The sequence below is a fragment of the Nitrosomonas sp. Nm84 genome (assembly GCF_003201565.1).
Classification (GTDB): domain Bacteria; phylum Pseudomonadota; class Gammaproteobacteria; order Burkholderiales; family Nitrosomonadaceae; genus Nitrosomonas.
This window is the reverse complement of the sequence record NZ_QJJP01000010.1, coordinates 1-110332: the sequence shown is the minus strand read 5'-3', so window position 1 is coordinate 110332 and position 110332 is coordinate 1. Positions and strand designations below refer to the sequence as shown.

95 protein-coding genes and 4 pseudogenes are annotated in these 110332 nt (G+C 44.7%); 43 read left to right on the top strand and 56 right to left on the bottom strand.

What is annotated here, in order from left to right; genetic code table 11:
- A pseudogene (locus tag C8R34_RS07165) lies at positions 1-76 on the top strand (IS1595 family transposase); the annotation flags it as partial.
- A gap of 5 nt (positions 77-81) precedes the next feature.
- Here the strand turns inward: C8R34_RS07165 and C8R34_RS07160 are convergent.
- The 5 genes from C8R34_RS07160 to C8R34_RS07140 form a co-directional block, all read right to left on the bottom strand.
- Entirely contained in the window at positions 82-432 is a 351-nt protein-coding gene (locus C8R34_RS07160) for a response regulator (protein WP_110339266.1), read from the bottom strand.
- 152 nt (positions 433-584) lie between these two features.
- Positions 585-2042, bottom strand: a complete 1458-nt coding sequence (locus tag C8R34_RS07155) for a TrkH family potassium uptake protein (RefSeq protein WP_110339258.1) — start codon at positions 2040-2042, stop codon at positions 585-587.
- A gap of 11 nt (positions 2043-2053) precedes the next feature.
- Entirely contained in the window at positions 2054-3505 is a 1452-nt protein-coding gene (gene trkA / locus C8R34_RS07150) for a Trk system potassium transporter TrkA (protein WP_110339256.1), read from the bottom strand.
- Positions 3506-3557: 52 nt separating this feature from the next.
- Positions 3558-4340 carry an inositol monophosphatase family protein gene (locus C8R34_RS07145; protein ID WP_110339254.1) on the bottom strand — a complete coding sequence of 261 codons (783 nt, stop codon included), beginning with the start codon at positions 4338-4340 and terminating at the stop codon, positions 3558-3560.
- Positions 4341-4342: 2 nt separating this feature from the next.
- Entirely contained in the window at positions 4343-4900 is a 558-nt protein-coding gene (locus C8R34_RS07140) for a thioredoxin family protein (RefSeq protein WP_110339252.1), read from the bottom strand.
- A 132-nt stretch (positions 4901-5032) separates the two neighbouring features.
- Here C8R34_RS07140 and C8R34_RS07135 point away from each other — a divergent pair, with 132 nt between their 5' ends.
- From C8R34_RS07135 to C8R34_RS07125, 3 genes are all read left to right on the top strand, one after another.
- Positions 5033-5815, top strand: coding sequence for a 16S rRNA (uracil(1498)-N(3))-methyltransferase (locus tag C8R34_RS07135; RefSeq protein WP_309146178.1), 783 nt, complete (start codon positions 5033-5035; stop codon positions 5813-5815).
- 20 nt (positions 5816-5835) lie between these two features.
- Positions 5836-7182 carry an amino-acid N-acetyltransferase gene (gene argA, locus C8R34_RS07130; RefSeq protein WP_110339264.1) on the top strand — a complete coding sequence of 449 codons (1347 nt, stop codon included), beginning with the start codon at positions 5836-5838 and terminating at the stop codon, positions 7180-7182.
- Positions 7183-7297: 115 nt separating this feature from the next.
- On the top strand, positions 7298-7576 hold the full coding sequence (locus tag C8R34_RS07125; RefSeq protein WP_110339248.1) for an oxidative damage protection protein: 279 nt from the start codon (positions 7298-7300) through the stop codon (positions 7574-7576).
- Between the two features lie 24 nt (positions 7577-7600).
- Here the strand turns inward: C8R34_RS07125 and C8R34_RS07120 are convergent, their stop codons facing one another.
- The 12 genes from C8R34_RS07120 to def all read right to left on the bottom strand — a co-directional run bounded on the left by C8R34_RS07120 (position 7601) and on the right by def (position 22646).
- Entirely contained in the window at positions 7601-8029 is a 429-nt protein-coding gene (locus C8R34_RS07120; protein ID WP_110339246.1) for a hypothetical protein, read from the bottom strand.
- Between the two features lie 373 nt (positions 8030-8402).
- On the bottom strand, positions 8403-9467 hold the full coding sequence (gene fba / locus C8R34_RS07115; RefSeq protein ID WP_110339244.1) for a class II fructose-bisphosphate aldolase: 1065 nt from the start codon (positions 9465-9467) through the stop codon (positions 8403-8405).
- 127 nt (positions 9468-9594) lie between these two features.
- Positions 9595-11046 (bottom strand): pyruvate kinase, encoded by a 1452-nt coding sequence (gene pyk / locus C8R34_RS07110; protein ID WP_110339242.1) that lies wholly within the window; start codon positions 11044-11046, stop codon positions 9595-9597.
- A 15-nt stretch (positions 11047-11061) separates the two neighbouring features.
- Positions 11062-12240, bottom strand: a complete 1179-nt coding sequence (locus C8R34_RS07105) for a phosphoglycerate kinase (protein ID WP_110339240.1) — start codon at positions 12238-12240, stop codon at positions 11062-11064.
- A 146-nt stretch (positions 12241-12386) separates the two neighbouring features.
- Entirely contained in the window at positions 12387-13385 is a 999-nt protein-coding gene (gap, locus tag C8R34_RS07100) for a type I glyceraldehyde-3-phosphate dehydrogenase (RefSeq protein WP_110339238.1), read from the bottom strand.
- Between the two features lie 72 nt (positions 13386-13457).
- Positions 13458-15473 (bottom strand): transketolase, encoded by a 2016-nt coding sequence (tkt, locus tag C8R34_RS07095; RefSeq protein WP_110339236.1) that lies wholly within the window; start codon positions 15471-15473, stop codon positions 13458-13460.
- 157 nt (positions 15474-15630) lie between these two features.
- A complete protein-coding gene (locus C8R34_RS07090; RefSeq protein ID WP_110339234.1) occupies positions 15631-16893 on the bottom strand; it encodes a sigma-54 dependent transcriptional regulator in 1263 nt (420 codons plus the stop codon).
- A gap of 126 nt (positions 16894-17019) precedes the next feature.
- Positions 17020-19191: an ATP-binding protein gene (locus C8R34_RS07085; RefSeq protein ID WP_110339232.1), complete on the bottom strand. Its 2172-nt coding sequence runs from the start codon at positions 19189-19191 to the stop codon at positions 17020-17022.
- Complete coding sequence (locus tag C8R34_RS07080) at positions 19191-19790, bottom strand: DUF4390 domain-containing protein (protein ID WP_258364405.1); 600 nt, start codon at positions 19788-19790, stop codon at positions 19191-19193. The genes C8R34_RS07085 and C8R34_RS07080 overlap by 1 nt, the downstream gene beginning before the upstream one ends.
- A gap of 7 nt (positions 19791-19797) precedes the next feature.
- A complete protein-coding gene (rsmB, locus tag C8R34_RS07075; RefSeq protein WP_110339228.1) occupies positions 19798-21075 on the bottom strand; it encodes a 16S rRNA (cytosine(967)-C(5))-methyltransferase RsmB in 1278 nt (425 codons plus the stop codon).
- Positions 21068-22024 carry a methionyl-tRNA formyltransferase gene (fmt, locus tag C8R34_RS07070; protein WP_110339226.1) on the bottom strand — a complete coding sequence of 319 codons (957 nt, stop codon included), beginning with the start codon at positions 22022-22024 and terminating at the stop codon, positions 21068-21070. The genes rsmB and fmt overlap by 8 nt, the downstream gene beginning before the upstream one ends.
- Before the next feature lie 118 nt (positions 22025-22142).
- Positions 22143-22646, bottom strand: coding sequence for a peptide deformylase (gene def / locus C8R34_RS07065; RefSeq protein WP_110339224.1), 504 nt, complete (start codon positions 22644-22646; stop codon positions 22143-22145).
- A gap of 249 nt (positions 22647-22895) precedes the next feature.
- On the opposite strand from def, the gene C8R34_RS07060 reads away from it, so the two are divergent.
- The 4 genes from C8R34_RS07060 to C8R34_RS07045 all read left to right on the top strand — a co-directional run bounded on the left by C8R34_RS07060 (position 22896) and on the right by C8R34_RS07045 (position 28238).
- Positions 22896-23930 carry a LysM peptidoglycan-binding domain-containing protein gene (locus tag C8R34_RS07060; RefSeq protein WP_110339222.1) on the top strand — a complete coding sequence of 345 codons (1035 nt, stop codon included), beginning with the start codon at positions 22896-22898 and terminating at the stop codon, positions 23928-23930.
- Positions 23931-23947: 17 nt separating this feature from the next.
- Positions 23948-25042 carry a DNA-processing protein DprA gene (gene dprA / locus C8R34_RS07055; RefSeq protein WP_110339220.1) on the top strand — a complete coding sequence of 365 codons (1095 nt, stop codon included), beginning with the start codon at positions 23948-23950 and terminating at the stop codon, positions 25040-25042.
- A gap of 67 nt (positions 25043-25109) precedes the next feature.
- Complete coding sequence (locus C8R34_RS07050) at positions 25110-25568, top strand: DUF494 domain-containing protein (protein WP_110339218.1); 459 nt, start codon at positions 25110-25112, stop codon at positions 25566-25568.
- 168 nt (positions 25569-25736) lie between these two features.
- Positions 25737-28238: a DNA topoisomerase III gene (locus C8R34_RS07045; RefSeq protein ID WP_110339216.1), complete on the top strand. Its 2502-nt coding sequence runs from the start codon at positions 25737-25739 to the stop codon at positions 28236-28238.
- A gap of 119 nt (positions 28239-28357) precedes the next feature.
- Here C8R34_RS07045 and C8R34_RS07040 read toward each other — a convergent pair whose 3' ends face one another.
- Positions 28358-28606, bottom strand: coding sequence for a hypothetical protein (locus tag C8R34_RS07040; RefSeq protein WP_110339214.1), 249 nt, complete (start codon positions 28604-28606; stop codon positions 28358-28360).
- Positions 28607-28901: 295 nt separating this feature from the next.
- Here C8R34_RS07040 and aroA point away from each other — a divergent pair, with 295 nt between their 5' ends.
- The 6 genes from aroA (at position 28902) to pyrF (ending at position 34137) form a co-directional block, all read left to right on the top strand.
- Positions 28902-30221 (top strand): 3-phosphoshikimate 1-carboxyvinyltransferase, encoded by a 1320-nt coding sequence (gene aroA, locus C8R34_RS16935; RefSeq protein WP_110339212.1) that lies wholly within the window; start codon positions 28902-28904, stop codon positions 30219-30221.
- A 45-nt stretch (positions 30222-30266) separates the two neighbouring features.
- A complete protein-coding gene (cmk, locus tag C8R34_RS16930) occupies positions 30267-30959 on the top strand; it encodes a (d)CMP kinase (RefSeq protein WP_110339210.1) in 693 nt (230 codons plus the stop codon).
- Between the two features lie 117 nt (positions 30960-31076).
- Complete coding sequence (rpsA, locus tag C8R34_RS07025; RefSeq protein WP_110339208.1) at positions 31077-32789, top strand: 30S ribosomal protein S1; 1713 nt, start codon at positions 31077-31079, stop codon at positions 32787-32789.
- A gap of 9 nt (positions 32790-32798) precedes the next feature.
- A complete protein-coding gene (locus tag C8R34_RS07020) occupies positions 32799-33089 on the top strand; it encodes an integration host factor subunit beta (protein ID WP_110339206.1) in 291 nt (96 codons plus the stop codon).
- A gap of 129 nt (positions 33090-33218) precedes the next feature.
- Entirely contained in the window at positions 33219-33428 is a 210-nt protein-coding gene (locus tag C8R34_RS07015) for a lipopolysaccharide assembly protein LapA domain-containing protein (protein ID WP_110339204.1), read from the top strand.
- A 16-nt stretch (positions 33429-33444) separates the two neighbouring features.
- Positions 33445-34137 (top strand): orotidine-5'-phosphate decarboxylase, encoded by a 693-nt coding sequence (pyrF, locus tag C8R34_RS07010; protein WP_110339202.1) that lies wholly within the window; start codon positions 33445-33447, stop codon positions 34135-34137.
- Between the two features lie 405 nt (positions 34138-34542).
- Here the strand turns inward: pyrF and C8R34_RS07005 are convergent, their stop codons facing one another.
- Complete coding sequence (locus C8R34_RS07005; protein ID WP_110339200.1) at positions 34543-36768, bottom strand: hypothetical protein; 2226 nt, start codon at positions 36766-36768, stop codon at positions 34543-34545.
- Between the two features lie 444 nt (positions 36769-37212).
- Between C8R34_RS07005 and C8R34_RS07000 the strand changes: the two genes are divergently transcribed.
- The 5 genes from C8R34_RS07000 (at position 37213) to C8R34_RS06980 (ending at position 46758) form a co-directional block, all read left to right on the top strand.
- On the top strand, positions 37213-37968 hold the full coding sequence (locus C8R34_RS07000) for an ABC transporter permease (protein WP_110339198.1): 756 nt from the start codon (positions 37213-37215) through the stop codon (positions 37966-37968).
- Positions 37958-39244, top strand: a complete 1287-nt coding sequence (locus tag C8R34_RS06995) for an ABC transporter ATP-binding protein (RefSeq protein WP_110339196.1) — start codon at positions 37958-37960, stop codon at positions 39242-39244. The genes C8R34_RS07000 and C8R34_RS06995 overlap by 11 nt, the downstream gene beginning before the upstream one ends.
- Positions 39245-39254: 10 nt before the next feature.
- Positions 39255-40922: a GNAT family N-acetyltransferase gene (locus tag C8R34_RS06990; protein WP_258364404.1), complete on the top strand. Its 1668-nt coding sequence runs from the start codon at positions 39255-39257 to the stop codon at positions 40920-40922.
- A gap of 126 nt (positions 40923-41048) precedes the next feature.
- Positions 41049-45680 carry a rhamnan synthesis F family protein gene (locus C8R34_RS06985; protein WP_110339192.1) on the top strand — a complete coding sequence of 1544 codons (4632 nt, stop codon included), beginning with the start codon at positions 41049-41051 and terminating at the stop codon, positions 45678-45680.
- A 76-nt stretch (positions 45681-45756) separates the two neighbouring features.
- Entirely contained in the window at positions 45757-46758 is a 1002-nt protein-coding gene (locus C8R34_RS06980) for a glycosyltransferase family 2 protein (protein ID WP_110339190.1), read from the top strand.
- An 8-nt stretch (positions 46759-46766) separates the two neighbouring features.
- Here C8R34_RS06980 and C8R34_RS06975 read toward each other — a convergent pair whose 3' ends face one another.
- Together C8R34_RS06975 and C8R34_RS06970 are read right to left on the bottom strand one after the other, a co-directional pair.
- Positions 46767-47846, bottom strand: coding sequence for a class I SAM-dependent methyltransferase (locus tag C8R34_RS06975; protein ID WP_110339188.1), 1080 nt, complete (start codon positions 47844-47846; stop codon positions 46767-46769).
- Positions 47847-47984: 138 nt separating this feature from the next.
- Positions 47985-51056 (bottom strand): glycosyltransferase, encoded by a 3072-nt coding sequence (locus C8R34_RS06970; protein WP_110339186.1) that lies wholly within the window; start codon positions 51054-51056, stop codon positions 47985-47987.
- A gap of 408 nt (positions 51057-51464) precedes the next feature.
- On the opposite strand from C8R34_RS06970, the gene C8R34_RS06965 reads away from it, so the two are divergent.
- The 5 genes from C8R34_RS06965 (at position 51465) to C8R34_RS06945 (ending at position 57957) form a co-directional block, all read left to right on the top strand.
- The gene (locus tag C8R34_RS06965; RefSeq protein WP_110339184.1) at positions 51465-52376 is read left to right on the top strand and encodes a glycosyltransferase family 2 protein; all 912 of its coding nucleotides are present in this window, start codon (positions 51465-51467) and stop codon (positions 52374-52376) included.
- On the top strand, positions 52369-53256 hold the full coding sequence (locus C8R34_RS06960) for an NAD(P)-dependent oxidoreductase (protein WP_110339182.1): 888 nt from the start codon (positions 52369-52371) through the stop codon (positions 53254-53256). Before C8R34_RS06965 ends, C8R34_RS06960 begins: the two co-directional genes overlap by 8 nt.
- Positions 53257-53390: 134 nt before the next feature.
- Positions 53391-55178, top strand: a complete 1788-nt coding sequence (locus C8R34_RS06955; RefSeq protein WP_110339180.1) for a type I secretion system permease/ATPase — start codon at positions 53391-53393, stop codon at positions 55176-55178.
- 56 nt (positions 55179-55234) lie between these two features.
- Positions 55235-56590, top strand: a complete 1356-nt coding sequence (locus C8R34_RS06950) for an HlyD family type I secretion periplasmic adaptor subunit (RefSeq protein ID WP_110339178.1) — start codon at positions 55235-55237, stop codon at positions 56588-56590.
- Positions 56591-56643: 53 nt separating this feature from the next.
- Complete coding sequence (locus C8R34_RS06945) at positions 56644-57957, top strand: TolC family outer membrane protein (RefSeq protein ID WP_258364403.1); 1314 nt, start codon at positions 56644-56646, stop codon at positions 57955-57957.
- 13 nt (positions 57958-57970) lie between these two features.
- On the opposite strand, the gene C8R34_RS06940 is transcribed toward C8R34_RS06945, so the two are convergent.
- Together C8R34_RS06940 and C8R34_RS06935 are read right to left on the bottom strand one after the other, a co-directional pair.
- On the bottom strand, positions 57971-58177 hold the full coding sequence (locus C8R34_RS06940) for a DUF6447 family protein (protein ID WP_110339174.1): 207 nt from the start codon (positions 58175-58177) through the stop codon (positions 57971-57973).
- Positions 58178-58211: 34 nt separating this feature from the next.
- Positions 58212-58688 (bottom strand): DUF5658 family protein, encoded by a 477-nt coding sequence (locus C8R34_RS06935; RefSeq protein ID WP_110339172.1) that lies wholly within the window; start codon positions 58686-58688, stop codon positions 58212-58214.
- Positions 58689-59159: 471 nt separating this feature from the next.
- Here C8R34_RS06935 and rpmH point away from each other — a divergent pair, with 471 nt between their 5' ends.
- The 5 genes from rpmH to mnmE all read left to right on the top strand — a co-directional run bounded on the left by rpmH (position 59160) and on the right by mnmE (position 63427).
- The gene (gene rpmH / locus C8R34_RS06930; protein WP_110339170.1) at positions 59160-59294 is read left to right on the top strand and encodes a 50S ribosomal protein L34; all 135 of its coding nucleotides are present in this window, start codon (positions 59160-59162) and stop codon (positions 59292-59294) included.
- A gap of 8 nt (positions 59295-59302) precedes the next feature.
- Entirely contained in the window at positions 59303-59692 is a 390-nt protein-coding gene (rnpA, locus tag C8R34_RS06925; protein ID WP_309146180.1) for a ribonuclease P protein component, read from the top strand.
- Positions 59680-59889 (top strand): membrane protein insertion efficiency factor YidD, encoded by a 210-nt coding sequence (gene yidD, locus C8R34_RS06920; protein ID WP_110339166.1) that lies wholly within the window; start codon positions 59680-59682, stop codon positions 59887-59889. Before rnpA ends, yidD begins: the two co-directional genes overlap by 13 nt.
- Before the next feature lie 188 nt (positions 59890-60077).
- On the top strand, positions 60078-62003 hold the full coding sequence (gene yidC / locus C8R34_RS06915; RefSeq protein WP_110339164.1) for a membrane protein insertase YidC: 1926 nt from the start codon (positions 60078-60080) through the stop codon (positions 62001-62003).
- A gap of 68 nt (positions 62004-62071) precedes the next feature.
- Positions 62072-63427, top strand: coding sequence for a tRNA uridine-5-carboxymethylaminomethyl(34) synthesis GTPase MnmE (gene mnmE, locus C8R34_RS06910; RefSeq protein WP_110339162.1), 1356 nt, complete (start codon positions 62072-62074; stop codon positions 63425-63427).
- Positions 63428-63611: 184 nt separating this feature from the next.
- On the opposite strand, the gene C8R34_RS06905 is transcribed toward mnmE, so the two are convergent.
- Positions 63612-64457 carry a metallophosphoesterase gene (locus C8R34_RS06905; RefSeq protein WP_110339160.1) on the bottom strand — a complete coding sequence of 282 codons (846 nt, stop codon included), beginning with the start codon at positions 64455-64457 and terminating at the stop codon, positions 63612-63614.
- A gap of 9 nt (positions 64458-64466) precedes the next feature.
- Positions 64467-65402, bottom strand: a complete 936-nt coding sequence (locus tag C8R34_RS06900) for a diacylglycerol kinase family protein (protein WP_110339158.1) — start codon at positions 65400-65402, stop codon at positions 64467-64469.
- A 565-nt stretch (positions 65403-65967) separates the two neighbouring features.
- Between C8R34_RS06900 and C8R34_RS06895 the strand changes: the two genes are divergently transcribed.
- Entirely contained in the window at positions 65968-66696 is a 729-nt protein-coding gene (locus C8R34_RS06895; protein ID WP_110339156.1) for an RNA methyltransferase, read from the top strand.
- 32 nt (positions 66697-66728) lie between these two features.
- Here the strand turns inward: C8R34_RS06895 and argB are convergent, their stop codons facing one another.
- Together argB and C8R34_RS06885 are read right to left on the bottom strand one after the other, a co-directional pair.
- A complete protein-coding gene (gene argB, locus C8R34_RS06890) occupies positions 66729-67616 on the bottom strand; it encodes an acetylglutamate kinase (RefSeq protein WP_110339154.1) in 888 nt (295 codons plus the stop codon).
- A gap of 69 nt (positions 67617-67685) precedes the next feature.
- Positions 67686-68192: a chemotaxis protein CheW gene (locus C8R34_RS06885; protein WP_110339152.1), complete on the bottom strand. Its 507-nt coding sequence runs from the start codon at positions 68190-68192 to the stop codon at positions 67686-67688.
- 249 nt (positions 68193-68441) lie between these two features.
- Between C8R34_RS06885 and C8R34_RS06880 the strand changes: the two genes are divergently transcribed.
- Positions 68442-68885: a BON domain-containing protein gene (locus C8R34_RS06880; protein ID WP_309146177.1), complete on the top strand. Its 444-nt coding sequence runs from the start codon at positions 68442-68444 to the stop codon at positions 68883-68885.
- A gap of 19 nt (positions 68886-68904) precedes the next feature.
- Positions 68905-70281 (top strand): FAD-binding oxidoreductase, encoded by a 1377-nt coding sequence (locus C8R34_RS06875; protein WP_110339148.1) that lies wholly within the window; start codon positions 68905-68907, stop codon positions 70279-70281.
- A 93-nt stretch (positions 70282-70374) separates the two neighbouring features.
- On the opposite strand, the gene cyoE is transcribed toward C8R34_RS06875, so the two are convergent.
- The 8 genes from cyoE to coxB all read right to left on the bottom strand — a co-directional run bounded on the left by cyoE (position 70375) and on the right by coxB (position 77081).
- Complete coding sequence (gene cyoE / locus C8R34_RS06870) at positions 70375-71268, bottom strand: heme o synthase (protein ID WP_110339146.1); 894 nt, start codon at positions 71266-71268, stop codon at positions 70375-70377.
- A gap of 85 nt (positions 71269-71353) precedes the next feature.
- A complete protein-coding gene (locus tag C8R34_RS06865; RefSeq protein WP_110339144.1) occupies positions 71354-71935 on the bottom strand; it encodes a hypothetical protein in 582 nt (193 codons plus the stop codon).
- On the bottom strand, positions 71904-72632 hold the full coding sequence (locus C8R34_RS06860) for an SURF1 family protein (protein ID WP_110339142.1): 729 nt from the start codon (positions 72630-72632) through the stop codon (positions 71904-71906). The genes C8R34_RS06865 and C8R34_RS06860 overlap by 32 nt, the downstream gene beginning before the upstream one ends.
- Positions 72633-72833: 201 nt before the next feature.
- Positions 72834-73691: a cytochrome c oxidase subunit 3 gene (locus tag C8R34_RS06855; RefSeq protein WP_110339140.1), complete on the bottom strand. Its 858-nt coding sequence runs from the start codon at positions 73689-73691 to the stop codon at positions 72834-72836.
- 32 nt (positions 73692-73723) lie between these two features.
- Positions 73724-73933: a DUF2970 domain-containing protein gene (locus C8R34_RS06850; protein ID WP_110339138.1), complete on the bottom strand. Its 210-nt coding sequence runs from the start codon at positions 73931-73933 to the stop codon at positions 73724-73726.
- Between the two features lie 11 nt (positions 73934-73944).
- A complete protein-coding gene (locus tag C8R34_RS06845; protein WP_110339136.1) occupies positions 73945-74490 on the bottom strand; it encodes a cytochrome c oxidase assembly protein in 546 nt (181 codons plus the stop codon).
- Between the two features lie 116 nt (positions 74491-74606).
- On the bottom strand, positions 74607-76193 hold the full coding sequence (ctaD, locus tag C8R34_RS06840) for a cytochrome c oxidase subunit I (protein ID WP_110339134.1): 1587 nt from the start codon (positions 76191-76193) through the stop codon (positions 74607-74609).
- Between the two features lie 12 nt (positions 76194-76205).
- Positions 76206-77081, bottom strand: coding sequence for a cytochrome c oxidase subunit II (coxB, locus tag C8R34_RS06835; protein WP_258364402.1), 876 nt, complete (start codon positions 77079-77081; stop codon positions 76206-76208).
- A 409-nt stretch (positions 77082-77490) separates the two neighbouring features.
- On the opposite strand from coxB, the pseudogene C8R34_RS06830 reads away from it, so the two are divergent.
- Positions 77491-78548: pseudogene (locus C8R34_RS06830) on the top strand (IS3 family transposase).
- Here the strand turns inward: C8R34_RS06830 and C8R34_RS06825 are convergent.
- The 18 genes from C8R34_RS06825 to C8R34_RS06740 form a co-directional block, all read right to left on the bottom strand.
- A complete protein-coding gene (locus tag C8R34_RS06825) occupies positions 78540-78743 on the bottom strand; it encodes a hypothetical protein (RefSeq protein WP_258364401.1) in 204 nt (67 codons plus the stop codon). The pseudogene C8R34_RS06830 and the gene C8R34_RS06825 overlap by 9 nt on opposite strands.
- A 69-nt stretch (positions 78744-78812) precedes the next feature.
- Complete coding sequence (locus C8R34_RS06820; RefSeq protein WP_110339130.1) at positions 78813-79484, bottom strand: Bax inhibitor-1/YccA family protein; 672 nt, start codon at positions 79482-79484, stop codon at positions 78813-78815.
- Positions 79485-79654: 170 nt separating this feature from the next.
- Positions 79655-80056 carry a hypothetical protein gene (locus tag C8R34_RS06815; RefSeq protein WP_258364400.1) on the bottom strand — a complete coding sequence of 134 codons (402 nt, stop codon included), beginning with the start codon at positions 80054-80056 and terminating at the stop codon, positions 79655-79657.
- 65 nt (positions 80057-80121) lie between these two features.
- The gene (ruvB, locus tag C8R34_RS06810; RefSeq protein ID WP_110339126.1) at positions 80122-81165 is read right to left on the bottom strand and encodes a Holliday junction branch migration DNA helicase RuvB; all 1044 of its coding nucleotides are present in this window, start codon (positions 81163-81165) and stop codon (positions 80122-80124) included.
- 24 nt (positions 81166-81189) lie between these two features.
- The gene (gene ruvA, locus C8R34_RS06805; protein ID WP_110339124.1) at positions 81190-81774 is read right to left on the bottom strand and encodes a Holliday junction branch migration protein RuvA; all 585 of its coding nucleotides are present in this window, start codon (positions 81772-81774) and stop codon (positions 81190-81192) included.
- Positions 81771-82304 carry a crossover junction endodeoxyribonuclease RuvC gene (gene ruvC, locus C8R34_RS06800; protein WP_258364399.1) on the bottom strand — a complete coding sequence of 178 codons (534 nt, stop codon included), beginning with the start codon at positions 82302-82304 and terminating at the stop codon, positions 81771-81773. The genes ruvA and ruvC overlap by 4 nt, the downstream gene beginning before the upstream one ends.
- 8 nt (positions 82305-82312) lie before the next feature.
- Entirely contained in the window at positions 82313-83038 is a 726-nt protein-coding gene (locus C8R34_RS06795; protein ID WP_110339122.1) for a YebC/PmpR family DNA-binding transcriptional regulator, read from the bottom strand.
- A 146-nt stretch (positions 83039-83184) separates the two neighbouring features.
- Entirely contained in the window at positions 83185-85032 is a 1848-nt protein-coding gene (glmS, locus tag C8R34_RS06790) for a glutamine--fructose-6-phosphate transaminase (isomerizing) (protein ID WP_110339120.1), read from the bottom strand.
- Between the two features lie 46 nt (positions 85033-85078).
- Complete coding sequence (glmU, locus tag C8R34_RS06785; RefSeq protein WP_110339118.1) at positions 85079-86449, bottom strand: bifunctional UDP-N-acetylglucosamine diphosphorylase/glucosamine-1-phosphate N-acetyltransferase GlmU; 1371 nt, start codon at positions 86447-86449, stop codon at positions 85079-85081.
- 175 nt (positions 86450-86624) lie between these two features.
- Positions 86625-87047 carry a F0F1 ATP synthase subunit epsilon gene (locus C8R34_RS06780; protein ID WP_110339116.1) on the bottom strand — a complete coding sequence of 141 codons (423 nt, stop codon included), beginning with the start codon at positions 87045-87047 and terminating at the stop codon, positions 86625-86627.
- Between the two features lie 18 nt (positions 87048-87065).
- Positions 87066-88445: a F0F1 ATP synthase subunit beta gene (atpD, locus tag C8R34_RS06775; RefSeq protein WP_110339114.1), complete on the bottom strand. Its 1380-nt coding sequence runs from the start codon at positions 88443-88445 to the stop codon at positions 87066-87068.
- A gap of 31 nt (positions 88446-88476) precedes the next feature.
- On the bottom strand, positions 88477-89361 hold the full coding sequence (gene atpG / locus C8R34_RS06770) for a F0F1 ATP synthase subunit gamma (protein ID WP_110339112.1): 885 nt from the start codon (positions 89359-89361) through the stop codon (positions 88477-88479).
- A 4-nt stretch (positions 89362-89365) separates the two neighbouring features.
- Entirely contained in the window at positions 89366-90907 is a 1542-nt protein-coding gene (gene atpA, locus C8R34_RS06765; RefSeq protein WP_110339111.1) for a F0F1 ATP synthase subunit alpha, read from the bottom strand.
- A 12-nt stretch (positions 90908-90919) separates the two neighbouring features.
- Positions 90920-91456 carry a F0F1 ATP synthase subunit delta gene (locus C8R34_RS06760; protein WP_110339109.1) on the bottom strand — a complete coding sequence of 179 codons (537 nt, stop codon included), beginning with the start codon at positions 91454-91456 and terminating at the stop codon, positions 90920-90922.
- On the bottom strand, positions 91456-91929 hold the full coding sequence (locus tag C8R34_RS06755; protein ID WP_110339107.1) for a F0F1 ATP synthase subunit B: 474 nt from the start codon (positions 91927-91929) through the stop codon (positions 91456-91458). The genes C8R34_RS06760 and C8R34_RS06755 overlap by 1 nt, the downstream gene beginning before the upstream one ends.
- 40 nt (positions 91930-91969) lie before the next feature.
- Positions 91970-92242: a F0F1 ATP synthase subunit C gene (gene atpE, locus C8R34_RS06750; RefSeq protein ID WP_013646518.1), complete on the bottom strand. Its 273-nt coding sequence runs from the start codon at positions 92240-92242 to the stop codon at positions 91970-91972.
- A gap of 53 nt (positions 92243-92295) precedes the next feature.
- On the bottom strand, positions 92296-93105 hold the full coding sequence (gene atpB, locus C8R34_RS06745; RefSeq protein ID WP_110339105.1) for a F0F1 ATP synthase subunit A: 810 nt from the start codon (positions 93103-93105) through the stop codon (positions 92296-92298).
- Positions 93106-93133: 28 nt separating this feature from the next.
- On the bottom strand, positions 93134-93514 hold the full coding sequence (locus C8R34_RS06740; RefSeq protein WP_110339103.1) for an ATP synthase subunit I: 381 nt from the start codon (positions 93512-93514) through the stop codon (positions 93134-93136).
- A 339-nt stretch (positions 93515-93853) separates the two neighbouring features.
- Here C8R34_RS06740 and argJ point away from each other — a divergent pair, with 339 nt between their 5' ends.
- The 3 genes from argJ to C8R34_RS06725 are packed head-to-tail and all read left to right on the top strand — an operon-like array spanning position 93854 to position 96966.
- The gene (argJ, locus tag C8R34_RS06735) at positions 93854-95080 is read left to right on the top strand and encodes a bifunctional glutamate N-acetyltransferase/amino-acid acetyltransferase ArgJ (RefSeq protein ID WP_110339101.1); all 1227 of its coding nucleotides are present in this window, start codon (positions 93854-93856) and stop codon (positions 95078-95080) included.
- Positions 95081-95092: 12 nt separating this feature from the next.
- Positions 95093-95974, top strand: a complete 882-nt coding sequence (locus tag C8R34_RS06730) for an ATP-binding protein (RefSeq protein WP_110339099.1) — start codon at positions 95093-95095, stop codon at positions 95972-95974.
- Positions 95965-96966: a Nudix family hydrolase gene (locus C8R34_RS06725; RefSeq protein ID WP_110339097.1), complete on the top strand. Its 1002-nt coding sequence runs from the start codon at positions 95965-95967 to the stop codon at positions 96964-96966. The genes C8R34_RS06730 and C8R34_RS06725 overlap by 10 nt, the downstream gene beginning before the upstream one ends.
- Positions 96967-96979: 13 nt before the next feature.
- Here the strand turns inward: C8R34_RS06725 and C8R34_RS06720 are convergent, their stop codons facing one another.
- Entirely contained in the window at positions 96980-97168 is a 189-nt protein-coding gene (locus tag C8R34_RS06720) for a DNA gyrase inhibitor YacG (RefSeq protein ID WP_110339095.1), read from the bottom strand.
- Between the two features lie 138 nt (positions 97169-97306).
- Between C8R34_RS06720 and C8R34_RS06715 the strand changes: the two genes are divergently transcribed.
- The 6 genes from C8R34_RS06715 (at position 97307) to cphA (C8R34_RS06690) (ending at position 106320) form a co-directional block, all read left to right on the top strand.
- The gene (locus tag C8R34_RS06715; RefSeq protein ID WP_110339093.1) at positions 97307-97882 is read left to right on the top strand and encodes an RNA polymerase sigma factor; all 576 of its coding nucleotides are present in this window, start codon (positions 97307-97309) and stop codon (positions 97880-97882) included.
- Positions 97879-98484, top strand: coding sequence for a DUF3619 family protein (locus C8R34_RS06710; RefSeq protein WP_110339091.1), 606 nt, complete (start codon positions 97879-97881; stop codon positions 98482-98484). Before C8R34_RS06715 ends, C8R34_RS06710 begins: the two co-directional genes overlap by 4 nt.
- Before the next feature lie 91 nt (positions 98485-98575).
- Positions 98576-100870, top strand: coding sequence for an ABC transporter ATP-binding protein (locus tag C8R34_RS06705; RefSeq protein WP_110339089.1), 2295 nt, complete (start codon positions 98576-98578; stop codon positions 100868-100870).
- Positions 100867-101337 (top strand): DUF1854 domain-containing protein, encoded by a 471-nt coding sequence (locus C8R34_RS06700; RefSeq protein ID WP_110339087.1) that lies wholly within the window; start codon positions 100867-100869, stop codon positions 101335-101337. The genes C8R34_RS06705 and C8R34_RS06700 overlap by 4 nt, the downstream gene beginning before the upstream one ends.
- A gap of 85 nt (positions 101338-101422) precedes the next feature.
- On the top strand, positions 101423-103753 hold the full coding sequence (gene cphA / locus C8R34_RS06695) for a cyanophycin synthetase (protein WP_110339085.1): 2331 nt from the start codon (positions 101423-101425) through the stop codon (positions 103751-103753).
- Positions 103750-106320: a cyanophycin synthetase gene (gene cphA / locus C8R34_RS06690; protein WP_110339083.1), complete on the top strand. Its 2571-nt coding sequence runs from the start codon at positions 103750-103752 to the stop codon at positions 106318-106320. The genes cphA (C8R34_RS06695) and cphA (C8R34_RS06690) overlap by 4 nt, the downstream gene beginning before the upstream one ends.
- Before the next feature lie 191 nt (positions 106321-106511).
- On the opposite strand, the gene C8R34_RS06685 is transcribed toward cphA (C8R34_RS06690), so the two are convergent.
- Together C8R34_RS06685 and C8R34_RS06680 are read right to left on the bottom strand one after the other, a co-directional pair.
- The gene (locus C8R34_RS06685; RefSeq protein WP_165872540.1) at positions 106512-108692 is read right to left on the bottom strand and encodes an EAL domain-containing protein; all 2181 of its coding nucleotides are present in this window, start codon (positions 108690-108692) and stop codon (positions 106512-106514) included.
- Positions 108693-108806: 114 nt separating this feature from the next.
- Positions 108807-109538 (bottom strand): annotated as a pseudogene (locus tag C8R34_RS06680) (transposase); the annotation flags it as partial.
- 266 nt (positions 109539-109804) lie between these two features.
- Between C8R34_RS06680 and C8R34_RS06675 the strand changes: the two are divergent.
- Positions 109805-110113, top strand: a pseudogene (locus C8R34_RS06675) (DDE-type integrase/transposase/recombinase); the annotation flags it as partial.
- Between the last annotated feature and the right edge of the window lie 219 nt (positions 110114-110332).

The following is a 110332-nucleotide window of genomic DNA, read 5'->3' as shown; positions in this document are numbered from 1 at the left end:
AGAATCTGAGTGGCGTTGGAAAAAACAACCTGATGAACTTGCTAATGAACTATGGCAAATCATCAGATATTATTAACTCTGCTAGTCTAGAGCCTTGTGTATTATGTTCAATAAGCCTTCAGCGGTAAATGGTTTAGTCAGATAATCATCCGAACCTACTATTCTGCCCTTAGCCTTATCGAATAAACCGTCTTTGCTTGATAGCATAATCACTGGAATGGACTGATAGATCGGATTCTTTTTGATTAGCATACATGCTTGATAGCCATCCAAACGTGGCATGACAATATCGATAAAAATGATATCTGGCTGATTATCGACGATTTTAGACATCGCTTCGAATCCGTCTTCTGCCAGAAGCACTTCACACCCCGAAGGCCTCAAAAAAATTTCTGCACTTTTCCGAATCGTGTTGCTGTCATCAATAATCATGACCTTAATACCTTTCAATATGCCGGCATTATCCACGAAGACTCTCCAATTATCTGGTACAAATCATATAAACTTAATGCGGCTGCTGATCATTCTTTTTAAGAATCCATCATCCATTACTACTCACCGTTCGCCGACATTAAAAACAAAAATCATTTCCGCCAGAAAGCAGGGGTAAATATGACCAGCAGTGTAAAAAACTCCAATCTACCTAGTAGCATTGCAAAACTGCATACCCATGTCTGAAAATCTGTCAACAATGCATAAGTAGTCGCTGGCCCGACATCGCCAAGCCCTGGACCTAAATTATTGATACAAGCTACCGCCGCAGAGAAAGCCGTCATGACATTCAATCCACTGAACGTCAAGACAAGCGCCATGGATACAATGCTTGCGGTATAAACAAACAAAAATACCAGTACGGCTTGTATGATCCGGCTTGCCACCACATTTCTACCCAGCTTGGCGGGAATGACCGCATTGGGATGCATGATCATGATCATTTCACGATACACCTGCTGGTATAAAATACGTGCACGGATCATTTTAATACCGCCGCCAGTAGAACCTGAAGATGTGCAAAATCCGGATAAAAACAGCATCCATAGTGGAACGAACATAGGCCACAGGCTGTAATCCGTATTGCTGTATCCGGTAGTCGTTGCGACAGAAACAATGTTGAAAGCCGCATAGCGTAATGCTGTCAATGGCTCCGCATAGACCTCGGCGAACCACAAATACAGCGCTAATCCAACACAGCTGATTAACATAATCACGATATACCAACCAACTTCAGAATCATAGCGATAGGAAGTCAAACTTTTCCCCCGCCAAGCCAGAAAATGAGTTGCAAAATTCACCCCTGCAATCAGCATGAATACAATGGCAACAGCTTCTATAAGCGGTGAATCCCAATAACCATAGCTCGCATCATGCGACGAAAACCCTCCCAACCCCAAAGTCGTGAATGCGTGCATCACCGCATCAAACCAATCCATACCGGCCCATTTATATGCGATAGCACAAGCTAATGTCAGGCTCGCATAAATGGCCCATAGTCCTTTTGCGGTTTCAGCGATGCGCGGGGTAAGCTTGTTCTCCTTCATTGGCCCAGGTATCTCTGCATTCAGCAGCTGTCGCCCCCCCACGCCCAATAGTGGCAAAATCGCTACCGCCAGAACAATTAAGCCCATCCCACCCAACCATATAATTTCACCGCGCCATAAATTGATAGACGGCGGTAGTGCATCCAACCCCAACAGCACTGTAGCACCCGTTGCAGTTAATCCTGAAGCCGCCTCAAAATAGGCCATGCTGAGATTAAGTTGCGGCAAATAAAATAATAATGGCAACATCGCAAAAGCCGGCAGCACCGACCAAACCAGCACTACCAGCAAGAAACCATCCCTTGTTTGCAATTCACGTTTATAGCGGCGCGTCACCAACCACATCACCAAGCCACAACCCATGGTAATCAAGATGGATTCTTCAAACGCCCATCTCGCACCATCATCATTCCACAGCGCCAAACCAAGTGGGATCAGCATCGTCAATCCGAATATCAGGATCATCTTGCCAAGCACATTAACAACAACAAAAAGTCGACTCATGCAGTTATCAACTACAGAAAACCAACATTAACCTGAAACAATTTTTCCACTTCGCGAATCATCTTTCTATTAATTACAAACAAAATAACATGATCTTCCTGTTCGATAACCGTGTTATGGTGCGCGATAATAACCTTTACGCTGCTGCCCGATTCTTGCGAGCGCTTTTCTTGCTCTGAAATCAGGCTGTCGCCAAACACACTTCCCGATTTTGATAAACCTCTCACGATAGCGCCAATTGTGGCACCTTTAGGCAACTTGATGTCTTCTATCTTTCTTCCCACCACATTAGACGATCTTGCATCGCCATGCGCCACCAATTCCAATGCTTCCGCCGCACCGCGTCGCAAGCTGTGCACAGCGACAACATCGCCTTGCCGGACGTAAGCCAATAATGAGCCGATCGTAACCTGTGCCGGCGAAATAGCGATATCAATTCGGCTACCTTGCACCAGATCCACATAGGCGCGACGATTGATCAATGCGATAACTTTATGTGCGCCCATGCGCTTCGCCAACAACGCTGACATAATATTGTTCTCTTCGTCATTCGTTAGCGCACAAAACATATCCATCTCGGCGATACTCTCGCTTTCGAGCAGAGTTTCGTCCGTTACGTCACCGTGCAACACCAGTGCATGATTCAGCTCCTCTGCCAAGCGCTCGCAGGCTTGATAGTTATGCTCAATAACTCTAACCTGGTAATCCTTTTCCAATGCTTCACCGAGGCGTTTGCCGATCTTCCCTCCTCCGGCGATCATCACATGTTTAACCGGCTTATCCATACTTCGCAGTTCTCGCATCACTGTGCGGATATCTTCAGCTGCAGCAATAAAAAATACTTCATCTTCAGCTTCAATAATCGTGTCACCTTCCGGAATAATCGATCGATCTTTGCGAAAAATTGCTGCTACACGCGTATCCACATTGGGAACATGCTTACGCAATTTTTGCAGTTGCTGCCCAACAAGCGCCCCGCCCTTCAATGCACGCACAGCAACCAAACTTACTCTTCCCGCCGCAAAATCAAGCACCTGCAAAGCCTCGGGGAATTCAATCAATTTCTCAATATATTCAGTCAGAATTTGTTCCGGACAAATAGCAAAATCGACACAGAAATTCTCGGTTGAGAAAATCTCTGGATGCGCCAAATATTCGGTGGAACGAATACGCGCAATTTTAGTGGGCGTGTTAAATAAGGTAGCGGCAAGCTTACAAGCCACCAGATTTGTCTCATCGTGCTCGGTTACCGCTAAAATCATATCCGCATCATGCGCACCAGCATTCACTAACACCGATGGATGCGACGCATTGCCGACAACTGTGCGCAGATCCAAACGATCCTGCAATAACGCCAATCGCTTGGAATCAACGTCGACCATGGTAATGTCATTGGCCTCGCTTACCAGGCTCTCTGCCACGGATGATCCGACCTGACCAGCTCCCAGGATGATGATTTTCAATTGTATTCCTTGTCCTACTTTAAGTTTTATATACTATAACGCAGCCAGACTGCTAGCGATTCTCGCGCACCCAGTCACGCCACTGCGTAAATAATCCAGGGTCTAATGCTGCAATCACTGATCGTTGCCATGGTGAGCCCGCCCAATAATCATCCTGATCAAAGCCGCACATTTTTCCGCCTGCTTCTTCGAGAATAAGCGAGCCAGCCGCATAATCCCATGGTTTCTGCCCGCCGTGCAGGTACAAATCAAAATAGCCGGCGGCGGTATAACACCATTCGAGTGCACAAGCGCCATAATTTCGTTGCGATGCAAATGGCGGATAGGCAGCAACTTTTGCCGCAAATTTTCTATCCAGTCGCTTCAAATCGACATTCGCCATCGCACTCGACAATGTGGGCACATATCGCTTAATAGGCAATGGGATTCCATTCAAAAAAGCGCCGCCGCCCTTCGTCGCATAGAACATCTCATCAGCCACTGGATTATAGATCACCCCCAGAACACTTTTCCCTTGTTCCATGAGCGCCACTGAAATTGCAAAGTAAGGCAGTCCGTTAAGAAAATTCGATGTACCGTCAATAGGGTCGATACTCCACAATCCAGTCTGACCCTTAATCCATTGTTCTTCCTGCTCTCCCTTTGACATTTCCTCACCCATGGCAGCCGCCGGATAAATCTTCTGTAGCGCGTCAAGTAAAGCGTTTTGTGCCGCAACATCGGCTTCAGTAAAAAAACTGCCGTCCGATTTCACTTGCCGGTCTACTTGTAGGTAGCGCGGCATGATAACTTGCTGCGCTACCTCTTTAACAACCGCGATCACTTTTTCTAGCACATTTACTCCACACGCCATTTTATCGAGCAACCGATACTGGGAATTTGTTCTTTCGGACCACGACCGGTTTTAGCAACTTGCAGCATCGCTTCAAACAGATCACGCCGCACATCAGCGGGCGCAGCCTCTTTTCGCGACGCATCCAAACGTCCGCGATATTGCAATTCCAACTTGTTATTAAACCCAAAAAAATCAGGCGTGCATACCGCGCCATAGCGTTTGGCGATTTCCTGAGTTTCATCCCACACATAGGGAAAAGGATAATTTAATTGCTTGGCAACCAATGCCATATTTTCAAATGAATCTTCCGGATAATCCGCAGGATCATTGGACATGATCGCGATGGCGTTCATCCCATGTGATTTCAATTCACTCACATCGCGAATGATGCGATCCTGCACTGCTTTCACGTATGGGCAATGATTACAGATGAACATCACCAGTAGTCCGTTTTCCCCTTTTGCGGCAGCCAGGTTATAACGCGTGCCATCAACACCCAGCAAATCAAAATCAATCGCCTTCCAACCAAAATCACACACCGGTGTTTCTAAGCTTGCCATATGCTTTCTCCTACCAATAAATAATATCTTGAAAAGTCTCTTTTCCCGTTCGCCGTCTTTCAAAATCAAAGTAGCGGCCAGACGATGCTGTATACATATCGTGCTATATTATCACGAGTCCATTTATCGAAATTGCCACTTACCTGGGCCATATACTTCAACATGCACGCACGCTTCTATCATCCATCGAAAATCACGATCGGACAAATCGTCGAATTATCTGCTGAGAACAAGCATCATGCCGCGCGGGTACTGCGGCTGAAGGCAGGTGACTCGATTACGTTATTTAGCGGAGACGGCGGGGAGTTTTCCGCACATATCCAAACAATCAGCAAATCCAGCACCGCTGTTTTGATTGATGCTTATCACGACATTGACTGCGAATCATCGCTACATATCGAACTTGCCCAGGCGATATGCGTCAATGAAAAAATGGATTGGATTATACAAAAAGCAGTAGAGCTGGGTGTAACCTGTGTTCAGCCGATTACCACCGACCGCAGCATCGTGCATTTGTCTGATGAACGTTCTTCCAAGCGCCTGCAACACTGGCAGAAAATCGTCATCTCAGCTTGTGAGCAATGCGGCAGGAATCTTATACCACATGTGCTGCCGTTAATTTCACTGCCGCAATGGCTGAGTCAAAAGAAAACCACTCGATCAGCGCATGATGTACATTTGATGTTATCCACAACCGCCACAAAAGGTTTGAGAGAGATCCCCAAACCACCAACTGATGCCAACTTAGCACTTGTTATTGGACCCGAAGGCGGTTTTACGCAGGAAGAGGAAGCAACTATTTTACACACCGGCACCGGTTTCATTCCGCTACGCCTGGGAAAACGCATACTGCGCACAGAAAGCGCCGCTTTAGCCGCTATTGCGGCAATACAAGCGCTGTGGGGAGATTATTGACGATGACTGCCGATATTCAAATGAGCCCCACCACTGATTTTGTTTCCTGGTTCCGCTCGGTCGCGCCTTATATCCATGCATTCAGAGGAAAAGTTTTCGTCATTGGCTTTAGTGGCGAGATGATCACCGATGCAAAATTTGTCAACTTCATTCACGACATCAATCTTCTTGCCAGTCTCGGCGTGCGACTGGTACTGGTACATGGCGCACGTCCACAAATTCAACTGCGTCTGGATGAATCGCAATTGGAAACGCAAACAGTTATGGGCATGCGCGTGACCGATCCCGCCGCGCTGCAATGCGTCAAAGAATCGGTAGGGCGTGTTCATCACGAAATTGCCGCTTTGCTATCGATGGGTCTGCCCAATTCGCCGATGGCCAATGCGTCCATTCGTGTCACCAGCGGAAACTTTGTCACCGCGTGTCCACAAGGCGTCATCCAAGGTGTTGACCTGATGCATACCGGAAAAGTACGCAAAATCAACGCACAGGCGATTCATTCGCGCTTGGAGCAAGGCGACGTAGTGCTAATTTCACCGCTGGGCTACTCGCCAACTGGAGAAATTTTTAATCTGACCATGGAAAATGTGGCTACCGAGGTCGCTATTGCACTCAACGCCGAGAAACTGATTTTTCTGCTGGATATGCTGGATGATACCGCCGCAGCATCCGAGGTTGACAAATCGACAGCGCTACCGCGCGAACTCACTGTTGCCGAAAGTAAATTGCTACTGGAAAACAAGACACCCGCAACGAAGCCTTTAGTCCCGGACGCTATTCGACCATCACTGCAATATGCAACCAAAGCCTGTGAAATGGGCGTGGCACGCACCCACCTGATCAGCCGCCATAACGATGGCGCCATTCTGCAAGAGCTTTTTACGCACCATGGCATCGGCACGATGATCTCGCGGGAGACTTTGCAGGCGCTCAGAAAAGCCAGAATCGAAGACGTCGGCGGCATCCTGCAATTGATCGAACCGCTGGAAGCCGAAGGCATTTTGGTCAGACGTGGCCGCGAATTACTGGAAATTGAAATCGATCGGTTTACGGTGCTCGAGCACGACGGCATCATTCTAGGCTGCGCCGCACTGTATCCTTTCCCGGAAGAACATGCCTGCGAGCTCGCCTGTCTGGCGATCCATCCGGATTATCGCGACTTTGGTCATGGCAACCGCTTACTCAAACATATCGAAAACCAAACCATCTCCCAGGGCATCCATGTCCTATTTGTCCTCACCACGCACGCCACGCATTGGTTTATTGAGCACGGCTTTACCGTAGCCACACCTGCTGAATTACCGAAAGTTAAACAGAATTTATACAATTATCAACGCCGCTCAAAAGTGCTGATCAAACATCTGTAATTTTACTAAAGCCACTTTAATTTACACCGGTAGTTTACTGATTGAAGCGAACGTTTCATAATGGCGGCTTTTTCTTTCCGAACATCCTTTTGACTGATTTGGAGTAGTAAATCAAATGGCAAGAATGGTTAAATGCATCAAACTGGGCCGCGAAGCCGAAGGCTTGGATTTTCAAACCTACCCCGGCGAATTGGGCAAACGCATTTTTGACAATGTCTCCAAAGAAGCCTGGGGACAATGGATCAAGCACCAAACCATGCTGGTCAACGAGAATCGCTTGAATCTTTCGGATATCAAAGCGCGCAAATACTTGGCAGAACAACTGGAAGCGCACTTTTTTGGGGAAGGTGCTGAACAGGCGGCGGGGTATGTTCCTCCGGAAAACCAATCATAATTTCCAGTCGCCAGTGTGAGTAGGTCAGCGCATAGTGTCTTTGTTGAGTTGATCGCTATGTTTCTGCATTTGATTATTCAATACTGACAGAGCTTGTTTTAATTCTAGCACTTCACTTTTTAATGCTACTACTTCGAGCTGCATACTCTCATGAACTGCTTGAGTTTCGGCAATCTTTGATTCCATTTTCTCGTCTTCAAGCGATGACGCAATAAACGGAACAACGACTAACAATGCAGTAGCTATTGCGACTACCGCAGTTAAGCCAATAAGCCACTTGGTCAGTTTCTCGGTAATCATTGCATTACGCACTGTAATTACTGCGTGGACAAAAGCTTCCTCGCTTTGCACACCACTTGGATTTTTATTTAATCTATCCAAAACCTCATTCAAACTGACTTTCAAATATTCATCGGTAGTCGGTATTTCTTTTTTTTCGGCAAACGAGTTCACTTAATCAGTCCCTGATAAACATAGCAATCAAGTTGACTCATGAATCAGCCGAAAGTGAGACCAGCGGATCGAGCCATTGATCGAGCTTCAGCAGCGTTTGCGAAATACCATTGAAAAGAACTTCGATACTATTCATTTCAAATTCTCGTCTGCGTTAACACCATCGGATATTCACCTCTATCTTATTGAGATCTAAAAATAGAATGAAGAATCAACATAAAAGACTTAAAGTTCATTTTGAATTGAGCTCTGAGGACGTGATAGCTAACAAGAAGAAAGACTTATTACCTAAAACTTTCCGATCGCAGTCCTATGATTGATAATGCAGGGCTGCACAATCAATCATAGGCTTATTGAATATTGCCAGTTTTACTTACTTAATAATCGCGTTTAGTTCGCCCTTAGCATAACGATTTGCCATGCTTTCCAGAGAAATTGGTTTGATCTTCCCTGCCTGTCCGGCACAACCGAAGGCTTCAAAGCGCGCTTTACAAATGTCTTTAGCTGCGGCAGTGGCTTCTTTCAGGAATTTGCGTGGGTCAAAATTGCTTTTGTCTTTTTCTAAGCTACGACGAATCGCGCCGGTCATTGCCAAGCGGATGTCGGTGTCGATATTAACTTTGCGCACGCCATATTTGATCCCTTGTTGGATTTCTTCAACAGGGACACCATAGGTTTCTTTGATATCACCGCCGTATTGACGAATAATTTCCAACCATTCTTGTGGCACTGAGCTGGAGCCGTGCATCACCAGATGAGTGTTTGGAATACGTTGATGAATTTCTTTGATGCGTTGAATGGCCAGGATATCGCCCGTGGGTTTGCGGGTAAATTTGTAAGCGCCGTGCGAGGTTCCAATGGCAATCGCCAAGGCATCCACGCCGGTTTTTCGCACAAAATCGGCAGCTTCTTCCGGGTCGGTCAGCAATTGATCATGCGACAACACACCTTCTGCGCCATGTCCATCTTCTGCTTCTCCCATGCCGGATTCCAACGAACCCAGGCAACCCAGTTCGCCTTCCACTGAAACACCAACGGAATGCGCGGTATTGACGACATCTGCCGTGACCTTGACATTGTATTCGTAGGTGGAAGGTGTTTTGGCGTCTGCTTGCAATGAGCCATCCATCATGACGCTGGAAAAGCCGCTGCGGATTGCATTAACACAAACTGATGGAGAAGCGCCATGGTCTTGATGCATCACAATCGGTATATGCGGATAGGATTCTACGGCTGCCTCAATTAAATGACGCAAAAATGCTTCACCCGCATATTTTCTCGCACCAGCGGAACCCTGCATAATGACCGGGCTGTTGCATTCATCAGCCGCTTGCATGATGGCTTGGATCTGTTCCAGGTTATTCACATTAAAAGCAGGCAAACCATAACCGTTTTCTGCTGCATGATCAAGTAGTTGTCTTAGTGATACGAGTGCCATTTAAGTCTCCTTAAAAAATTATCTTAATAAAATCGTGTCTTAGTATAAGTATTCATCTTAATAAATATCTTTTGGTTTCTCACCGCTGCCAATGCGCTAATGCTCGAACGGCATTTCGGCAGACAGTTTATGGTGCGTCAATCCCATGCCGCGATTTCCATTCGCCGACCTTGATAATTTTCATGGTATTGGTACCACCCGACTTACCCACTGGCTCGCCGATCGTCATTACCATGATATCACCATTGCGTACGACGCCGCGCTTAAGTAATTCCTCTTCAGCAAGATTCAAGATTTCTTCCGGATCACTAAGCCCCTCACCAAATTCCACCGGATAAACACCTCTGAACAACGTCACCCTTCTACGTGTTTCTTCATTGGGGCTTAACGCAAAAATAGGCACTTTCGAGCTTCTTCGTGACATCAGTAACGCAGTAACGCCACTTTGCGTTAACGCGGCGATCGCACGAATCTGCAATCCGCTGGCGGTAAACATGGTTGCACGCGCAATGGCTTCTTCGATGGTAGCCTGGCTGATCGTTGTGACACGTCGGTCATGACTGACCAAATATTCCTTTTCAGCTTCCAGACAGACCCTTGCCATCGCCTCAACCGCCTCAACCGGATATTCACCGGCAGCGGATTCTGCCGACAGCATCACGGCATCCGTGCCATCGAGTACGGCATTAGCCACATCCGACACTTCAGCACGCGTTGGAATCGGATTAGTAATCATCGATTCCATCATCTGCGTAGCTGTTACCACCAGTTTATTATTCGTTCTTGCCGAGCGAATCATTCTTTTCTGCAAAGCTGGAACCGCTGCATCACCGACTTCGACAGCCAGATCACCGCGTGCTACCATAATGGCATCCGATGCTTCCAGAATATCATCCAGCGCAAGTATGGCTTCGGAGCGTTCAATCTTTGCCATGATCATGCTTTTCCCACCCGCATCTTGCATCAGCGCACGCGCTTGCCGGATGTCATCGCCTGAGCGCACAAACGATACCGCCAAATAATCCGCGCCAAACTCTGCGGCCGTTTTGATATCTTCCAGATCTTTACTGGTGAGTGCGGGCGCCCCTAATCCACCGCCTTTGCGATTAATCCCTTTGTTGTTCGACAGCACGCCGCCCTGTTCAACCACACAAAATACCTGGTGTTCCCGAACTGCGGATACACTCAATACAATGCGGCCGTCATCCAGCATCAGCGTAGCACCTGCTTCCAGATCATTCGGCAACTCTTTATAGTCTAACCCGACCTTTTCCTGGTTGCCTAACTCGCAGTATGCGTCGAGAATAAACTGGTCGCCTACTTCAAGTCTGATCTTACCATTCTCAAATCTGCCGATACGTATTTTCGGACCTTGCAGGTCAGCCAGAACGCCGACCGTGCAGCCTGCAGCTCGTGCCAGTGAGCGTGTCAATTCCACAAATTCAATATGCTGCTCGCGCGTACCGTGCGAAAAATTGACTCGAACAACATCTACACCGCCCCTGATCATACGTTCCAATATTTTCGGGTTATTACAAGCAGGACCCAGTGTTGCTACAATTTTTGTTCTTCGAATCATTATTTTTCTTGACGATTAATTAGCACGTAATTCCAATATTTCTACTGCAGGCAATTTTTTACCTTCCAAAAACTCAAGGAATGCACCGCCAGCAGTTGATATATACGATACTTTGTCATAGATATCGTATTTCTGAATAGCCGCAATGGTATCACCGCCACCCGCCAACGTAAAAGCGCTTGTCTCTGCAATGGCTCTGGCAATTTTCTCAGTACCGGCGCCAAACTGATCAAACTCAAACACACCCACCGGACCATTCCACACCACAGTTCCTGCACGCATGATGATATCCACCAATTCCTGCGCACTTTTGGGTCCGATATCAAAAATCATGTCATCATCAGCAACATCGCCCGCGTCTTTCAATACCGCCGGCTCGTTGGCATCAAACTTTTTACCGACCACGACATCGACTGCGATTGGGATCGATGCATTGCGTTTAGACATTTTATCCATCAGCATTTTAGCCGTTGGCACCAGATCATCCTCGCACAATGATTTACCGACATTCTTACCGGTCGCTTTCAAGAATGTATTGGCAATGCCGCCGCCCACGACCAATTGATCAACTTTCTCGGATAACGATTCGAGCACTGTCAACTTGGTTGAAACTTTCGAGCCGCCCACAATAGCCACCATCGGACGTGCCGGACTCAGCAACGCTTTGGTCAGCGCATCCAGTTCTTCGGTGAGCAGAATTCCCGCGCAAGCCACGGGTGCATACTTGGCAATGCCATGGGTCGAGGCTTCAGCGCGATGCGCAGTACCAAATGCATCCATTACAAAAACATCGCACAATTTTGCATACTTCTGTGCGGTTTCTTCTGAATTTTTCTTTTCGCCCTTATTGATGCGGCAATTCTCGAGCACAACCAATTCTCCGTCAGCCACCTCAAAACCACCATCGACCCAATCACGGATCAAGCGCACCGGCTTATTCAAACGGCCCGCAATATTATCCGCCACCGGTTTCAGTGAATTTTCCTCGGTCCATTGACCTTCTTCAGGACGACCCAAATGAGAAGTAACCATCACTTTTGCGCCCTGTTTAAGGCAATGATTAATCGTCGCCATTGAGGCGGTAATACGTGCATCCGATGTCACCTTACCATCTTTCACAGGTACATTCAGATCAGCGCGAATAAATACACGCTTACCCTTGAGATCAAGGTCAACAAGTTTAATAACAGACACGGCAAACTCCAGAATTGTCTTTAAGAAAATAAAAGGATAGCAAACGCTACCCTTTATGTCTCATCCAATTGAATATTAATGTTAAAATAGCAATCAAGACTTACTGATATTGATTCACGCTCAATTGCATACTTTCAAATGCAAAACTACTTGGCAACGGTACGAACCATCTCCAGCACTTTGGTGGAATAACCCCATTCATTGTCGTACCATGCAACTACTTTAACAAAGCTTTTATCTAAAGCCATACCTGCTTCAGCGTCAAAAATGGAAGTACAGCTTTCGCCCCGAAAATCGGTGGATACCACTTTCTGATCAGTATAGCCCAGCACACCTTTCATGGAACCTTCAGAAGCATCCCTCATCGCTTTGCAAATATCATCATAAGAGGCATCTTTTTCCAACTCAACGGTCAGATCCACAACAGACACATCCGATGTTGGAACGCGGAAAGCCATACCGGTAAGCTTTTTGTTCAACTCAGGTATAACAACACCCACTGCTTTGGCAGCACCGGTTGAAGATGGAATGATATTTTCCAGAATACCGCGACCACCACGCCAATCTTTGTTAGATGGACCATCAACAGTTTTTTGTGTCGCAGTTGCCGCATGCACCGTTGTCATCAGTCCACGCTTGATGCCCCATTTGTCATTCAATACTTTGGCAATCGGTGCCAAGCAATTCGTGGTACAAGAAGCATTGGAAATAATGCTCTCGCCTTTGTAAGACTTGTCATTCACGCCATACACAAACATCGGCGTATCATCTTTGGAAGGCGCCGACATAATCACTTTCTTGGCGCCCGCTGCCAGATGCTTTTCACAGGTTTCCTTGGTCAAGAACAGGCCGGTCGATTCAACCACAACCGTTGCACCGACTTCGTTCCACTTGAGTTCAGCCGGATCTTTAACCGCTGTCAATCGAATTCTCTTGCCATTGACCACCAAGGTATTGCCATCAATCGCAATATCGCCCTGGAAACGTCCATGCACTGAATCGTGCTTCAACATATACGCCAGATAGTCAGGTTCCAGCAAATCGTTGATCGCAACGATCTCGATATCCGGAAAATTCTGTATTGCAGAGCGAAAAACCATGCGCCCGATACGACCAAACCCATTAATACCTACTTTAATTGTCATATAAAACTCCTTAAAAGAAACTTGTGCGTCGGGTAAATACGGACCACCCGCCTGCTTTAATCATAAATTGTATTAGAGAATGCCTTTTACTGTCTTGGTCACGTTCTCGACGGTAAAGCCAAAATGTTTGAACAGCACATCCGCAGGCGCCGATTCGCCAAATGTATCAATACCGACCACAGCACCGTCCAACCCGACATATTTACGCCAGAAATCAGTCACACCTGCCTCGATGGCTACGCGTTTGACACCCTTCGGCAATACACCGTCTTTGTAAGATGACGCCTGACGATCAAAAACATTCGTACAAGGCATAGAAACAACGCGCACATGAATGCCTTCCTCCGCCAATGCTTTTTGTGCACTCATGGCCAAGCCGACTTCCGAACCGGTCGCAATCAATATAGCTTGCGGTTTTCCGTTACCCGCCTCGGATAATACATAACCACCTTTATCAATCAATTTGATGGTAGCTGCATCACGTTTCTGAAATGGCAGATTCTGACGACTGAATATCAATATTGAAGGACCATCCTGACGTTCAATGGCACGCGCCCAGGAAACTGTTGATTCGATCGTGTCACAAGGCCGCCATACATCCATGTTGGGGATATAACGCAATGTAGCCGTTTGTTCCACGGGTTGATGCGTTGGACCATCTTCACCCAAGCCGATTGAATCATGTGTAAATACAAAAATATTGCGTATCTTCATCAATGCAGACATACGCAACGCATTACGGGCATATTCAGAAAACATCAGGAATGTCGCGCCATAAGGAATCATACCACCATGTAGTGATAGTCCATTCATGATGGCGCTCATACCAAATTCACGCACGCCATAGTAAACATAATTTCCACCGTTTTTCTGGCTAATTCCTTTTGAACCGGACCATAACGTCAAATTAGATCCGGCCAGGTCAGCAGAACCGCCAATCAATTCAGGTAAAATAGGCGCTAACGCTTCGATGGAATTTTGCGAAGCTTTGCGGCTGGCAATGGTTTCTGCTTTTGCATTCACTTGATTGATAACGCTGTCTACATGACTGCCCCAGTTCGCAGGCAAATCACCTGCCATACGGCGACTGAATTCTGCAGCCTCGGCTGGATGTTTTTGTGCATATTCAGCAAATTTCTCACTCCATTCAGTCTCCAGCTTCTGGCCTTTCGCTCTCGCATCCCAGGCACTATAGACATCTTGTGGAATTTCAAAAGGCGCATGGTGCCAGCCAATATGAGGACGGGTTGCAGCAATTTCTGCATCACCTAATGCGGCGCCGTGTACTGAATGGGTATTGGCCATATTGGGAGAACCTAACCCAATGACCGTTTTGCAGCAAATCATCGACGGCTTGTCATTGATTTTCTTAGCCGCTTCAATAGCTGCTTCAATTGCTTCCGGATCATGACCATCGACATTCGGTACCACATGCCAGCCGTACGCTTCAAACCGCTTCGGTGTATCGTCGGTAAACCAACCTTCTACATGACCATCAATGGAAATCCCATTATCATCATAAAAACAAATCAGTTTGCCTAAACCCAAAGTACCTGCCAAAGAGCAAGCCTCGTGCGAAATGCCCTCCATTAAGCAACCATCCCCCAGGAAAACATAGGTATGGTGATCCACAATATTGTAGCCGGGACGGTTAAATTCAGCAGCCAACACTTTCTCTGCCAATGCCATGCCCACTGCATTCGTAATACCTTGGCCCAACGGACCTGTCGTGGTCTCTACCCCGGGGGTATAACCATATTCCGGGTGTCCGGGTGTTTTAGAATGAAACTGCCGGAAACGCTGGATTTCTTCCATGGGTAGGTCATAGCCTGTCAAGTGCAATAACGCATAAATCAACATGGATCCATGTCCATTGGAAAGAACAAATCGGTCACGATCAACCCACTCCGGATTGCTAGGATTATGACGCAGATGATGAATCCACAACACCTCAGCAATTTCGGCCATGCCCATTGGCATACCGGGATGACCAGAATTGGCTTTTTGCACGGCATCCATCGCCAATGCGCGAATCGCACTGGTTAAATCCTTGAATACCGACGCGTCAAAATCCTTGAAAGTACCCATCAACACTAACTCCCTTATATTTTCAACAAACAGAAATAGAAACGGCTGTCACTGCACGTCAATGACAAAGTTAGCATTATCGCTTAAGATGGATGATACGACAACCTCATTTTGCGCATAAAAACCAATCCAGTAGCAGTAAAATCCGTTGATGCGATTAGTTTCCCCGCAGTTTGATTCCCAGTAGTTTTATCTTGCGATAAAGATGTGTGCGCTCTAACCCGGCTCGATCAGCTACACGCGTCATATTGCCATTTTCCTGATCAATGAGTCTTTCAAAGTAAGTTTTCTCAAATAAATCGCGCGCTTCGCGCAGCGAAAGATCGAGCGGAATTTCCGGAGCTACTGAAGTTGAAGCTGATTCCGGAAAAACCATCGCTTGCTGAACGGCTTCAACTGAAATCTCATCACCCGTACAAGTCAATGCCAAGGAGTGCACGACACCTGTGAGCTGTGCCAAATTGCCCGGCCAATCATAATTTCGTAAGCAATTGAGTGCAGCGATACTAAACTGCAAAGTGGATGACGCTTCGCCCGATTCGACAAAGCGCGATAAAATTTGATTGGCTAATTCGGGAATATCTTCCCGATGCGCTCTCAGCGCCGGAATCCCAATACTTAAACTACTCAGTACTTCAAAGAGCTTAGGATGATAATTTCCCTGCGCTGTCAATTCAGCCAACGGTTGAGATGTTGCACAAACTAACCGTACATTGTATTTATCTAATTTACTCAGCAATAACAATAAGCCTTTTTGCGCCAATTTGCTGATTTCCCCCACATCTTTGAGAAATAACAGACCATCACGCGCCAGTTCCAATAAATCCAGCGGCGATTCAGCCAGCGATACCAATGTTTCCGGTTCCACCCATGGCGTATTAGAGCGATGTAAAAATCGTGCGCATATTTCCGCACCAACACCCGGTTCCCCCATCAACAGCAACGGCGTTTTCAAGTTGGTAACTTGTTCTAGTTTTTTCCTAAGATCAGCAATTAAGACACCCTTTCCTAAACTCGCCAGAGAAAGCGCCAGATGCTGTTTGCTTTGCCCTCCCCGCAAGGCCTTGCTGACGGTACTGAGCAATTTTTGCAAAGGTATCGGTTTTTCCAGATAACCAAATGCCCCAATACGTGTCGCCTCAACCGCGGTATCTATAGTGCCATGCCCAGACATCATAATCACCGGCATCGTCAACATGCCGTTACTCGCCCAGTCTTTTAGCAATGTAATACCATCCGTGTCGGGCATCCAAATATCTAACAACACCAGATCCGGGCGCGTCTGACCACGCCAAATCCGCGCTTGTTCGGCATTCTCCGCCAACGCCACCCGGTATCCTTCATCACGCAAAATTTCGGACAGCAATTCACGTATACCAATTTCGTCATCAACAACAAGTATTGTATTGTTTGTTATCATTTAAAATTTTCTCCGCTGCCGCAATCTAATCAGCTTATGTGCAACTGTCAATTCTCAGAATTATCGATTGATCTGTTCAGTTCTAATCCACTCCCACTTTAATCACTCATTTTCTATGGTTCAACCTCATACTAATTTGCTATCTCTAGCTGATATATTCTTATCTACCGTCGGTAGAATGATTGAAATCTGTGCACCATGAGGCTTAATATTCTCGACATGAATAAGCCCTTCATGTTCTTCAACAATTTTCCTCACAATAGGCAGCCCCAAACCCGTTCCTTTCGGTTTAGTTGTTACATAAGGCTCAAAAACCCGCGCCCTGATCTCATCTGAAAAACCGCAACCATTATCGCGCACACTGAGCTGCACACCACCGTGCACCATCTCAGTTCTCACCTCTATTAGAGGTTCCAGTGTGTCTATCAATGCATCTTGCGCATTTTGCAGCAAATTATGCAGCACTTGACGCAACTGTGCAGAATCTCCTCTAACCATAGGCAAATCATCAGCCAATGCCTGCTTAATAGGCATATGCTTATTACTATCAGCTGCCATACTTGCCGTTTCATACAGTGACAGAACTTCCCGCACCAATCGATTAAAGTCAAGCTGGCGTAATTCTAATTCAGGAACACGCGCATACTGGTTGAATTCATTCACCATGCGTTTCAGCGCTTCAACCTGATTGACAATCGTTTCGGTAGAGCGCCGCAATATTCTTGCATCCTCTTCATTCAGTTTATGGACGAGTTTATGCTGCACCCGTTCGGCGGAAAGTTGAATCGGTGTTAATGGATTTTTGATCTCATGCGCCAGCCGACGTGCAACTTCACCCCACGCGACCGCACGTTGCACTTGCAATAAATTGGTAATATCGTCAAACACCACCACACCGCCACCGCCCGATATCTTTGGTAAGCGCGTTCCACGTATCAGCAGAACCTGATTCTTACCATCCTCTGAATGCGTTAATTGCCGCTGCCATACGCCAGCCGCCCCAGAACTAAAGCCATCCCTGATTTCCGTAACCAGGGTGTTGAGTTGTGGTTCCTTATCGACACACCCCTCAATGATTGAGCCATCCAGACTGATCAGAGGCACCTGCAGTATCTGCTCCGCACTGCGATTCGCCTTGGACAAAATCAACTGATCATCAAACACCAGCACACCGGATGAAAGATTGGCCAGAATACTCTCCAGATGCGCGCGCGCACTTTCCACTTGCTGTTGATTATGTTGCGCGGTTGCTTGCGCTTCCTCCAGTTGTTGCGTCATTAAATTAAACGACTCGGTCAACACACCCAGTTCATCGCGGCTCTGCACCATATGACGACGGCTATAATCACCTTGCGCGATGGCACGCGTACCTTCTGCGAGCATGCCTAACGGCGCACTCAATTTTTCACTCAGCAATGAAGCTGCCGCCAACGCTGAAAATAATGATAATAGCAGCGCCAGCGTCAATGTAACGCTATACAACCTGGTTAACCCCTGGCGCGACAAAGACAACTCTTGATAATCCTGATGCCCTGCTTGTACCCGTTCCGCATCTCTTGCCAATTGCACAGGGACCGGTTGCAAAAGCTGAAGTACTCGAATGTCCTCTTTCAGACTCAATACATTAACAGGTGCAACCACGCGCAAATACAAACCCTTATCCGGAATCGATTCAACTGCGCTATACGCTTTTTGAATTCTGATGTGCCGCATCATCATGGCATTAGGCACACCAGGAAACAACGCCAAATCGCTCTCACTGGAAAATGCGATGACTTTGCCATCCTGGTTAAATAAAGTCGCTTCTTCAACTTGTGATTGCAGCAGTAATTCGTTGAGCACCAGCAAAGGTGGGTTGGAAGACTCAGACAGCATCAATGCAGTTGCTTGTGCTTTCTTCTGCAACTCCGCCAACAAACTCTCAAGCATGGTACGCCCAAGACTCAAACCACCTTCCAGTGCACGATCCACCTTAACATCAAACCAGGATTCAATACTTTTCTCGAGAAACTGCACCGACACGGCATACACCAAAGCGCCAGGCAATATTGCCATCAATGAAAAAACCAGCATCAAACGTAACGCTAACCTGGATCCAAATACACCCGACTTGAGCCTGCGCCTGAACCGCCACAACAAAAATCCCATGATCGCCATGAGAAATAATACAAAGGCAATATTAATACCCAGTAACAGACGATATTGCCGTTCAAAAAACTCAGTATTAGCACCCGCTGTCGCCAGCAGAAAAAGCATGACTGCGCCCACGCCAGCACCAATAATGAGTACATATTTCATTATTGACCTTTAATCTGCAGTGGTTGCCCTGGTGTTGGTAGCTTCATACGCCATTCCAGCTTATTTGAACTCAGATTCCATCGACTGGAACCCAGTGCTTCTACCTGAAATGGTTTAGGCATACGTGTTAGATCAAGCCATATGCGTAAGGATGCAATATAATCAACATCTTGCTTTAATTCCGACTTAACAATCAATGAATAATTATGCAACTGACCCAGGGCCTGCAATGCTTCTTCCAAGGTATTAAAGCTTTGCGAAAATGCTGGATAATTCAAATAATACTGGCGCGTCAGTGCGTAATATCTTAATCCAATCCTTAGCTTACCACGCACAATCTCGTCGTTAAGCCAATACCAGCGCGAATCAACCAAGCTGAACTTGGTGACGAAGTAAAGCACGATACCTTTCTCAAGCGCTTGCTCCAAAGTCGCGTTGAGAATAATTTCAGAATCAACATTGATCTCATAACCCTGTTCAACTGCCGCCAAATCGACAGATTTTATGCGAATGCTTCCCGCTTGCGCAGTTGTGATCAGCAATAACAACATCAATGATAAAAATATCAGATTGACATGCAGCAACGGTATATGCCGCATACTTTGATTAAATTTTCTGCAACAAGGTATAAAAGAAACCATCATGTTGAATATCTGGTAGCAATTGTCCATCCACCACTGTTGTCCCGGAAAGTGGCAATGGAAGTGCATCGGAGTGATGTTTAAGAAACTTCTCTATCTGCATAGCATTTTCTTCAGCAAAGATTGAGCAGGTCACATAAAGCAACTTACCATTCTTGCTTAAAATTTTCCACAACGCATTGAGAATTACCTGTTGAGTTGTTGCAAACTTAACCAAATCACGCTCACGCCGCAACCATTTGATATCCGGATGCCGGCGCACCACACCGGAAGCGGAACAAGGCACATCAGCCAGAATACGATCAAATGGCCGGCCATCCCACCATTCGGCAGGACTCGATGCATCCCCGCACACCATGCGCTCTGCTGTCATATGCAGGCGCTCAAGGCTCTGCTGTACCTGGGCCAGCCGTGCTGCGTGATTATCCACTAGCGTTAGTGATACATTTGCCAATTCCAATAAGTGTGTGCTTTTACCCCCGGGTGCAGCACAGGCATCCAGCACCCGCATACCATCGTGCACATCCAGAAATGGTGCCGCAAGCTGCGCGCCCGCATCTTGCACGGTTACCAGGCCTGCACTAAAGCCCGGCAAATTCTCAACCACTACCGGTTGACTCAATTGCAGCGCACCAGATACCAACAATTCTGCATGCATCGCGCTCTCAGTCAACAAGTTGCGATAATCCTCCACGCTTATTTTGCGTCGATTAACCCGCAGGGTCATCGGAGGATGTTGGTTACCAGCCTCCAATATCGCCCGAAAATTCTGTGGATATTGTAACCGCAATTTGTCGATCCACCATTGCGGATACGAATAACAACCGACATCTTTTTCAGCAGCTTGTTTTAAAACACTTTCACGTTGGCGGATAAAGCTGCGCAATATCGCATTGACCAATCCCTGCATGCCTTTTCCGTGTGCCAAAGAACGTGAAGCTGAAACCGCTTGATCAACCACGGTATGCGGCTGTGCTCTACTGTATTGCAACTGATATAAACTCACCAACAACAAATGATGCAGATGCTTATCACGCAAAGGCTTTTTCAATAAAAAATCGAGTATCGCATCGAGTTGGCCATAAAACCGCAACACACCGTAACTCAAATCTTGAATAGCACCTCTTTGTTGTTTCGATAAGGTAGTATCGGAGCGCCAAACTTCCTGCAACACTGCCGTCAAACTTGCTCCAGCCAACACGTTACTGATAGCGGAAGCTGCAGCAAGCTGTGTCTTAATCATGCTGTGAAGTGAAATGATGCACTGTAGAAAAATACTCACCGGGCTGCAGATGATTGCCTGTCAGAAAATCTGCAGCGCCTAATTTCTTGCCACCGGGTTTTTGCACCATTTCAATCTGCAGGCTACCGGAACCGCATGATACCGTAATGCGCTCACGATCCACTGCAATAATTTCTCCTGGCTTACCCGCGCCTCCCTCAGCCACTTTTGCTTGCCAGATCTTCAACACAACACCTCGGAAGCACGTATAGGCACCTGGCATTGGATTAAACGTTCGCACCACACGATCTATCTGCTCTGCACTTTGCTGCCAATCGATTTCCGCTTCCGTTTTTGTTATTTTGGCTGCATAGTTAGCTTGCGTCTCATCCTGTATTACCGGCACCAGTTTTCCCTGTTGCAACAATATCAGCGCTTCAACAATACTCTGGGCGCCCAGCACACTCAGCTTGTCGTGCAACGATTGCGCGGTATCGTCCGGAGCGATGATTAATTGATGTTTTAGTAACATATTGCCGGTATCCAACCCCGCATCCATTTGCATGATGGTAATACCGGTTTCATAATCGCCCGCCAGAATAGCCCGTTGAATCGGTGCCGCACCACGCCAGCGCGGTAATAACGACGCATGAATATTCAAGCAACCCATGCGGGGAATACTCAATACAGCTTGCGGCAAAATTAAACCATACGCCGCCACCACCATGACATCCGCATTGAATTCTCGCAATTGCTCTTGCAACCCGGAAGCTTTGAGTGTCAGTGGTTGCAGCAATGCCAGATCATGCTGCTGCGCAAGTTGTTTAACTGCACTGGCCAGCGTTTTCATTCCCCGACCAGCAGGACGGTCTGGTTGGGTTAAGACGAGTGCAATTTCATGATTTGCCTTGATCAGTGCATCCAGTGCAGTAGTGGCAAAACCGGGAGTCCCAGCGAAAATAATTCTCATCTTATGCGCATCGACTCATTCATACATACCCTTATGATTCTATTGATCACACCTGATCAGAAAAAAACCGACCAGAAAAATTTATTGATATATCACAGCCCTCAAAAACCACCTGCAATCACATGGTACGGCGTTGTTTTTTCTTGAGCCTTGCCAACGTACGCGTCAACTTAAGCTGTGACCAGTATTCAACAAACACTTTCCCAACCAAATGATCCATTTCATGCTGAATACATACCGCCAACAGCCCGCTGGCATCAACAACATGCAATTCTCCTTGCGCATTCAAGGCCTTGACAGTCACCGACTCAGCACGCTGCACTTTTCCATAGATACCGGGAACCGACAAGCAGCCTTCCTCATAATCAGATGCGCCGTGGCTAGCAATAATTTCCGGATTGATCAAAACAAGCAACTGATCACGTTTTTCGGAAATATCAATCACAATGACTCGCTCGTGCACATCCACTTGCGTTGCCGCCAGCCCTATCCCCGGTGCGTCATACATTGTTTCAGCCATATCCTGTATTAGCAAACGGATTTTGTTAGTGACATGCGCTACTGGAGCCGCTACAGTATGTAGCCTTTCATCTGGATATTGTAATATTTTTAAGATAGCCATAAAAAATGTATCGTGTTAATCAACAGAATTCCTATTTAGACCGTATCATTAGCAAGGCCATTGAGAAACTATCTGCGTTACCGTTACGGTGTTAAAAACAGGCTCAAAATGCTCATTTATCTCATTTATCATGCATAAACTGCGCTTTCTCGCCTGTTTTTGCCTAGCGCCGGTTGCCTTGAAAACGTTTTCCAACGGCCTGTTAGCCGGTTATTCTATGCGTTCTACCATTCGCCAGCGGAGTCGTTCATGCGAAAATCTATTATAGCCATGATTTTATCCCTAAGCCTGCTTTCTGTTACACCAGCAAACGCGGATAACATTATACTGCGGAGCGACACACCCGATCGCTATGTTGTTGTACCCGGCGACACCTTATGGGGAATCGCGTCCCGATTTCTTAAAGATCCCTGGCGCTGGCCCGAGATTTGGGGATTTAATCGCGAACAAGTCAAGAATCCGCACAAAATCTACCCCGGCGATATCGTCGTACTGGAAAAATTACTCCACGGGTATCGATTGCATCTTGCTGACGATAACGGTGATCTCAGAACCGTCAAGCTATCGCCGAAAATTCGAATGGAACAATCGGCTTCCACCGCCATACCCAGTATCCCTGCAGCCACCATTGAACCTTTCCTAAGCCAGCCTCTAGTCATCGAGAAAGATGGTCTTGCCAATGCGCCGTATGTACTGGGCTCCAGTGACAGCCGGGTTATTCTGAGCACTGGCAACACGATTTATGTCAGCGGGCTGCCCGAGGATAAGGGTATTGCATGGCAAATCTTCCGTCCCGGCAAAGCACTCAAAGATCCCGATCAAAAAGACCAGATCCTCGGTTATGAGGCGATTTACCTGGGAAATGCCAAGGCGGATGTTTTCGCTGAAGTCAGCACAGTCACCATTACCCGTGCCACCGAAGAAATCCTCAAAGGCGATCGCCTGGTACCATCGCCCGACATCATATTTAATAACTACGCGCCACACGCACCGGAGTCTCCAATTAACGGTCGCATCATTTCAGTGTATGGCGGCGTTACCGAAATCGGCAGAGGCGCCATTGTCACGCTGAACAAAGGTGAGTCGGACGGCTTGGAAATGGGGCACGTGCTTGCCATCTATCGAAAAAGTCAAGCCAAATCCCTCACTGGAGATATGGTGCAACTGCCCGACGAAAGAACCGGATTGGTTTTTGTATTTCGTGTCTTTAATAAAATATCCTACGCACTGGTGGTACAAAGCACACACTCTATTCGCATCTTGGATGCTGTTAAAACACCCTAAAATAATGCCCCGCATTCATGAAACACCCAGCGGATATCGAATCATGGCTGAGCCTTAATCTAATTGACGGTTTAGGTGGCGAATCCATTCGACGGCTTCTCGTCGCCTTTGGCAATCCTACCGCAATTCTTTCCGCGCCTGTCTCTGCACTTGAGCGTATCGTAAAAAAACCCATCGCCGAGCGTATCAAGCAAGGCGCCGATCGCAATAGAATTACCGGCGTATTCAAATGGCTGGAAGATCCAATCAATGCCATCATTACGTTGGCTGATCCGGACTACCCGGTGCAATTGCTGAATATCACCGATCCGCCTCCATTACTTTATTTCAAAGGTCGACGCGAGTTACTGCAGCTATCCGCATTAGCAGTCGTAGGCAGCCGCAATGCCACGCCACAAGGTTTATCCAATGCAGAAGCTTTCTCTGAGGCTGCCAGCAATGCCGGACTCTGCATCATCAGCGGGATGGCACTGGGTATCGATACGGCTGCTCATTATGGCGGTTTGCGCGGCTCTGCGGCGAGTATCGCAGTGGTCGGTACCGGTCTGGATATTGTTTATCCAGCCAGAAATCACCCATTAGCGCATAAGCTGGCAAAAGAAGGGGCGCTGATTTCCGAATTTCCACTCGGCACACCGGCCATCGGCAGGAATTTCCCGCGTAGAAACCGCATTATCAGCGGCATGAGCCAAGGTTGCCTGGTTGTGGAAGCTGCCTTACAAAGCGGATCACTGATCACAGCACGCCAGGCGCTGGATCAAGGACGCGAAGTGATGGCTATCCCAGGCTCGATCCATTCCCCCCTATCCAAGGGCTGCCATGCACTCATTAAACAAGGCGCAAAATTGGTGGAAAGCACTCAGGATATTTTGGATGAATTAAATTGCCTTGCATTAGCCACAGACGAAAACAAAACAGCAGAACCCGCTATTGAAAAATTGACTGAAAACGCAACATTACTCCAATACCTAGGTTATGATGTTGTTGACATTGATACGCTGTGTACCCGTAGCGGCTTGACGGCTGAGATAGTATCAGCCATGCTATTAACGCTTGAGCTTGACGGTCAGGTTAGCAGTTTGCCCGGTGGATGCTATCAGAGAATTCAATAACATCCCACAAAAATTGGTCGCAACATACTGATTCCGTAATCATACTCATAACTTATTAAACACAATTATGTTCGATATACTCGTTTACTTATTTGAAAATTATTTTGATTCCGGCAGTTATCCGGATTCCGCCACGCTGACCCGCAAACTGACTATGGCCGGGTTTGCAGATGAAGATATTACCGAAACGCTCGATTGGCTTTCAGAACTGGCGCAACACGATATCGGTAATTATCCAGCCAGCTTTGCTGAGAACGATTCTTTTCGCTGCTACACAAACTTTGAAATGGAAAAAATCGACACCGAAGGTCGAGGATTTATTTGCTTCCTGGAGCAAGCCGGTATCATTAACCCATTACAGCGGGAACTGTTGATTGATCGTGTGCTGGCGATGGATGAAAACTCATCCAGCCTTGAAAAAATAAAACTGATTGTTTTAACAGAACTGTGGATTCAAAACCAATTGACCGACGATTCCATACTTGAGAAATTGTTGATTGTCAGCGACTCTCATTACCGACACTAAAACTGAATCGTATTTCGTATTATTTATTAGGTCATATCGAATAACCACAGGAGTGGATGCGCTCAATACGCTCTCCCAATATGCTTGCAACCCTTTTCACTACTCATTCAGCTGTAACAAACATGCGCGACAATAGAGCACTAGCCAATGATTTTTCCCGAGAACTCCATGAATAAGTCATTGATCATTGCTGAGAAACCTTCTGTTGCAGCCGATATTGCACGGGTATTGGGCGGCTTTACCAAGCACACGGATTACTTCGAGAACGATCAATATATTGTATCCTCAGCGGTAGGACACTTACTCGAACTGGTTATTCCGGAAGAATATGAAGTAAAGCGCGGCAAATGGAGTTTTGCAAATCTGCCCGTCATTCCACCCCATTTCGATTTGAATCCGATCGAAAAAACTTCCGCACGTTTAAAGCTTCTAACCAAGCTTATCAAGCGTAAAGACGTCGACACCCTGATCAATGCTTGTGATGCGGGTCGTGAAGGCGAATTGATTTTCTACTATATTCTGCGTCATGTCGGCGCAAGCAAGCCCGTCAAACGGCTGTGGCTGCAATCCATGACTCCCGATTCAATCCGGCAAGGATTTACCAAATTACTGGATAACTCAGAAGTACAATCGCTGGCTGAAGCCGCTGTCAGTCGCTCGGAATCGGACTGGCTGGTCGGAATTAACGGTACCCGCGCCATGACCGCTTTTAATTCCCAGGAAGGCGGTTTCCATAAAACCACCGTTGGTCGTGTACAGACGCCCACACTGGCGATTCTTGTTGAACGCGAAGAAAAAATCAAAAAATTTCGCCCCCAAAATTATTGGGAAATTCACGCCACATTCGCCACTGACAATGGCAACTACATCGGCAAATGGTTTGATGAAAAATTCAGCAAAGATAAAATCAATCAGGAATTAAAACCTGAACGACTTTGGGAACAAAAAAAGGCCGAAGTCATTCGTGACAAATGTCAGCAAAAGCCTGGTCACGTTAGCGAAGAAAGCAAGCCCAGCAAAGAAATCTGTCCATTGCTGTATGATCTGACCAGCTTACAACGAGATGCCAACGGTCGCTTTGGTTTTTCCGCCAAAACAACACTCGGTCTGGCACAAGCTTTATATGAGAAACACAAGGTACTCACTTATCCGCGGACGGATTCGCGTGCATTGCCAGAAGATTATATCGCTACGGTAAAAGATACTTTGCAAAGCTTGGGAAATACGGATTATGGAAAATTCTCCCGGCAAATTCTGGCATCAAACTGGGTTACTCCCAACAAGCGTATTTTCAACAATACCAAAATCTCAGATCACTTCGCCATTATCCCGACTGCACTCAGTTCAGCAAAATTAAATGAAGCCGAAGCAAAACTGTATGACCTGGTTACCAAACGCTTCTTGGCAATTTTCTTTCCTGCTGCCGAATTTCTGATTACCACCCGCATCACTCGCGTGGAAGCTGAGCCTTTTAAAACCGAAGGCAAGGTGATGATTAACCCAGGCTGGCGAGCGGTTTATAGCAAATCGACCAAATCGGATGACGAGGAAGATGATGCAGTACTGGTTGCAATCACACCTGGCAAACCCGTCACCACAGAAGAAATCAATATCATCGCCAATCAGACTCGCCCACCTGCGAGATTTAATGAAGCCACTTTATTGTCTGCCATGGAAGGAGCAGGCAAGCTGGTTGAAGATGAAGAATTGCGCGCAGCCATGAGTACCAAAGGTTTAGGCACTCCGGCAACGCGGGCAGCCATTATTGAAGGTTTGGTACTGGAAAACTATCTGCAGCGGGTAGGGCGCGAGCTGCATCCGACCGCCAAAGCTTTTTCATTGATTACACTACTGCGCGGCCTTAAGATTCCCGAGCTTATTTCACCTGAATTAACGGGTAACTGGGAGTTTCAGTTGCGTCAGATCGAGCAAGGCCAGCTTAAACGTACCGCATTCATGGAAAAAATTGCCGGTATGACACGCCACATTGTGGAACAAGCAAAGACCTATCGCGGCGAAACGATTGCCGGTGATTTTTCCATACTTCAATCGCCTTGCCCCAAATGTGGTGGGGTTGTGCATGAAACCTACAAGAAATTCCAATGCCAGAAATGCGATTTCGCACTGTGGAAAATTCTGGCGGGGCGCCAATTTGAAATCGAAGAAATGGAAACCTTAATCACACAACACGAAGTAGGTCCGCTGCAAGGCTTTCGGAGCAAAATGGGATCATCCTTTAGCGCCATTATCAAACTCACGGATACTTTTGAAATGAAGTTTGATTTTGGTAATGATGAGCAGCAAGAGGAAGTCGACTTCAGTGATCAAACGTCTTTAGGCAAATGTCCTAAATGTAATCATGCAGTGTATGAACATGGTCTACATTATGTTTGCGAAAAATCTGTCGGAGCCGATCGCACGTGTAATTTTAAAACAGGAAAAATTATCCTTGCGCGCCCCATAGAGCGTGAACAAGTCACCAAACTGCTGGAAGCCGGAAAAACAGATTTACTCACGAAATTTATTTCCAAAAAAGGCAGGCCTTTTTCAGCCTACTTGGTCAGAAATACGGATGGAAAAATAAGTTTTGAATTTGAGCAAAAAGCACCCAAGAAAACAACCGAAACAAAATCCAAAGCAAAACAATCAAAAGCTCAATCAACTCCGTAAAACAGCTTCCTAACGCAAGCAACAAATGGAAGCTTCTTTGTTCTTCTATTGAGTATCCGGGTATCCATCTCCCGGATATCTCGCTTCTTCACTGAACTAAAAATAACTATGTGGATAAATCATGTTGCGTAAAAATTGATGATGTACTTAATCACCCCTCCGGAACCCATAATAATCATAATGAGCCCACCCACAATCGCAGCGCCTTCTAAAATGATAGAAACGAACGCACGTGCTGTATTCTCAAATTCTTCCTCACCCAAAACATTTCTTCGGTTCTCTCTACGATTCTTTACCCACAACTGTAGCCAGATGGCGACAGGGATTGTCAGTAAAGAAAACATCAAAGCAATTTCTGCATCTTCCATTCATCAACCTCTTTCTTGTAAAAATAGTATAACTATTTTGAATTATGCCATCATCATTTAGCATCAAAAGCAGCATCTTTTAAAAGCATCTAAAACAAGACGAATGCGCTTATCTAAAAATCTACTACGATAGATTACCTTAAACACGATCGTTTGATAAAGATTTTTCCAATTTTAGTAAATCAATCCAAGTAATTTCAGAAAAATGATCAGCACTCTTAGATGATTAGCAAAATTTTTATTCTTCGAATGTTTTTATACGATATCATCTTTCAATTTTCACACCGCAAACATAATGACATGGCTTGATCTTCCATCCGCCAGAATTGCTCACGGCATTGTGCAGTTACCGGGATCAAAGAGTATTTCTAACCGGATCCTCTTGCTTGCTGCACTGGCGGAAGGCACTACGCACGTTCATGATTTATTAGCCTCTGATGACACGGCGCGCATGCTGGATGCGCTTGCCAAATTGGGCATTTCCGTTACACAGATAGACAAAAACGATTACCGCATCACCGGAGGAAAAGGCACATTTCCAGTCGCACAGGCTGATTTATTTCTCGGCAACGCCGGTACCGCTTTCCGGCCTTTGGTTGCAGTATTAGCTTTAATGCATGGTCACTACCGGTTATCCGGCGTGCCGCGCATGCATGAACGACCGATTGCAGACTTGGTTGATGCGCTACGCCAATTGGGTGCGGACATCACTTATCTGGGCAATCCCGGATTTCCTCCGTTGGAAATCAAGTCAATGCGCTTGCCTGACAACAGCGACACCCATTCGGTTACCGTCAAAGGAGATGTTTCCAGTCAATTTCTGACCGGCTTGTTGATGGCGCTGCCACTGAGCAAGAAAAAATCCATTATCCATGTATCTGGTACTTTAATCTCGCAACCCTATATTGAATTAACACTCGCACAGATGCTGCATTTCGGTGTACACGTTGAACATACCGACTGGCAGCAGTTCACGATACCCGCGCAGCAAAGCTATCATACTCCAGGCCATATCACCGTTGAAGGCGACGCATCGTCAGCTTCATATTTTCTCGCAGCGGGCGCTATTGGACATGGTCCAGTACGTGTTCAGGGAGTCGGTCGCGGTAGTGCGCAGGGTGATATACATTTTGCCGCGGCACTCGAAATGATGGGTGCAAAAATATCCATGGAGGAAAACTGGATCGAGGCAAGCGGGGCAGCAGTAAGTCATAGCGGAAAATTTCTGCGCGCCATTGATCTGGATTGCAACCATATTCCTGATGCCGCTATGACACTCGCAGTCACTGCATTATTTGCAGAAGGGGTGACAACATTACGCAACATTGCCAGCTGGCGTTTGAAAGAAACAGATCGCCTGACTGCTATGGCCACTGAATTGCGCAAATTGGGCGCAATTATTGAGGAAGGTATAGATTATTTACGCATTACCCCGCCAGCCAATGGCTTGACGCCGCACGCAGCCATTGATACGTATGACGATCACCGTATGGCGATGTGCTTTTCGCTCGTATCACTAGGCACACCTGTACGTATCAATGATCCTCATTGCGTTACCAAAACATTTCCTGATTATTTTGAGAAACTTTCACAAATAATTCATCCGGAAAAATAAAATAAATGCCATCTATCCATTCAACCTCACTGATGAGATTGCTGCATGTATATAAATGAAATTCCCGTCATCGCCATTGATGGCCCATCGGCATCCGGCAAAGGCACTATCGCCCAACTGGTTGCTAAAAATCTTGGATTCCATTATCTGGATAGTGGCGCGCTTTACCGGTTGGTTGCATTAAAAACAGTACAATCCTGCGCTGACATTCAGAATCAAGACTCACTCGCAACTATCGCCAGGAACCTGAATGTGATATTTAAAAATGAAACCATTTACCTCGACGACGACATCGTTACCGATGCTATCCGCACAGAAGAATGCGGCATCTTAGCTTCGCAATTAGCGGCTTACCCGCAAATTCGAGCAGCACTGGTAGAGCGTCAGCGCGAATTCCGTCAGCCGCCCGGCTTAGTGACGGATGGACGCGACATGGGGTCCGTTATCTTTCCCAGCGCCATTCTGAAAATATTTCTTACCGCCAGTGCTGAGATACGCGCACAAAGACGATATAAGCAGTTGATGGAGAAAGGGATAAATGCTAACATCGCCGACTTATTGCACGATATCCAAAAACGTGATGAGCGCGATAGCAATCGCAGCGTTGCCCCCTTGCAACAGGGCACTGATGCCAAATTGCTGGATACCACCGCACTCACCATATCCCAGGCACAAGATGCTGTTCTCTCCTGGTATAATGAATTCCGTGCAAAAAACTCGCGTTTGAATACAAAATAACATTATTTTCTTTACAAGATACGAAGGAAAATAGTTTTAAAGTTTCAAACATTTTATTAACTAACCAGCCTGCTCGGTGTAAATCATGACAGGGCATTAAATCAGGTATTTTTTATAATGACTAAAGCTTCCACTGCAACCCCCCATTCCCCAGATAGTTTTGCCGCACTCTTTGAAGAAAGTCTCTCTCGTCAGGAAATGCGCATTGGTGAAGTAATTACTGCTGAAGTTGTCCGTGTTGACTACAATATTGTTGTCGTTAATGCCGGACTCAAATCCGAAAGTTTCATTCCTGTTGAAGAATTCAAAAACGATCGTGGCGAAATTGAAGTAAAACCAGGTGATTTCATTAGTGTCGCCATTGAATCTTTAGAAGATGGTTATGGAGAAACACGCCTTTCCCGCGACAAGGCTAAGCGCCTAACCGCTTGGCACGATCTGGAAGAAGCCATGGAAAGCGGCAAGATTGTTACTGGCATGGTGAATGGTAAAGTAAAAGGCGGCTTGACGGCCATGATCAATGGCATTCGCGCATTTCTACCCGGCTCTCTGGTTGACATTCGTCCAGTCAAGGACACAACACCTTATGAAAATAAGGAAATGGACTTCAAGGTCATCAAACTTGATCGCAAACGCAATAACGTCGTGGTTTCGCGTCGTGCGGTATTAGAAGCATCGCAAGGCGCTGACCGTGAAACCTTGTTGTCCAATTTGCAAGAAGGTGCGACTGTCCATGGCGTAGTCAAAAATATCACTGATTACGGCGCATTTGTCGATCTGGGTGGAATTGATGGACTATTACATATTACTGATCTGGCATGGCGTCGCGTGAAGCATCCATCAGAAGTAGTCAATATTGGTGATGAAGTTACTGCCAAGGTACTCAAGTTCGATCAAGAGAAAAACCGTGTTTCTTTAGGCATGAAGCAGCTGAGCGAAGATCCATGGGTTGGTTTGGCACGACGTTACCCAGCACGCACCCGCCTGTTTGGTAAAGTGACCAATCTAACTGATTACGGTGCATTTATCGAAATCGAACAAGGTATTGAAGGATTAGTGCATATTTCAGAAATGGATTGGACGAATAAAAATGTATATCCATCCAAAATCGTTCAGTTGGGTGATGAAGTCGAAGTCATGATTCTTGAGATTGATGAAGAACGGCGCCGCATTTCATTGGGTATGAAACAATGTCAAACCAATCCATGGGAAGAATTTGCCGCAACTCATGAGAAAGGCGATAAAGTGAGCGGACAAATCAAATCCATCACAGACTTTGGTGTATTCATTGGTTTGCCAGGCAACATCGATGGTCTTGTACATTTATCCGACTTATCCTGGCATCAACCGGGAGAAGAAGCGGTTCTTAATTACAAGAAAGGGGATGAAGTCGAAGCACTGATTTTATCTATCGACGTTGAACGCGAACGTATCTCGCTCGGCATCAAACAAATGGAAGGCGATCCTTTCACCAGTTTTGTCGCCGAACATGATAAAAACAGTATCATAGAAGGCACCGTAAAATCTATTGATGCAAAAGGCGCTGTGATTACATTGGTCAACGACGTGGAAGGTTATTTACGCGCATCCGAAGTATCACGTGATCGTGTTGAAGACATCCGCACGCATTTAAAAGAAGGCGATAAGGTCGAAACCATGATCATCAATGTTGATCGCAAGAATCGCACCATCAATCTTTCAATTAAAGCAAAAGATAAATCTGATGAAACCTCCGCTATGCAGAAAATTAAAGCGCCTGCGAATGCTGGCACAACCAGCCTGGGCGCTTTACTGAAAGCTAAAATGGATAGTAAAAATTCAGAGCAATAAGGAAAGTTCATGACGAAATCCGAATTAATTACTCGACTCGCAGCTCGTTTCCCGCAATTGGTTACCAAAGACGCTGAGCTTTCTGTCAAAACAATTATTGATGCGATGGCAAAAAGCCTGTCCCAAGGTCAGCGTATAGAAATCCGCGGGTTTGGTAGTTTTGATCTAAACTATCGACCTCCGCGCGTCGGCCGTAACCCAAAATCGGGCGATAAGGTCAAAGTGCCTGAAAAATATGTTCCACATTTTAAAGCAGGTAAAGAAATGCGCGAACGTGTTGATTATAAGAGCGGAAAATAATAATCTAAAATTAATAAATTTGGGTAGTTAGATAAATGTTCCAGTCATCTGATTACCCAAATTTCATTAACTCAAGCATGTTAAATAAATATATAAATACCTTTTAACTTCGTACGGGCTAAACTCATCATGATGAATCTAATCGCATGGCTTTTGCGTATTGTAGTTTTTGTGATCCTTGCTGTTTTTGCTTCCAAAAACTCACAGCCTATCATGCTGCAATATTACCTGGATAAATCAATCGAGCTACCGCTCAGTGTTGCGCTTTTGATATTCTTCGCACTAGGTATCTTAATCACATTCCTATTTGCTCGCTGCAGCTACCGCTCAAACAAATAGTCAAAAAGCTTCATCAATGAATGCCCCTCGCATCATTGTTGCACTCGACTTCAGCAGAGCAATCGATGCCTTACGGCTGGTTGAAAAGCTGGATCCCAGTGTATGCCGATTGAAAGTAGGCAAAGAGCTTTTTACCGCAGCAGGTCCGCAGCTGATTGAAAAATTGATGCTGCAAGGCTTTGATATTTTTCTTGATCTAAAATTTCACGATATCCCCAATACCGTCGCCAGCGCTTGCAAAGTCGCCAGTAGCTTAGGTGTATGGATGGTGAATGTGCATGCACTCGGTGGGCGGAAAATGTTAATGGCTGCACGCAGTGCAATACCTCAGGGAACCACCAAACTGATTGCGGTCACTTTACTAACCAGTATGGATCAGGATGATATTGATGATATTGGTTTGCAAGGCAAGCCTCAGCAAATTGTAGAACGCTTGGCGCGATTGACTGATAGCTGTGGACTGGATGGCGTGGTTTGTTCGGCGCTGGAAGCGGCGCATTTACGCCAACTACTGGGTGGTGATTTCTGCCTGGTGACTCCCGGTATCCGCCCATCCGATGGCCAAGTTGATGATCAAAAGAGAATTACAACACCACAGCAGGCTATTCTGAACGGTGCAAATTATTTAGTAATCGGTAGACCAATCACTCAGGCTCAAGATCCATTGCTGATATGTCAGCAGCTCAATTCAGAAATAACCGGTTTATAAATTGAAAACAGAGTAATTCTCTGTCTCTTTTTTATCAAAGCGACTTCACCAGTGTCGCGATAACAGCCATTTGTCCTAATGCTAAACCGACACTCCATTTAATAAATTCCATAAAATCACTCTTGGAAACCAGTTGAGTGTCTATAGCTTCAGCGAAAGAGCATCCTTCTGTGCTTTCTGCAATCGTCGCCAGATCTATCAATATATGACATAACAGAACGGTATTATTAATTATTAGCCTTCAGCAAGAAACACGCATCTGGTTCTAAGAGAATCTGTTGTTTTTTTATCCCCAAAATAAAAACCGCTCTTAGTTTCCCAAGAGCGGCTTCCAATTTAAACTTCTATTTATTTAAGTGGTACTTGTGAGTAAAAATTGCAAGTTTCACTCACACACTTAAACTCTTAGAATATAAAGTCATTCACATTCACATCATTAGCTATGGTTCCAGCTAACACAATCGTACCATCAAATGCATCGCTGGTAATTTCCAAATCACCGGCATTATTGGTAAATGTTAGATCATCGATACCCGTAAGTCCCTCCAACGCTGATAAATCAATCTTATCATCGCTAACATCACCACCAAACTCTCCACTAGTGATCAATACTTCATTATCAAATGCGGTAGTAAATTCAAATGTATCGCGGGAATTTACAGCACCATTTAATTCAACGTCTCCTGAATTACCTAATTTATAGGTAGTGCCGTAACCCAACGCAACCATTTCAAAAATACCCGTTTGAGCAGTCAGATCCACAGTGGCAATTTTGGTAGTTGCATCGTTTGCCGTATCTGCATCGGTAACAGCAGCAACGATCACGTCGCCCGCACCAGCAAAAGTCAATGCGGTAACACCATCGGTTTCAATTGTAGTAAATGTAGTATCGTCGAGATCAGAAGTTGTGCTCACGTTCACAGTTTCTACGTCAGTAATATCCACTGCAGCGAGTGTCACAGCCGCTTCGGCATTCACTACCAGACCAAGGGCATCCTCAGCACCGACAGAAGCAACAGTAACGTTAGTAACAGTTGCGCCTGGCACTTTCACTTCAACCGTGCCATTTTCAAAATTATTAGCAGTTAATGCCGTAGCTGTACCGCTAAGTACAATCTTGGTAAAGTCAAATCCAGTAGCATCAACAGTGGCTGTGCCACCGGTTATTTCAAGCGCTTCAAAACCTGTTTGCGATGCATTATCCAATGCGCCAGTGTCTGCACCATCAACCGCTATCGTATCATCTCCGTCACCACCTTCAACCGTATCATCAACAGTTAGCTCGCCTGCTGCAAAAGCAACTCTATCATCACCGGCACCTGCATCAATCGTGTCATTTCCAGTGCCTGAGGTAATGTCATCGTCACCAGAACCGCCTGTCACTGTCAAATCAAGCGTAGCAGCTGACAGGTCAACGGTAACACCGCCGCTATTAGCAGAAGCGTCAACTGTTGTGAGTGCAGTCGCACCGACCAATGCATCCAGTGATCCCTTTCCTGTCACCGTCAATGTCGTAATAGCAGTAAATCCCGATATATCAAGAAAGTTTTCACCTGCCGCAGCGATACTCACTGCTTCGATGTTAGCTGAGTCAGCTGACGTTACAGCAGCGCGTGTCGGCACATCGCTTTTGCCCGCACCAGCCACCGACAGTGCCAAAGTATCTTCCGTGCCTGTTGCCACATCATCAGCAACATCAATAGCTGTCGTTGAAGTAGTATTTCTAACACCAAAAGTTGCCGCAATTGAAGCAGCATTAACGGTTAAAGTTTGACCCGCTGACGAACCATTATTCCAAATCTGTTGAACACCGGAGGTATTTGCAAAATCAACTGTTGAACTAGTGACGGCGCGAATATTAACAACCTCGACACTTGCCAATGTTGGAGCAGGTGTTCCTCCGTCAAGCGTAGCATTCAATGTATCCTTGCCGCTACCTCCATCAATGTTGTCAACGCTTTCAAGACTCTCAACCAAGGTACCTGCACCATTGTTCACAATGCCGGCATTGAAGGTATCGTTACCTGACGTTCCCGTCAGAGCGTCAGCACCGAAAATAAGACTGTCGCTAGTACCAGGATTTGGACCTTGTCCGATACCATCCAAATAAGCCAGTGCTTCGGCTTCGGTGGTAGGCGTACTTGCTGAAACTCCAGCCAAAGTTGACAGCATTGCACTGATGTCATCAGAAGGATTTGATTGTGCATACAATTTTGCAACCAGTACTTTATTGTTCAGCAAAGCTACTGTGTCTGCAAATTCTGGGGCAGGATTACCTGTTGTCAGGAATGTTACTGCATCAAAAACAATTTTTCCGAATCCTTCGCCATCACCAAGTTTCTGCGCAAAGTATGCTTCAGCTTGAGAACCTGCACTTGTTTCATCATCATCAGCCACAAGACCAAAGTGATTCATCAGAATAGCCACTTGATCATCTGTCGTTACGTTACCTGCCAGGATATTGTCTCTAAATGCAGAATGCGCGGCCAGCAAATCAGCCAAGTCGTCAATTGAGACACCACTTTCAACCAAGTCTGATAATTCAGTCAAAGTATTGCCATCTGGCGATCCATTGAATAAACCTACAACTACTTGCAGAATATCATCGCGTTGTTCTGGTGTTATAGCCATGGGAGCTCCCTTATTAATAAATTAAAAATAAAATTACAAAAGTAAATTACTTGCAAGTTTTTCACTTTGTTTCTATGTAACTTCTGCGCTACCTACATTCTTCCTAGCAGAAAATACCACAAAAGCCAAGTTGCATTGCATTCTGCCCAAAACCTATACGCTTTGCAAGTATACTACTCAAGTTTCCGATCAATATGTTGCTCTTTTACAACAACACTATAACATTAAAACAAAACTCATAAACGTGCGGAAACGCACATACTACAAGTTTATATCAACCACAAAATGATTCTATCTACTTCACTATGGTTATTTCCCATAAAAATCTGCGATAATATTTCATCCAAACTCTAAAGTTTCATATTCAATTTTTTGTATCTGTTCAAAACCCCATTTTTTAAAATCTCTCGTAGCTTAACGCAGCACTACCCGCTGATCTTACAAATGATCAAGCGGGAAGTTATTGGCCGATACAGAGGATCATTCCTGGGATTGCTATGGTCATTCATCAATCCCATTTTGATGCTGGCAGTCTATACATTTGTCTTCAGCGTGGTGTTCAAGGTGCGCTTAGATCAAGGAACCGGTATTTATGATGACAAATTTGCTTTTGCCTTATTATTATTTGCTGGATTGATCCTATTCAACTTATTCTCCGAATGCGTCTCACGCGCACCGGGATTGATACTTGCCAATGTGAACTATGTTAAGAAAATCATTTTTCCACTGGAAATTCTACCCTGGGTAGCGCTAGGTTCAGCGCTTTTTCATGCAGGAATCAGTTTCCTGGTTTTGCTGATCTTTTTATTGATCATTGATCACCCAATCCATTGGACGCTGATATATTTACCGATTATTGTCTTTCCATTCCTACTGCTGATTATGGGCCTATCCTGGTTACTGGCTTCAATCGGGGTTTTTGTTCGTGACGTCGGGCAATTCATCGGCTTGATCCTGACCGTATTGCTGTTTATGAGTCCTATTTTTTATCCTGCATCGGCATTACCGGAATCTGTTCGTGATTACTTATTTCTCAACCCCCTGACCTTTATCATCGAGCAAACGCGGGGAGTGATTTTACACGGCCAATCACCGGATTGGCTCGGTCTCATTGTTTATTACCTGATTGCTTTGTCGGTTGCATGGACTGGCCTGATGTGGTTCGAAAAAACACGGAAAGGGTTTGCAGATGTCCTCTAACTCAGCAAGCTTTGAGGTAGCAATTAATGCCTTTAAGTTGTCCAAATGCTATCAGTTATACCAACACCCCAAAGATCGTTTAAAACAATTCCTATGGCCGCATCAATGGTGGGGTGCACGTCAGTTTTATCGCGAACTATGGGCATTACGCGATATTGACTTGACAGTGAAACGCGGAGAAGTCGTTGGCATCGTGGGTCAAAACGGTTCGGGAAAATCGACACTGCTGCAATTGGTTTGCGGCACGTTGACACCCACCCACGGTGAGGTGCAAGTCAACGGCCGTGTGGCTGCTTTGTTGGAACTTGGGGCCGGATTCAATCCCGAATTCTCCGGACGGGAAAATGTGTTAATGAGCGCGGCGATCATGGGATTGAGTGCAGCGGAAATTGCTGATCGCATCGAGGACATTATTGATTTCTCCGGTGTTCGTGATTTCATTGATCAACCGGTTAAAACCTATTCCAGTGGCATGTATGTGCGCTTGGCGTTCTCTGTCGCAATTAATGTCGATCCGGATATTCTGGTTATTGATGAAGCGCTATCTGTCGGCGACGGTGCGTTTGCACGCAAATCATTTACCCGCATCATGCAACTACGCGATGCAGGAAAAACCATTTTGTTTTGCTCGCACTCGCTGTTTCAAGTGGAATCTCTCTGTGCCCGGGCCATTTGGATTAATCAAGGTCAAATTGTTTTGGATGGAGAATCCGCCCAGGTAGTATCCGCTTATCAAGCTTTTCTAGATCAAAGCACACAAAACTCGACGCCCGCTCCCCCTATCGCTCACAACGATGCACCGATCCCGGACAGCAAATATGCATTGGGCAGCGCACATCTGGACAAAGTAAAGCTTCAGGTGGACGGCATCAATACGCAGCACGCCGTGGCCGTCAGTGGTGAATCCAGCATCATGCTGTGGGTAGCCTTTGTTTCCGATCCCGAACTGCCTTGCCCTAACGTAGCCATGACGTTGCAAACCAAGGATGGGCGAACCATCACCAGTGCTGCAACCTGGGAAGATCAATTTACTTCACAGCGCACACTCGAAGGCTCAGGGCACGTTTGCCTCAGTCTGGATCAATTGCCGTTATTAAAAGGCGAGTATTTCATTAATGTTTATTTATTGTGCGAACGCGGATTACATGTCTATGATTCAGCTGAAGGCATAGCTGTGTTACAGGTCAAGCAGACGGGCCGTTTGCAAGGTTATTTCTCAATTCCTCATCAATGGGAAAACAACAATTTTTTAACTCATAATGACCCAAACAGCTAATCATAATTTGATGCAAACCGGTCATATTGATGAATCGTTTCAACATGACAAAACCAATCCGCAAGCAACGCAACAGTTCCTAACGAATCTACTGATCACACGGTTACCTGCACCGCCTTGTCGTGTCCTGCAAATCGATACCGGCTCAAGCAATATGACCGCTCTATTGTCCCAGCACGGCTATGATATTCGCAGCCTCAACCCCGACGCACAGCAAATTACCGGTTTACAAGACCTCCCGGACTCAAAAGCTTCCTCACGTCGCCGTTCCCTGGAAAATTGCGATGCTCCACCCGCAAGCTTCAATGCAGTTGTACTACTGGAATCAGCGCAATATATCGAACCATTGGTGCTTTTTAATAAATCACTTGATTTATTGCCGCTATCCGGTGATTTAATCATTGTCGACGAATTTGCACTCAAACACGATCAAGCAGATATACGAGTGCTTTATTTGCTCAGCAGTATCGTTGCATTAGCCGAGCGATTGGGATTTGAGTTAATTGAGCACATGGACTTATCTTCCATGACAACAAATACACCGGATTACCGATCACACGGCATCACAGTTCATCAGCAGCACGTGATCAAAGACATCGCCTTGACCGTTGAACAAGCGACTCGATTAGACGCATCGAACCAGGCTAATCACCCAAAGAATCGCAATGAACATTATTCCTGTTACGCCTTGTTGCACTTCAGAAAAAAAACGCTACCCAAATGGCGGCTGCAAGCTTTAACCAAACAACAACTTCCGGAAATGCTCGGTTTATTTAAGAAAACATTCAATCACGACATGACACCAGCCACTTGGCAGTGGAAATATGACTCGAATTTAGGGCGTGGAATTGGTGTTTGGCGGAATAATCAATTGATCGCACATTACGGTGGTATTCCGCGGAAAATCTTGTTCTTTGGCCAGCCCCAAACCGCCGTACAGATTGGGGATGTCATGGTAGATTCGAACGAGCGCGGCATACTCACTAAAAAAGGGCCGTTTTTCCTAATGACGGCAACCTTCCTAGAACGCTACATCGGCTATGGTAAAGCCTATTTACTCGGCTTTGGCTTCCCAAACGACCGCCACATGAAAGTAGCCGAGCTACTTAAATTATATGCCGAGGTCGGGCGCATGGTTGAATTCTCATGGAAAATCCGATCAAGATTTCCATTATGGAGAACGCGCCTGCATTTGATTGATCAAGCACGAGCCGCATTCGCAGCAACCGCTGTCAATGCATGTTGGCAACGTATGGCTGCAGATCTGCATACGGCAATCGTCGGAATACGCGATTGGCAGTATCTGCAGCGCCGCTACCTTGACCACCCTACCCAACATTACCAGGTCATATTGGTAAAAAATCGCTTCAGTGCGCGCGCACGCGGAGTGATGGTATTACGCTACGATCCTGAAGGTTGCGAAATCGTTGATGTCATCGCGCCATTAGCCGAAATTCCGCTGCTGATTACGCATGCCAGACGACTAGCCGGCGCTCATGGCGCTGCACGCGTGTTTTGCCGCATTACTGAAAATTTCGCCGACTATTTTGCAGTAGCTGGCGGTACCCGACAGCCAGTCAATATTCGTATACCTACTAACATTTGGAGTGACGGCCCTGCCCCAGAAACACTAAAAGATCATTGGTGGCTGATGAGCGGCGATATGGATTTTCGCTAAATCATCGCGCTACAGGCTCAATCGTTTTTCAACGCCTGTTAGAAATCCGCGAATTATTCAGAGTAAAATAATTACCTTTGTTACACCACATCACACAACAATACCAACCTTAAAGCTGAGAATTTCTTGGAAAATAAGCTCATTCCTTATCAAGCTGTCAAAAATATCCCCTGCACACAGGCACTTGTGTTCGCTCCCCATCCGGATGATGAAGTTTTCGGTTGCGGTGGTGCCATTATGCGTCACGTTGAACAGGGAGTTCCGGTACACGTCATTGTGGTTTCCGATGGCGCATTTGGTGTCAGCGAAGATAAAACTTTCGAATATACCTTGCAGCGCCAGAATGAAAGCATCGCCGCCGCCCAAATCCTTGGCTACGGTATACCTGTTTTTTGGTACTACCAGGACCGGCAAGTTTGTTACAGCGAAAAACTGGTACAGGAAATTTTGACCGCCATTCGCGAAACTGGCGCCGACTTAGTGTATGCGCCATCCGTTTTCGAGATGCACCCGGACCACCGCATGCTGGGAATGGCTGTTGTCGAAGCCATCAGAAGAATCGGCACAACAACAGTACGCGTGGCCTTGTATGAAGTGGGCATACCACTGCGTCCCAATCAGTTGCTCGATATCAGTGACCTGACTGCACGCAAGGCAGCCGCCATGGCATGTTTTGAGTCACAGAATGCAAAACAGCGCTATGACTTGCATATTGCCGCACTGAATCGTTATCGCACATATACCCTGCCTGCTAGCGTAACAGCGGCAGAAGCTTATACCCTGATCTCAGCCGAGGAATTATCCGGTGATCCGCTCAAACTTTATCAGTCGGAACACACGCGCCAGAAAGACCTGGGGCTCGTGCTGGATAGCAACGACATGCCGCTGGTCAGCGTCATTATTCGTAGTATGGATCGCCCCACATTATCCGATGCACTGGACTCGATTACCTTACAGACTTATCCGAATATTGAAGTGGTCATCGTCAATGCCAAAGGTGCGGATCATCGAGAAGTCGGCGAATGGTGCGGGAGGTTTCCAATCCGGCTTATCGCGAGTGACGGATCGCTCACCCGCACTAGTGCCGCCAATATCGGCTTGAATTCAGCCAAGGGAAACTATCTGATCTTCCTGGATGATGATGATTTATTTTATGCGGATCATATCGCAACCCTGGTTACGGCTTTGCAGAATCATCCGGGAATTCGCGGTGCATATGCCGGCGTGCATGTTGAATACTATGTCAATGGACAACTCGAAAATACCATTCAATTTAACGAACCATTCGATCCGCATCGGCTTTGGGGAAGGAATTTTATTCCGATACACGCCATGTTGTTTGAGCAGTCCTTGGTCACAATCGATCATTGCAGTTTTGACGAAAATCTTGAAATCTTTGAGGATTGGGATTTCTGGATTCAGCTTACGCAACATAGTAAATTACTGCATGTCGATAAAATTACAGCCATTTACCGGAATTATGGCCACTCCGGCATGGGGCTTCAATATGATAAGGGACTGGTCAAGAAATCCCGGGGTAAAGTTTTCGACAAATGGAAGATGCTTTTAACCGGCTCGCAACTGGATGATCTCATTGAATATAGAGAAAATCTTATCGCGGATGTCCGGAATCAATCAGCCGATAAGGAACAGCAGATCGTTGCTTTGCATCACCGCCTCGAGCAAGAAACGCTTGCCAGTAACTATCGTGAGCAAGCGCTGCATAAAACCATCGATAGTCTGCATAAAACCACTGATAGCTTAAATAAAACCATCAACGAGCTACGTAGAACGATCATTGATCTGAATAGAACCATTCAGCAGTTATTTCAGTCAACTTCATGGAAAATCACAGCCCCTTTACGATTCCTGGTTCGAATACTACGCGGACAGTATCACGAAGCATGGGATGGCTTGCGCCGTAGAATTTTACCTGTACTGAAGATCATCTATTGGCAATTTCCGGCACGTTGGCGCAATCATGTACTGCACATGATTTATCGCATTGCCGGTCCGCTGTTCTCCGGGCTGGGGAATTATGAGTTATGGCGTGCAAATAGAACTGGTTTTACAAATCAGCGGGCTATGGATTCTTGCGGTTTTCTGGCAGGAATGGTGGATCTTTCCACGATTGCTCCATTGACCACACCACCAGCCGGACGCATTGCAATCCACGCGCATATCTTTTATGCGGATTTGGCAGCAGAGTTTGCGCAATTTTTCGATAATATGCCTTTTCAATTTGATTTGTTTGTTTCAACACCTGATGAGGCATCCAGTCAAATCTGCAAGCAGGCTTTTTCCCAATTATCCCGATTGGGGCAACTGACCATCACCATCGTACCCAATCGCGGGCGTGACATCGCACCCATGTTCTGCACTTTTGGCGAAGCATTACAGCACTATGATTATATTGCACATGTCCATAGCAAAAAATCATTGCATAACAGCGTACTCACTAGCGGGTGGCGAAAATATTTGCTCACAAATCTGCTGGGAAGTGAATCACAGATACAGAGAATTTTTACGCTTCTCTCTGGAGAAAAAGCTGTTGGCTGTGTTTACCCTCAAAACTTCTCAGAATTACCATACTATGTTTACACATGGCTTTCCAATCAGACATATGGAAGCATCTGGTGCAATAAATTGGGTATCACCATCCCGAGGGGCTACTTTGATTTCCCTGCTGGATCGATGTTCTGGGCCCGTACAGAAGCTCTGCAGCCGCTATTCAATGCACATATCAAAATTGAAGACTTTGCTGAAGAAGCCGGACAAAACGATGGCACATTGGCACACTGTCTCGAGCGCCTGTTCGTTCTGGTAACCAGACAATCCGGACTCGACAGCGTCATTCTTCACGATCCCCAGTCCAATAGCTGGTCTCGCTGGCATTTTGAGCAATATCTGCTGCGCAGACAGGAAAACATCCATGCGATGCTGGCCGATCCGGCCCTGCGTGTAGTCGTTTTTGATATTTTCGACACATTGCTGACGCGACCGCTCCTTAATCCCGAAAGCATTAAAAATATGGTCGCCCACCGTGCCGGTGGCGAAACAGGCAGACTTTATCTTGAGTTACGCGCCCTTGCAGAAATTCAGGCGCGCCAGAAAGCCGGGCGCGATATTGGCCTGGATGCCATTTTTGCAGAATTTTCCAGCCTTTCCGGACTCTCGCTCGAGGCTATCAATTCATTGCGCAACCTTGAGGAAACCATTGAGCTAGAAATCGTTACGCCGCGGTCGGAAGTCATTGCTCTGCTGCAACTCGCGCTTACTCTGGGCAAGCGCGTCGTATTAGCCAGTGATATGTACCTACCCAAGCTGGTTATCGAGAAGATGTTAACGCGCCACGGCATCAGCGGATGGCATGCGTTTTATTTATCTTCCGATAACGGTTCTCGAAAAGATACCGGTGATTTTTATCGGCAATTGTTGATTCATGAAAATGTGTCCCCAGGTGAAATCATGATGATTGGAGACAACGAACGCTCCGATGTTCAGATACCTGGAGATATGTGTATCAGATCCCTGCATGTCATGCGGCCCGTTGAGCTGGCACGAGCCATTCCCCGCCTAGGGCCACTCATCGAGCGTTCGCTATATAACGATGATCTCAACCGGCAGCTCACCCTTGGTACGATTGCGCAAGCAAACTTTCATCCTGTGTTTTTCCCGCATTTCGATCCTGCCGATCTCGTCCCTGCCACACCTTGGGCAGTTGGATTCACCATTGCCGGACCTGTGGTGCTGGCATTTGTACAGTGGCTGGCGGCAAAGGCTGCTGCCGACGGTATGCAGCGCTTGTATTTTCTCGCACGCGAAGGACAATTATTAAAAATAGTGTACGATCAATGGGTATCCAATGATGCCAATACCATCGCTTCCGAGTACCTGGTACTTTCCCGCCGCGCGGTGACTGTTCCCATGATTTCCAATCTTGACGATATCCTTCAAATCGCGCGCATACTATACTTTCCAAACCATCTATCCGAGTTTATACAAGAACGCTATGGATTGAAGCTATCCCATCAGGAATGTGAAGATCTTGCACGGCAAGGATTGTGGCCAAAAAACAAACTGGTCTCCGTGGATAATGAAAATATCGATCATCTCATACCTGTATTGCAAGCCCTGGAAGCACGCATTTTGACCCATGCGCAGCTTGAACGTCCCGGATTATTGGCTTATCTCGACAACTTAGGCTTAAATGCAACCTCTGCATCCGCCATTGTGGATATCGGCTATGCTGCGACTATTCAAGGCTATCTTAATCGCATAATAAATAAGACAGTGCATGGATACTACCTGATGACCACAGAACGTGCGCAGAAGGTATCCGCACAATATGGTGCAATCACTCAGGGATACTTTGCTCATCACATTAATCCAAAGATAAGTCGATCGCCAATATTCTTACAAAGCTTTTCTCTGGAAAAACTATTAAGTTCTGATGATGCACAAATCGTGTGCTACCGGCAGACAGATTCGGGAGATATTATTCCCGAATTCCGTCAATTAGCCGACGAAGAACGCCAGTCTATGACAACACGCGCGGAAATCAGGCGCGGCATTATGGATTTTGTAAATCAATCCATCACCATACGAGATCAATTGGTCAGTGACTTCGAAGTTCCGCCGGATATTGCAACTGCTTTGTTTGACGAGTTTATCGAACACCCATCCCACGCAGAAAAAGACATTCTCGGCACATTGGTGCTGGACGATCATTACTGTGGCCGCGGCATTGTGAGTTAACAGCCTGTTACTGTCCCTCTAGTGTGATGCAATAAAAAATATTGACTAACCGCGCATTGTTCCACATGGCTCATCAATGAAGAATCCTTTCTTCTCCATCGTGATTGTCAACTATAACGCTGGTGCTATGCTGTTCAAAGTGATGTCAGCGTTATCACAGCAAACTTACAAAAACTTTGAAGTGATTGTCGTCGATAACCATAGCCAGGATGGTTCCTGGCGTGCGACAGAGAATGTGCCTTTTCCGTGCCACTTAGTACAGTTGAGCGACAACATTGGATTTGCCTGCGCCAATAATCTTGCTGTAAAAAACCATGTTAAAGGCGAGTGGCTATTTTTATTGAATCCTGACGCTTACCCGGAACCGGAATGTTTGGAAGTGCTCGTAAACAACATCAACCAAGTAGCGGATGTGGATTGCTTTGCCTGTACGTTGATTGATGCAAATCATCCATCACAATTGGATGGACTCGGCGATGCTTATCATATTTCCGGGCTGCATTGGCGCAATGGTCATGGCGCTCCTTGCTGCATCGCACCCAAATATCCGGTAGAAGTCTTCTCAGCATGTGCAGCGGCTGCGATATACCGCACCGAGACATATCGCCGATTAGGCGGCTTTGACGAAACTTACTTTGCTTATTCGGAAGATGTGGATCTTGGCTTCCGCTTACGGCTAGCTGGCGGGAAAAGCGTGTTATTACCCGATGCGAAAGTCCATCATGTTGGTTCAGCCATTACAGGCCGCTCAAGCGATTTTTCGATTTATCATGGCCACCGTAACCTCACCTGGACATTCATAAAGAATGTGCCCGGCCCACTCATACCCTTCCTATTGCCGGCACATCTGGTCATGATACTTTTTATGGGGTTGTTCTTTGCTGCCTCTGGTCGTCTCAGACTGTATCTGCGCGCTAAAACCGACGCTTTTAAACAAATCCGCTCACAGCTAGTCCGAAGAAAAGAAATTCAGCGTCAACGGGCGTGCTCCAGCCTGGATTTGCTTCGAATGATGTCTTGGCTGCCGCGCGGTTCTTGCGCCAAAGCGCAGATCAAGAAACGGACAAAATCAAGATAAACCGCATCTCAACCGGGATTGGAGCCGGCATGCTGAGCTTTGCGTGCCACAATCGTAAGGCACCAGGAGATAGGCCAAACAATCCCATAACGGGGATCGTCATCGCGATAGATCTTGATGCCGCCGTCAAATCCGCTATTCTCAAGAATCTTGATCAGGCCTGCTTCGGAAAACATGCGCATGAACAACGTAAATCCATCGCCACCATGAAAAACTAAATTATCATAGATCTGTTCGACACCTTCAGACGTGCGGTTATACAAGAATGTCTTTCCGGCAGTGCTTATTAGTCGATATTCATGCAGATCCGGATAAAATTCTTCGTGATCCCCGTCAGGCTTGTAGGGAACAGTCAACACCAGGAATCCTCCCGGCTTCAGCATTTTAGCCATGTAGGCGAATGCCTTGTCGACGTCGTTGGGAACATGCTCCATCACATCGCTGGAAATCAAGAAATCATATTTCTCAAATTCGCTTTCCGGAACATTGGTAATGTCAAGCCTCGGTTCCTGATGATAGAAACTATTATGATAGGAAAATATTCTTGCCAGCGGCTTGGCATAGCCTTCCCAGTCGCTCATACCCACGCCACGAATCGATTTGGATAGCGGTGCGGAAGACAGCGGAAGACTTTCACCGAAAATTTCCGACGTCAATGCATCGATCACTGAACGTACTCTCAGACTTGATCCACATTCTTTACAAGATGGCGCTTCGCGGTCGCTGACAAGATTGAGTGCAACATCTGTATTCGTGGCACCGCAAATGTTGCAACAAAATGTCAGCCGCCTATCATCTGCTTCATTTACGATAGGGGCCGATATTGGGGGATCCAGCTGTTCAAGCGCAAAAACGTACTGAGGCGACACTGCAATAGCGCGAAGCACTGCACTATGAATGGTTCCTTGCGGCTTTATTTGGACTTCCGGAAGGTGAAGATAGCCGTTGTCGAACCAGCTCTGCTTGCGCATGCCTAATGAAGAACGAACGCGCCTTACCCACTGCTTGATTGCTTCTTGCTTTTGTGAGTCTCGAACAATCAACCGTAAAATCCGGCCAAGCAAGCGTTTAACTGATAGTGTCGTCATGAGTTATAGAAAGCCGTAGATAATGAACTCAGTGTATCAGCCCAGGCCATAACTACCAACCCAGAATTGCATCTGAACGATGGCCCATGAATCTGAATATTTGATCTCTATTGCAAATTGGTTGGGTCAATCGCTATTTCAACTAGCAGATCGGCGTTCACCCTCGCTGCGCTGATGCAAAAGCTGTGCACGAAAACCTTCCATTTGCTCGAGCAACATTGCGGGAGAGGCTCGGTCGTCGAGCACCAATCCAGTAGAATAATTCGTTACTGCTTCAGCAGGAGCCCCAAGATTGAAGCAACACAGCGGAACACCGCAGACCATTATTTCGTGCGCAACGTAGGAAAAAGTCTCCGGCCAAATCGATGGAAACAGAAAAATATTTGCACCCGATTGTGCAATAGCCGATGCCAGCGCGGTCCTTTCATAACGCCCCGTCACCTTCAGGCAATCGGCAGAGAAGTCCGGTACCATCTCGCCGATGACCGTGATGCGAAACGGCAAGCGGCGGGAATCAATTTCCTCGCATAATTGCTTGACGATATTCCAGCCCTTCTGCCAACCGATTGATCCGACGATACCGATATGCAGCGGCTTGTCTAGGTCAACCGAAACTACCTGATGGCGAAAGCGCGCCATCGAATGTGGCCGCACCACGATCTTGTCCGCATATTGCGGATAAATGCGCATGAACAAATCACGCGTGCTGTTAGAAAAAGCGATAATGCTAGCGGCCATTGCCAATGCTTTTGTCCAGATTGCACGCCACTCGGCAATCGATTCCGCACCGCAGGGAAGATCCATGGGCAGATGGCTAAAGCAACGACTACAAGTTGCACTATCGGGCAATCCGCAATAATTCTTCTCGCTATCAATGAGAAACAGGCTCGGGCACAGCATGAAAAAGTCATGCAGCGCAATGCTTACAGGGACGTCGTTGATAACTGACTGCTGCGTCAGCCAATGCAAAAAATCCATCGGTCGGCGGTAGGAATAGAGATTATTGATCAGGATACTTTCCGGTTGGATACCGGCAATCACCCGGCCCCAAGCAGGGTAATCGCTAAAATTCAAAGTGAGCCGCTCATTGGGCGACATCCATTCGACGCGCAATTCCCCGGTATAAATATCATCGAGTAGGTGCAGCACAGGTTGACCTGCATCCAATGTATTAGCGATCAGCTCACGGCTATACGCATAGGCTCCACCTTTGATCGCGTTATCGATGATAACGAGTGCAGGACGACTAGCTTGTCTTGCCAATACCATCAGATAAAGAAAATCGCGTAACGGCCGGATAGGATCGCGATGAATAAAATCTTCATAGCATTCGAACAATCCGGGATAACGCTCGCGTAGTATCACTTCATTCCGATCCGCCAGCACTTGACGTTCCTTGGATGGGAAAGAGCCGCCATGCTTATGATATACAAATAAATTGGGCGCCAGCACATGCTGGTAACCCAGCATTCTAGCCTTTTGACACCAATCGTTCTCTTCACGATATCCCCTGCCGAAGACCGGATCAAACATACCAATGCGTTTTGCCGCTTCCAGGCGGATCGCCATGCAAAAGCCGACCCCGGTCGGAATCTCTATGGCCGCAGCATCCTTCAGTCGCGCGAGAACGCCGTCTACCTCCAATGCACCCAATCCCTGAGGAAGCAGGTTATCCACAAAGAATTTCGGGAAGCTGCATATCGCCCCGGCATTGGTAAATGGCGTGACGCTCGCCACCTGTGGATTTTCCAGAATTACCGCAAACAGACGTTCCAACCAGAACGGCGGTACCTGCACATCGGAATTCAGCAGTACGAAATCATCAGTAACTTTTTCAAACAAGCGATTGACTGTTCCTACGAAACCCAGATTGTTTTCGTTGTGTAACAAGATAGCGCCGGAAAAATCCTGCAAACGTTGTTCCAACCAAGGTTGTACGCGTTCATCTGTACTCGCATCATTACAAACCAGCAAGCGAAATGGGGTGCTTGCCGCACGTTCAAGACTATCGAATAACGATTCAAGAAACTCAAAGCCGTTATAGACCGGGATCACGACATCAATACGCGTCGGCAACGCCGGGAAGGATGGCTGAGTGTTGTACATAAGCGGCGCAGCAGTAGCCGACAGTGCACTGTGATTCGACGCCTCGGCAGCTTCTTGAAGGACAAGGGATAGCTTACGTCGCGCGGGTGCTATTTGACCACTCAGCAGCCAGCCCAGCACGCGCAACTGCATACCTCTATCCAACAGACCGAATCCACACCATGCGCGCTGCACTAGTCGCGCCAGGGTAGAAGCACTGCGCAAAGGACGCGTCACGCGCCAGGAACGTGAATTTTCGAAAAGCGCCACAGTCTCCTCGGTCAAGCGGCGCTGGTCCGCATGCAGGCGCTGCAGTTCCTTGAGTTGTGACTCCAGATCATTGGCATGCGCTTGTAATGCCTGCAACTGAGGATAAGCCCGTGCGCGGTTTATTAGATCATGGAAAATAGAGTCATCCATGCGTGTTTTCCACTTCGCATACACGGCATGCTCAGTTGCTCTCGCAAGTTCCGGATCACCCGTGATGGCAAATTCATGATCCTCATCAATGCAAGTAATCGCCGCCATAGTATCGGCGACAATGAAATCACCCTGCTGCGCAACTTGTAGGCAGAAATCCCAATCCTCGTAAAGCTCCAATGCCTCATCGAAGCGTGCTCCAGCCATGTATGCTCGGCGGTGAAATAAAACGGCATGGATCGGCAAAAAATTGCCCAGATACAATGAAATTGTATCGAATGGCATAGCCAACTCGCGCAACAATCGCCCGCTAGAATCCATCATGTGAACACGCGCGCAGGCCGCCACTGCATCCGGGCGAGCGCGCAAGGCGTCTACAAGGCACATCACATGATCGGGACGGAGGAGCATGCCATCGCCATCGAGAAATCCCAGCAAATCCCCACGGGCAGCTTCCAAAGCAGTATTGACCGCTGCGCTACGCCCAATCGTGTCCCCTTCCTGATTGATCAAGCGGAGAGGAAAGCGACCGCAGCTTATAGCAAGATCGGCATGATTGCCACCTTTGGCATTGACCACAATGACTTCAATATTTGGATAAATTTGTGCGGCCACCGAATCAAGCGCTTCATTGAGTGTCGATCGACTCATGCTGCGAATGACAAGAGTCACCAAAGGAGCATAAGATGTGGCAAGAGTACTCATGACCTAGCAGGTGATTAAAGCAAGTTCAGATCGAAACACAACATTATTTGATAAGCCACATGGTCAGATACTTGTTCAATCATCCAAGCGGATTTTTGATGACTTATAGTTATTAATGATTTTTGCATCGATAAGGTCGGCACGAATAAAGATAAGTGAGGAGGGTCAATACGGCGAGAAACACCTTGAACCTGTGCTTGTGTGGGAATTTTAATGTATATTCCTCAACAATGCCAACGATTTGATGAATGGAAATCAAGCAAAGATCCAGAGATGCCACCAATAAGCACTCGCCCTTTTGATGGGTTAGCAAATATAAGCCACCGGCCTTGCCGATGGTGATTTAACTGATATCGACTGACAGCAACCACGCATAGATCTTAGTGCCAACCATGGAGTTAGAATAAATTGCCTATCCTCGGCCTTGAATCGGTTGCGGTTGTTATCGTTAACTACAATGCCGGTTCGTTGCTAACAACATGTACCGTCGCTGCACTAGGACAAGCACAGCAAGTCATTATCATCGATAATGCCTCCTCAGATTCCAGCCTCTCAGAATTGGAATCCAGGTTATCGACAGAAAATCGCCTACAAATTGTTCGCTTGGAAAACAACGTTGGCTTTGCAGCAGGTTGCAACACAGGCCTTAATATTTCGACCCAGCCTTACATTCTTTTCCTGAATCCCGACTGCATTTTAAGTCCCGGCGCATTGCAGTGCATGATTCAAGTAATGAAAACAGATCCTCATATCGGCATGGTTGGTGGATATCTGATTAATCCGGATGGCTCCGAACAAGGTGGCGGGCGACGCGCTATGCTTTCACCGTGGCGGGCTTTTGTGCGCGCCGTCGGCTTATATCGCCTGGAAAAATACTGGCCGCAATTATTTTTTGATTTTCATCTGAATAAACAGCCGCTGCCGCACACACCGGTCGAAGTGGATGCAATATCAGGCGCACTGATGCTCGTGCGGCGTGAGGCAATCGACGAGGTAGGCTCCTGGGATGAAAACTATTTTTTACACTGCGAAGATCTGGACTGGTGCATGCGCTTTAAACAAAAAAATTGGAAGATTATTTTTGTACCAGATGCTCCGGTTACTCATTTTCAGGGAACCTGCAGCCATTCCCGACCGTTCTTTGTTGCCTGGCACAAACATAGGGGCATGTTGCGCTTTTACCACAAATTCTTTCGCCGACAATATCCGGGCATACTGATGGGATTGATTACTGTCAGTGTATGGCTCCGTTTTGTCGTCACAGTAGTATTTTATGCGGCACGAAATTGCTATCGCCTGTTAAAACCAAAGCATGAATGAACAACCGATCGGATTGTTAGGAGCAACCAGCTTGGTAGGCGAATGTCTGCTACAGAAACTGACACAAGAACGCAGGCATATCATCGCTTTTTCTCGCCATCCAGTGGTGCAAAACCATCCGCAAGTCACGTGGCAACGACTCAGCACTATCCATTTAGAAAAAATAAGTGCAGAGAAGAACAAAATCCCTACGTGGTTATGCGTTGCTCCAATTTGGATATTACCCGAGTATTTTAATCTCTTATTAGCTTATGGTGCTCGTCGGATTGTTGTATTATCCTCCACCAGCCGATTCACTAAAAACACTTCTTCGGAACACAGTGAAAGAGAGATTGCACTTCAATTGATAAAAGGTGAAGAACTTGTGCAAGCATGGGCAACCACTCACACAGTAGAATGGATTATTTTGCGCCCAACCCTGATTTATGGCTACGGACGGGATAAAAATGTTGCTGAGATCATACAATTTATCCGTCGATTCGGATTTTTCCCCATCCTCGTATCAGGCCAAGGATTACGGCAGCCTATCCATGTTGAAGATGTTGCACTGGCGTGTTCTTCCGCACTCAGCACTTTAAATTTGACAAATCGTTCCTATAACGTAACAGGTGGAGAAACTTTGTCATATCGTGAAATGATTAAACACATATTTGCAGCGCTTGGTCGCACACCTCGCATATTGACCGTACCGCTTTGGCTTTTTCAAATAGCGACATGGGGATTGCGCTGGCTACCACGCTATCAGCACTGGACAGCGGCAATGGCGGAAAGAATGAATCAAGACTTGGTATTTGACAGTTCCGATGCAAGACGGGATTTAAATTTTTTTCCTAGATCATTTAAGCTGACAGCCGAAGATTTGCCTAGTCAAAACAGATGATCGGCAATTATAATTACAACCAATTCAATATACTGCGATTCCTGGCAAATCATGTAATCCCTATCAAATTTAAAAGCCTCAGCTGCGGTTAATATTTTGCAATCAGCCACATACCATTTTTCCATCACATATAGATGAAATTCAAATTTAAAGCTCCACAAAATGAAGTTGCGCAGGTCCTAGCCAGCTTTAAACAAGCTTTTCGCAACATTGGCGTTTTCAGTGCAGTCATCAATATGCTGATGCTGATGCCGGCCATCTATATGCTGCAGCTCTATGACAGTGTATTGACCAGCCGCAACGAGATGACTCTATACATGTTAACGCTGATCATGCTGGGTGCCTACATTTTTATGGGCGCATTGGAATATGTGCGTAGCTTCGTGCTCATCCGCGTCGGCGCTCAACTCGACATGAAATTGAATAAACGCGTCTATACCGCCGCTTTTGAACAAAGCTTAAAACAAGGTGATGGCAACGCCGGGCAGGCCTTAAAAGATTTAACCAATCTGAGACAATTCTTGACGGGCAATGCCCTTTTTGCTTTTTTTGATGCGCCGTGGTTCCCGATTTATTTATTCGTTATATTTATGTTTCATCCCGGCTTGGGTATTTTTGCATTATGCGGTACTGTCATATTGATTGCATTGGCTTACATTAATGAGAAAATCTCACACAAACCCTTGGCCGAAGCCAATTCCATGGCAATCGCCTCCAGTAATGTAGCATCCAATAATTTGCGCAATGCGGAAGTCATCGAAGCCATGGGTATGCTGCCCAATATACAGGCCCGTTGGTATAAATTGCATAGCCGCTTTCTGAATTTACAAGCAGAAGCCAGTGAAAAGGCGGGCATTGTTACCGCACTATCCAAGTCATGTACCGTGGCATTACAATCGCTCATGCTGGGACTAGGCGCCTTGCTGGTCTTGGATAACAGCATTACGCCCGGAATGATGATCGCCGGTTCAATTTTGTTGGGTAGAGCCATTGCTCCGGTTCAACTGTTGATCAGTGTATGGAAGCAAATTGGCGGTACGCGCAGCGCATATGAACGCCTGAATAAACTGCTCGAGCAGAATCCAGCCCGCGAAGCAGGTATGGCGTTACCCAAACCCAAAGGTATCATTGCGGTCGAGAATGTTACCGCCATGCCGCCTGGCAGCAAAGTTCCAGTCATCAAAGGGCTGACTTTCTCTCTGGCTGCTGGTGAGGTGTTGGGTATCATTGGCCCCAGCGGATCTGGAAAATCCACTTTAGCGCGCTTATTGGTCGGTATATGGCCAGCCGCTGCGGGAAAAGTAAGGCTGGATGGTGCTGATGTCTATCTTTGGAATAAGGACGAGCTAGGGCCGCATATCGGTTACTTACCACAGGATATAGAATTATTTGCCGGCACCATTTCCGAGAACATTGCCCGCTTTGGAGAAATTGATGCTGACAAGGTTATCCTGGCTGCCAAACGTGCAGGTGTTCATGAAATGATTCTGAATATGCCGGAAGGCTATGATACACCGCTAGGTGACGGCGGTGCGGGTCTGTCAGGTGGACAAAAGCAGCGTCTTGGCTTAGCGCGTACCATGTATAATGATCCCTCATTGATTGTCCTTGATGAACCCAATTCAAACTTAGATGATGTCGGTGAACAAGCGTTGTTGGCTGCGCTGGTCGATCTAAAAAAACGTGGAAAAACTATCGTTCTTATTACACATCGAACCAGTATCATCAGTGTCACCACAAAACTGTTATTACTACAGGATGGCTCAGCAAAATTGTTTGGCCCAACAAACCAAGTGATTGAAAAGTTAACCCAACAACAGCAAGCACAGAAAGCCTTGCAATCACAACAAGAGACTAAAAAGCCAGCTGCTCAAAACGAGGTAACTCAGACTGTTAACGCCACTGCTCCGGAAACCGAATAAATCACACGCGCTATAATTAACAATTGAAAAGTACTGATCCTTGAACAGGAATATTAATGAAGCTTGTTGCTGAAGAAAAAGAGAAGATTATCGAGAGCATTCCGGGCGATAGTTCAAGTTGGGTTGAAACTGATGAAACCGCACATACCCGATTGGGCTGGTGGATAGTTTTAGCAGGTTTTGGCGGATTCGTTCTATGGGCATCTTTCGCACCTCTCGACAAGGGTGTGCCGGTTCCAGGAACGGTTACCGTTGCCAGTCATCTGCAAGCTGTACAGCACCAAACCGGCGGTATCATTGACAGTATTCTGGTTAAAGAAGGTGATCATGTCAACGTAGGTCAGGTGCTGGTACGCATGAATGATGTTCAGATCAAAGCACAAGCCGATATCACTCGTCATCAGCTCTATGCGGCACGCGCTACAGAGGCACGTTTACTGGCTGAGCGCGATGGCAAAAATGAAATTTTATTTCCGGCAGAGTTATTATCACTACAAAATACAGACTTACGCGTTTCTAATAACATAATCATACAAAATCAGCTATTCATATCACGCAAGCTAGCATTACAACATGAAATAGCTGCTCTTGATGAGAATACGGCTGGGTTGAGAGTTCAGTTGCGTGGACTTGAAGCGTCAAAGGTTAGCAAAAATAAGCAATTGAAATTCTTAGAAGAACAACTCGTCAATCTACGTGATCTGGCAACAGATGGCTTTGTACCTCGTCATCGCGTCTTGGAACTAGAGCGCACCTATACTCAGTTAACTGGCGAAATTTCTGCGGATATTGGTAATATTGGTCGCATCCAGCGCCAGATAACCGAATTGGAGCAGCGTCGTATTCAACGGCAGCAAGAGTATCAGAAGGAAGTCAGACAACAGTTATCCGATATCAAGCGTGAAGCAGAAGCATTAGATAATAGATTGAATGGACAGGATTTTGAATTGGCCAATGTAGAGGTTAAAGCACCTGTTGATGGTATCGTGGTAGGTATGGATGTATTCACTGAAGGAGGGGTCATCGGATCAGGGTTTAAGTTGATGAATATTGTTCCAAGCGACGATCTATTAGTGATTACCGGACAAGTACCGGTTCATTTAATTGATCGGGTGCATGTCGACCTTCCTGTGGACCTCATCTTTTCAGCGCTCAATCAAAAGAAAACGCCGAATATTCCTGGTATCGTTACTCAAGTATCTGCCGATCGCCTGATGGACGAGCGCACCGGGCTTCCATACTACACGATTAAGGCCCAAGTTACCCCTGAAGGCATGAAACAATTATCTGATCAACAGATTAGAGCGGGTATGCCAGTAGAAGTATTTATTAAAACTGGCGAGCGCTCATTGATGAGTTATTTATTCAAACCGATTCTAGATCGCGTTCATTCATCCTTAAGCGAAGAATAGTTACAATGACTTTCCCTCGTACAAAACTTTTTCTTTTATTCTGCATAATCTTGTTGATTAGCCAACAAGCCAATCATGCGCACGCATTGAGTTTATTAGAAGCTTATGAAGCGGCATTAAGACATGACCCGACTTACCGCTCAGCTTTACATGAGAGCGAAGCTGGGCAACAGGCAGAGGCCATTGGTTTGGCTAGTTTACTGCCTAATCTGACAGTTACTCACACTCAGAGCAAAAGTGCGGGAACCATTACAGGAGCGACACAAACCGGGCAAAGCGTCGCTGATAATACAAGTTTTGATAGTCAGATCAGTTCCTTAACTTTACGTCAACCTTTGATCAACTTGGAAGCAGTTGCTAGTTATCGAATAGGAAAAGCGCAAGCAGATTCCAGTCGCGCAAAATTTACTGGACGCAGTCAACACCTTGTTGTTCGATTGGTAGAAGCTTATGTGGAAACACTGCTGGCACAGGAACATGTCAGACTCTCAGAAACACAACTAACTTCCCTTGAAGAACTCAAGCGTGTCAACGAACGTATGCTATTGAAAGGAGAAGGAACCACCACTGATGTACTTGAAACACAATCAAAGCATGCTATTGCACAAGCGCATGTTATTGAAGCCAAAGATGAACTGGAAACAGCACTACTTAAACTTGAGTCTATTATAGGACAAAAAATAGACCAATTGGACCGATTGTCAGACATGTTTAGCTCGCGTTCCATTCAGTTGCAAGATTATGACAATTGGTACGCTCTAGCCCTCGAACGCAATGCAGAACTGGTCACACAACGCCATACAGTAGTTTCCGGCAAAGAAGAAATCAGAAAAAGTTATGCCGGACATGCACCACGCGTCGATTTAGTCGCAAGTCTTTCAAAAAACAATAGAGGTTCATTTATCACACGAAACCAAGATGCTGAGCTAGGTACGATCGGTATTGAAGTTAATTTCCCGCTCTATGCTGGTGGTCGTGTCAATGCATTGACTGCACAAGCAAAAGCCAACCATGCCCGAGCAGAGGCTGACCTTGATGCCATAGCTGATAAAGTACTTATTGAACTGCGTAAACAATACAATCTGTTACAGAGCGGTGTTAAAAGAATTGAATCATTAGAACTAGCGGTCAAGTCAGCTGAACTACTCGTCGATGCCACACAAAAAAGTATTCGCGGCGGCATACGTATTAATTTAAATCTTTTGGATGCACAACAACAAGTACATACGGCCCGGCGCGATCTCGCCGAGGCACGATATAACTACCTACTCGCTTATCTTCGCTTGCAGTTTGCCGCTGGCACGCTGGTATTAGATGATTTAAGAAGTGTAGCCAGCTACTTTACACGACAACAGCAACTGAAATAGTGAGTTAAAACGTTTATTGAGTATTGCTGGTTATAGCGTTTTTTAATGCTGCTTGATAAGCAAGCTTTGCCGTATTAGCTATTGCCAATTTTGCTTTCAACTGTATTATTTCGTTTTCAACAAATCTAAGATTAGTAATCTGCGTCTTTGCTTCAGTACTCAACGATGATAATGAATATTCGACACCATCAATCTTGATCTTATTTTCACTATCAGTCATTTCTATCCTTTAATTATTTCTGGCGCATCTACAATCAATAAGCAGTCGTTGCTAATTCCAGCAAATGTAATTCATAACCGATTAATACAGTATAACCAATCAAAATAAGGTACTTAATGTGTCTGACGCGCACTTTTTTCGTTAATTGAACATTATGGTGAATAACAAGTAATATAAGTGCCATCGCTGTCAAAGCTATTTTGAAACCAACAAATTTTTCCACACCATCGTCAATCAGCACCGCCATAAACCAATTAAGCTCTTCGCCGCCATTATTCAAAATATTTAACGTAAGAAAAGCATCTAATGCACTTAAAAATAAAATCACTATCGCACATAACATCAAGTGACCTGCATAATAATCAACATAACCAGACCTTCCACGTTCCATTATTCTGCGCTCACTCACTCTTCTTCCAGCCTTAATGCCCAAATGAAAAGCACAAAAAAATGGCATACTTTGACGACGATCCTGACATCGATTATCAGAAATTGCAGTTATCTCAGTCATTCGCTACACCTCTTTTATTATTTATTTTATCCATTCGTACAAAACAACTCAAAGAAGCCAGCCATTTTACTTGGTGAATAATATAAAATTTTTTGATCAAAAATTAACTATCTCAATTTCTTAATAAGCTATTTTTTCTTCCATCTTCTTTCTAAAAACCATCTTAATTTTTTATTACCCAAGTTTAAATCCTCCTTTTAGAAATTGCAATTAAGTAAGCTGTTACTTATATGCTTCATAAAAAAACAGAAATATTAGCTATCAAGCAATTGATTAATATAATAAATAATAAATTTATCAGTTAATAATGTTTTATTCGGACAGTTATAGTACAAACCGCTCACTCATCTATATCAATATTTCTTGGTTACTCAGCCAAAAATAACGAATCGTCTTAAAAATAATATTGACATCCTCATCTTAACAAGTTGTAATACGCGGTTCTATTGACAGAAGAAATTAGAGAGAAAAATGAAACGAACTTATCAGCCTTCAGTTATTAAAAGAAAGCGTACACACGGATTTCTTGTGCGTATGAGAACACGTGGTGGTGCGGCCGTAATTCGGGCTCGTCGCGCAAAAGGTCGCGCTCGGTTGAGTGTCTAATCTACTGAATAAAAAATTTTATTTTCAAATTTGTTGAAATTCACTCTCTGCCAAAAAGTTGCAGACTACTTAAAGCAACAGAATTTGCTGCAGTAATTAACTTAAGATATCAGGCCAGTAGTGATTTAATTCAAATTTATGCAAAACCCAATGGACTTGCATATGCGCGAATAGGATTAATTGTTTCAAAAAGAATTGAGCGACACGCAGTTAAGCGCAATTGGATTAAACGTATATTACGAGAAACATTTCGTAAGAACCGACATAATGAATATGAGCATTTTAAAAAAATGGATTGGGTAATACGATTGCGGCGCTCAATTCCCCAAAATGATTCGATACAATTGGTCAATGAAGCCAAGTTATTGATGTTTCAGCTACAGCAATGTCACGGTTAATTATTGCCTTTATTAAAGCCTATCAGTACTGTATAAGCCCTTATCTGGCACCCTCATGTCGTTTTACTCCAACTTGCTCACAGTATGCTCGTGAAGCATATGAAAAATACGGATTATTCCATGGAACACGACTGAGTGTATGGCGCATATTGCGATGTAATCCCTGGAACAAAGGTGGTTACGAGCCAGTACCTTAGTACAACATAAAATAGAAGTTTAATCTCAATGACTGCATACAATCAATTCATTATTTATTCGAAGCTATCGATCAATTAGCTGTCAGAACATAAGAATATCGCGACATACTGAGCCACACTATTAATCAGTTGATTTTCGTGACACACGAGCAGTTATATCGAAACAAAACAACCTGATCAGATAAACAATGGAAACAAAACGACTTGTACTTATTATTATTTTCTCTACTTCTTTACTGTTTTTGTGGGAAGCATGGCAAAAAGAGTTATATCCGCCCGCCTCACAAGTAATGCCCGGAGCAACCTCAAACTCTTCTAATCAGCGTCATGATCCACTGCCAGTACCTGGCGATAGCTTAACTTCTGCAGTAGAAGAATCCGGCGGAATCTCTTCCGAGATAGAAGGCGCCAATCCATCGATAACACCCAATCTATTTACCACTGGCGAGAAAATCAAAATCACAACAGATATGATTGTTGCTGAAATTGACACAGCAGGTGGTGATATACGGCAGCTCGGCTTACTGAAACACCCATCTCGGGAAGACAAAAACAAGCCCTATGAGCTGTTATTGGATAAAACTGCGCGATTCCAGGTAGCACAATCAGGATTGATCGGTGATGGATTACCCAGTCACAAAACCAAATACACTGTCGACTCCAATCACTATAATTACGAACTGGAACCTGGTCAGAATAAGGTCGTAGTACGTCTTCTGGCGCCAGAAGTAAATGGTATACAAGTTATCAAGATTTACACCTTCCATCGTGGCAGCTATGTCATTGATGTTGAATTTGAAGTCGTCAATCATAGTGAAGCAGCGATTGCTCCATTCTCATATTTTCAGATGTTACGAGATGCAAATGAACCCACGGGGACTAGCACGATGGTTCATTCCTATACGGGACCTGCAATGTATACGGAAGCAGACAAATTCCTGAAAATAAAATTCTCTGATCTGGACAAGAATAAAGCGGAATATCCAACCAATGCAGATAACGGCTGGATAGCCATGCTTGAACACTACTTTCTTACTGCTTGGCTACCGACGCCACATACTCCTCGTGAATATTACGCTAAGCGCTTAACGTACAATCAATACACAGCGGGCGTCATCGCACCGGTTGGCGCAATTGAGCCGGGGCAAACCAAAAGTATCACTATGCCTTTTTATGCCGGTCCGCAAGAACAGAACAAATTGGCAGAACTGGCACCGGGACTGGAGTTAACGGTCGATTATGGATGGTTAACGGTGCTTGCCGTACCACTATTCTGGCTGCTCTCCTTTTATCATTCATGGGTCGATAACTGGGGCGTATCCATTATTCTGCTGACGCTGACTGTAAAACTCATTTTCTTCCCATTATCTGCTGCCGGCTATCGTTCAATGGCAAAACTGCGCGTGGTCACACCGAAGTTACAACGGATACGTGAACAATACGCAAGCGATCGCCAGCGAATGCATCAAGCAATGATGGAATTCTACAAAGAAGAAAAAATCAATCCGATGGGTGGTTGCTTACCCATCCTGGTTCAGATTCCGGTATTTATTGCTTTATTCTGGACCTTAATGGCAGCGGTTGAATTACGCTATGCACCGTTTGCATTATGGATTACCGACATGTCTGTACCTGATCCGTATTATGTATTGCCGGTAATCATGGGCATATCGATGTGGGTTCAATCCAAACTCAGCCCCACACCGGCAGATCCGATTCAAGCAAAAGTAATGCAGATAATGCCCATCGCATTTAGCATCTTCTTTTTCTTTTTCCCATCCGGATTGGTACTTTATTCACTCTGCAATAATATACTTTCCATTGCCCAGCAATGGCAAATAACACGCATGTATGAAAACAAAGCTGAGGCTGAAAGTAACAAGGAAAAAGATAGAAACCAAAGAAAAAGAAAGGGCAAGCCCGGAACACTTTCTGAAGAACCACTGCTCCCGGCCTCCGTCAGTGAAGATACATCCATCCAGGAAGCAGCAACCGCTGCGAACACCGATGCCGAGCACACTGAAAAGCCACAGCCAGTGACTACTCCAGTGAAAAACAAACCGCCCGCAAAAGCAAGAAGCACAGCAGCTAACAAGAAACCCCGGAGAAAATAAACCATCCGTCACCCGTTATTTTCTATGAATAACGGGTGATTCCGTAGCGGCAATCATCGAGATGATTTATGGCAAGCCCTGATATCATTGCAGCCATTGCCACCCCACCCGGCCGAGGTGGAATCGGCGTAGTCCGTATCTCTGGCAAGAACATCATAAAACTAGCAGAAACCATACTTGGTAAACTTCCCAAGCCACGATATGCGCAGCTCAGTCAATTCCTTGATGCCGAAGGTCAAGTCATCGATCAAGGTATTGCACTCTATTTCCCTGCACCCAACTCATACACTGGTGAAGACGTACTCGAACTGCAAGGCCATGGTGGCCCAGCAGTCATGGGTTTATTGCTCAACCAATGCCTTTCTGCAGGTGCTCGCTTAGCACAACCCGGTGAATTTACACTACGCGCTTACCTTAATAATAAAATTGATTTAATTCAGGCTGAAAGCGTCGCTGATATCATCGAAGCCAGCACCATTGAAGCCGCACGCTGTGCTATTAATTCTTTGCAGGGCCATTTCTCAACCAAGATTGAGCAATTAGTCAATTTACTGACTACGCTGCGCATGCTGATAGAAGCAATCCTTGATTTCCCAGACGATGAAATTGATAACTTACAAGCATTGCAGATCAAAGAAAAACTGCATCATATCTGCACACAGCTGTTGCAGATATTCGCTGTAGCACAGCAAGGAAATTTATTGCAGGAAGGCATCACAGTTGTCTTAGTAGGCGCACCTAATGTAGGCAAATCCAGCTTGCTCAATCAGCTGGTTGAAGATGATGCAGCCATCGTAACCGAGATCCCTGGAACTACGCGAGATACCATTCAGCGCACGATCGCTATCGAAGGCATACCGATTCATGTCATTGACACGGCGGGACTCAGAGAAACCAGTGACATTGTCGAGCAAAAGGGCATTGAACGCACCCACGCGGCAATTAAAAGCGCCACCATGGTGATCAGGTTAATTGACTGCAATCGCCATCAATCAGATGACAACGATCAAGCCATTAATCACATTCCTGCTGGCAAACCTCAAATTACAGTCGTCAACAAAATTGATCTACTGAACGCATCTCCTAGAACTGAAGATCAAGAAAATAACATTAAAATTTATATTTCTGCTAAAACCGGAGCAGGTATCGAATTACTCCGCAAGAAGATGCTGGAAATCGTAGGCTGGCGATTCAATCAAGCTGGTGAAGGGATTTTCATGGCTCGGCAGCGTCACCTTGAAGCATTAACACAAGCCAAAGTACATCTAGAGAATGCGCAAAAATTCACTGAAAATGAATATCAATTGGAGCTTCTTGCTGAAGAACTCAGACTTTCACAAGCGGCTCTATCATCTATAACCGGACAATTTACAGCAGATGACTTATTGGGAGAAATTTTCTCGCATTTTTGCATAGGAAAATAATTGGAATTCCTTGAAAAATCCTATTTTCAGAGTCGTTAAATTGTTGTACCAATTACACTGAGTATTATAACGCCGAGGCCTAAAAGCCTTTTGATACTGGGGCAAAATATCTGCATGATAACGCTCCAATATTGAGTAAAATTACTGATTCGTAATTGTCTGTAAGTATAAATATCAATAGAACTCACGTTGAAACTATTAAAGAAGAATCACGATTCCAACTTAATGTGGAATCACGACTAAAATAGTGTATTTCTTTCGGTTTAAAATGAAACGTTGAGTCCATATCAAATCGTGTTAAGGTAATTTTAGGAATGAAATCTGTATTTACATCAATCAAATTAAAAGAATTCGGAGCCCCTGCTCGGGTTCGCGACGACATACAAGTCCCCGCGACAGATAGGATTATTTTTCGCCGAATGTGCGGATAACGTGCGCTAGATAAATTGACATAAGGATCATGAATATGCCCACCCACAATCATATCAACATTGTGGCGGTCAAAAAGGGCAATGGCACTATCTCGTCCTTTAAGTAGATTTTTATCGTCAATATATTTAGCACAATCCATGGGATGATGAAATGCCGCAATGCGTACTTTACAGTTAGAATAATTTTCTTGGAACTGCTCCTCCAAGTAGGAATACTGAAACTCCCCCTGTATGTGCCGCCAACGGCTGGTCGAATTTAAGCATGTAATACAGAGATCTTTCAAAATAATATTTTGATCTAATTTTTGTTTAAATATGTTTTCATATCCCTTGTAGGGATGAAAAATTCGCTCGTAGATATTTCCGAGTGATATATCGTGATTACCAGGCACTGCAATCACAGCCGCTGACCCAATTTGATCAATGAAATGTTTTGCGGCTTTGAATTGATCAGCCCGCGCCCGTTGAGTGATATCACCAGTTAGAAGAATTAAGGCGGGCTCAATCTCCCTTAGAGTATTAAGTAGCCCATCTCCGACACCCATATGAATTGTCCCAAAATGGGGATCGGAAAGATGAACCACTCGCACTAAACTCATTTATGGGCTTCACTGATCAATGGTGGATAGTTTGGTCGGTAAGACCATATTGAGTGATTCAGGCTGGGCCCTAATATGAAGAGGAGAATTCATTGTCATGATCTCTCCATCCAAGACAACCAGTTGCGAAGGCTTTCGTGTAAAAATAGTTAGTGAGTCAACACAAAAAGAATCAACATTTTTTTCATCTTCTAGAGTTCTAAATAATCCTCGCAAAATAACTGTGAAAACTTCAGATTTAGTGACCGGTTTCATCATGACAACTGCTAGAAGATTGGACTTCATGCAATGCGCTACGTTCAAGGCGAGATTTCTTAATTGCAGAGTATTGTTACCAATAAAAATCATTGGAGTATATACCGTATCAAGTTTGTCTTCGCTAAGCAGATCAACTTTAAGTAACCGATGTTTGCTAAATAAACTAAGAATCGTCGAAATAATGACTACTAAACGATGCCGACCAAATCGGTCTGTATTGCTTTCGCGGTCTATGATAGCTTTAGCATATAAACCTAAGCCAACATTATTCAAAAAAACTTGCCCATTTACTAATCCTACTCTTACCATCTGAGGTATTCCTGTCAGTGCTAAGCGAAATGCTTCTTCATGATTTTCAGGAATATTATGGGTACGTGCAAAGAGATTAAAGGTTCCGCAAGGCACAATCGCGAAGCGGACATTCTTTCCATAAGCTACTTGAGCAACACTACGAATTGTTCCATCACCCCCAGCCGCAATAACAACATCACAGTTATCCAATGCACGCTCGACGGCAATTCGGCTTTGTTGTTCAAGCTCCTCAGGACAATGGATTGTATATTCGACAAGTTCATAATTCAGCTCCTCGCAAATGTTCTTACATTCCTGAGTTAATGTTGAGCCTTTGCCAGCTCCTGATTTGGTATTGCTTATAAGATGCGCACGCGGTGTCACAAATGTAGCCAAAGAATCCTCCTAAAAACTGATAATGATTGTTATCAATTATTAAAATCACAAAAACTTGAGGCTTAAAAATTTTGCTTTAAGTAATCAGAAAATTGATTGCGACAAATTTGCACCATGGATTATTACAATCACTAGTAAATCAACACCTTCGATAATATCAAAAGTGCTTTTTCTTTTCATTACTAACTGGTGCGACGTTGCATTTGTCAATAAGCAACCACAAACGAGGTTTGGCTATTTGTCACCAGCACAATTTACGCAGCAATATTATACAAATCTACTTGCTACTTAAACGCATGGACTCCATTTTGACTGCACATATCACTACAACCATGGACGGCCTCATGAATCGCTTGGCCGATTTCTACCCATTCAATTTGCTATGGCAAAATCCTAATAATCTCTACTTTAGTATAGATCAAAAATCCGAAGAGACTACACTTCCTCTGCTAGAATCAACTGATCAGTGCAATACCCGTAGTCCTGGCGATAGCAATCTTTGCTACTCGTATTAATCGGGAAATAAACAATCCTCTCTATTCTTTGACAAAAAATCCAATTTATTATGAATGCCCCTTGCCCGCTTGATCATATTCGCATCGTTCTCAGTCATACGAGCCACCCCGGTAATATCGGAGCAGCTGCACGGGCGATGAAAACGATGGGGTTACACTCGCTTTATCTGATTAATCCAAGATTTTTTCCCGATAAAGAAGCCGATGCCCGGGCTGCCAATGCAAGCGATATTCTGGAATTCGCGAAAGTTTGCACCGGACTTGATGAAGCGCTGGAAAACACCGTACTGACCGCTGCGATCACGGCACGGCCGCGCGAGCTCTCACATGATGTTTTCGATGCGCGACAAGGTGCACATGAATTATTGCGCTACGCACAACAACAACCAGTAGCATTGTTGTTTGGTAGAGAGAATTCCGGTCTGACTACAGCCGAGGTAAGCAAATGCCAGATCATTATTCATATTCCCGCGAATCCACAGTATCCTTCACTCAACCTGGCGAGTGCCGTGCAAATAATGTCTTATGAATTACGCATGACACTGACTGAAAATGCAGCGCCACCGGCAATCCGACCATCAGCCAGTTTTAACGAGCTGGAATCATTGTATGCGCATCTTGAAGAATTGATGATCATCAGTAATTTCCTTGATCCGCAGAAACCCAAACTGTTAATGCAGCGCATCCGCCGTTTATTTTCACGAGCGCGATTGGAGAAAGAGGAAGTGCAGATCCTGCGCGGTATTCTGACAGCTTTAAGTAAGCGCCGGCAAACGTAGACGCTCATCTTTACGGCTGCTGCTGCGATTATCTATTTTTCCTTGATTAGGGTACCCACACCTTGATCGGTTAATATTTCCAGAAGTAGTGCATGCTCTACCCGCCCATCAATGATATGGCATGATTTAACTCCCTTTTTAACGGCATCCAAAGCTGAACCAATCTTGGGCAACATACCGCCGGAAATGGTGCCGTCAGCAAACAATTCATCCACTCGTTTTGCGGTCAGACCGGTCAGCAGATTACCATCCTTATCCAGCACACCCGGAATGTTGGATAATAAAATCAGTTTTTCCGCTTTGAGAATTTCAGCCAGCTTACCGGCTACCAAATCCGCATTGATATTATAGGATTCGCCTTCCGCACCAACGCCAATCGGTGCAATAACCGGGATAAAATCCTGCGTATCGAGTAACGCAATTAACGAGGGATCGATCGATTCAATCTCACCGACTTGACCGATGTTAATCCACTTTCCCGCTGTTTCTCGATCCGCCATGAGCATCTTCTTGGCGCGAATAAAAGCCCCATCCTTGCCCGTCAAACCTACGGCCTTGCCGCCGTGGCGATTGATCAAGTTAACGATATCTTTGTTGACCGATCCGCCTAACACCATTTCAACCACATTCATGGTTTCCGCATCAGTTACACGCATACCTTGAATAAACTCACCTTGCTTACCAACGCGTTTGAGCATGTCGTCAATCTGCGGACCTCCCCCATGAACCACTACCGGATTCATACCAACCAATTTCAGCAACACGACATCACGCGCAAACCCTTGTTTAAGGTGCTCCTCAACCATGGCATTGCCACCATATTTAATGACGATGGTTTTGCCATGAAAGCGTTGGATATACGGCAGCGCCTCGGCTAGAATCTTGGCTTTGTCTTTCGCAACAGCTTTGGAATTCAACATAACTCTTTCAATCACCTATCAAATAATTTTCATACAAAAACCGCAAAATCTGGCGCAGCAACTATTAGCTCATTTTCGGGCAACCTGAAAGAATTTCTCCTCATGAAGCAATTCAAATAGGCTTAATTCTTTCCACACTCGTCCTTCTGTATCCTTATATTGCGCAGTGATTCCTTGTGGCAGTTTCTTTTTGGCTGATTTCATAGGGGTAAATTCAGCCAAATTCCGGATACCCAGCATACTATTGACTATGAAACCGCTATAGACCTTATTGCCGGACGAAACCAACAATATTCGAGATTTCAAATTGAATGACATCGGATCGCCGCCCAAATAAACACCTAAGTCTGTAATTCCATACAAATTCCCGCGCACATTCGCCAAACCCAGAAACCACGATTGCGTAAGCGGAACATGCGCTAATTTGGGTATGGGTATGACTTCATTCACTTCGGCCATGGGTATCAGATACCGATCCTCTCCCGTTGCCACACCCAGTACCGCAGATGAAGGTTCATTGATATCGATGCTTTCTATTTGCTTACTGGAGGTATGCTGGTATTTTTCTGTGCTCATAATGTCCGTTTGGCCATTTTACTTTTGCTACATTTTAAGCAATTGAATATTCGTTATCCGGTTATTTTACTGTATTATCGGGCATAAAATTTTGAATTCTGCGGAGCCAATCAAATGAAATGTCTCAATCAATACTTGCTGTCACTTTTCTTATTCCTTCCTCTTCTGGTTGGCTGTGTTCCTATGTTCACAATTGGTACAGCAGCTGGGACCGGAACATATATTTCGGAAGATCGAAGAACAAGCGGCATGTTTATAGAAGACGAAGGAATCGAATTAAAGAGTGGACGGCGCATTCATCAGCAATTTGGCGACAAAGTACACATCAATGTCACCAGTTACAATCGCATGGTGCTACTAACGGGAGAAGTTCCCACTGACACGATTAAGGCCGATATCGAGAAGCTGATTATGAGCGTTGATAATGTGCGCAGGATTTTTAATGAAGTCGCTGTTGCTGACAATACTTCGTTGACTTCGCGCAGCAATGACACACTGATCACATCCAAGGTGAAAGGGCGTTTTCTCGCGGAACGTAAGTTTCAGATCAATCACGTTAAGATTGTGACAGAAAATGAAGTCGTTTATTTACTCGGAGTTGTTACACGGCAAGAAGCCGATAACGCGGCTCAAATAGCCAGTTCTACTTCGGGTGTAAAGAAAGTTGTCAAGGTATTCGAGTATCTCAACTAATGTTTAGAATGTCTTAATCATGTTGCCAGCCAATCTGCTCATTGATTTGCACAGCACATTTCCACCGGATCGCTTCTATACCGATCCGGTAGATTGCTACGCTTATGCTTATGACAACAGCCGTAAGATCTTTCCACCGGATGCAGTACTATTCCCACTGACAACCGAAGAAGTACAGCGTGTCGTCTCGCTGTGTAATCGCTATCAGGTTCCGCTCATTCCCCGCGGACGCGGTACTGGAACTGCCGGCGGCAGTTTGCCGGAATTGGGTGGTATTGCTTTATCACTGGAGCGCATGCTCAAGATTATTTCAGTTGATCCTGCAAATCGCGTTATCGTGGCTGAACCCGGTGTGCTGAATCAATCCGTGCAGAATGCAGCCAAACCATATGGTTTTTTCTGGCCTCCGGATCCTTCCAGCGCTCAGTTTTCAAGTATTGGTGGCAATATTGCCACCAGCGCAGGTGGACCACATGCAGTTAAGTATGGTACGACGCGCGAGCATGTACTGGGTTTAAAAGCTGTAACCGGTGCGGGTGATTTTATTACAACCGGTTGCTACACCACCAAAGGCGTGGTCGGTTATGATCTCACCAGACTTCTGATCGGCTCAGAGGGAACGTTAGCGGTTATAACCGAAGCGACACTTAAACTTACTGCGCTGCCCAATACAGTTACAGGCATCATCGCACATTTTCGAGACCTGACAAGCTGCACCACAGCTATCGTAAATATTATGGCTCTGCCACAGCTACCAAGTGCACTTGAGTTTTTAGATTCCGGTTCGTTAAATTTGATCCGTAATCGCTATCCCAACATGCTACCAATGGATGCAGATGCCATGCTGATGATTGAAGTCGATGGATTTGATGACGACACTTTCGCTGCAGCTTCTGCCATTCTTAAAGCGTGCCAAGCCGATGGATTGATTCGCGTGAATCAAGTAAACGACACCGCTGCATTATGGAAAGCACGCAAGGCTTTATCCCCTTTGTTACGAGAAATTGCCCCAAAAAAGATTAATGAGGATGTTGTGGTACCTGTTAATACATTACCACAATTTTTAAACGGATTGACCCAGCTGAGCACTCACTATCAACTACACAATGTTAATTTTGGCCATGCCGGTAATGGCAATATTCATGTGAATCTATTGATCAATCCAGATAATGCGGAAGAAGTATCGCGAGCTGAACGCTGCTTGGACGAGATATTTGATTTGGTTGTTAAACTTCGTGGCACATTGTCAGGAGAACACGGCATTGGTAGCGAAAAACGTGCTTTTGTAACTAAAGAAATCGACTGCGCAACATTGGATTTAATGAGAAATATCAAACAACTATTCGATCCAAACAATATTTTAAACCCAGGGAAGTTATTCCCTGCCACCGAATAACTTCCCAGATTCTTGCTCAATTCTGCGCTTGTAACAAGTGCTTTCATAAATAGCTCACAAAATATGGCGAGCACAGGTTTTGTGAAGAAAATATTAGAAAAAGAAATAATGATCCACTAATAATGCTACAAATAGCAACGCTAAATAAAGTATCGAATAACGAAATGCTTCTCGTGCCAGTTGATCACTATAATTGCGGTATATCTCTATCGCGTAGTACATAAAAATACCATTTAGCAGAATTGAACTCACTAAATAGATCAATCCACTCATTTGAGTGATAAAGGGTAAAGTTGTTACTACACACAAAATAACCGTGTATAACAATACATGTAATTTTGTGAATTGATCACCATGCGTCACTGGAAGCATAGGCATGCCAATTGAAGCATATTCATTCTTTCTATATAGTGCAAGCGCCCAAAAATGAGGTGGTGTCCAAGCAAAGATAATCAAAAATAATAATAATGCATCACTGGCTATTTCACCTGTAACGGCCGTCCATCCCAGGACCGGTGGCATGGCACCAGATGCGCCCCCAATCACGATATTTTGTGGTGTGAGTGGTTTGAGTATCACTGTGTAAATAATCGCATAGCCAACAAAAGTGCCTAGAGTCAGCCACATAGTCAGTTGATTAACCCAGTTATATAAAATAAAGAGTCCTAGTCCACCGACAATCGTCAGAAAAAATAAAGTCTCTGGTATGCTTACTTTTCCTTGCGGCAGTGGTCTCCCTTTTGTTCGTGCCATAACGGCATCCATTTTTTGTTCTACCAAGCAATTTAATGCCGCAGCAGCTCCAGCCACTAATGCAATACCTATTGTTGCTAATATCAAAGTATCTAGCGGCACTGCACCAGGTACTGCCATAAACATTCCGATGACTGCGGTAAAAACAATCAGTGATACAACACGCGGCTTGGTCAACCGGTAAAATTGATTGATACGCGATGCTGTCTCATGCCACACCATGCTGGTAGCCATGTCATTGTTCTCCTTTATTCATTAAAATAGAATACTATTATCTTTTAATTCATGCAATTAACTTACATAAGTATGGTTCTTTTCTCTAATGTTCTAACTGCGAGACATGCAATAATCTTTTTATATCGTGTCCCATTTTAGTACCGTCTATATTTTCTGGAAAACGCATCATTAGATTTCCGATAGGATCTATCAAATAGATATGCTTTGTTTGTACCTCTTTAGTTTCGATAGAACTCAAAATTTCACTATCTTTTGCATTAACAAAAAATGTACCTTCATGCTGTTTAGTTAATTCAGCATCTGGAGCAACATCATCATTAATAAGCCAAAGTCGTTCAATTCGATGTTTTTCTTTTCCCTGAACTAATCGAACTTGGCGCATAAAATATAACTTACTCTGACAAGCTTCGTCACAGTGCCCAGAGTCTACCGTTACCAATATCCATTTACCATGAAAATCCTTCATTCGAAGGATTGTATTATCAATTTGATTCGTGCCTTTTCCCGCAACCTTGGTCACAGGAATTAAATCACCATAGTGCTTACTTTCCGGTTTGTATTCTGAAAAATACAAAGAATATGAAATTACAACCGGTGCACACATTAATACCAATAGTAGTAGAAACTTACGCCTATTCGCTTTTTGAATTTTTTCGTTTGACATTCAACACTAAGAATATAATTATCGCTGTAGCAGCTAATAAAAACCATTGAACCGCATAACCTATATTTTTGGATGCTCCAGAGTCAGGTTTATCCCAATCCCGTATCAGCCCATCTTCTATCCTGTCTTTTTGCAGAACCATTATAGGTTGCATTTTTAAATTTATTATTTCCTGATATCGATTCAGATCAAAATTACTCCAAACTTTACCAATCGGTGATGTATCTGATAGTTTTAGAGTTCTTAGTTCTGATGAAGCCACGATACCAGTTACTTTTACCTGCGCATTTACTTCCACTTCCGCAATTTCTGGAAGCACTCCTCTATCATAGCCAGTAGCCACCCATCCTCTATTAATTGCCACGCACATCGAACTATTTGCAATCTTAAGTGGCGTAATAATGTGATAGCCGGCATGTCCTTTATGAGTTTTGTTGTCTATAAATATCGTGTATTCAGGCAAGTACTCCCCTTCTACTTCTACTTCACGATATTGAAAATCTTCGAGCTTTATCAAAACTCCTGGTAACTTGATGGGAGACTGTTTTGCATATTCTTCTAACTGCTCATAGCGTACAGTTTTTTCATCTGCCCGAGACAGCTGCCATTTTCCCAGCTCAATAAAAATTAGTGCTGATGCTATGGTTACAATGATCGCCCAGAGCTTCGGTTCAAAACGATATCCCAATACAATCATTCTTGGTTTGCTTAAAATTTAGCTGCTACAGAACAGGAGTTTGAATTGATTTAAATAGTCTATCTTAGTGTCAGTTTGAAATAAATTGACTATTATTCCAAAATTTGATTACTTCCTGTTCTTACACTTGCGGTGAATTTAAAATTTCCATTTTCACCACATGTGTAAAAACCGGAGTTCTTTATTATTAGTTAATTATTACTACATTAAATACACAAAAATGAACAATCCTAACCAGACGACGTCCACAAAGTGCCAGTACCAAGCTACACCTTCAAATCCAAAATGATGTTCTGGTGTAAAATGACCTGCCACACTACGGAAATAGATGACAATCAACATAATTGTACCAATTGTCACGTGAAAGCCATGGAAACCCGTCAACATGAAAAAGGTCGAGCCATAGGCACCAGTTGTTAATTTTAAATTCAGATCATTATATGCATGAATATATTCATAAGCTTGACATGCTATAAACAATACACCTAAAAATATGGTAGCCAGCAACCATGCTTTCAATCCATCACGTCTGTTCTCTTTCAATCTCCAATGCGCGAATGTGACTGTAACACCTGAAGTCAACAGCAGTAATGTATTAAATGCTGGTAAGCCCCAGGCTCCCATTGAAGTAAATTGCTCATGAACACCTGGCCCTGCAGTTGGCCATGTACCATCATAGGCTGACCAGAATTGATTTCCAAGTACGGTACTTTCTTCTACCAACCAGGGAATCGACAAGTTGCGCATGTAAAATAATGCCCCAAAGAAAGCACAAAAAAACATTATTTCGGTAAAAATAAACCAGCTCATTCCCCACCGAAATGATAGATCAACCTGCTCATCATATTTACCGCTTTCACTTTCTCTGGCAACTGTACCAAACCATCCGAACAACATATAAATCAAAATCGCAAAACCTATTGCTAAAAGACCATAGCCTAACTCAATTTTATTCATGGTTAAGGCTGCGCCTGATCCCATGAATAAAATTGCCGTTGATCCAATAATTGGATACGACGATGGAGCTGGGACGTAGTAATGCCCTGATTCTTGACTCATTCTTCTCTCCTCCTACTTATGATTTTTAATTTCTAACTAACAACCAATCTAACTAGCAACATCACACCAACTACAAAAAGTATTGCCCCAATAATTCCACCTGTGATTACATGCACTGGTTTTAAAATCGCAGCATCATGTTCAAGGTCACTTTTTTTTCTAATACCCATAAAGGCGAACATTACCGCTTTTGCGATTTGCCAGACACTTACGCTTTCTTGCTTTTCGCTAATTTTGTTCAACTTTTTATTCCTTACTTTTTGATTGCACTTGTGCCAGCAGGTAATTCAAAAAAAGTATATGAAATAGTCACAGTTTGTATATCAGTTGGCAACCCTGGCTCAATAACAAATTGCACCGGCATTTGTCTAGTCTCATTTGGTTTGAGTACCTGTTTAGTAAAACAAAAACATTCAAATTTTTTCAGATGCTTATCCAAGAAACGCGGACTATAACTAGGTATAGCTTGTCCACTAATCTCGCGATCTGAATTATTTGTGATTTCGTACATCACATCTACTGGTTCACCTGGATGGATGCGAGCGCTAGTTTGCAATGGTTTAAAGCTCCAAGGCAATCCCCTTGTATTTGCATCAAACTCAACGACAACCCAACGCCCCTCATCTACCCAATTGTCTTTAACCAGCACATCCGGTTTTAGCAGATTATTAATCCCGGTTACTTCGCAAAACTTTTCATAAAAAGGCACAAGCGCAAAACCAAAAATAAACATTACCAATGTGAAAACCAACAACTTTTTCATCATCAATACATTCGCGCTCAAGCTATTTTTTACCATTGTTTCACTATGGCCGTTACATAAAGTGCTATAACCGTAATTAACAAGAACATCGCTGTTCTAAGTTTCCTACGCTTACCATCTGTTTCTTGTGACATACGTTTTCTCTTATTGTTTTACTTAACAATAGGTGGCTTCTCAAAACTATGATATGGCGCTGGGCATGGCAAATGCGTCCATTCTAGTGTTGTAGCGCCGTCCCATGGTTTTTGGGGTGCTTTTTCTCCACTACGAATACAACTAATCATGATGTATAAGAAAAGAAGCTGTGTCAGTCCAAATCCAAATGCACCAATGCTAGAAATCATGTTGAAATCTGCAAACTGCAAGTTGTAGTCTGGAATTCTACGTGGCATACCTGCCAAGCCCAAGAAATGTTGCACAAAGAATGTTAGATTAAAGAAGAACATTGATAACCAGAAATGCCATTTACCCAATGTTTCGTTATACATATGACCGGTCCATTTGGGTATCCAATAGTATGCGCCCGCAAATAATGCAAATAACGAACCAGAAACCAGAACATAATGGAAATGCGCAATTACATAATAGGTATCTTGAACTTGTATATCAATTGGAACAATTGCGCAGATCACACCGCTAAATCCACCGATCACAAACAGAAAAATAAAACCGATTGAAAACAACATCGGCGTTTCAAATGTCATCGAACCGCGCCACATAGTAGCTGTCCAGTTAAAAACTTTAACCGCTGTTGGAACAGCAATCAGCATGGTCGCATACATGAAAAACAATTGACCAACTGTCGGCATTCCTGCTGTAAACATGTGATGCGCCCATACAACACAAGACAAAATCGCAATTGATGCAGTTGCATAAACCATCGATGAATAACCAAATAGCGGTTTACGTGAGAATGTCGGAATCACTTCAGACACAATACCGAATGACGGCAAAATCATAATGTAAACTTCCGGATGACCAAAGAACCAGAAAATATGCTGGAACATAACTGGATCACCACCACCGGCTGCATTAAAGAAGCTCGTACCAAAGTGTCGATCTGTCAGCAACATGGTTACCACACCAGCCAGTACGGGCATAACCAGAACCAACAGATACGCCGTAATCAACCATGTCCATACGAACATTGGCATTTTCATCAGCGTCATGCCTGGCGCACGCATATTTAAAATAGTGGTAATGATATTGATTGAGCCCATAATTGAGGAAGCACCTAAAATATGAACTGCAAAAATCATCAGATCTACGCCTAGACCGCCCTGAGTAGAAAGTGGCGGATAGAAAGTCCAGCCACCTGCTGCCGCACCCCCTGGTACAAAAAATGAACTAATCAGCAAAGTGGCTGCCACTGGCAACAACCAAAAACTCCAGTTGTTCATTCGAGCAAAAGCCATATCCGGTGCACCAATCATCATTGGCACCTGCCAGTTAGCAAACCCAACAAAAGCCGGCATAATGGCACCAAAAACCATTATTAGACCGTGCAATGTTGTAAATTGATTAAATAATTCAGGTTGTAGTATCTGAATACCAGGCTGATATAACTCAGCGCGAATCCCCATTGCCAATGTTCCACCCACCAGAAACATTGCAAAACTAAACCACAGGTACATCGTACCAATGTCTTTATGATTGGTCGTTGTAATCCAGCGCATTATCCCACTGGGATGATGGTCATCATGTCCGTGACCGTGTGCGTCACCGTGTACTGCTGCCATAGTTATCTCCTTTTACTTATTTTCCACATGCATTGATGTTTTAACTGCGGATGCGCCTTGCTGAGCAGCAACCCATTTAGTATATTCACCTGCCTCCATTACCTCTACTACAATCGGCATATATCCATGGTCTTTACCACATAACTCAGCGCATTGACCACGATAGATTCCTGGCTTATCTGCTGTGAACCATGTATCACGAATAAAACCTGGAATAGCATCTTGCTTAATACCCAATGCCGGCACCCACCAAGCATGCAGCACATCATTTGCAGTTATGATAACTCGCACTTTCTTTCCAACAGGCACGACCACACGGTTATCAACCTCCAGTAAATAATTTTCACCTTTAGGTGCTTTATTTTCAATTTGAACTCGTGGCGTCGATAGCTTACTAAAGAAACTGATCCCTTCACCTTCGCCTTGCAGATAATCATAACCCCACATCCACTGGTAACCAGTTGCCTTTATAGTCATATCAGGACTTGATGTGTCTTTCATCGCGATGACTGTCTTTGTTGCTGGGTACGCCATTACAATCAATATAAGACAAGGTATTATCGTCCACACCACTTCGACTGCGGTGCTATGATGAAAATTTGCCGCCTTATAACCAAGAGATTTACGGTGCTTGAGTATTGAATAAAACATGACGCCAAACACACCAATAAATATAACCAAACAAATCCACAACAGCACAATATGCTGATCATAAATATCTTTCGCTATGACACTCTGCGGCTCGGGCAAATTGTATTTAGACCCTATTGCCATGCTTGAGTACAAAGCGAGAGCGGATACCCCCGCCAGGGCTGCTACTGATTTACTTCTCATATTTCCCCCCACATGATTACTAATTTTACGAATTCCAAATACGACCAAGAACATTACAAAGCTCAGCTTTAATATGCTCTACTAACTTACGAGAGCCATACCTAAGAATCCTATTTTGTTAAAACCACACCATGATTGACGACAATTACATTTCCTTGACCGAATTTCCTTATTATCCGCAACTTAGATTTTATTAGTTGTAAATATCTTCTACACGCTAATCAATCAAGTAGAAATTCTAGCATGCCGCTGTTGCTCAAACAAGGAAAATTCATGATTCTTATAGCAATATTACCCTGCTTATAAAATGGTATTGCCATTTAATCACCCCCAACAAAAACCTTCAAATCAAAAAAATCCTATCTTTATTTTAGAAATGGCTTCGCAAATTCGGACAGCCGGATAAGTGTTAATCTTGCTCAACCCAAGCCGTGTAATAGGCCGCAAGAAAAGGAGCGAGAATATAAAAAGGACGAGAAGGAATCATGCAGCGGGATTCAAAGCCAAAGTGGCAATAGCTGCGATCAAGGGTGATAAGACCCTAGCTGAGTTAGCTGAACAATTTGATGTGCATCCGAATCAGATTTCGGAATGGAAGCAGCAGTTACAGGAATCTGCAATCGATGTATTCGGGAGTAATTCAAAAGCAAAGGCCGCCGCGCCTGATCTCAAGATACTTCACGCCAAGATTGGGCAGCTCACGTTGGAGAATGATTTTTTAGAAGGCGCGCTCATCAAGGCGGGATTGTTGAGCGCAAAGCGATGATAGACCGAACTCACGGACTATCGCTGGTGAAGCAATGTCGGCTACTGGATGTGGCACGCTCAACAGCATACTACCGACCGGCGTCGTGTATCTACGCTGATGAAGCGAATGGGAATCCACGCAATCTACCGCAAGCCCAGCACCAGCAAGCGGTATCAGGCGCATCCAGTTTATCCGTATCGGTTACGCAATTTGTCCATCACCCGCTCAAACCATGTCTGGGCAGCAGATATCACGTACATTCCAATGAAACGTGGCTTCGTTTATCTGTTCGCCGTATCGACTGGGCAAGCCGTCGGGTGCTGTCATGGCGATTATCTAACACCCTGACTGCCGACTTCTGTATTGAATCTGTGCAAGAAGCCACAAACAAGCATGGCAAACCGGATATCTTCAATACTGACCAAGGTTGCCGATTCACCAGCTTGGAATTCACCGGGCTGCTGAAGGATAACGGTATCCAGATCAGCATGGACGGTAAGGGTAGCTGGTGTGATCATGTATTTGTCGAACGGCTTTGGAAGAGCGTTAAATACGAAGAGGTATATCTGCACGCCTACGACAGCGCGTGTGATGCAAAACAAGGCTTAGAGAAATATTTCATGTTCTACAACCAAAACAGACCTTACACCGCGTTTGACGACAGAACACCAAATGAGTTCTACTTCGATTACCTACCTGCAATGCAAAAAACTGTCCAATCAAGTGAGGCCACTTCTGGTCTCAACAAGTGTGCAAAATATGATCTAAACTAGCGCAATTAAAAACATGATAAATAGAACAATAACCACAATGGGAACAACAAAACCCATCCAATCAGAAGATGTACCTTTTGGGCTATTTTTCATCCTATCCAAAGCTGTAGGAAACAGAATTACAATGAATACCACCAGTGCCAGTGCAGAGATAATTTGCATCCAATCCATATGTTCTGAAACCTCTTCGTTCACATTTCATTTGCTCAAAACAAAACCCCGGCTAAACCGGGGTTTTGAACAGTTATTCAAGATACTTGAAGACTAATCATCATTACCCATGATACCCAATATCTGCAATAAACTGATAAAAATATTAAAAATTGTCATATATAGCCCAACCGTCGCCAGCACATAATTGGTTTCGCCACCATGAATAATGCGACTTGTGTCATACAAAATAAAGCCACTCATTATCATGATAACCACAGCCGATATTGCTAACGACATAGCAGGTATGGCCAGGAAAATGTTTGCCACCGCTGCAAGCAATACCAGCAAAAAACCAACCATCAGGAAACCGCCAAGAAAACTAAAATCTTTTCGTGTAGCCAGTGCGTAGGCGGATAAACCCATAAATATGACACCCGTTCCTCCTAGCGACAGTGTAATAATATTCCCACCGTTAGGTAAAGCGGCATACATACTCAATATCGGCCCCAAACCAAACCCTAACATACCGGTAATCAAGAAAACAATTCCAATACCCGCTGTAGAATTAGCAAAACGGGGCAATACAAACATGGCGATTACCATACCACCAATAACGGATACCAGATAAGTCATCGGCGGCATATTCATGAACATTGACAGCGCAGCTGTAAAACCGCTGAATAACAATGTCAGTGACAGAAGCATATAAGTATTGCGCAGTACTTTGTTAGTCGCCAAAGCTGATGAAGATCTTTCAGCAACTGTTGAGTAGTTTTGATTCATTTACAACCTCCAATCTAAAAATTGAATACCGAGTCATTCGAACAAACAGTGAGACTAATGCGTTTTACCGATAGTTCAAAAAGCCATATGCATATATTAACCCAAAGCCATAGCGTACACTTAGAAGAAAATAATTTCTATACATTATAAGCGTATTAACTTTTAGCAAACTATCCTTCACTCGCTTTTGCCAGCGTAAAGTTATAAACAAGAAAAAATCCTCCTCGTTCAACTATAGTAATATTTAAACTAACAGGCCCTCCGTCAAAGTTTGCAATACCTGAATAGTTAATCCGCTTCTCGCCCACTAGAGAAAATGCGCTCACTGTGCGCGAGAAATTAATTTCTTGAATCGACTGAAAACGACCAAAGCTACGATAGAGATTCATCAATTGATCGAGCTGTTCGTCATTTACTGTCTGTTTGGCTTCAGGAGTTAAGTGCGTTAGAAGCGCTTGTTTTTCCCAGCTGGAAATTTCCGTTAATATTTGCGCAACCGCAGGTTCCGCGCTCTTACTGTAATAATCTTTCTCACGATTGGTATAAATATACAACATAATGACCGCTGTCATTAAAATCGCGATAATAATGCGTAGTGTCTGAATTTGCATAAAATAGATAGAAAATCAACCGACTATTAATGACTCTCTTCCCAAAAATCGCCACTCAATCCGTTTCTCGGTAGAGCAACACCAAAATGTTGATAAGCAGCGGCAGTGACCATACGGCCTCTTGGCGTACGTTTCAAGAATCCTTGCTGAATCAAATAAGGCTCCAGCACATCCTCAATCGTATCACGTTCTTCACTAATTGCTGCTGCGAGATTATCAACCCCAACAGGGCCACCGCTGAATTTTTCTAACACAGCAAGTAATAATTTCCTATCCATGACATCTAATCCTATTGCATCTACATCCAGCATATTCAGAGCCGCATCGGCCACTGTAGCAGTAACGTGTCCATCAGCTTTAACCTCGGCAAAATCACGTACACGGCGCAGCAATCGATTTACAATCCGTGGAGTACCACGTGAACGGCGCGCAATTTCAAATGCACCATCTGACGATATTCTCACATTCAGCAGCCCTGCAGAGCGAATAACAATTTTACTTAACTCTTCCGAAGTATAAAACTCTAATCGCGAAACTATTCCGAAGCGATCACGTAAAGGGTTAGTAAGCATACCAGCTCGCGTAGTAGCGCCAACTAAAGTAAATGGCGGCAAATCCAATTTCACCGAACGCGCCGCTGGACCTTCACCAATCATAATATCCAGCTGATAATCCTCCAGCGCCGGATAGAGAATCTCTTCAACCACTGGGGACAAACGATGAATCTCATCTATAAACAAAACATCATTTGGCTCAAGGTTTGTCAGCAAGGCGGCCAAATCACCCGGTCGTTCCAATACTGGACCAGAAGTTTGACGTAAATTAACACCCATTTCCCTGGCAATAATATGCGCTAATGTGGTTTTTCCAAGACCTGGAGGGCCGAATAAAAGGACATGATCGAGCGCTTCAAGACGATTTCTGGCTGCTTCAATAAAAATCTGTAGTTGCCCACGAATTTTTTCTTGACCAACATACTCTTCTAGTTGCTTGGGGCGTAGCGCACGTTCCAAGACCTCTTCTTGCGAAGATGAAGGTATTGCAGTAACTAACCGATCTGTTTCAATCATTCAGCAATCCAAGTTATGTATTTATTACTTTTCCTTTGACAACAACTGTAATGCCTGACGTATGCCATCAGATAACGTGGCGCTTGTAGAAATTTGTTTGACAGCCCAATTAGCCTCTCGGTCACTATAGCCCAACGATAACAATGCATCCAGAATATCATCGCCATGTGCAGATGAAGGCACGGATTCATCCAAATTCATTATTGTAGAATTCAGTTTATCCCGCAATTCCAACAATAAGCGTTCGGCTGTTTTTTTTCCAACCCCGGGTACTCTGATGAGACGCGCGCTATCTTGTGCCGCTACGGCATTGTGCAAATCATGCACACTCAGACCGGAAAGAAGAGCCAATGCAGTTCTTGCACCTACACCAGAAATTTTCACCAATTGACGAAAAGTCTGACGCTCTGATTCTGTTGCGAAACCAAACAGTAAATGTATATCTTCACGTATCACAAGATGTGTATACAACGTAGTTTGAGTCCCGATCGTTGGAAGGTCATAAAAAGTACTCATAGGCACATTTACTTCATAACCTACCCCTTGCACATCCAACAATACTTGTGGTGGATGTTTTTCAAGCAATATCCCAGTTAGTCGCCCAATCATACCAAGCGACCTCGTTTCATACGGTAACCTATTAATGGAATTTTTCCCAAACCAACCTCAGCATGCGCATGGCATATCGCACACGCAAGCGCATCCGCAGCATCGGCGCTTGGACTACTTGTCAGATTCAATAAGCGCATCACCATTTCTTGAACTTGATCTTTTTTTGCATGGCCATTGCCGACAACTGCCTGTTTTATTTGCAGTGCGGTATACTCAGCAACCATCAGATTATTTATCACAGCAGCGCAAATTGCCACGCCGCGCGCTTGACCCAGCAATAATGTTGATTTGGGATTAATATTGACAAAAACTTGCTCCACGGCAGTGCATTCTGGTCGGTATTGTGCGATAACCTCATTCAAGCTATCCAAAATCGACTTAAGGCGAGCAGGTAATTCGCCCTCAGATGTCTTAATACACCCACTACCGACATAGATCAGATTACTACCGTTCTTATCAATCACACCAAAACCGGTAACCCGTAAACCTGGATCTATGCCAAGAATGCGGATTTTGTCACCTATCAATGTGATGTTTATTCATCTAGAACTGCTGTGGTATATACATTCTGCACGTCATCAAGACTTTCTAATGCGTCCAGTAATTTATGCATTTTAATCGCATCGTCGCCAGTTAATAATGCTTCATTGCTTGGTTTCATGGTCACTTCAGCAAACTCTGCCTTAAAACCGGCTCCCTCCAATGCTTCTTTAACTGCAATAAACTCATAAGGTGCGGTAATTACTTCGATACTATCATCATCATTGCTGATCACATCTTCAGCACCGCCTTCCAATGCAGCTTCTATCAACTTATCTTCATTGGTTCCTGGTGCAAAAATTAATTGGCCACAGTGTTTGAATAAAAAATTAACCGAACCATCCGTGCCTAGATTACCACCATATTTGGTAAATGCATGGCGTACATCTGCAACAGTACGGACACGATTATCGGTCATACAGTCAACCATTACCGCAGCGCCCGCTATTCCATAACCTTCATAGCGAATTTCTTCATAATCAACACCATCCAATTCTCCGCTACCCCGTTTGATCGCACGCTCAACATTGTCCTTAGGCATATTTTGATCATACGCTTTATCAACCGCCAAGCGTAACCGCGGATTACAATTGATATCTCCCCCACCCATGCGAGCAGCGACAGTTATTTCTTTGATAAGTCGCGTAAACACCTTGCCGCGCTTGGCATCTTGCGCGGCTTTCTTGTGTTTGATATTAGCCCATTTACTATGACCAGCCATTCTTGTCTATACCCTTTATTAAAGTAGGATTATCTTATCATCCCATCAATCATGGATAAAGTATCACACTTCAGCTTCAAAAAATAAACGTCGAATCAATATAAATACCGGTCGCAATCTGAGTCACTTAAGCCTTCAAACAATCACTACTCAACCGTCACTGCTTTTGCCAAATTTCTTGGTTTATCGACATCAGTACCCCGCTCTAGAGCAACGTGATAAGCCAATAGTTGCAACGGAATAGTATGCAGAATTGGGCTAAGCAAACCTGTATGCTCCGCTAACCGAATGACATGCAAATTCTTACTCTCCATTATCTGAGAATCGGCATCTGCAAATACATATAATTCGCCACCTCGAGCATGCACTTCCTGTAGATTTGATTTAAGCTTGCTCAACAGTTGATCATTAGGAGCAATCGCAACGATTGGCATTTCACTATCCACGAGTGCTAATGGACCATGTTTTAGCTCTCCGGCTGCATATGCTTCCGCATGAATATAAGATATTTCCTTAAGCTTTAATGCGCCTTCCATAGCAATCGGATAATGAACACCGCGACCAAGAAATAGTGCATGACGTTTTGTTGCAAAACTTTTAGCCCAAACTTTAACTTGCGATTCAACTTGCAATGTATTCTGCAATGCAACCGGCAAGTGACGTAACGCCGCAATCATGCGATACTCATCATCCTTAGATAATCGATGATGTATTTTTGCCAGTGTTATTGTCAGCAACAAAAGCGATGCTAGTTGCGTAGTAAATGCTTTCGTTGAAGCCACACCGATCTCTGGACCGGCACGAGTTAGAAAGCGTAAATTAGTCTGCCGAATCAGGGCGCTCTCCGGTACATTACAAATAGCAAGACTGTGCTGATGATTTAATTTCTTGGCATAATTCAGAGCTGCCAGAGTATCTGCGGTTTCTCCCGATTGCGAAATGCCAATCACTAGCGTATTTGGATGTGCAATAGGATTACGATAACGATATTCGCTGGCAATATCGACATTACAGGGTATCCCAGCAACAGCTTCGATCCAATAGCGCGCCACCAGTCCAGCGTGATAGCTGGTTCCACACGCCAGAATCAGAATATGTTTCGTTCCGGAAAGTACTTTTTCTGCTTCACTACCAAACAAATTGGGTGAAATAGATTGTGCATTAAATACCATTTCCAGTGTGTTAGCCACCGCACTAGGCTGTTCGAATATCTCCTTTTGCATGAAATGCGTATAAGGACCTAACTCAATCGCTTCATTTGATAAATAGCTTTCATGCACGGTACGCTCAACTGCTTCACCTAGTTGATTATGTAAACAATTTACGATTCGATAGTCACGATTATGCAACTCAGCCACATCACCTTCTTCCAGATAGATAATATCTCGTGTGGCCTGTAGCAAAGCAGAAGAATCGGATGCCACATAGTTGCCATCCTTCCCCACACCAATTAATAACGGAGCTCCATTGCGTGCAACAACAATTCGCTCCGGATGCGTTTCTTCCATAACGGCTATCGCATAGGCACCTTGCAATTCTGCGATGGACAAACAAACTGCCTTTAGTAAATTATTTTCTTGTTCAAGCTTAAAGGCTATTAGATGTGCGATTACTTCAGTATCAGTATCTGAAGTAAATTCGTATCCTTGATTCTTCAGGTGAGTGCGTATTTCTTCATGATTTTCTATGATGCCATTATGCACAACAGCAATTCGTGATTTTTCTCCTGAGAAATGAGGATGCGCGTTACGCTCAGAAGGTTCCCCGTGCGTAGCCCATCGCGTATGTGCTATGCCCGCTAATCCGCACGTATTCTGCTGCGCAACAAGCTTACTCAATTCTGCTACACGACCTGTTGTGCGTAATCTTTGTAAGCCATGGTTGGTTACTACCAAACCGGCGGAATCATACCCTCTATACTCAAGGCGTAACAATCCTTTCAATAAAACAGGAACCACATCTACATTTGCAATCGCGCCAACTATTCCACACATCCTGATTCTTTTCCTCACACAGCTTGTTAAGATACATGGGACATCACTATTTCGACTTAGTTGGGCGCTTCCATTCAAAAAAACTTACTTGTTTAGCTCTTGACAGAGTTAAAGCACCTTCCGAAGTATCTTTTGTAATAGTTGATCCGGCACCAATTGTTGATCCTTTGGCAATTTTAACCGGCGCGACAAGCTGAGTATCGGATCCAACAAATACATCATCTTCTATGATAGTCTGATGCTTATTCGCGCCATCATAATTGCAGGTAATTGTTCCAGCGCCAATATTTACATTTTTCCCAACAATGGAATCGCCGATATAGCTTAAGTGATTAGCTTTACTACCCGATGCAATCCGGCTATTTTTGACTTCAACAAAATTACCGATATGTACCTCACTGAGCAGCTTAGTACCCGGACGAATACGGGCATAGGGACCTATTTTACAGTTCTCTCCTATTTCTGCGCCATCAATTAGGCTATAGGGGTGAATTACCGTCCCTGCCGCAACCGTTGCATTCTTTAATATACAATTCGCACCAATCTGCACACCATCGTTCAGTTTGACAATTCCTTCGAAAATACAATTAATATCAATTTTGACATCTGTTCCACAATGCAGCTTTCCTCTAATATCGATCCGCGCCGGATCAGCCAAACTAACCCCCTGTTCCAGCAGTTTATTCGCGTATTCTTCTTGATAGATCCGTTCAAGCTGAGCTAATTGATATTTATCATTAACACCCATTACTTCCCAAAGATTTGCTGGTTGTATCGAACTTACCGGAACCCCTTGTTTAGTAGCCATCGCAATAATGTCGGTTAGATAGTATTCGTGTTGCGCGTTCGTGTTTTCAATGCTTGGCAACCATTCATGCAAATAGATATTAGGAATCAGCATGATCCCGGTGTTAATTTCACATATATTTCGCTGTTCTGCGCTGGCATCTTTTTGTTCAACAATCGCTGTGATTGCATTTGTTCTTGAATCACGCACAATCCTACCATATCCGGTCGGATCAGCTACTGTCGCAGTAAGTAGAGTGCAATATTTCTCGTGTGCTGAAACTATTAATTTCTGAAGCGTATCTCTACTGACAAGAGGAACATCCCCATATAATACAAGCGTTGATCCATCCATATCGAGATAAGGCTGAACTTGCATTAATGCGTGTCCTGTACCAAGTTGGTGCTCTTGCACAACCCATGTCAGATCACTATCAGGCATCGACTGCTTCACCACTTCTCCACCATGACCTATCACAACACAAATTTTATCAGGCATGAGTAATCTGGTTGTATTCGTCACATGCATGAGTAGCGGATAACCAGCTAAGGTATGCAATACTTTAGGAAGTGAGGACCGCATGCGCTTTCCAGCGCCTGCCGCCAATATGACAACATTTAACTTAAACACAATATTGAGTTTTTCCTGGATATTAATTATTTAGTACTTATTCTGTGGCAGCTTAACAAATATTTTTTGCCTTTTACTCTTGATGAAACCCAAATTTTAACGTCATTTACACAAATTCGGATTGCAGGAATAAAAAAAGGCGACATATGTCGCCTTTTTTGCTATCGATACATTATTAGTGCTTGCGCTTTCTCAATTTATCAATCGCGGCCAATTGCGACATTGCTTCCATAAGTTCAGCTTGTGCTTTGGCATAATCCAATTCTGATTCACGATTCTTCATGGCCTCTTCTGCAGCTCGTTTTGCTTCAATAGCTTTCACTTCATCAAGATCATGACTACGCACGGCAGTATCAGCCAAAATCGTTACAACATTAGGTTGAACTTCTAACATGCCACCAGACACGTATATAAGTTCTTCCTCTTTTAGTTGAGCTTTGATTCGCACCATTCCAGATTTGATCCTGGTTAGCATCGGTGTATGACGTGGATAAATACCTACCTCGCCCATCTGTGCTGGCGCAATCAAAAACTCCACTGGACCGGAATAAATCGACTCCTCAGCACTTACGATATCAAGATGAAAAATGGTACCCATTAGCTATTTTCTCTAAGTTTATTGAAGTGTTCTGGCCTTCTCGACAGCTTCTTCGATACTACCAACCATGTAGAATGCTTGCTCTGGCAACTCATCATATTCGCCTTCCACAATACCTTTAAAGCCTTTAATAGTATCTTTAAGAGATACATATTTTCCAGGAGAACCAGTAAATACCTCAGCAACGTTAAATGGTTGCGACAAGAATCTCTGAATCTTGCGGGCTCGACTCACTGCCAGTTTATCTTCCGGTGACAATTCATCCATGCCTAGAATAGCTATAATATCTCTTAGCTCCTTATAGCGTTGTAATGTTTGCTGTACCGCACGGGCTGTATTGTAATGATCTTCACCAACAACTTGAGGATCAAGCTGGCGTGAGGTTGAGTCTAGAGGGTCCACCGCTGGATAAATACCCAAAGAAGCAATATCGCGAGATAACACGACAGTTGCATCCAGGTGTCCAAAAGTGGTTGCCGGCGATGGATCGGTTAAATCATCAGCCGGCACATACACAGCTTGTATTGACGTAATCGAGCCTGTTTTCGTCGATGTAATACGTTCTTGTAAACGCCCCATTTCTTCCGCCAGTGTCGGTTGGTATCCCACCGCTGATGGCATACGTCCCAGTAAAGCCGATACCTCGGTACCTGCCAGAGTGTATCGATAAATATTGTCAACAAAGAACAACACGTCGCGACCTTCATCACGAAATGATTCAGCCATCGTTAGTCCTGTTAATGCTACCCGTAAACGGTTTCCGGGTGGCTCATTCATCTGCCCATAAACTAATGCAACTTTGTCAAGTACTTTGGATTCTTTCATTTCATGATAGAAATCATTCCCTTCTCGAGTTCGTTCTCCCACACCCGCAAATACAGAATATCCACTGTGTTCAATTGCAATATTGCGAATCAGTTCCATCATATTGACTGTCTTGCCAACACCCGCACCACCAAACAATCCAACCTTTCCACCTTTTGCAAACGGGCAAATCAGATCAATCACTTTAATACCGGTTTCCAATAACTCAGTAGACGCTGATAATTCATCAAATGCAGGCGCTTCGCGATGAATAGACATACTTTTTTCTGCACCGATATCGCCCATTTCATCAATAGGCCGACCCAAAACATCCATAATGCGTCCCAATGTTTTGGTTCCGACAGGCACGTTAATCTGCTTGCCGGTATTTTTTACTATCATTCCGCGACGCAATCCATCAGAAGATCCCAATGCGATTGTACGCACGATACCATCACCCAGCTGTTGCTGTACTTCCAGCGTAAGCTCAGAGCCTTCCATTATTAATGCATCATATACTTTGGGAAGAGATTCACGCGAAAATTCCACATCAATCACTGCACCAATACACTGAACAATTTTTCCTTGACTCATCGTTGTTCCCTAAACTAAATACAAAAATGTTTTAAACAGCTGCCGCGCCCCCGACGATCTCTGACAATTCCTTGGTAATTGCAGCTTGTCGCGATTTGTTGTATATCAATGTTAATTCACCAATGACATTTCCAGCATTGTCTGATGCAGCCTTCATCGCAACCATTCTTGCAGATTGCTCAGATGCCATATTCTCGGCCACGGCCTGATATATCAACGCTTCGACATACCGTACCATGATATCGTCTATCACAGGCCTTGCTTCAGGCTCATAAATATAATCCCATGTCGTTTTTGGCCTGCTGTTACTTTGCTCATCGCTTTGCATGCGCTCATCGGTCAATGGAAGTAACTGCTCCATCACAGGCTCTTGTTTCATCGTATTGATAAAGCGATTATAAAAAATGTATACCCGATCGAATTGATCTTGCGTATAGCCATCTAATACCACTTTGACTGCGCCGATAAGTCTCACTATATCAGGAGTATCACCAAGCCCAACAACCTGTGAAGTAATATTTGCGCCAATCCGGCTCATAAAACCCAAGCCTTTGTTACCAATACAACAAGCCTCAATTTGCTCACCTTCTGCTTGCCAGCGCTTCATTTGATTTAAAGTTTTGCGCAATACATTAGTGTTCAATCCACCACACAAACCTTTATCCGAAGTCACCACAATGATACCAATTCGTTTGACGGTATCTCGTGCAATCAGAAATGGGTGTCGATATTCGGTATTTGCCCGGCTCATATGCGCTGCGACATTACGTATCTTTTCACCATAAGGCCGCGCTTTTTTCATTCGATCTTGAGCCTTACGCATTTTAGACGCGGCCACCATTTCCATAGCACGCGTAATCTTTTGCGTATTCTTTACACTCTTTATTTTATTGCGTATCTCTCTGCTGCCGGCCATTTGCTTAATATGTTCCGTTTTGCTTAAATTCTTGAATCGCTGCTGTCAACTCTTTTTCTGTTTCTGTATCAAGCTCTTTGCTTTTCTCTATTTTATCAAGAATGCCGCCATACTGACCACGCACATAACTTTTTAATGCAGATTCGAATGCCAATGCTCGATTCACTTCCACATCATCAAAATATCCATTATTGACTGCAAATAAAGTGAGCGCCATTTCAGAAACGCTGAGTGTTGCATACTGGGGTTGTTTCATGAGTTCAGTTGCCATTTTTCCACGCTCCAGTTGTTTACGTGTCGCTTCATCTAAATCCGATGCAAACTGAGCAAATGCAGCTAATTCTCTGTACTGTGCTAATGCCAGACGTATACCGCCCCCTAATTTTTTAATAACCTTGGTTTGTGCTGCCCCTCCCACTCGGGAAACTGACACGCCGGCATTAATTGCAGGACGAATACCTGCATTGAATAAATCTGTCTCAAGAAATATTTGCCCATCTGTAATTGAAATTACATTAGTTGGCACAAAAGCGGTCACATCACCAGCTTGTGTTTCAATGATTGGGAGAGCAGTCAACGATCCAGTTTTGCCTTTTACTTCACCGTTTGTGGCTTTTTCGACATATGCTGCACTTACTCTAGCTGCTCTTTCAAGCAAGCGCGAATGTAAATAAAACACATCACCTGGATATGCTTCACGTCCAGGTGGACGTCTTAAAAGTAAAGAGATTTGTCGATACGCCCATGCTTGCTTCGTTAAATCATCATAAACAATCAATGCATCCTGACCTTTATCACGAAAATATTCACCCATGGTACAGCCTGAATACGGCGCAATAAATTGCATTGCTGCTGACTCTGACGCCGTTGCTGCCACTACAATGGTGTATGCCATAGCACCGTGCTCTTCCAATTTTCGAACTACGTTAGCAATTGATGATGCCTTTTGTCCGACCGCAACATATATACAAAACATGTTTTGGCCTTTTTGATTAAGAATCGCATCAATCGCTACTGCAGTTTTTCCAGTCTGGCGGTCACCAATGATCAATTCGCGTTGTCCGCGCCCAACCGGCACCATAGAATCGACTGACTTCAGTCCTGTTTGCACAGGCTGATCAACAGATTGTCGCCAAATAACACCTGGTGCAATTTTTTCGATTGGCTCTGATCTTACTGCTGTGATAGGCCCTTTACCATCTATCGGCTGTCCTAGTGCATTTACAACGCGTCCCAGCAAGCCTTCTCCAACTGGCACCTCAAGAATACGTCCGGTACATTTGACTGTATCCCCTTCACGGAGGTGTTCATACGCCCCCATAATGACAGCACCCACAGAGTCTCGTTCAAGATTCAGTGCTAAGCCGAAGGTATTGCCAGGAAATTCAAGCATTTCACCTTGCATTACATCGGACAAACCATGAATACGCACAATACCGTCTGTTACAGAAACAATTGTTCCTTGTGTACGAACTTCTGCTGTATCAACAAGTCCTTCTATCCTTTGTTTAATCAGTTCACTGATTTCGGATGGATTTAACTGCATTTCATTTAACTCCTAGCTTTTAAGTGCAAAGGCCATGACTTCAAGTTTACCGCGAACTGAGGCATCAAGAATTTCATCACCAATTTCAACTTTAATACCGCCTATTAATTCAGGATCCACACTCACTTGAGCTTCTATCTTGTGCTTAAATTTTTGTTCGAGATCATCAACCAGTTTTTTTAGTTGCTTGCTTTCCATTGGAAATGCGCTAACAATCTTCGCTTCCATAACTCCTTCATGCTGGGCTTTCAATTGTTCAAATAGTTGACTTATTTGAGGCAACACGAGTACCCGCTTATTCTCTACGAGCATTATTACCAAATTACATGCATCGGAGCTAAATTTACTTCGCCCGATTTCCAGAAATATTTCACTGAGCTGCTTCGCAGAAACCACTGGATTATCAATAAGCAGCTTTACTTGATCATTCGCTGCAATTTCTGTTGCAAGCTGCAACATTTTTGACCATTGAGCCAAACTATTATTGACAACACCTAATTTAAACACTGCCTCTGCATAAGGCCTTGCAACTGTAATCGCTTCGGCCATTATTTTAGATCTTCCTCAATAGAAGCAAGCATATCGGCATGCGCCTTAGCATCGACTTCACGACGCAAAATTTTTGCTGCACCAGCAACTGCTAATTGCGCGACATGCTGACGCAATGCTTCTTTTGCGCTGAACATCTCATGCTCTATATCCGCCTTAGCACCAGCAATTATCCGATCACCTTCCTCTTTTGCTGTTCGTTTAGCTTCTTCAACAACTTCTGTGGCCCGCTTTTCAGCTTGCAAAATTATTTCTGAAGCCCGCTGCTTAGCTTCTTTCAATACATCAGATGAACGCTGGCTTGCCAATTCCAATTCATGGCGACCCCGCTCACCAGCGGCCAAGCCATCAGCAATTGTTTTTTGACGCTCTTCTATTGCACGTAGCAATGGTGGCCATACATACTTAACAGTGAACCAAATAAATACCGAAAAGGCTATCGCCTGAGAAATTAAAGTAAAGTTAATATTCATGACAAGCCTGTAATATCTGATCTAAATTACAACAACATTATTATTGAATCACTGCCAACAATGGATTACCAAATGCAAACAGCATGGCCAAACCAACGGCAATAATAAAGGAGGCATCCGTCAAACCCAACAACAGAAACACCTTTCCTTGCAAGGTAGGTATCATCTCTGGTTGGCGTGCAGCACCTTCCAGAAAACGGCTACACATTACGCCCACACCGATACACGCTCCAGCTGCTCCAAGGCCGATCATCAAACCAATACCTATTCCGGTATACGCTTGTATCATTGCCAAATACTGCAAATTCTCCATTTTAGTTCCCTTCTGTTAAGATTAATAATATGCAACAAATAAAGCTTCTAAATTTAATGAGATTCATGTGCCATCGATATATATACCACTGTCAGCATCATGAAGATAAATGCCTGCAAGGTAACTATCAAAATATGGAATATCGCCCAGCCTGCCCCGAGTATTGAACCGAATATTGTACCTGACACTCCAGTTGCAGCCCACATGCCCAACAACAGAAAAATAATTTCACCTGCATAGATATTGCCAAAAAGTCGCAGAGAATGAGACAAAGGCTTGGATACATATTCTATAAAATTAAATAGCAGATTCAGTATCCACAACAATGGACTTTTCCCAAATGGCGTACAAAAGAGCTCATGCATCCAACCGCCCCACCCCTTGACCTTTACATTAAAGAAAAGCATCAAAAACCATATTGAAAGGGCTAACGCAAAAGTTGTGTTGACATCCGTAGTTGGCACTATTTTCCAGTTGTGTAAACCAAATGCATGCTCCAAGATCCACGCCATGATATCTATTGGCAAAATATCCATGGCATTCATCATCAGAACCCATACGAATATTGTTAACGCCGTGGGTGCAACAAACACATGCCGGTTACCATGAAATGTGTTCTTCACCTCATTATCTATGAACTCAACAGCAAGCTCGACAAATGCCTGACTCTTCGATGGCACGCCAGATGTTGCTTTGCGCACAACCAACCATATAAAACCAAGACTAATAACACCAAGAATCACGGATGTAACCAGCGTGTCAACATGCAGAACCCAGAACGAGCCCTCGCCGACTTGCGCCGTTAAATAGGTTAGATGATGATCAATATATGATGTTGGAGTAAGTTCTGTATCCGATGCCATGCGTACCTGCTCTATTTCTACTATTAATTCACTCTGTTTTTATATTATCAGATACAAACAACGCCATGCTATGAGCCAAAACAGTAAGGATAAATGTTCCTATGAATGCGAATGCATTAACACTTTCAAAATTCTTGAACACTAACCATAACAAAATCACAATTAAGCCTACCTTAACAATTTCAGCTCTAATTGCGGTCCTAATTGCCGCATCAGCTGTATACCCTCTATGATGTGAGATAATTATTGCAAATACTGCAGAGGATATCAAACTAACCATTCCTCCTAGAACTGCTGATACTGCACCTTGCAAATCAGACAAAGAAGCAAAAATAATCACCACAACCAAAGTTAGAAGCAACTGCACCCTTAGCACAAAACTTAGCGGTCTATTTTTTATCCAAGACATACCATTTCTATCTTAGGAACAGACAGCGTTGATTATCCGCACTCAAAAAAGGTCAATACTAGCTCACTTAAGCTGTTCAGTCAATGTGCAAATTATACAAATCGATATCCACTAGAGAACAAAAAGCCGCTTTGACTTTTAACAAACAATTTGATCGGGTTATTCGGATGGAATTCCAATAAGTACCATATTTCAGCAAAAAGACCGACCGCTCTGTTAATGGAAAAGCCAAATTGCTCAGCGGCCTTAAAGTTATCAATACATCATGAGAATTTTTTAGAAAATCCCGGCAAAGATACGGTAGCATAGCGTCATTCTATAATGACTTGACTATTTGCCATGCCTGTTAATATTTCTCCCCTGCTCCCAGAACAACTCTCGCCCGTCGATGGTGTAACTCTTGGCATTTTTACGGCCGGTATTAAAAAACCTGATCGCAAGGATTTGCTAGTGATGACACTCGATGAAGGCACGAAAGTCGCCGGTGTTTTTACCCAGAACCGATTTTGTGCTGCACCCGTGATTGTGGCGAAGCGGCATTTGATGCAACCGCCCATTCGCGCTTTAGTGATAAATACCGGCAATGCCAATGCCGGGACTGGTGAAGCGGGAATACAGCATGCGTTGGCAACCTGCTCTGAATTAGCCAGGCTATTGGGTTGCACAACACAGCAGGTATTGCCGTTTTCGACGGGCGTGATCATGGAGCCGCTGCCGGTAGACAGAATTGTCAAAGGCCTGCCTTCAGCCGTTGCTAATTGCAAGACGGATAACTGGTTTGCCGCAGCGCAGGCGATCATGACCACAGATATCGTGCCGAAAGCGGCATCCCGGCAGCTACAGATTGATGGAAAAACGGTGACGGTTACCGGCATCGCCAAAGGCTCCGGCATGATCCGCCCGAATATGGCAACCATGCTAGGCTATGTTGCGACCGACGCAGTCATCAGCCAGGGCTTGCTACAGGAGATAGCTCAGTACGCCGCGGATCATTCGTTCAATCGCATCACGGTGGACGGCGATACTTCCACCAATGACGCGTTCATCATACTGGCTAGTGGGAAAGCGGGTCATAGCGAGATTACTCGGCAAGACAGTAAAGAATTTAATCAGTTGCGGCAAGCCATTACCGCTGTTGCTGTCGAACTGGCAAAAATGATTGTGCGTGATGGTGAAGGTGCGACCAAATTTATTACCGTGCAAGTGGACGCTGGCAAGAACGCGGATGAATGCACCAAAGTGGCTTATGCCATTGCGCATTCACCATTAATCAAAACCGCTTTTTTCGCATCCGATCCAAATCTGGGCAGAATTCTGGCGGCGATTGGATATGCCGGAATTGATGATCTGGATGTGAGTGGTATTCAACTCTATTTGGATGACGTGCTGGTTGCGGAAAAAGGTGGCAGAGCACCACATTATCGTGAAGAGGACGGACAGCGCGTGATGAATCAGTCTGAGATTACTGTGCGTGTCGTGCTGAATCGCGGTTCAGCATCTACTACTGTATGGACCTGCGATTTTTCTTACGATTACGTCAAGATTAATGCGAGCTATCGCAGTTAAGATCCGTATTCCATGAATGACTTCGACAAACTCTACGAGCGGGCAGACAAGCTGCTTCATCTTATGGAAAAATTTCTGCCGCCAGCGCTCCCAGATCCTAATTGGCAGTCAGCGATTGCTTTTCGTTGGCGCAAGCAGGGCAATGCTGGATATATCCAATCGATTGCACATCCCCACCGAATTACATTAGATGCACTATGTGGCATTACCGATCAAAAGCAGCGGATTGATCAGAATACACAACAGTTTGTGCAGGGATTTTCTGCCAACAATGTGTTGCTGACAGGCGCGCGTGGCACAGGAAAATCTTCACTAATTAAGGCATTATTGAATAAATATGCAAATGATGGACTGCGTCTGATCGAAGTAGAAAAACATCACCTCGTCGATTTGCATGATATCGTGGAAAAGATTTACCAGCGTCCGGAGCGCTTTATTTTGTTTTGCGATGATTTGTCTTTTGAAACCGACGAGCCCGGCTACAAGGCGCTAAAAGTGGTTCTGGATGGGTCGATCGCCACGGTTTCCGATAATGTTCTGATCTATGCCACATCCAACCGGCGTCACATGGTACCGGAATTTATGCGCGATAATCTTGATACGCGACATATTGGTGAGGAAGTGCATCCTAGTGAAACGATAGAAGAAAAAATTTCCTTGTCGGAACGCTTTGGTTTGTGGTTGTCGTTTTATCCTTTCAACCAGGAGCACTACCTGGAGATAGTGCGTTACTGGTTGGCTTATTTTGGCATCCACGAAATGACCGCTCTAGCGCGTACCGAGGCCTTGCAATGGGCACTGGAACGCGGTTCGCGTAGCGGACGGGTGGCTTGGCAATTTGCACGGGATCTGGCCGGTAGGCAGAAATCGATTGGTAACAATCCATGCCAGTGAACAACTTATCCACACCGATTGCTGAGTCAACGCCAATCGTAGAAGTCGTCGCGGCCGTAATTTTACGACCGAATGGTCAGTTTTTACTGACGCGCCGACCTGGAGGCAAAATCTATTCCGGTTATTGGGAATTTCCCGGTGGCAAGGTTGAAAAAAACGAATCACTACTGCACGCGCTAGAACGTGAATTGTGGGAAGAATTGGGGATTCAGCTTCGTCACGCTTATCCCTGGATAACACGAGTTTTCACCTACTCACATGCAACGGTGCAATTACATTTTTTTCGTGTGGTGGAATGGGAAGGTAAGCTTTCACCGAGAGAAAAACAAGGTTTGTTCTGGCAATTACCCCATCAGGTTACGGTATCCCCTATCCTGCCCGCCAACGGACCCATTTTGCAAGCGCTTTTGCTGCCGCCAGTCTATGCCATTACACAGGCAACGCAGATCGGTATTGAATCTGCGCTGATACAGATTGAACAAGCCTTACAAAATGGACTGCGTTTGCTGCAGATCCGCGAGAAGCGCATGTCGCAAGATTTGCTACGAGAGTTTTCAATGCAAGTGCTTGTGCTTGCACGCGCTCATCAAGCAAGAGTGCTGATAAACAGTGATGCAGCGTTAGCCCGCAAAATCGGTGCCGATGGCGTGCACCTTACGTCATCACAACTCATGTCATTGTCATGCCGTCCTGATCCGGAATATGGAATATGTGGTGCATCCTGTCACAACGCAGAAGAACTTTTTGCTGCCGAACAATTGGAACTCGATTTTGTCGTGTTGAGTCCAGTCCAAACTACACTAAGTCACCCAGAACTATCTCCATTGGGCTGGAGAAAATTTGCCACGTTGATCCAAGGCTATTCATTACCAGTGTATGCATTGGGTGGGTTACACCAAGAAGATTTGACGATAGCTCAGGAAATGGGAGCACATGGAATAGCGACAATGCGCGGAATCGTAAGTCCGTTCAGCAGCATTCCTGCGGTGTAGCATGCCAAACCATTCAATCTTTTTCTTCCCATTTCTTTTCAGGCTCTGTTGACTCTGGAATTCGATAGGATTCTTGCGCCCATTGGGATAAATCGTTTATTTTGCAACGTTCAGAACAAAATGGTCGAAAGCGATTATCTGACTCCCATACTACTTTTTTACCACATTGAGGACAATTGACGATGCGTGTGTGTTGTTGCATAAAACAGCTCACTGTCTTAAATAGTTCTTAGGCTACCGTCTATTCAGTAAAATATGGGTAGAATCGTTCTTAAAGTCATTGTACGTAATATTTCGTACCAATTAATTTTAATTTTTAAATACAAACAAAGGTTGCCCTCTGGCTACTCAACAAGAACTTTCTGATTTTCTGATTGGAACCGAAAGGCGTGCATATAAACAGGCCATGTTTGCGGTTCATGATGAACATGTGGCATTGGATATCGTGCAAGATTCCATGATGAAACTCGCACAAAAATATGCCGCGAAACCGATCGAAGAGCTTCCGCTTTTGTTTCAGCGTATCCTACAGAATACCATTCGCGATTACTATCGCCGACAAAAGATCCGTTCACTATGGACTACGCTGTTTTCGGCATTTACGCCCAGTGATCAGGATAAAAATCAGGAAGATTTCGATATTCTCGAAACTTTGCAAATAAAACAGGAATCCAACTTTACCAAAGAACCCGACGCGCAATTAGAGACAATACAACTGATTGGTTTAATAGAAAAAGCCATAAAAATTCTTCCGGCACGTCAACGCGAAGCATTCATACTGCGTTACTGGGAAGAAATGAGTTTAGCGGAGACTGCTGTAATTATGAAATGTTCGGAAGGAAGTGTTAAGACACACTGCTCTCGCGCAGTCCATACATTGGCCAAAATACTCGAGGATAAAGGGGTTAAATCATGAACGAACAAGAGATGGGAAAAGAAATTGCCAGATTGCTAGACTTTGGTGCTAGCGAGACTATTAAACAGAGCACTCTGTATCGATTGCAATCTGCTCGTCGCGCGGCTTTGGAAAATTGCCAACCCACACTGGAGATCATTAATTCAGGCAATGGCACCTCCGTTTATGGCGGACATGACGAGCATTTTAATACGGGAAAGCTGTTATTGCTATTGATAGCGTTGCTCACTTTTGCGGTGGTGTCTACGACTTATTGGCAATTCTTGGAAAAAGGTAAATCAACCACGATGCTGGTTGATGACTTATCGACAGAGGCTTATATTGATAATGAGCCTGAATTAGCTGATGACTTATCGTTAGATGGTTATATTGACAATGTGCGTCAACTGGTTGATGACTTATCGACAGATGCTCAGATTGATAGTGAATCTGAACAGGTTGATGACATATCGATAGACGCCTCTATTGATAATGAGCCTGAATTGATTGATGACATACCGACAGATACCCCTATTGATAATGAATCTGAACTGGCCGATGATTTACTGACAGATGATCGTACTAATGTTGAGCTTAATGAATGGTTGGACTCTAATAAGTAATTATTTTAAGTTGTTTCTTGTTTCCTCCTGGTATCTCATTTGAACTCTTTCTGGAAATACTCTCATCTTACATTTTCTTGCAGCTTAACGAATGCAACAAACCCTTCATTCATCACTTGATAAATTATCGTTAATCTGGAGTGATGAGCTTTCGTCACAATTGACTGACGATGAGAGCGTATTCGCTTGGATTGAAATCGATCTTAATACACAGTTACATTTTGCCAAGGGTTTTGTTGTTGTTACCAACAAACGCTTACTCGCCAAAATGGCAAATGATGGCGTTTGGCAGGAATGGCGCTATCAACAAGGCTTACTGCTGACACAACGAGATTATGCAGGTGTCGGTTGTCTTGAGCTATTTGATGCGCATACGCGACTTGCCTATTGGCGTTACCGACTAGGCAGTGATACCGCAGCAAGTCGACTAATCGAATGCTTTATGCAGCAGCTTGATTATCATCTTACCGGTAAATTACCCTTAACAACACATACGCAAGCTCAATGTCCGAACTGCGCTGCTCTTTTATCCGCTGATCAGGATGATTGCCCTGTCTGTGACAAGCAAGGCCATGCGTCGCCCTCTACTTGGACATTGTTGCGACTGTGGCGTTTTGCAAAGCCTTATAAGGGTCGTTTATTCATCGGATTTCTGTTGACCTTATGTAGTACCGCTGCAACGTTGGTACCACCGTATTTAACCATGCCATTGATGGATAATGTGTTGATACCTTACCAGAATGGTCAGCCGATCAATACCGATTTGGTAAAGCTGTATCTTTCCGGTCTGTTAGGTGCGGCGGTGCTTGCCTGGATGCTGGGTTGGGCCAGAACCTACATGCTGGCACTGGTTTCCGAACGCATTGGTGCTGATTTACGTACCACGACCTACGAACACCTCCTCAATCTTTCCCAGCAATATTTCGGCGGTAAACGTACCGGTGATTTAATGGCGCGCATCGGCGCCGAAACCGATCGCATCAATCTTTTCCTTTCGTTGCATTTACTCGATTTCGCCACCGACGTCATCATGATTGGCATGACCGCTCTGATTCTGGTATCCATCAATCCCTGGTTAGCACTTGTAACACTCGCGCCTCTGCCGGTTATCGCATGGCTGATTCATCTGGTTCGCGACAGATTGCGTATCGGTTTTGAAAAGGTTGATCGTGTATGGGCTGAGGTGAACAATGTACTTGCAGATACTATTCCTGGTATCCGAGTAGTTAAAGCATTTGCACAAGAGAAAAGAGAGGCGGCGCGTTTCCATGCCGCTAATCAGCGGAATCTACGTATTAATGATCGCGTAAACAGAGTGTGGTCGTTATTCACACCAACGGTCACACTGATGACCGAAATCGGCTTATTGGTCGTTTGGGTATTCGGTATCTGGCAAATTTCTAAAGATGAAATTACAGTCGGGGTACTTACAGCTTTTCTTGCCTACATAGGTCGTTTCTATATCCGGCTTGATTCGATGAGCCGCATTGTTTCTGTCACGCAAAAGGCGGCAGCAGGAACCAAACGCATATTTGATATTTTGGATCATGTTTCCAGTGTTCCGGAATCCACGAACCCCGTGCATTTTCCGACAGTTCAAGGTCGCATTGAATTACGCAATGTCGGCTTCCGATATGGAACGCGCAGCATTACGCAGAATATCAATCTGGTTATCAATCCTGGTGAAATGATCGGTTTGGTCGGACACAGCGGCTCGGGAAAGAGCACTCTGGTTAATCTGATCTGTCGTTTCTACGATGTCACAGAAGGCTCGGTTCTGATTGACGATCATGACATCCGTACACTACCAATTGCTGAGTATCGCAAACATATCGGTTTGGTACTTCAGGAACCTTTTCTGTTTTATGGCACTATTGCGGAGAATATTGCTTATGGCAAGCCGGATGCGGCACCGTCGGAGATTGTGTCGGCAGCCCGTGCGGCACATGCCCATGAGTTTATTTTGCGTTTACCGCATGGTTATGATTCGCTTGTAGGTGAACGTGGGCAAGCACTCTCTGGCGGTGAACGTCAGCGAATCTCCATCGCTCGCGCACTATTGATTAATCCACGCATTCTGATTCTGGATGAAGCGACTTCTTCGGTAGATACTACCACTGAAAAAGATATCCAAAAGGCATTAGACAATTTGGTGCGTGGTCGCACCACCATCGCCATTGCCCATCGCCTGTCGACTTTGCGTGAGGCCAATCGCTTGATTGTTCTTGATCGCGGCAGAATCGTTGAAATAGGCAATCATGCTGAATTAATGGCCCGGGAAGGCTATTACTACCGATTGTATCAAGCTCAGGCACGTAATGTAGACACTGAGGATCGAGCATTTGTTTCTGTCACGGAACATAGTGCCGCGGGGGAACTGAAATGAGCGGCACAGTTGACTATCAATTAAGCCGGAATGCTTATGGTCGATTGGTTTTTACGAATAAATCTGGTCCACAGGAAGACGTAGTCCCGGTACGATCATTTCCGATCACCAACCCCGATCAGGGCATCGCCCTGATTGATTCGCATGGCCATGAGCTGGTGTGGGTAGAACAATTGACTGATTTACCAGATGACTATCGCGTACTCATTGAAGCGGAACTTGCGAACCGAGAATTCATGCCTGAAATAAAGCGTTTACTCAAAGTCTCAGGTTTTATTACACCCAGCACTTGGCAAGTTGAAACAGATCGCGGTGAGGTCACTTTTATTCTCAAGGGCGAAGAAGATATTCGCCAGTTAACAACATCATCACTCATGATTACAGATAGCCACGGTATACATTTTCTGATTCGTGATCGCTTGGCGCTTGATCGTTATAGCCGCAAGCTATTGGATCATTTTCTGTAATGTGTTTGAGAGTTATTTTTCTTTCTATGTAAACCAATTGGTTTGAGCAACGTTAATACGGTATCTTTTTCGTGATATCAATGTTATGTCTAATTACTCAAATCCAGATTGCAAAAATGTAAAAGATATTAAGTTCCTCGAGATCAAACACTTGAATGGTCCCAATATGTGGACCTACTATCCTGCCCTTGAAGCAACTGTTGATATTGGCGCCCTCGAAGACTTTCCTTCCGATACGATCCCAGGCTTTTATGAACGTTTATCGACATGGCTTCCGTCGCTGATTGAGCACCGTTGTAGTTATGAAGAACGTGGCGGTTTCTTGCGTCGAGTACAAGAAGGCACTTGGCCTTGCCATATTCTTGAACATGTCACCCTGGAACTACAAAATCTAGCCGGGATGCGCGGTGGTTTTGGCCGAGCTCGTGAAACCTCGGTACGCGGTGTATATAAAGTTGCAGTCAGCGCATGGCATGCAGAAATTACACGAACCGCTTTGTATTCCGCACGTGAATTGATATTGGCCGCCATGAATTTTCAACAGTCTGATAGTCCATCGTACGATGTCGATGGCGCTATCCAGAACCTCCGAGATCTGGTTGATTCGCTCTGGCTCGGTCCTTCCACAGCTTGTATTGTAGATGCTGCGATAGCGCGCAATATTCCAGCCACCCGGCTTATTGCCAAAGGGAATCTCGTACAACTGGGATACGGAGCTCGTTGCCGTCACATCTGGACAGCAGAAACAGATCGGACGCCGGCCATCGCAGAAAGCATTTCTCGTGACAAGGATCTAACGAAAGCATTATTACAGTCTTGTGGCGTCCCTGTGCCGGAAGGACATATTGTTGAGAGTGCTGAGGCTGCTTGGGAAGTCGCTAATGATATTGGTATACCGGTAGTCATAAAGCCTTGTGACGGGAACCATGGTCGAGGGGTATTTATTGAATTAAGCCACCGAGAAGAAATTGAGTCGGCCTATCATATCGCGTTGAAAGAAGGCACTGGCGTATTAGTTGAACGTTATATTGCGGGCACTGAGCATCGATTATTGGTTGTAGGCGGAGAATTGGTTGCTGCTACACGGGGTGATTCAGTCTCTGTAAGTGGAGATGGTATTTCAACGATTGCTGAATTGATTGAGTCTCAAATCAATTCTGACCCACGCCGAGGATCGACAGAAAATCACCCACTCAATCTGATTCGTCTGGATAGTGCCGCGCAAATGGAAATTGCTCACCAAGGTTATCAAAGTGACTCAGTTGTTCCAGCTGGCATTAAGGTTTTGATTCAGCGTAATGGCAACCATGCATTTGATGTAACGGATCAAATCCATCCTAGTACTGCATCTATCGCATCCCTGGCTGCCCGTGTCATTGGCTTGGATATTGCGGGTATTGATTTAGTGGCCAACGATATTTCTCGTCCATTGAGTGAACAAGGTGGAGCGATTGTCGAGGTAAATGCTGGACCAAGTTTGTTGATGCATATTAAACCTGCAGTGGGTACACCCCGCCCCGTTGGCAAAGCAATCGTTAGCCATCTGTTTCCGGATCAAAGCAGCGGCCGTATCCCCATTGTGGGAATCACGGGTAGCTATGGCAAAACAGCGGTCGCTTATCTTGTTGCCAGACTGCTCATACTCTCTGGTAAGCAAACTGGACTGGCATGTAGCGACGGACTTTATCTGGATTACAGGAAAATTGATAAAAACAACAGTGCCAATTGGGCAGCGGCCAATCGTGCTTTGATGAATCCAACCGCTGAAGCTGCAGTATTTGAGAATGGCTTTGATACCCTCCTGAACGAAGGATTGGCCTATGACAGCTGCCAAGTTGGTGTTGTCACTAATGTCGATCCGACTCATCATTTTGGTCATCACGGCATTGAAACACTAAAGCAAGTGTATAACGTGTTTCGTACACAAGTCGATATAGTCACACCTACAGCAGCGGCCGTTGATGATGTAGAAAAAGATATACAACTACCAATCGGTACGGCGGTACTCAACGCCAGGCATGAAATGTTGGTTGAGATGTCTGAATTGTGTCACGGTGAGGTTATTTTCTTCAGTATTGAACCAGACCTATCTGTAATCACTCAGCATTGCGCTAACGGAACTGGCTCTACTCTAGGTAAGCGTGCTGTGATTTTACGTCACAATTCGATCACACTGGTCACTGGTTCTCATGAACTGCCCTTGATTAAATTGCAGGAAATCGCCTCAGATAGTAACGAGCATAGTGCTCAAGAAATCGAAAACATATTAGCTGCTGTCGGGGCTGCATGGGCACTAGACATTGAGCCTGATCTTATACGTACCGGTATCGCAACTTTTGGATTCAGTCAAAAAAAATACACGCCCGGAAATCAGAATTTCCCAATTGGCCTACAAACTCAAGGAATTAAATTATGAAAGTATTACGTATTCGTGCATTGCGTGGACCCAATTTATGGAGTCATCATACCTCTATTGAAGCTACTGTTCTTTGTATTGAATCTGAAAATAATATTAATACCCTATCTGGTTTTAGGGCGAGACTGCATGAGCGCTTTCCAGAAATTCCCGTCCCTCGACCCGAAGATCATCATGAAGTCATCACACCGGCTCATATACTTGAACATGTTGCACTTTATTTGCAAGTACAAGCCGGTTGCCCAGTATCCTTTAGCCATACAGCTAAAGCACCGGAAGCTAATACTTATCGCGTCATTGTCGAATATAGTGAAGAAAAGGTCGGTCGGCTTGCTTTTGAGTTGGCACAAGCGCTGTGTAACGCTGCTATTGAAAGCATCGCCTTTGATTTAAATGATGCTTTGTTTCGCTTACGTGAGCTCAATGAAGATATACGTCTTGGGCCGAGTACAGGCGCTATTGTTCAAGCTGCGATTGCCCGTGGCATTCCATTTCGTCGCCTGACTGAAGGTAGCTTGGTGCAATTTGGTTGGGGTAGTAAGCAGCGTCGTATCCAAGCCTCTGAGAGCGATATGACCAGCGCTGTTGCGGAATCAATTGTACAGGACAAGGAATTAACTAAAACACTGCTGCATGCTGCGGGAATTCCTGTTCCACTTGGTCGCAACGTAAAAACCGCTGAAGATGCCTGGAAGGCGGCTTCTGAAATCGGCACTCCGGTAGTCGTCAAACCACAAGACAGCAATCAAGGCAAAGGAGTAACCGTTAATCTTATCAATGCTGAACAAGTAAAAGCTGCTTATATGATTGCAGCCGAATTCAGCAACAATGTTTTAGTTGAACGTTATGTTCCCGGGCATGATTATCGTATGTTAGTAGTTGGCAATAAGCTGGTTGCTGCGGCACGCCGTGAACCACCACAAATCGTTGGTAACGGACTGCACAATATTCATCAATTGGTCGATCAGATTAATCGTGATCCAAGGCGTGGTGAAGGTCATGTTTCTTCTTTGACTAAAATTCATTTAGATGAGATTTCCTTAGCGCACCTGTCAGCACAGGGACTAACTGCTGAATCAGTTCCTGCTCAAGGAATGCGGGTTATTTTGCGTAATAATGCCAACTTATCGACAGGTGGAACCGCTACTGATGTAACTGATGATGTTCATCCAGAGTTGGCGGCTCGTGTGGTTGCAGCTGCACAAGTCGTAGGTTTGGATATTTGCGGTGTTGATGTTGTTTGCGACAATGTAGCACTCTCACTGGAAGAACAAGGAGGCGGCGTTATTGAAGTCAACGCGGCGCCCGGTTTACGCATGCATTTGCAACCTTCTTTCGGTAAAGCACGCGCCGTGGGTGAAGCCATCATCGACAATATGTTTGCTACAGGAGATGATGCGCGTATCCCAGTGATTGCTGTGACAGGCACAAACGGCAAAACGACAACAGCTCGTTTGATTGCCAATGTATTGGATAAAGATAGCAAACGTGTTGGTCTTGCGTGCACTGATGGTGTTTATATTGATGGGCTTTGTACTGATACGGGAGATTGCAGTGGTCCCAAAAGTGCAAGAAATATCCTATTTCACCCGGATGTAGATGCTGCTGTTCTAGAAACTGCACGTGGCGGAATGTTACGCGAAGGCTTAGGCTTTGATCGCTGCCATGTTGCCGTTGTCACCAATATTGGTATGGGTGACCATCTAGGCATGGCTTATGTCAACACAGCAGAAGAATTAGCTGTAGTTAAACGAATTGTTGTACAGAATGTAAAATCAACTGGTTGTGCTGTGCTTAATGCCGCTGATCCGTTGGTTGCAAGTATGGCCGATTACTGCCCTGGTTCGGTTATTTTCTTTGCGCGTGATAGTCATCACCCCGTATTAGCAATGCACCGCGCGCAACATAAACGTGTTATCTATATGGAAAACCATTGCATTGTCGCTTTAGGAGAAGACGGCGAGCATCGGATACCGTTGAATGAAATTCCGCTCACAAAGAATGGCAGCATTCATTTCCAAATTGAAAATGCGATGGCTGCTATTGGAGCGGGATGGGCGCTTGGTTTGGATTGGTCAGTTATTAGTGCCGGTTTATCCAGTTTCGTGAGCGATGCGCAGACAGCACCGGGTCGTTTCAATCTGTTTAATTATCGCGACGCCACTTTAATTGCCGATTATGGGCACAATCCTGATGCCATACAAGCACTTGTAAGTGCCATTGATAATATTCCATCGAAGAAACGCTCTGTTGTTATCAGTGCCGCTGGCGATCGTCGTGATGAGGATATTCGTCAGCAAACCAGAATCCTCGGTGATGCATTTGATGAAGTTGTATTGTATCAAGATCAATGCCAACGAGGGCGCGCAGACGGGGAAGTATTAACTCTTCTGAGAGAAGGCTTAGGTAATGCCAAGCGCACGCAAAAAATAAGTGAAATCATTGGAGAGGCTATTGCAATTGATGCGGCGCTATCAAATCTAAAAGCTGGCGAATTATGCCTCATTTTAGTTGATCAAGTTGAACAGTCGCTTGGCCAGATTAATCATCGTATTGCATTAGGTTAGTACGATTATTAGTATGCATCATTGAGAGTTACCTCTTTTGTTTTGGTTAAGATTTGATACCTTTATCAAAACCGGCAACTCTCACTTTTGCAAATGAAATTGGATGTTTAGCCGCCTTGGGCGGCTCATGGTCTAGGGGCGCCTTTTAGGCACACCCAGTAAGCATCCGGCTTTGCCGGAGTTAGTTTGACTTAAACTATTTTCTGATTTGCGAGAAGTATATCTTCCGCAGATGAAGGCTTTCCAAAATAATAACCTTGCCCATAATCGCATTTAAATCGCGACAAAATATTCAGTTGATCCACATTCTCGACACCTTCAGCGATAACTTTGTAGCCTATGCCATGTGTCATGGTGATGATTGAGTTAACCAAGTGGCGGCTCTGCATATCGGTCGTTATGTTTTTGATGAAACTGCGATCGATTTTAATCATATTGAACGGATACCGGTTTAAATAGCTCAATGATGAATAACCCGTGCCAAAATCATCCATTGTTACCATTACGCCGCATTTACGGAGGCTAATCAGTGTCTCAAATACGTATGTATTTTTGCTCATTAGCAGTCCTTCGGTAATTTCAATTTCCAAACTATTAGTGCTGAGCTTATGTTTTGCCAATGCGGTCTGGATCGTTGTGAATAACGACGGATCATAAAACTGGCGCGGTGAAAAATTAACTGCAATTTTTAATGATTGATCGTGTGTCTTTTGCCAAATTGAAAGTTGCATCAATGCTTGATCCAAAACAAATTGACCGATCTGAACTATTAGATCGGTTTGCTCTGCGAGGGGAATGAATTCATCTGGTGAAACTTCACCCAATTCTGGATTTTGCCAGCGTAACAACGCTTCGAATCCGACTGTTTTACCTGAGGCAATATCAATCTGAGGTTGATAAAATACTTTCAACTCACGAAGCTCCAAAGCTTTATTGAGTTGCTCTTCGAGCTTCACTTGATACTCGGCGATTAGATTCATCGATTTTGTATGGAATGTATAAGTGCTCCTGCCGCTTTTCTTGGAATAGTACATCGCAGTATCTGCGCTTCTAATCAGAAATGACGGAGTATCACCATCTTCAGGATAAATGGCAATTCCCATACTTGCAGATATCAGAAAATCTCGGTTTCTAATTTGAAAACCTTTGCTAAATAGATCCTTAATTCTTACCATTAACTGTTGAATAGACGAAATGTCGTCCAGATATCCCATCAAAATGATGAATTCATCGCCACCAAACCGGCCTAGTGTATCGCTTGTACGAAGAATGGCATTTATTCGCCCAGCAGCATTAACGATCAATTCATCACCGCTTTCGTGCCCCATGCTATCGTTGATTTTTTTAAAATCATCGAGATCAAGAAAAATAACGGCCACCTTTTGTCCATTTCTTTTAGCATCATCGATTAGCTGGTTTAATCGATGAATAATCAATCTACGATTCGGTAATCCGGTCAACTGGTCAAATAACGCAAGCTGGCGTAGCTTATCTTCATGCATTTTTTGTTTGGTGATGTTTTCTCGGATCAGTAGATAATTACTGGAATTCCCGAAGTTATCCAAAATGCTGGAAATACGCACATGTTCCCAATGTTGATGATCGTTTTTATCCAGAGTTTGAATCTTCCCTTCCCAATAATTGTTGACCACTAATGCGCGTCGGATATCTTCTTCAGTGAATTTGGAAATTTGATTTTTTAATAAATTGCTCAGAACTTTGTCAGATACTCCATCATCGAAGTGCGTTGATAATTTTTCAAACCCTCGATTAGTGTAGATAATATTCAGCTCTGCATCAGTGATGGCAGTCGCACTGGGGCTTTGCTGTAATGCTTGCAGCATGATGTTAAGTTTCTCATTGGCTAAACTGGCTTCTTTCGCGTAATGATGTTTCTGATAAGTAGTCTCCAGCCCATAAAGTACACTTTCTTGGAAGTGCTTTAATATTTGCCGGTATTGCATGCAATAGGCATTCTCTTTACTATCGAGTATACAAATTGTTCCGAAGATTTCTCCGTAAGGCCAGGTGAGCGGCAAGCCATAATACGAAATCATACCGAAAGCAATATGAGGATTCTTATCCCATTTTGGATCCTTTAGGGCATTTGGAACCAACAGCTCGCATCGCGTACTCATTACAGTTTCGCAATAATGACCAATATCCAGTGGTGATTTCACACCTCGTTGATAAACATTATCTTTATTGCTGCTTGCAACAAATACTTCAAGATCTTTAGCGTGTACTCGCATAACAAGTGCGGCGGGTACCGAGAAAATTTCCGCCATGAGGTTTACTGTTTTTTGCCATGAATTGAACATCAATTCAGAAATTTCCAGGTTATCTAAAATAGGATACTTTGATGTCGACATGGAGGTTCCCTCACATATAGTACGATTCATTAGTCAGTCCTGCAAAATTCACTTGTACACAAACAAGCTTTGCAGATATATATGGCTGTTTTTTTCGAAACAAGTTAGTCAGCGAAGCATAACAAAGCGCAATAAAATACCCTTTAACCTCAAGTAGAGCATTGCTCTCATCAGCCAGCAGCGATCCATTCGGTGATCCGACTTTAAATGCCCAATTGCGGGTTCCACGGACTGTCGGCGTCTGAGCCAGTGCCGCTGCTGCAGCTTTGTCAGTGACTTGGACTTGCCGCGATGGATGATTTCCACTTGCGGATTATCAGCATCCATGCCGTGAAATCCGAGATCGACAATGACGCTTTCGAATTCAGCCGGTTTCACCACCTTCGCCTGCACGGCAGCGTCAATCGTTGCCTTCAGTAGCTTTTCAACAGCGGATTCACCAATGGCAGTGCGGAAGCGTCCTATCTGGGTAGCGTTACAGGGCAACTTCGGTATGGAGTATTCCTGTCCACTGAAATACTGCCAGATCACATTCTCCGACCAGCGAATCACCAATTCTTTGTCACTGAGATTGAATACATGCTTCAGATACAGCAAGGAAGCCATCAACCGAATCGGCAAACGCGGCCGCCCCGCTGCACTTACGCCCCCACCAGTAATCATCAGTGTTGTACCCAAAAGGCCGTTGATCTCCGCTACTTCTCCTTGACGGTCCTTACGTTCAAAAGCTGGTGTAAGCGCTATTTCGATCTGTGGCCACGGCATTCGATTTGCCAGCACTGCCAAGGGGTGGCGCAGATCAATCATCTGGTCTAGGCGAGTATGAAAAAAATTATCAATCGGCATTTAAGTTTCCCCTAATTCCCTCAGGTTTCGATGGGAATAGTATAGATTCCCAGGGATTTCAGCGTTTGCTAATTCGCATGCATTGAGCACTCATTCGGCTTTCAAGCATTTTGCAGGACTGGCCCATTACCATAATCGACTAACGCAACAAAAAATGACTATTTCAGCTTAGTAGAATTATACACATTGGCAAAAGCAATGTTACTGATCTCAATCAATATTTTATGTAAGAGAAACAATGTAAATGGCGTAGTAAAATGTGTAATGTTCGAGTTTGGAAAGAACGAATTCGATGGTTCATGAAGGAACACGACATCAAGGCACGTGGGAAGCGTAAATTCATCGTAACCACCGACAGCAAGCACAATCTGCCGATTGCGCCAAATTTACTCCACCGAAACTTCCATCCTGACGCACCTAATCGTGTATGGACAAGCGATATTGCCTATATTCAAACCGATGTTGGCTGGCTGTATCTGGCGGTGATTCTTGATCTGTATAGTCGTCAGGTTGTGGGCTGGAGCATGCAACCCCATATGCAGAGCAGCTCAGTGACGGATGCGCTAAAGATGGCCTAGCTCAGACGACGACCAGAACCAGGACTCCTTCCACTCCGATAGTAAGAATACATATACCAGATTTCAATAATGAGTTGACTCAATTATTGTATGAGTAATTATTGGAGCTCTGGTGCCGTAAGGTTGCCAAGTTTCCTGACCCCCACTCTGATCGACCATAATTTGTGTCATTCCTCGGATCTGTCGGTTACTTGGCAACATCTGACGGTGAGGTTT

Coding starts and splice junctions, on each gene's coding strand:
- C8R34_RS07160 (WP_110339266.1), bottom strand. CDS start 432: ATGATTATTGATGACAGCAACACGATTCGGAAAAGTGCAGAAATTTTT.
- C8R34_RS07155 (WP_110339258.1), bottom strand. CDS start 2,042: ATGAGTCGACTTTTTGTTGTTGTTAATGTGCTTGGCAAGATGATCCTG.
- C8R34_RS07140 (WP_110339252.1), bottom strand. CDS start 4,900: ATGGCAAGCTTAGAAACACCGGTGTGTGATTTTGGTTGGAAGGCGATT.
- argA (WP_110339264.1), top strand. CDS start 5,836: ATGAGCCCCACCACTGATTTTGTTTCCTGGTTCCGCTCGGTCGCGCCT.
- C8R34_RS07125 (WP_110339248.1), top strand. CDS start 7,298: ATGGCAAGAATGGTTAAATGCATCAAACTGGGCCGCGAAGCCGAAGGC.
- fba (WP_110339244.1), bottom strand. CDS start 9,467: ATGGCACTCGTATCACTAAGACAACTACTTGATCATGCAGCAGAAAAC.
- pyk (WP_110339242.1), bottom strand. CDS start 11,046: ATGATTCGAAGAACAAAAATTGTAGCAACACTGGGTCCTGCTTGTAAT.
- gap (WP_110339238.1), bottom strand. CDS start 13,385: ATGACAATTAAAGTAGGTATTAATGGGTTTGGTCGTATCGGGCGCATG.
- tkt (WP_110339236.1), bottom strand. CDS start 15,473: ATGGGTACTTTCAAGGATTTTGACGCGTCGGTATTCAAGGATTTAACC.
- C8R34_RS07090 (WP_110339234.1), bottom strand. CDS start 16,893: ATGATAACAAACAATACAATACTTGTTGTTGATGACGAAATTGGTATA.
- C8R34_RS07085 (WP_110339232.1), bottom strand. CDS start 19,191: ATGAAATATGTACTCATTATTGGTGCTGGCGTGGGCGCAGTCATGCTT.
- C8R34_RS07080 (WP_258364405.1), bottom strand. CDS start 19,790: ATGCGGCATATACCGTTGCTGCATGTCAATCTGATATTTTTATCATTG.
- rsmB (WP_110339228.1), bottom strand. CDS start 21,075: ATGATTAAGACACAGCTTGCTGCAGCTTCCGCTATCAGTAACGTGTTG.
- fmt (WP_110339226.1), bottom strand. CDS start 22,024: ATGAGAATTATTTTCGCTGGGACTCCCGGTTTTGCCACTACTGCACTG.
- def (WP_110339224.1), bottom strand. CDS start 22,646: ATGGCTATCTTAAAAATATTACAATATCCAGATGAAAGGCTACATACT.
- C8R34_RS07060 (WP_110339222.1), top strand. CDS start 22,896: ATGCGAAAATCTATTATAGCCATGATTTTATCCCTAAGCCTGCTTTCT.
- dprA (WP_110339220.1), top strand. CDS start 23,948: ATGAAACACCCAGCGGATATCGAATCATGGCTGAGCCTTAATCTAATT.
- C8R34_RS07050 (WP_110339218.1), top strand. CDS start 25,110: ATGTTCGATATACTCGTTTACTTATTTGAAAATTATTTTGATTCCGGC.
- C8R34_RS07045 (WP_110339216.1), top strand. CDS start 25,737: ATGAATAAGTCATTGATCATTGCTGAGAAACCTTCTGTTGCAGCCGAT.
- C8R34_RS07040 (WP_110339214.1), bottom strand. CDS start 28,606: ATGGAAGATGCAGAAATTGCTTTGATGTTTTCTTTACTGACAATCCCT.
- aroA (WP_110339212.1), top strand. CDS start 28,902: ATGACATGGCTTGATCTTCCATCCGCCAGAATTGCTCACGGCATTGTG.
- cmk (WP_110339210.1), top strand. CDS start 30,267: ATGTATATAAATGAAATTCCCGTCATCGCCATTGATGGCCCATCGGCA.
- rpsA (WP_110339208.1), top strand. CDS start 31,077: ATGACTAAAGCTTCCACTGCAACCCCCCATTCCCCAGATAGTTTTGCC.
- C8R34_RS07020 (WP_110339206.1), top strand. CDS start 32,799: ATGACGAAATCCGAATTAATTACTCGACTCGCAGCTCGTTTCCCGCAA.
- C8R34_RS07015 (WP_110339204.1), top strand. CDS start 33,219: ATGATGAATCTAATCGCATGGCTTTTGCGTATTGTAGTTTTTGTGATC.
- pyrF (WP_110339202.1), top strand. CDS start 33,445: ATGAATGCCCCTCGCATCATTGTTGCACTCGACTTCAGCAGAGCAATC.
- C8R34_RS07005 (WP_110339200.1), bottom strand. CDS start 36,768: ATGGCTATAACACCAGAACAACGCGATGATATTCTGCAAGTAGTTGTA.
- C8R34_RS07000 (WP_110339198.1), top strand. CDS start 37,213: ATGATCAAGCGGGAAGTTATTGGCCGATACAGAGGATCATTCCTGGGA.
- C8R34_RS06995 (WP_110339196.1), top strand. CDS start 37,958: ATGTCCTCTAACTCAGCAAGCTTTGAGGTAGCAATTAATGCCTTTAAG.
- C8R34_RS06990 (WP_258364404.1), top strand. CDS start 39,255: ATGCAAACCGGTCATATTGATGAATCGTTTCAACATGACAAAACCAAT.
- C8R34_RS06980 (WP_110339190.1), top strand. CDS start 45,757: ATGAAGAATCCTTTCTTCTCCATCGTGATTGTCAACTATAACGCTGGT.
- C8R34_RS06975 (WP_110339188.1), bottom strand. CDS start 47,846: ATGACGACACTATCAGTTAAACGCTTGCTTGGCCGGATTTTACGGTTG.
- C8R34_RS06970 (WP_110339186.1), bottom strand. CDS start 51,056: ATGAGTACTCTTGCCACATCTTATGCTCCTTTGGTGACTCTTGTCATT.
- C8R34_RS06960 (WP_110339182.1), top strand. CDS start 52,369: ATGAATGAACAACCGATCGGATTGTTAGGAGCAACCAGCTTGGTAGGC.
- C8R34_RS06955 (WP_110339180.1), top strand. CDS start 53,391: ATGAAATTCAAATTTAAAGCTCCACAAAATGAAGTTGCGCAGGTCCTA.
- C8R34_RS06950 (WP_110339178.1), top strand. CDS start 55,235: ATGAAGCTTGTTGCTGAAGAAAAAGAGAAGATTATCGAGAGCATTCCG.
- C8R34_RS06940 (WP_110339174.1), bottom strand. CDS start 58,177: ATGACTGATAGTGAAAATAAGATCAAGATTGATGGTGTCGAATATTCA.
- C8R34_RS06935 (WP_110339172.1), bottom strand. CDS start 58,688: ATGACTGAGATAACTGCAATTTCTGATAATCGATGTCAGGATCGTCGT.
- rpmH (WP_110339170.1), top strand. CDS start 59,160: ATGAAACGAACTTATCAGCCTTCAGTTATTAAAAGAAAGCGTACACAC.
- yidD (WP_110339166.1), top strand. CDS start 59,680: ATGTCACGGTTAATTATTGCCTTTATTAAAGCCTATCAGTACTGTATA.
- yidC (WP_110339164.1), top strand. CDS start 60,078: ATGGAAACAAAACGACTTGTACTTATTATTATTTTCTCTACTTCTTTA.
- mnmE (WP_110339162.1), top strand. CDS start 62,072: ATGGCAAGCCCTGATATCATTGCAGCCATTGCCACCCCACCCGGCCGA.
- C8R34_RS06905 (WP_110339160.1), bottom strand. CDS start 64,457: ATGAGTTTAGTGCGAGTGGTTCATCTTTCCGATCCCCATTTTGGGACA.
- C8R34_RS06895 (WP_110339156.1), top strand. CDS start 65,968: ATGAATGCCCCTTGCCCGCTTGATCATATTCGCATCGTTCTCAGTCAT.
- argB (WP_110339154.1), bottom strand. CDS start 67,616: ATGTTGAATTCCAAAGCTGTTGCGAAAGACAAAGCCAAGATTCTAGCC.
- C8R34_RS06885 (WP_110339152.1), bottom strand. CDS start 68,192: ATGAGCACAGAAAAATACCAGCATACCTCCAGTAAGCAAATAGAAAGC.
- C8R34_RS06880 (WP_309146177.1), top strand. CDS start 68,442: ATGTTTATAGAAGACGAAGGAATCGAATTAAAGAGTGGACGGCGCATT.
- C8R34_RS06875 (WP_110339148.1), top strand. CDS start 68,905: ATGTTGCCAGCCAATCTGCTCATTGATTTGCACAGCACATTTCCACCG.
- cyoE (WP_110339146.1), bottom strand. CDS start 71,268: ATGGCTACCAGCATGGTGTGGCATGAGACAGCATCGCGTATCAATCAA.
- C8R34_RS06865 (WP_110339144.1), bottom strand. CDS start 71,935: ATGTCAAACGAAAAAATTCAAAAAGCGAATAGGCGTAAGTTTCTACTA.
- C8R34_RS06860 (WP_110339142.1), bottom strand. CDS start 72,632: ATGATTGTATTGGGATATCGTTTTGAACCGAAGCTCTGGGCGATCATT.
- C8R34_RS06855 (WP_110339140.1), bottom strand. CDS start 73,691: ATGAGTCAAGAATCAGGGCATTACTACGTCCCAGCTCCATCGTCGTAT.
- C8R34_RS06845 (WP_110339136.1), bottom strand. CDS start 74,490: ATGGTAAAAAATAGCTTGAGCGCGAATGTATTGATGATGAAAAAGTTG.
- ctaD (WP_110339134.1), bottom strand. CDS start 76,193: ATGGCAGCAGTACACGGTGACGCACACGGTCACGGACATGATGACCAT.
- coxB (WP_258364402.1), bottom strand. CDS start 77,081: ATGTTCTTGGTCGTATTTGGAATTCGTAAAATTAGTAATCATGTGGGG.
- C8R34_RS06820 (WP_110339130.1), bottom strand. CDS start 79,484: ATGAATCAAAACTACTCAACAGTTGCTGAAAGATCTTCATCAGCTTTG.
- C8R34_RS06815 (WP_258364400.1), bottom strand. CDS start 80,056: ATGACAGCGGTCATTATGTTGTATATTTATACCAATCGTGAGAAAGAT.
- ruvB (WP_110339126.1), bottom strand. CDS start 81,165: ATGATTGAAACAGATCGGTTAGTTACTGCAATACCTTCATCTTCGCAA.
- ruvA (WP_110339124.1), bottom strand. CDS start 81,774: ATGATTGGGCGACTAACTGGGATATTGCTTGAAAAACATCCACCACAA.
- C8R34_RS06795 (WP_110339122.1), bottom strand. CDS start 83,038: ATGGCTGGTCATAGTAAATGGGCTAATATCAAACACAAGAAAGCCGCG.
- glmS (WP_110339120.1), bottom strand. CDS start 85,032: ATGTGTGGAATAGTTGGCGCGATTGCAAATGTAGATGTGGTTCCTGTT.
- C8R34_RS06780 (WP_110339116.1), bottom strand. CDS start 87,047: ATGGGTACCATTTTTCATCTTGATATCGTAAGTGCTGAGGAGTCGATT.
- atpD (WP_110339114.1), bottom strand. CDS start 88,445: ATGAGTCAAGGAAAAATTGTTCAGTGTATTGGTGCAGTGATTGATGTG.
- atpG (WP_110339112.1), bottom strand. CDS start 89,361: ATGGCCGGCAGCAGAGAGATACGCAATAAAATAAAGAGTGTAAAGAAT.
- atpA (WP_110339111.1), bottom strand. CDS start 90,907: ATGCAGTTAAATCCATCCGAAATCAGTGAACTGATTAAACAAAGGATA.
- C8R34_RS06760 (WP_110339109.1), bottom strand. CDS start 91,456: ATGGCCGAAGCGATTACAGTTGCAAGGCCTTATGCAGAGGCAGTGTTT.
- C8R34_RS06755 (WP_110339107.1), bottom strand. CDS start 91,929: ATGAATATTAACTTTACTTTAATTTCTCAGGCGATAGCCTTTTCGGTA.
- atpE (WP_013646518.1), bottom strand. CDS start 92,242: ATGGAGAATTTGCAGTATTTGGCAATGATACAAGCGTATACCGGAATA.
- atpB (WP_110339105.1), bottom strand. CDS start 93,105: ATGGCATCGGATACAGAACTTACTCCAACATCATATATTGATCATCAT.
- C8R34_RS06740 (WP_110339103.1), bottom strand. CDS start 93,514: ATGTCTTGGATAAAAAATAGACCGCTAAGTTTTGTGCTAAGGGTGCAG.
- argJ (WP_110339101.1), top strand. CDS start 93,854: ATGCCTGTTAATATTTCTCCCCTGCTCCCAGAACAACTCTCGCCCGTC.
- C8R34_RS06730 (WP_110339099.1), top strand. CDS start 95,093: ATGAATGACTTCGACAAACTCTACGAGCGGGCAGACAAGCTGCTTCAT.
- C8R34_RS06725 (WP_110339097.1), top strand. CDS start 95,965: ATGCCAGTGAACAACTTATCCACACCGATTGCTGAGTCAACGCCAATC.
- C8R34_RS06720 (WP_110339095.1), bottom strand. CDS start 97,168: ATGCAACAACACACACGCATCGTCAATTGTCCTCAATGTGGTAAAAAA.
- C8R34_RS06710 (WP_110339091.1), top strand. CDS start 97,879: ATGAACGAACAAGAGATGGGAAAAGAAATTGCCAGATTGCTAGACTTT.
- C8R34_RS06705 (WP_110339089.1), top strand. CDS start 98,576: ATGCAACAAACCCTTCATTCATCACTTGATAAATTATCGTTAATCTGG.
- C8R34_RS06700 (WP_110339087.1), top strand. CDS start 100,867: ATGAGCGGCACAGTTGACTATCAATTAAGCCGGAATGCTTATGGTCGA.
- cphA (WP_110339085.1), top strand. CDS start 101,423: ATGTCTAATTACTCAAATCCAGATTGCAAAAATGTAAAAGATATTAAG.
- cphA (WP_110339083.1), top strand. CDS start 103,750: ATGAAAGTATTACGTATTCGTGCATTGCGTGGACCCAATTTATGGAGT.
- C8R34_RS06685 (WP_165872540.1), bottom strand. CDS start 108,692: ATGTCGACATCAAAGTATCCTATTTTAGATAACCTGGAAATTTCTGAA.